This window comes from Acidovorax sp. M14 (assembly GCF_049331375.1).
In the GTDB taxonomy this organism is placed as follows: Bacteria; Pseudomonadota; Gammaproteobacteria; order Burkholderiales; family Burkholderiaceae_C; genus Acidovorax.
This window is the reverse complement of the sequence record NZ_CP186263.1, coordinates 3,203,714-3,315,241: the sequence shown is the minus strand read 5'-3', so window position 1 is coordinate 3,315,241 and position 111,528 is coordinate 3,203,714. Positions and strand designations below refer to the sequence as shown.

At 62.3% G+C, this 111,528-nt stretch carries 108 protein-coding genes and 1 riboswitch; of the genes, 57 read left to right on the top strand and 51 right to left on the bottom strand.

Annotation, left to right across the window (positions count from 1 at the left end):
- Position 1 precedes the first annotated feature (1 nt).
- The 24 genes from ACOYR4_RS15480 to ACOYR4_RS15365 all read right to left on the bottom strand — a co-directional run bounded on the left by ACOYR4_RS15480 (position 2) and on the right by ACOYR4_RS15365 (position 24,622).
- Entirely contained in the window at positions 2–265 is a 264-nt protein-coding gene (locus tag ACOYR4_RS15480; protein ID WP_422847226.1) for a hypothetical protein, read from the bottom strand.
- Positions 266–1,900: 1,635 nt separating this feature from the next.
- Positions 1,901–2,314 carry a hypothetical protein gene (locus ACOYR4_RS15475; protein WP_422847225.1) on the bottom strand — a complete coding sequence of 138 codons (414 nt, stop codon included), beginning with the start codon at positions 2,312–2,314 and terminating at the stop codon, positions 1,901–1,903.
- A 59-nt stretch (positions 2,315–2,373) separates the two neighbouring features.
- On the bottom strand, positions 2,374–3,768 hold the full coding sequence (locus ACOYR4_RS15470) for a hypothetical protein (RefSeq protein WP_422847224.1): 1,395 nt from the start codon (positions 3,766–3,768) through the stop codon (positions 2,374–2,376).
- Positions 3,769–4,197: 429 nt separating this feature from the next.
- The gene (locus ACOYR4_RS15465) at positions 4,198–6,273 is read right to left on the bottom strand and encodes a hypothetical protein (protein ID WP_422847223.1); all 2,076 of its coding nucleotides are present in this window, start codon (positions 6,271–6,273) and stop codon (positions 4,198–4,200) included.
- Positions 6,273–6,611, bottom strand: coding sequence for a hypothetical protein (locus ACOYR4_RS15460; RefSeq protein ID WP_422847222.1), 339 nt, complete (start codon positions 6,609–6,611; stop codon positions 6,273–6,275). The genes ACOYR4_RS15465 and ACOYR4_RS15460 overlap by 1 nt, the downstream gene beginning before the upstream one ends.
- Positions 6,612–6,659: 48 nt before the next feature.
- Positions 6,660–7,310: a DUF4376 domain-containing protein gene (locus ACOYR4_RS15455; protein WP_422847221.1), complete on the bottom strand. Its 651-nt coding sequence runs from the start codon at positions 7,308–7,310 to the stop codon at positions 6,660–6,662.
- Positions 7,307–11,230, bottom strand: a complete 3,924-nt coding sequence (locus ACOYR4_RS15450) for a host specificity protein J (protein ID WP_422847220.1) — start codon at positions 11,228–11,230, stop codon at positions 7,307–7,309. Before ACOYR4_RS15450 ends, ACOYR4_RS15455 begins: the two co-directional genes overlap by 4 nt.
- Complete coding sequence (locus ACOYR4_RS15445; RefSeq protein WP_422847219.1) at positions 11,223–11,822, bottom strand: hypothetical protein; 600 nt, start codon at positions 11,820–11,822, stop codon at positions 11,223–11,225. Before ACOYR4_RS15445 ends, ACOYR4_RS15450 begins: the two co-directional genes overlap by 8 nt.
- Positions 11,819–12,535, bottom strand: a complete 717-nt coding sequence (locus ACOYR4_RS15440) for an NlpC/P60 family protein (RefSeq protein ID WP_422847218.1) — start codon at positions 12,533–12,535, stop codon at positions 11,819–11,821. Before ACOYR4_RS15440 ends, ACOYR4_RS15445 begins: the two co-directional genes overlap by 4 nt.
- On the bottom strand, positions 12,532–13,062 hold the full coding sequence (locus ACOYR4_RS15435; protein ID WP_422847217.1) for a hypothetical protein: 531 nt from the start codon (positions 13,060–13,062) through the stop codon (positions 12,532–12,534). Before ACOYR4_RS15435 ends, ACOYR4_RS15440 begins: the two co-directional genes overlap by 4 nt.
- A complete protein-coding gene (locus ACOYR4_RS15430; RefSeq protein WP_422847216.1) occupies positions 13,062–13,412 on the bottom strand; it encodes a hypothetical protein in 351 nt (116 codons plus the stop codon). Before ACOYR4_RS15430 ends, ACOYR4_RS15435 begins: the two co-directional genes overlap by 1 nt.
- Before the next feature lie 40 nt (positions 13,413–13,452).
- Positions 13,453–15,999: a phage tail tape measure C-terminal domain-containing protein gene (locus ACOYR4_RS15425; RefSeq protein ID WP_422847215.1), complete on the bottom strand. Its 2,547-nt coding sequence runs from the start codon at positions 15,997–15,999 to the stop codon at positions 13,453–13,455.
- A 2-nt stretch (positions 16,000–16,001) separates the two neighbouring features.
- Positions 16,002–16,220: a hypothetical protein gene (locus tag ACOYR4_RS15420; protein WP_422849675.1), complete on the bottom strand. Its 219-nt coding sequence runs from the start codon at positions 16,218–16,220 to the stop codon at positions 16,002–16,004.
- Positions 16,221–16,444: 224 nt separating this feature from the next.
- Positions 16,445–16,831 (bottom strand): hypothetical protein, encoded by a 387-nt coding sequence (locus ACOYR4_RS15415; RefSeq protein WP_422847214.1) that lies wholly within the window; start codon positions 16,829–16,831, stop codon positions 16,445–16,447.
- Complete coding sequence (locus ACOYR4_RS15410; protein ID WP_422847213.1) at positions 16,828–17,100, bottom strand: hypothetical protein; 273 nt, start codon at positions 17,098–17,100, stop codon at positions 16,828–16,830. The genes ACOYR4_RS15415 and ACOYR4_RS15410 overlap by 4 nt, the downstream gene beginning before the upstream one ends.
- Positions 17,101–17,156: 56 nt before the next feature.
- A complete protein-coding gene (locus ACOYR4_RS15405; protein WP_422847212.1) occupies positions 17,157–18,074 on the bottom strand; it encodes a phage tail tube protein in 918 nt (305 codons plus the stop codon).
- 47 nt (positions 18,075–18,121) lie between these two features.
- Positions 18,122–18,523: a phage tail terminator-like protein gene (locus tag ACOYR4_RS15400; RefSeq protein WP_422847211.1), complete on the bottom strand. Its 402-nt coding sequence runs from the start codon at positions 18,521–18,523 to the stop codon at positions 18,122–18,124.
- The gene (locus ACOYR4_RS15395) at positions 18,520–18,828 is read right to left on the bottom strand and encodes a hypothetical protein (RefSeq protein ID WP_422847210.1); all 309 of its coding nucleotides are present in this window, start codon (positions 18,826–18,828) and stop codon (positions 18,520–18,522) included. The genes ACOYR4_RS15400 and ACOYR4_RS15395 overlap by 4 nt, the downstream gene beginning before the upstream one ends.
- The gene (locus tag ACOYR4_RS15390) at positions 18,828–19,355 is read right to left on the bottom strand and encodes a DnaT-like ssDNA-binding protein (RefSeq protein WP_422847209.1); all 528 of its coding nucleotides are present in this window, start codon (positions 19,353–19,355) and stop codon (positions 18,828–18,830) included. Before ACOYR4_RS15390 ends, ACOYR4_RS15395 begins: the two co-directional genes overlap by 1 nt.
- 79 nt (positions 19,356–19,434) lie before the next feature.
- Positions 19,435–20,574, bottom strand: coding sequence for a P22 phage major capsid protein family protein (locus ACOYR4_RS15385; RefSeq protein ID WP_422847208.1), 1,140 nt, complete (start codon positions 20,572–20,574; stop codon positions 19,435–19,437).
- A 33-nt stretch (positions 20,575–20,607) separates the two neighbouring features.
- The gene (locus ACOYR4_RS15380) at positions 20,608–21,201 is read right to left on the bottom strand and encodes a hypothetical protein (protein WP_422847207.1); all 594 of its coding nucleotides are present in this window, start codon (positions 21,199–21,201) and stop codon (positions 20,608–20,610) included.
- A gap of 63 nt (positions 21,202–21,264) precedes the next feature.
- Complete coding sequence (locus tag ACOYR4_RS15375; protein ID WP_422847206.1) at positions 21,265–22,755, bottom strand: hypothetical protein; 1,491 nt, start codon at positions 22,753–22,755, stop codon at positions 21,265–21,267.
- Between the two features lie 33 nt (positions 22,756–22,788).
- Complete coding sequence (locus ACOYR4_RS15370; protein WP_422847205.1) at positions 22,789–24,147, bottom strand: terminase large subunit domain-containing protein; 1,359 nt, start codon at positions 24,145–24,147, stop codon at positions 22,789–22,791.
- Positions 24,140–24,622, bottom strand: coding sequence for a hypothetical protein (locus tag ACOYR4_RS15365; protein WP_422847204.1), 483 nt, complete (start codon positions 24,620–24,622; stop codon positions 24,140–24,142). The genes ACOYR4_RS15370 and ACOYR4_RS15365 overlap by 8 nt, the downstream gene beginning before the upstream one ends.
- A 104-nt stretch (positions 24,623–24,726) precedes the next feature.
- Here ACOYR4_RS15365 and ACOYR4_RS15360 point away from each other — a divergent pair, with 104 nt between their 5' ends.
- On the top strand, positions 24,727–25,125 hold the full coding sequence (locus tag ACOYR4_RS15360) for a hypothetical protein (protein ID WP_422847203.1): 399 nt from the start codon (positions 24,727–24,729) through the stop codon (positions 25,123–25,125).
- A 4-nt stretch (positions 25,126–25,129) separates the two neighbouring features.
- Here the strand turns inward: ACOYR4_RS15360 and ACOYR4_RS15355 are convergent, their stop codons facing one another.
- Both ACOYR4_RS15355 and ACOYR4_RS15350 read right to left on the bottom strand, forming a co-directional pair.
- Complete coding sequence (locus ACOYR4_RS15355) at positions 25,130–25,483, bottom strand: DUF6876 family protein (RefSeq protein ID WP_422847202.1); 354 nt, start codon at positions 25,481–25,483, stop codon at positions 25,130–25,132.
- Positions 25,480–25,683 carry a hypothetical protein gene (locus tag ACOYR4_RS15350; RefSeq protein ID WP_422847201.1) on the bottom strand — a complete coding sequence of 68 codons (204 nt, stop codon included), beginning with the start codon at positions 25,681–25,683 and terminating at the stop codon, positions 25,480–25,482. Before ACOYR4_RS15350 ends, ACOYR4_RS15355 begins: the two co-directional genes overlap by 4 nt.
- Before the next feature lie 30 nt (positions 25,684–25,713).
- Between ACOYR4_RS15350 and ACOYR4_RS15345 the strand changes: the two genes are divergently transcribed.
- Positions 25,714–26,085, top strand: coding sequence for a hypothetical protein (locus ACOYR4_RS15345; protein ID WP_422847200.1), 372 nt, complete (start codon positions 25,714–25,716; stop codon positions 26,083–26,085).
- 1 nt (position 26,086) lies between these two features.
- Here ACOYR4_RS15345 and ACOYR4_RS15340 read toward each other — a convergent pair whose 3' ends face one another.
- Positions 26,087–26,275: a hypothetical protein gene (locus ACOYR4_RS15340; protein WP_422847199.1), complete on the bottom strand. Its 189-nt coding sequence runs from the start codon at positions 26,273–26,275 to the stop codon at positions 26,087–26,089.
- An 82-nt stretch (positions 26,276–26,357) separates the two neighbouring features.
- On the opposite strand from ACOYR4_RS15340, the gene ACOYR4_RS15335 reads away from it, so the two are divergent.
- On the top strand, positions 26,358–26,981 hold the full coding sequence (locus tag ACOYR4_RS15335; protein ID WP_422847198.1) for a hypothetical protein: 624 nt from the start codon (positions 26,358–26,360) through the stop codon (positions 26,979–26,981).
- 41 nt (positions 26,982–27,022) lie between these two features.
- On the opposite strand, the gene ACOYR4_RS15330 is transcribed toward ACOYR4_RS15335, so the two are convergent.
- Positions 27,023–27,457 (bottom strand): hypothetical protein, encoded by a 435-nt coding sequence (locus tag ACOYR4_RS15330; RefSeq protein ID WP_422847197.1) that lies wholly within the window; start codon positions 27,455–27,457, stop codon positions 27,023–27,025.
- 205 nt (positions 27,458–27,662) lie between these two features.
- Between ACOYR4_RS15330 and ACOYR4_RS15325 the strand changes: the two genes are divergently transcribed.
- From ACOYR4_RS15325 to fumC, 3 genes are all read left to right on the top strand, one after another.
- A complete protein-coding gene (locus ACOYR4_RS15325) occupies positions 27,663–27,809 on the top strand; it encodes a hypothetical protein (protein WP_422847196.1) in 147 nt (48 codons plus the stop codon).
- Entirely contained in the window at positions 27,802–28,155 is a 354-nt protein-coding gene (locus ACOYR4_RS15320) for a hypothetical protein (RefSeq protein ID WP_422847195.1), read from the top strand. The genes ACOYR4_RS15325 and ACOYR4_RS15320 overlap by 8 nt, the downstream gene beginning before the upstream one ends.
- An 809-nt stretch (positions 28,156–28,964) precedes the next feature.
- Entirely contained in the window at positions 28,965–30,374 is a 1,410-nt protein-coding gene (gene fumC, locus ACOYR4_RS15315; RefSeq protein WP_422847194.1) for a class II fumarate hydratase, read from the top strand.
- Positions 30,375–30,507: 133 nt separating this feature from the next.
- Here the strand turns inward: fumC and ACOYR4_RS15310 are convergent, their stop codons facing one another.
- From ACOYR4_RS15310 to ACOYR4_RS15290, 5 genes are all read right to left on the bottom strand, one after another.
- Entirely contained in the window at positions 30,508–31,218 is a 711-nt protein-coding gene (locus ACOYR4_RS15310) for a response regulator (protein ID WP_422847193.1), read from the bottom strand.
- The gene (locus tag ACOYR4_RS15305) at positions 31,215–32,894 is read right to left on the bottom strand and encodes an ATP-binding protein (RefSeq protein WP_422847192.1); all 1,680 of its coding nucleotides are present in this window, start codon (positions 32,892–32,894) and stop codon (positions 31,215–31,217) included. Before ACOYR4_RS15305 ends, ACOYR4_RS15310 begins: the two co-directional genes overlap by 4 nt.
- 6 nt (positions 32,895–32,900) lie before the next feature.
- Entirely contained in the window at positions 32,901–33,179 is a 279-nt protein-coding gene (locus ACOYR4_RS15300) for a hypothetical protein (protein WP_422847191.1), read from the bottom strand.
- 44 nt (positions 33,180–33,223) lie between these two features.
- On the bottom strand, positions 33,224–34,138 hold the full coding sequence (locus tag ACOYR4_RS15295) for an intradiol ring-cleavage dioxygenase (RefSeq protein WP_422847190.1): 915 nt from the start codon (positions 34,136–34,138) through the stop codon (positions 33,224–33,226).
- 211 nt (positions 34,139–34,349) lie between these two features.
- Positions 34,350–34,949: a TIGR00645 family protein gene (locus tag ACOYR4_RS15290; protein WP_060984978.1), complete on the bottom strand. Its 600-nt coding sequence runs from the start codon at positions 34,947–34,949 to the stop codon at positions 34,350–34,352.
- A 258-nt stretch (positions 34,950–35,207) separates the two neighbouring features.
- On the opposite strand from ACOYR4_RS15290, the gene acs reads away from it, so the two are divergent.
- Positions 35,208–37,202, top strand: a complete 1,995-nt coding sequence (acs, locus tag ACOYR4_RS15285) for an acetate--CoA ligase (RefSeq protein ID WP_422847189.1) — start codon at positions 35,208–35,210, stop codon at positions 37,200–37,202.
- Between the two features lie 247 nt (positions 37,203–37,449).
- A complete protein-coding gene (locus ACOYR4_RS15280; RefSeq protein WP_116747446.1) occupies positions 37,450–37,923 on the top strand; it encodes a LapA family protein in 474 nt (157 codons plus the stop codon).
- A 168-nt stretch (positions 37,924–38,091) separates the two neighbouring features.
- Here the strand turns inward: ACOYR4_RS15280 and ACOYR4_RS15275 are convergent, their stop codons facing one another.
- Positions 38,092–38,397: a c-type cytochrome gene (locus ACOYR4_RS15275; RefSeq protein WP_015014827.1), complete on the bottom strand. Its 306-nt coding sequence runs from the start codon at positions 38,395–38,397 to the stop codon at positions 38,092–38,094.
- Positions 38,398–38,512: 115 nt separating this feature from the next.
- On the opposite strand from ACOYR4_RS15275, the gene ACOYR4_RS15270 reads away from it, so the two are divergent.
- Complete coding sequence (locus ACOYR4_RS15270; RefSeq protein WP_015014826.1) at positions 38,513–38,755, top strand: TIGR04438 family Trp-rich protein; 243 nt, start codon at positions 38,513–38,515, stop codon at positions 38,753–38,755.
- A gap of 195 nt (positions 38,756–38,950) precedes the next feature.
- On the opposite strand, the gene ilvD (ACOYR4_RS15265) is transcribed toward ACOYR4_RS15270, so the two are convergent.
- Positions 38,951–40,654, bottom strand: a complete 1,704-nt coding sequence (ilvD, locus tag ACOYR4_RS15265) for a dihydroxy-acid dehydratase (protein WP_422847188.1) — start codon at positions 40,652–40,654, stop codon at positions 38,951–38,953.
- Positions 40,655–41,065: 411 nt separating this feature from the next.
- On the opposite strand from ilvD (ACOYR4_RS15265), the gene ilvD (ACOYR4_RS15260) reads away from it, so the two are divergent.
- A complete protein-coding gene (ilvD, locus tag ACOYR4_RS15260; RefSeq protein ID WP_422847187.1) occupies positions 41,066–42,925 on the top strand; it encodes a dihydroxy-acid dehydratase in 1,860 nt (619 codons plus the stop codon).
- Positions 42,926–43,106: 181 nt separating this feature from the next.
- Here ilvD (ACOYR4_RS15260) and ACOYR4_RS15255 read toward each other — a convergent pair whose 3' ends face one another.
- A complete protein-coding gene (locus ACOYR4_RS15255) occupies positions 43,107–44,354 on the bottom strand; it encodes an ISL3 family transposase (RefSeq protein WP_422847186.1) in 1,248 nt (415 codons plus the stop codon).
- Positions 44,355–44,562: 208 nt separating this feature from the next.
- Here ACOYR4_RS15255 and lgt point away from each other — a divergent pair, with 208 nt between their 5' ends.
- Positions 44,563–45,390 (top strand): prolipoprotein diacylglyceryl transferase, encoded by an 828-nt coding sequence (gene lgt / locus ACOYR4_RS15250; protein WP_422847185.1) that lies wholly within the window; start codon positions 44,563–44,565, stop codon positions 45,388–45,390.
- Between the two features lie 82 nt (positions 45,391–45,472).
- Here lgt and ACOYR4_RS15245 read toward each other — a convergent pair whose 3' ends face one another.
- Positions 45,473–46,390 (bottom strand): DMT family transporter, encoded by a 918-nt coding sequence (locus tag ACOYR4_RS15245; RefSeq protein ID WP_422847184.1) that lies wholly within the window; start codon positions 46,388–46,390, stop codon positions 45,473–45,475.
- Between the two features lie 118 nt (positions 46,391–46,508).
- On the opposite strand from ACOYR4_RS15245, the gene ACOYR4_RS15240 reads away from it, so the two are divergent.
- The 6 genes from ACOYR4_RS15240 to ACOYR4_RS15215 all read left to right on the top strand — a co-directional run bounded on the left by ACOYR4_RS15240 (position 46,509) and on the right by ACOYR4_RS15215 (position 53,766).
- Positions 46,509–47,426, top strand: coding sequence for a LysR family transcriptional regulator (locus tag ACOYR4_RS15240; RefSeq protein WP_422847183.1), 918 nt, complete (start codon positions 46,509–46,511; stop codon positions 47,424–47,426).
- A 373-nt stretch (positions 47,427–47,799) separates the two neighbouring features.
- Positions 47,800–48,468, top strand: a complete 669-nt coding sequence (locus ACOYR4_RS15235; RefSeq protein WP_422847182.1) for a GntR family transcriptional regulator — start codon at positions 47,800–47,802, stop codon at positions 48,466–48,468.
- Entirely contained in the window at positions 48,465–49,952 is a 1,488-nt protein-coding gene (locus ACOYR4_RS15230) for a malonyl-CoA decarboxylase (protein WP_422847181.1), read from the top strand. Before ACOYR4_RS15235 ends, ACOYR4_RS15230 begins: the two co-directional genes overlap by 4 nt.
- Positions 49,953–50,019: 67 nt before the next feature.
- Positions 50,020–51,009 (top strand): Bug family tripartite tricarboxylate transporter substrate binding protein, encoded by a 990-nt coding sequence (locus ACOYR4_RS15225; protein ID WP_015014818.1) that lies wholly within the window; start codon positions 50,020–50,022, stop codon positions 51,007–51,009.
- A 296-nt stretch (positions 51,010–51,305) separates the two neighbouring features.
- Positions 51,306–52,109, top strand: coding sequence for an enoyl-CoA hydratase/isomerase family protein (locus ACOYR4_RS15220; protein ID WP_422849674.1), 804 nt, complete (start codon positions 51,306–51,308; stop codon positions 52,107–52,109).
- An 82-nt stretch (positions 52,110–52,191) separates the two neighbouring features.
- Positions 52,192–53,766: a malonate--CoA ligase gene (locus tag ACOYR4_RS15215; protein ID WP_422847180.1), complete on the top strand. Its 1,575-nt coding sequence runs from the start codon at positions 52,192–52,194 to the stop codon at positions 53,764–53,766.
- A 174-nt stretch (positions 53,767–53,940) separates the two neighbouring features.
- Here ACOYR4_RS15215 and ACOYR4_RS15210 read toward each other — a convergent pair whose 3' ends face one another.
- A complete protein-coding gene (locus tag ACOYR4_RS15210; protein WP_015014815.1) occupies positions 53,941–54,384 on the bottom strand; it encodes a universal stress protein in 444 nt (147 codons plus the stop codon).
- Positions 54,385–54,492: 108 nt separating this feature from the next.
- On the opposite strand from ACOYR4_RS15210, the gene ACOYR4_RS15205 reads away from it, so the two are divergent.
- From ACOYR4_RS15205 to ACOYR4_RS15165, 9 genes are all read left to right on the top strand, one after another.
- A complete protein-coding gene (locus ACOYR4_RS15205; RefSeq protein ID WP_422849673.1) occupies positions 54,493–57,000 on the top strand; it encodes a heavy metal translocating P-type ATPase in 2,508 nt (835 codons plus the stop codon).
- Complete coding sequence (gene ccoS / locus ACOYR4_RS15200) at positions 57,000–57,137, top strand: cbb3-type cytochrome oxidase assembly protein CcoS (RefSeq protein WP_010460651.1); 138 nt, start codon at positions 57,000–57,002, stop codon at positions 57,135–57,137. Before ACOYR4_RS15205 ends, ccoS begins: the two co-directional genes overlap by 1 nt.
- Positions 57,138–57,201: 64 nt before the next feature.
- Positions 57,202–58,641, top strand: coding sequence for a cytochrome-c oxidase, cbb3-type subunit I (gene ccoN / locus ACOYR4_RS15195; RefSeq protein ID WP_110961118.1), 1,440 nt, complete (start codon positions 57,202–57,204; stop codon positions 58,639–58,641).
- 18 nt (positions 58,642–58,659) lie between these two features.
- On the top strand, positions 58,660–59,292 hold the full coding sequence (gene ccoO, locus ACOYR4_RS15190; protein ID WP_060987389.1) for a cytochrome-c oxidase, cbb3-type subunit II: 633 nt from the start codon (positions 58,660–58,662) through the stop codon (positions 59,290–59,292).
- A gap of 16 nt (positions 59,293–59,308) precedes the next feature.
- A complete protein-coding gene (locus ACOYR4_RS15185; RefSeq protein WP_015014811.1) occupies positions 59,309–59,446 on the top strand; it encodes a CcoQ/FixQ family Cbb3-type cytochrome c oxidase assembly chaperone in 138 nt (45 codons plus the stop codon).
- Between the two features lie 24 nt (positions 59,447–59,470).
- Positions 59,471–60,385, top strand: coding sequence for a cytochrome-c oxidase, cbb3-type subunit III (ccoP, locus tag ACOYR4_RS15180; protein ID WP_422847179.1), 915 nt, complete (start codon positions 59,471–59,473; stop codon positions 60,383–60,385).
- Positions 60,386–60,477: 92 nt separating this feature from the next.
- Positions 60,478–61,923, top strand: a complete 1,446-nt coding sequence (ccoG, locus tag ACOYR4_RS15175) for a cytochrome c oxidase accessory protein CcoG (protein WP_015014809.1) — start codon at positions 60,478–60,480, stop codon at positions 61,921–61,923.
- Positions 61,924–61,987: 64 nt separating this feature from the next.
- Positions 61,988–62,266: a FixH family protein gene (locus ACOYR4_RS15170; RefSeq protein ID WP_015014808.1), complete on the top strand. Its 279-nt coding sequence runs from the start codon at positions 61,988–61,990 to the stop codon at positions 62,264–62,266.
- A gap of 55 nt (positions 62,267–62,321) precedes the next feature.
- Positions 62,322–62,618, top strand: coding sequence for a hypothetical protein (locus ACOYR4_RS15165; RefSeq protein ID WP_015014807.1), 297 nt, complete (start codon positions 62,322–62,324; stop codon positions 62,616–62,618).
- 100 nt (positions 62,619–62,718) lie between these two features.
- On the opposite strand, the gene fnr is transcribed toward ACOYR4_RS15165, so the two are convergent.
- A complete protein-coding gene (gene fnr / locus ACOYR4_RS15160) occupies positions 62,719–63,441 on the bottom strand; it encodes a fumarate/nitrate reduction transcriptional regulator Fnr (protein WP_015014806.1) in 723 nt (240 codons plus the stop codon).
- 189 nt (positions 63,442–63,630) lie between these two features.
- On the opposite strand from fnr, the gene hemN reads away from it, so the two are divergent.
- The 4 genes from hemN (at position 63,631) to ACOYR4_RS15140 (ending at position 69,711) form a co-directional block, all read left to right on the top strand.
- Positions 63,631–65,013: an oxygen-independent coproporphyrinogen III oxidase gene (gene hemN, locus ACOYR4_RS15155; protein ID WP_291446150.1), complete on the top strand. Its 1,383-nt coding sequence runs from the start codon at positions 63,631–63,633 to the stop codon at positions 65,011–65,013.
- A gap of 5 nt (positions 65,014–65,018) precedes the next feature.
- Entirely contained in the window at positions 65,019–65,744 is a 726-nt protein-coding gene (locus tag ACOYR4_RS15150; RefSeq protein ID WP_422847178.1) for a sulfite exporter TauE/SafE family protein, read from the top strand.
- Between the two features lie 203 nt (positions 65,745–65,947).
- Complete coding sequence (locus tag ACOYR4_RS15145; protein ID WP_422847177.1) at positions 65,948–67,270, top strand: HD-GYP domain-containing protein; 1,323 nt, start codon at positions 65,948–65,950, stop codon at positions 67,268–67,270.
- Positions 67,267–69,711 carry an EAL domain-containing protein gene (locus tag ACOYR4_RS15140; protein ID WP_422847176.1) on the top strand — a complete coding sequence of 815 codons (2,445 nt, stop codon included), beginning with the start codon at positions 67,267–67,269 and terminating at the stop codon, positions 69,709–69,711. The genes ACOYR4_RS15145 and ACOYR4_RS15140 overlap by 4 nt, the downstream gene beginning before the upstream one ends.
- A 60-nt stretch (positions 69,712–69,771) precedes the next feature.
- Here the strand turns inward: ACOYR4_RS15140 and ACOYR4_RS15135 are convergent, their stop codons facing one another.
- The 3 genes from ACOYR4_RS15135 to ACOYR4_RS15125 form a co-directional block, all read right to left on the bottom strand.
- Positions 69,772–70,587: a sulfite exporter TauE/SafE family protein gene (locus tag ACOYR4_RS15135; RefSeq protein ID WP_343734281.1), complete on the bottom strand. Its 816-nt coding sequence runs from the start codon at positions 70,585–70,587 to the stop codon at positions 69,772–69,774.
- 404 nt (positions 70,588–70,991) lie between these two features.
- Positions 70,992–71,369 (bottom strand): cell division protein ZapA, encoded by a 378-nt coding sequence (locus tag ACOYR4_RS15130; RefSeq protein WP_015014800.1) that lies wholly within the window; start codon positions 71,367–71,369, stop codon positions 70,992–70,994.
- Positions 71,366–71,590: a DUF904 domain-containing protein gene (locus ACOYR4_RS15125; RefSeq protein ID WP_422847175.1), complete on the bottom strand. Its 225-nt coding sequence runs from the start codon at positions 71,588–71,590 to the stop codon at positions 71,366–71,368. The genes ACOYR4_RS15130 and ACOYR4_RS15125 overlap by 4 nt, the downstream gene beginning before the upstream one ends.
- Before the next feature lie 163 nt (positions 71,591–71,753).
- A riboswitch (cobalamin riboswitch) is annotated at positions 71,754–71,992 on the top strand.
- An 83-nt stretch (positions 71,993–72,075) separates the two neighbouring features.
- On the opposite strand from ACOYR4_RS15125, the gene ACOYR4_RS15120 reads away from it, so the two are divergent.
- Genes ACOYR4_RS15120 through ACOYR4_RS15050 form a run of 15 tightly spaced genes read left to right on the top strand, consistent with a single transcriptional unit; the run spans position 72,076 to position 89,113 of the window.
- Complete coding sequence (locus tag ACOYR4_RS15120) at positions 72,076–73,959, top strand: TonB-dependent receptor domain-containing protein (RefSeq protein ID WP_422847174.1); 1,884 nt, start codon at positions 72,076–72,078, stop codon at positions 73,957–73,959.
- Positions 73,956–75,338 carry a cobyrinate a,c-diamide synthase gene (locus ACOYR4_RS15115; RefSeq protein ID WP_422847173.1) on the top strand — a complete coding sequence of 461 codons (1,383 nt, stop codon included), beginning with the start codon at positions 73,956–73,958 and terminating at the stop codon, positions 75,336–75,338. The genes ACOYR4_RS15120 and ACOYR4_RS15115 overlap by 4 nt, the downstream gene beginning before the upstream one ends.
- The gene (locus tag ACOYR4_RS15110; RefSeq protein ID WP_422847172.1) at positions 75,335–75,937 is read left to right on the top strand and encodes a bifunctional adenosylcobinamide kinase/adenosylcobinamide-phosphate guanylyltransferase; all 603 of its coding nucleotides are present in this window, start codon (positions 75,335–75,337) and stop codon (positions 75,935–75,937) included. The genes ACOYR4_RS15115 and ACOYR4_RS15110 overlap by 4 nt, the downstream gene beginning before the upstream one ends.
- Positions 75,937–76,839, top strand: coding sequence for an ABC transporter substrate-binding protein (locus ACOYR4_RS15105; RefSeq protein WP_116747430.1), 903 nt, complete (start codon positions 75,937–75,939; stop codon positions 76,837–76,839). The genes ACOYR4_RS15110 and ACOYR4_RS15105 overlap by 1 nt, the downstream gene beginning before the upstream one ends.
- A complete protein-coding gene (locus tag ACOYR4_RS15100; RefSeq protein WP_422847171.1) occupies positions 76,836–77,870 on the top strand; it encodes a FecCD family ABC transporter permease in 1,035 nt (344 codons plus the stop codon). The genes ACOYR4_RS15105 and ACOYR4_RS15100 overlap by 4 nt, the downstream gene beginning before the upstream one ends.
- Positions 77,867–78,661 (top strand): ABC transporter ATP-binding protein, encoded by a 795-nt coding sequence (locus tag ACOYR4_RS15095; protein WP_422847170.1) that lies wholly within the window; start codon positions 77,867–77,869, stop codon positions 78,659–78,661. The genes ACOYR4_RS15100 and ACOYR4_RS15095 overlap by 4 nt, the downstream gene beginning before the upstream one ends.
- Before the next feature lie 29 nt (positions 78,662–78,690).
- A complete protein-coding gene (locus ACOYR4_RS15090; protein ID WP_274112909.1) occupies positions 78,691–79,158 on the top strand; it encodes a hypothetical protein in 468 nt (155 codons plus the stop codon).
- On the top strand, positions 79,155–79,541 hold the full coding sequence (locus ACOYR4_RS15085; RefSeq protein ID WP_422847169.1) for a DUF2149 domain-containing protein: 387 nt from the start codon (positions 79,155–79,157) through the stop codon (positions 79,539–79,541). Before ACOYR4_RS15090 ends, ACOYR4_RS15085 begins: the two co-directional genes overlap by 4 nt.
- A complete protein-coding gene (gene cobN, locus ACOYR4_RS15080) occupies positions 79,538–83,755 on the top strand; it encodes a cobaltochelatase subunit CobN (protein WP_422847168.1) in 4,218 nt (1,405 codons plus the stop codon). Before ACOYR4_RS15085 ends, cobN begins: the two co-directional genes overlap by 4 nt.
- Positions 83,756–83,784: 29 nt before the next feature.
- Positions 83,785–84,354 (top strand): cob(I)yrinic acid a,c-diamide adenosyltransferase, encoded by a 570-nt coding sequence (gene cobO, locus ACOYR4_RS15075; protein WP_422847167.1) that lies wholly within the window; start codon positions 83,785–83,787, stop codon positions 84,352–84,354.
- Positions 84,355–84,393: 39 nt separating this feature from the next.
- Entirely contained in the window at positions 84,394–85,371 is a 978-nt protein-coding gene (gene cbiB / locus ACOYR4_RS15070; protein WP_422849672.1) for an adenosylcobinamide-phosphate synthase CbiB, read from the top strand.
- A complete protein-coding gene (locus ACOYR4_RS15065) occupies positions 85,368–86,453 on the top strand; it encodes an aminotransferase class I/II-fold pyridoxal phosphate-dependent enzyme (RefSeq protein WP_422847166.1) in 1,086 nt (361 codons plus the stop codon). The genes cbiB and ACOYR4_RS15065 overlap by 4 nt, the downstream gene beginning before the upstream one ends.
- A complete protein-coding gene (locus ACOYR4_RS15060) occupies positions 86,450–87,244 on the top strand; it encodes a HipA family kinase (protein WP_422847165.1) in 795 nt (264 codons plus the stop codon). The genes ACOYR4_RS15065 and ACOYR4_RS15060 overlap by 4 nt, the downstream gene beginning before the upstream one ends.
- Positions 87,231–87,623, top strand: coding sequence for a DUF3037 domain-containing protein (locus ACOYR4_RS15055; protein WP_422847164.1), 393 nt, complete (start codon positions 87,231–87,233; stop codon positions 87,621–87,623). The genes ACOYR4_RS15060 and ACOYR4_RS15055 overlap by 14 nt, the downstream gene beginning before the upstream one ends.
- 35 nt (positions 87,624–87,658) lie before the next feature.
- On the top strand, positions 87,659–89,113 hold the full coding sequence (locus ACOYR4_RS15050; protein WP_422849671.1) for a cobyric acid synthase: 1,455 nt from the start codon (positions 87,659–87,661) through the stop codon (positions 89,111–89,113).
- A gap of 28 nt (positions 89,114–89,141) precedes the next feature.
- Here ACOYR4_RS15050 and ACOYR4_RS15045 read toward each other — a convergent pair whose 3' ends face one another.
- Positions 89,142–89,930 (bottom strand): class I SAM-dependent methyltransferase, encoded by a 789-nt coding sequence (locus tag ACOYR4_RS15045; RefSeq protein WP_422847163.1) that lies wholly within the window; start codon positions 89,928–89,930, stop codon positions 89,142–89,144.
- Here ACOYR4_RS15045 and cobT point away from each other — a divergent pair.
- A complete protein-coding gene (gene cobT, locus ACOYR4_RS15040; protein ID WP_422847162.1) occupies positions 89,929–90,993 on the top strand; it encodes a nicotinate-nucleotide--dimethylbenzimidazole phosphoribosyltransferase in 1,065 nt (354 codons plus the stop codon). The genes ACOYR4_RS15045 and cobT overlap by 2 nt on opposite strands.
- A 21-nt stretch (positions 90,994–91,014) precedes the next feature.
- Here cobT and ACOYR4_RS15035 read toward each other — a convergent pair whose 3' ends face one another.
- Positions 91,015–92,148 (bottom strand): GGDEF domain-containing protein, encoded by a 1,134-nt coding sequence (locus ACOYR4_RS15035; RefSeq protein WP_422847161.1) that lies wholly within the window; start codon positions 92,146–92,148, stop codon positions 91,015–91,017.
- A gap of 250 nt (positions 92,149–92,398) precedes the next feature.
- On the opposite strand from ACOYR4_RS15035, the gene ACOYR4_RS15030 reads away from it, so the two are divergent.
- The 6 genes from ACOYR4_RS15030 to ACOYR4_RS15005 all read left to right on the top strand — a co-directional run bounded on the left by ACOYR4_RS15030 (position 92,399) and on the right by ACOYR4_RS15005 (position 98,375).
- Entirely contained in the window at positions 92,399–93,469 is a 1,071-nt protein-coding gene (locus ACOYR4_RS15030; protein WP_422847160.1) for an ABC transporter ATP-binding protein, read from the top strand.
- Between the two features lie 60 nt (positions 93,470–93,529).
- A complete protein-coding gene (locus ACOYR4_RS15025) occupies positions 93,530–94,843 on the top strand; it encodes an ABC transporter substrate-binding protein (protein ID WP_422847159.1) in 1,314 nt (437 codons plus the stop codon).
- A 175-nt stretch (positions 94,844–95,018) separates the two neighbouring features.
- Positions 95,019–95,933, top strand: a complete 915-nt coding sequence (locus tag ACOYR4_RS15020) for an ABC transporter permease (RefSeq protein WP_295941752.1) — start codon at positions 95,019–95,021, stop codon at positions 95,931–95,933.
- Between the two features lies 1 nt (position 95,934).
- Entirely contained in the window at positions 95,935–96,828 is an 894-nt protein-coding gene (locus ACOYR4_RS15015; RefSeq protein ID WP_422847158.1) for an ABC transporter permease, read from the top strand.
- A gap of 12 nt (positions 96,829–96,840) precedes the next feature.
- The gene (locus tag ACOYR4_RS15010; protein WP_422847157.1) at positions 96,841–97,605 is read left to right on the top strand and encodes a GntR family transcriptional regulator; all 765 of its coding nucleotides are present in this window, start codon (positions 96,841–96,843) and stop codon (positions 97,603–97,605) included.
- Positions 97,606–97,628: 23 nt separating this feature from the next.
- Positions 97,629–98,375 carry an aspartate/glutamate racemase family protein gene (locus ACOYR4_RS15005; protein WP_422847156.1) on the top strand — a complete coding sequence of 249 codons (747 nt, stop codon included), beginning with the start codon at positions 97,629–97,631 and terminating at the stop codon, positions 98,373–98,375.
- A 147-nt stretch (positions 98,376–98,522) separates the two neighbouring features.
- Here the strand turns inward: ACOYR4_RS15005 and nth are convergent, their stop codons facing one another.
- Together nth and ACOYR4_RS14995 are read right to left on the bottom strand one after the other, a co-directional pair.
- Entirely contained in the window at positions 98,523–99,161 is a 639-nt protein-coding gene (nth, locus tag ACOYR4_RS15000) for an endonuclease III (protein WP_422849670.1), read from the bottom strand.
- Between the two features lie 2 nt (positions 99,162–99,163).
- Positions 99,164–100,129 (bottom strand): LysR family transcriptional regulator, encoded by a 966-nt coding sequence (locus ACOYR4_RS14995; protein WP_422847155.1) that lies wholly within the window; start codon positions 100,127–100,129, stop codon positions 99,164–99,166.
- A 118-nt stretch (positions 100,130–100,247) separates the two neighbouring features.
- Between ACOYR4_RS14995 and ACOYR4_RS14990 the strand changes: the two genes are divergently transcribed.
- Positions 100,248–101,720 (top strand): amidase, encoded by a 1,473-nt coding sequence (locus ACOYR4_RS14990; protein ID WP_422847154.1) that lies wholly within the window; start codon positions 100,248–100,250, stop codon positions 101,718–101,720.
- A gap of 89 nt (positions 101,721–101,809) precedes the next feature.
- Positions 101,810–102,787: a Bug family tripartite tricarboxylate transporter substrate binding protein gene (locus ACOYR4_RS14985; protein ID WP_422847153.1), complete on the top strand. Its 978-nt coding sequence runs from the start codon at positions 101,810–101,812 to the stop codon at positions 102,785–102,787.
- A gap of 51 nt (positions 102,788–102,838) precedes the next feature.
- On the opposite strand, the gene ACOYR4_RS14980 is transcribed toward ACOYR4_RS14985, so the two are convergent.
- Positions 102,839–103,318, bottom strand: coding sequence for an AraC family transcriptional regulator (locus ACOYR4_RS14980; RefSeq protein ID WP_422847152.1), 480 nt, complete (start codon positions 103,316–103,318; stop codon positions 102,839–102,841).
- 125 nt (positions 103,319–103,443) lie between these two features.
- On the opposite strand from ACOYR4_RS14980, the gene ACOYR4_RS14975 reads away from it, so the two are divergent.
- Complete coding sequence (locus tag ACOYR4_RS14975) at positions 103,444–104,634, top strand: PLP-dependent aminotransferase family protein (RefSeq protein ID WP_422847151.1); 1,191 nt, start codon at positions 103,444–103,446, stop codon at positions 104,632–104,634.
- Between the two features lie 7 nt (positions 104,635–104,641).
- Positions 104,642–104,869: a SlyX family protein gene (locus tag ACOYR4_RS14970; protein ID WP_422847150.1), complete on the top strand. Its 228-nt coding sequence runs from the start codon at positions 104,642–104,644 to the stop codon at positions 104,867–104,869.
- A 9-nt stretch (positions 104,870–104,878) separates the two neighbouring features.
- On the opposite strand, the gene ACOYR4_RS14965 is transcribed toward ACOYR4_RS14970, so the two are convergent.
- A complete protein-coding gene (locus tag ACOYR4_RS14965; protein ID WP_422847149.1) occupies positions 104,879–105,511 on the bottom strand; it encodes a TetR/AcrR family transcriptional regulator in 633 nt (210 codons plus the stop codon).
- Positions 105,512–105,629: 118 nt separating this feature from the next.
- On the opposite strand from ACOYR4_RS14965, the gene ACOYR4_RS14960 reads away from it, so the two are divergent.
- A complete protein-coding gene (locus tag ACOYR4_RS14960; RefSeq protein WP_422849669.1) occupies positions 105,630–107,684 on the top strand; it encodes an FAD-dependent oxidoreductase in 2,055 nt (684 codons plus the stop codon).
- A 178-nt stretch (positions 107,685–107,862) separates the two neighbouring features.
- Here the strand turns inward: ACOYR4_RS14960 and ACOYR4_RS14955 are convergent, their stop codons facing one another.
- From ACOYR4_RS14955 to pstS, 3 genes are all read right to left on the bottom strand, one after another.
- A complete protein-coding gene (locus ACOYR4_RS14955; RefSeq protein WP_422847148.1) occupies positions 107,863–108,531 on the bottom strand; it encodes a 3'-5' exonuclease in 669 nt (222 codons plus the stop codon).
- Positions 108,519–110,081: a CYTH and CHAD domain-containing protein gene (locus tag ACOYR4_RS14950; protein WP_422847147.1), complete on the bottom strand. Its 1,563-nt coding sequence runs from the start codon at positions 110,079–110,081 to the stop codon at positions 108,519–108,521. The genes ACOYR4_RS14955 and ACOYR4_RS14950 overlap by 13 nt, the downstream gene beginning before the upstream one ends.
- A gap of 102 nt (positions 110,082–110,183) precedes the next feature.
- Positions 110,184–111,221: a phosphate ABC transporter substrate-binding protein PstS gene (gene pstS / locus ACOYR4_RS14945; RefSeq protein WP_296336838.1), complete on the bottom strand. Its 1,038-nt coding sequence runs from the start codon at positions 111,219–111,221 to the stop codon at positions 110,184–110,186.
- Between the last annotated feature and the right edge of the window lie 307 nt (positions 111,222–111,528).

Genomic DNA, 111,528 nt, shown 5'->3' with positions numbered 1-111,528 from the left:
GTTATTTCACATTTATGTATTTGTCCACGTACCAAGCTACGTACTGGTCCACATAGGGCCATAGCTTTTCCAGTTTGTCCCTAATGCCTAGGGTTACTTCCAGACGAGTACGCAACCATTGCAATCTGGTTCTGCCCTTACCGCTTTCTGGGAACAATACTTCGGCCTGTTCTATTAGGTTCTTGATTTCATCCAAATAGCTGGCGAGCATCCAAGCACTTTGCAGCACTTTGAACGTGGTTGTGATAGTGGTAATAATGTTCATGGGGTTTGCTCCTTGTTGTCGCGTATTTACGCCATGAATAGACAACAGGGGAAGAATGCCTTCATCAATGCACTTAACCATTCATTTGGGCAAAGAAAAACCCCGACCAGTTTCCTGGTCGGGGTTTCCGTGACGTTCTATCGTCTACTAATTACCGCTTACTGCCCCACGGCGCTCTCCAGTGTTCACTTACTGGGAAGCACACCCCATCTCGGCAACGGGTATGGGCACATACGTGTACGGGGGTTTCGGTCGTTTTATTGCTGGTCATAGTTATTCCTTTCTTAGAGTAGTCGCCTGTGATGCAATCCACAATGCTGCGACCTGACCAGAGCGATGTGGATTGGGGTCTTGTGACCCGTTATGTGTGGCCGATTGGCCGTAGAACTGCCGCCATGCCGTGATAGGCCGAGCAAAAGCACACGCGCATAGTAGTAATGCGGTGGAGGTCTTTTAAGGGAGTTTTTGAAGCCCGAACTTCGATTCAGTACAAGGACTGAGGGGCTTAGGAGGCAGAGTTAGTGAACGCTTTAATGTTCACTAAACTCTATTATAGCATGGTGATCTAGTAATTGCAAGAGAATTCTGCTCTGGGTTGCATCATTGTGGTAATGCCAGTTTGTGTTTGCGCGCAACCAAGCCTGTTATTTCCAGGCGCGAGTAGAGGTTCGCCGGTTCCAAATCTCGGCATGCGCCAGCCCATCTACCAACCAATTTCTTCTGGCAAACGAGCCAATGACTTCCTGCCAGAACCCGGTTGAAAACCAATGCGATGCGCGACAGGAGCAACCGCAGGTGGCGACAGCGCGTGAGCCCATAACATCTGGGTGAGCGACGCGAAAACCAGATGTTTCGTGACGAAGGAACGGGAAGTTACCGCGAAATTTTTCGGGTGAGGAACGAGCCAAGGAAAGGGGCTATCATTTGTTCGCGATGACATTTTCGCGGTGTAATTGATACACATAACTTCCTTGTTCGCCTTGTCTTGGTCCCGGTGCTAACACACCGGGAGCAATTACTACGTAGTTGGCGCTTCGCTTTGCTTCGCTTACCTACTTCGTAATTGCGTTTAACTAACAAGGGAAAAAATTAAAGTGAAGAAGTCGTAAACTCCTCTACTGGAAGTTTTGATCTAGTGCTATCCCAAACGCTCTCCTCTACTGTCGCCATCAAACCGCGTAACCAGTTATCTGTCTTGCGCTACGTCTTTTGTCACACCCTGTTTTACGGAATGCCTTTGCGTTGTCGGGATCTGTCTTTGAGCGCGTAGTTCTCTAAGCCGACTTCTGGATTGTTACCATGGCCCTTTTGCGTTTGTAAAACGTCATTGCCAGATAGCGATCAATTGAAATGCAATGGACAAGGGGAAAAGATGAAACCCCGTGACTAGGACTAGTAATCACGGGGTTTCGGGGCTGTTTGTATGTATCTGAACCTACACACAGCTAAAACTTTGACGCGCAATCTAGTCCATTGCTTTCAATCTTATTTATAAACCTGCTCTCGAAACGTCGAAATAGCAGACAACCAAGTCTAGCGATACCTGATTGGAAGTCAAAAAAGAACCCCAGTTGCCTGGGGTTCTCGCGTTTGTGAACAGCTTACGTGTGGCGGGACCATTCCAACCACACACAGCTATTTACCGATTACTCGAAATGTGGGGTCTCGTAGCAGTTTCCAGGGCGTGATACCCAGTTCCTCGCAGGCGGCTTTCCTACTGCTGTAAATCCTGCCCTGATACGCGATCTTGTGAATCTTGCGACGAACGCCCTTAGCTTGCTTTTGTTGTTCCACGGTGTGCAGTTCTGGAACCCATTTGTTCACGCTGGCACCGCGACGCAGTAGGTCACGGATTTCCAACTTGGCATCCTCCACGCTTAGAAGGGGTTTGTCCCTCTTGCTCATGGATTCAAAGTCCGGGGCTTTAGTGATGTTGTCAGCTTGATCTAGGGCTATCTTCCACGCCCTAGGGGTAAAGTCCTCGGGGTTGGCTTTGTCCAAATGGGCAGCAAGGCCCATGATGTGGTGGCTGGGTTTAGGTGTAGGCATGCGGCTATTTACTGGAAAAGGGGCCTAGGCCCCTTTACACATACCCGCAAAACCTCACATCAAGGGAAGGCCCAGAACAAAACCGGTGGTGGATTGCTTGGTGCGGGGGTGAAGCTGTATCCCAACGGCTCACTGTCGCCCGAAGCTGTCGTGTGAACAAACCAAAGTTTGTATGGTGGTTCACCTTCCATCCCATCTATCGCATTGAATGTCTGAACACCTGCACTGGTAACGGATTTGGATTCCCAAGCCATTGCGGCATAACCATTGCTTTTCTGCCCCAACTTGATCTGAGCAACTGACGGCGTATCCCCATCTGGAACTAACACGTAATAGATAGTTCCCGTACTGCTATCGGTAGTCACGAATGGGTATCTCGCATCGCTGTTGTAACCCGGAGCTGACAGTATTGCGACTGGTTCCCCACTCGCAACCAAGTAATGAACCTTCATTTGCACCAAGTCCAAGTTAATGGTTCTGGATGTTGCCCCTATGTTATAGCCCGTGGCAACCACACCAAACGTGGAATTGTTGACTGTGGCTGCATTAGGTTTGCCGTACTCACCAAAACCTCCCCAGTAAGTAGTTGCCCACCCGCTTGTTGACCCGCCCACAAATACAGTATTTGTGGTGGTTAGTTCTGGTGCAAACACATTTGAGCTTGATGCTATTGGGTTCGACACGTTACTTGCGTCAACTGCCAGATAGGCTTGTGTGAGTACGGCAGCATCGGCAACAGGCATCATGCCTTTTATCCTTACCTCGATACCATTAACTACTGCACCAGCGGGCAAGTTTGCATTGTAGTTGTATGTGAACGCAATCGCCCCCTTGCTTGCTCCAAGTGTGGTTGATGCGTAGCTGCCATCTTCGACCTTTAGGTTAGCATGGTTGGTGAATGTAGCGCCGTAACTGCCGTCTGCACCTGTGGAACCCGGGCTTAACCAACTTGTGGATTGCGCGATGTAGTTTTGCGGAGTATACGTTGCAAGAACGGGGGTACTATCGCCTCCACCATTTGACTGCAAGAACCAGAAGTAGTATTCAGTCCCTAGGGTTAGTCCGGTAACTGGTGAAAACGTGTTAGTTCCATCGCTTGTTACTGTTTTATTCTGGCTTGCTATTGCAGGTGTGCCATTGCTTCTCTGACCTGCTTTGATCTGTGCGACCGATGGGGTATCACCAAATGGCACTGCCACCATGTAAAGTGTTCCTGAACCAGTACCATAACTCACAGTTACCGAAGGCTCACAGCCTGTGTTTGACACATAGCCGACATTGGGATCATAGATAACTGGTTGCGGTATAGAAAGGATTTCTGTACTTACCGCAATAAACCCGGATGAAGAACCACCAATGTTTACGCTCCCGGCCGATACGCTGCTAATGACTGCATTCGTATCGTGTGAAGCCAGAGTACATACTGAGCCAACTCGAACTGATCTGTTCGTCATTCCGGGCGGTGCAGTGCCTGCTGATGTGGCGTTTGCGGACCTGTGACCCAAAAAGCTGGCGAACCAGGATGTACCTGTGCCACTTGCATTGCCTGGGTATGTGACAGTTGTAGTAGTCTCGGACGATGCACTAGACCCGTTTGCCTGTTGTGCTCCGCGATACACATGCAGGATCACACCGCTGGCATTGTTCCAACCCGTACAAGTATCTGAACTAGAGGTTGCGATCTTCCATCCGAGACGGTATGCGTTTGAGTTTGCACCGTAGAAGTTAACGTTGGTCCAGCCAGCGGGTAGGGAAGGGGCGGTAGCACTGCCATCCCGGTAAGCAAAGCAAACGAACAAATCACCTGCTTGGTGTGCTGGGGGAGTTACCCCCGTGGACTCCGCAGTAGCGGAGCCTATGAAACTAATAGCCATAGATTCCCCTTATGCGAAGTTAGTTGCGGCCATGCCGTAGAAGAACGTGCCGTCGTAATAGATCGAGATAATGTCAATCGCACCAGCGGCAGTTGACAACGTAGGCACGACACCACCGGGCCAGTAAACGCCACTATCCCAAGTTACGGTTCTGCCACCCGTACTGTCCTGGGTAAGAACAATCTTGTATGTGGTTCCAGCTACAGGGGTCGAGAATGAAATTGTGCAATTTGCATTCAGGGTCAACTTGTGGTTCTGGTTAGTTGTGAAGTTCAACTGTTTGGATGTACCAGAATTACCGTTTGCTAGTTGAGCAGCACCAAAGATTGGGCTGGTTTGTTTGCCTGTGAAAGTGTTCGCAACTAGCCCAGCTTTCAAATCCAATGCAGACTGAGTTGCAGTAGAGATTGGTTTCGAGGTATCGCTCGTATTGTCAACATTACCCAATCCAACCATTGACTTGGTAATCCCGCTGACCGTACCTGTGAAAGTAGGTGAGGCCAAGTTGGCTTTGAGGTTTAGCGCTGTCTGGGTAGCACTCGATACTGGCTTGCTGGCATCGCTGGTGTTGTCCACATTGCCAAGACCGATAGCTGTGCGGGCATCTGCAGCAGTAGCACCAGCGGCGATAACAGAGGGTTTGTCCGTGATGCCTGCCCAAGTGGTTGTACCTGCTTGGCCTGTATCGCCTGTGTCGCCCTTGTCCCCCTTGATACCTTGGATGCCCTGAATACCTTGAGGGCCTACATCACCGGCATCTCCCTTCGGTCCCTGAATACCTTGCAGTCCCTGTGGGCCGGTATCACCTGTATCTCCCTTATCGCCTTTCAGTCCTTGCGGTCCGGTATCACCCGTGTCACCCTTTAGACCTTGTGGTCCCTGGATGCCCTGAATGCCTTGCAACCCCTGTGGGCCTGTCAGATTGATGCCAGTGAATACCCACTCGCCAGCTTGCTTGTCCCAGACATTGCCGTTGAGTTGCATGTAGAGATCGTTGTCGGTCCCGCCAGCGTTGTTTGGTGCATCGGAACCGTAGAGCCAGTAGCTAGAGTCTCCGTCTTGGCCTGCTGGTCCTGGTTCACCTTGAACCCCTTGCGGGCCAGTAGCGCCTTTGGGGCCAACATCACCTGTGTCCCCTTTGTCGCCCTTGTCGCCTTTCAGACCTTGGATGCCTTGCAATCCCTGTGGACCTGTGTCACCGGTATCACCCTTGGGTCCGGTTGGGCCTTGAATACCCTGCGGTCCTGGTTCACCTTGTGGGCCGGTGGGACCAGCGGGACCAACGGGACCAACCTCACCTTGGATACCCTGAATCCCTTGTGGTCCAGGTTCTCCCTGTGCACCAGTTAGACCGATTGGACCTTGTGGACCCACATCACCCGTATCTCCCTTGTCACCGTTTGCACCAGTTGCGCCGGTCAAACCAATAGGCCCTTGCAAGCCCTGTGGGCCTGTATCGCCTGTATCTCCCTTGTCGCCCTTCAATCCCTGTATGCCTTGAGGGCCTGTATCACCCGTGTCGCCCTTGTCGCCCTTCAATCCCTGTGGACCCACGGGACCAACTTCACCCTGAATGCCTTGCGGGCCGGTATCACCTGTATCTCCCTTATCGCCTTTCAGTCCTTGCGGTCCGGTATCACCCGTATCTCCCTTGTCACCCTTTGGTCCTTGGATACCTTGCAACCCCTGTGGACCTTGTGGGCCAGTTTCCCCTTGGATACCCTGTGGGCCTTGAAGTCCTTCTTCGCCCTTAGCCCCGGTGGCTCCGGTTTCCCCGGTGTCACCTTTCAATCCTTGTGGGCCAACTGGGCCGACTTCGCCCTGGATACCTTGAATGCCTTGCGGTCCTTGTGGACCAGTCAAGCCGATTGGACCTTGAGGGCCAACATCACCTATGTCCCCTTTGTCGCCCTTGTCACCTTTGTCTCCCTGGATACCCTGCGGCCCTTGTGGACCCATGGGACCGATAGGCCCTTGCTCACCTGGGATACCCTGGATGCCTTGCTGACCTTGAGGTCCAACGATCCCGGTTGATACTTTTACAAGACGGGTTTCTTTTTGTTTTACTATGATCTTGTCGGCCATTATCTCGTTACTTCCCTGCTAATTGTTATTTTTCCTTGTGCAAATCTTTCCACGTAATTGGTTCCGGGCCAAACAACTTCCATGTCGTAAACCAGTTCGAGGCTTTCGCCAGCGAACTTGATTGCGGAAGTAATGTCAGCAGGGAAGTGAACTTGTAAAGTTGAACCCGTGATGGTTATCATGTCGGTTTCGTCACCGCTGATAACTGGACTCTTTGAGTCGTAGCTTGTTCGTGCTTGGAATCTGGCAGTGCAGCCAGTTAAGTCACTTGGATCGAAGTCGAATGACAAAAACTCGTCTGAGCCTTGGTCTATCGTAAAGTCGTTAGTATCGGCCATGAAAAATACCCCATGTAATGGGGTATTTATTCATTAGATGAAGCGCTATTAAGCAGCTCGAAACGGTATCAACTGAATAAATGGTTGAATTGTTTCCGGTACATAGCTGTTGATAACTTCAAGCTCAGTTGCTGAGTTGACTTCATCTTTGGCTTGCCATGATTCCGCGTATGCCTGCGAACCTCTGGCTGTAATTGCTATGCTTGCCCCTACCAACCAAGCCAAGTACGCGGCATCATCTTCAAAGGTGTGCATTGTGTTGTTGGCATCGCGCCATACCCGCAATTCAGGGGGGCAGGGGGTGCCTAGGGCAATTCGCTGATTAAGCTCCGTGATCTTGGCGCTGATGTTGCGCTGTGCTTTGGCGTCGGCATCCAGTACGACGCCTGCATAGTCCAAAGGGCTGTTGATCTTATCCTCTCGTCGTTGCTCGATTCTTTTGATTGCAGCGGCGCGGCACTTCTCCACGTTGAACACCCAGGATAGGGATTCCCAATCCCAATCATGGTATGGGGTAGGCATCAAAGGCTTTTCTACTAGTTCACCTTCGTGAACATAATAGAGTTGGCTGTTGATTGAATCACCCACAACATACGGTAATGGTTCGGCAACTTCTGGATAGTTGCCTTCCGTATCGCTGTATTGAAGCGCGCTGTAAAGTATTTCTCCTTTCTCGGAGTAGTGGTGAATTGTTCTCATCTCTTGAATCCCATAAGTTTGCCTGATCGGTATGTGATACTACCGCCAGGGAATGTTCTTGCTCCGTTATAACTTCTGCCTGTTGGTAGGAACTGAATCGTGTATGTGGCTGGACCCGCTGGCGGGGTGTAAACCCACTCCAAAAAGCCATTTGTGAAATCGGAAAAGATTTGCGATCCGTCGCGGAAAATCTGAACTGCAACGTCCTTACTCACGGTCGAATAGCTAAATGCTTCGCCCTGATTTTCCGAAGTTACCGAAGTGCTGTCACACATAATTCCGAAGTAGATCGGGTATCCTTGCGTGTCGTAGTTATAGAAATAGAGTTGCCCACTCCAGGAAATTGAATTTGCAGGAACGTTTACTTGGTTACCCGCAGAAGAAAATGCCATGGATGAAACTGCGCCGCCCTGAATGTTGGATGTACCAATTACATTCAAGGTTGTGATAGTTAGGCTGTTATTCGTAAGCCTGAATCCACTCGACTCCAACAAGAACTCGCCATTGCTGTGCATGCGCAATTCGCTGACTCCGTTCTTGAAGTTCACGTAGTTGGACCCGTTGTTGACGGTGGCGCCCATGATGAAACCCCATTGCCCGTCCGCGTAGGTCTTGTTCTGGGTTCTCAGCATGGATGGCGTTGAGCTGGACACCATGTTGAGTTGGTTAACGAACGCCGTCAGAGTGTTCGATGTGCTGGAGTTCACCGTGTTGGCGTTGACCGTGAAGCCTTCCAGAATGCCGACCCTGGCATTGTTGATGAACGCGTAATCGGTAGCCAGTGAGTACGTATCAATCTGACCCGCTGTGAGTTGGCCGAAGATCGCATTCGCGGGGATCTGCTGCGCAACCCAAGAGCTGCCGTTCCACGCATAGAACCTGGCAGGGGACACACTGGTGTTCCAGAACAGATCACCAACCACGTTGTTCGTGAGCGCGTTCATTTGCGCGGTTGTGCCGCCCTTTATCGCAGTGCGTTGCCACGCCGTACCGTTCCAGCGGAAGATGGAACCCAAGTCCGTGCGGAAGAACTCCTGGCCCAGTGTTGGGCTCGCGGGGAACGCCGTGCCACCTGGAAGACCTGGAGCGCTGCTCACAGCCGTGGCTTCGTACTGGCCGGACACATTCAACCCCGTGCCTGTGTCGTTCTTGCCGAAGCTGTCGTATGCCGCAACCCTGAAGTAATAGGTCTTGCCCACCTCCGCGTCCACCATGTTGTAGACGCTGGAGCGCCCCTCAAACTTCTTTGTGGCGCTGCTGAGAGGGAACCCCGATGTGTCCGATGCCCAGACGATCAAGCCTTCGAAATCGGCATCAGACGGGAACGTGCAACTCAGCTGCAGACCGAAGATCGTGCCTTGAGCCACGATGTTGTTGGGTACTGCTGGAGCTGGATTCGTGAAGGTGGCCGTGGCCGCCGCACTCGTCTTGTTGTTGGTGTCGCGGCAGCGAACTTCAACGATCAAACTGCGTTGTGGAACACCGCCGTTATCCGAGCTGTTCTGGCTGTATGTGTACGTGTAGGTTTGCGTGTTGTTGGCTTCGACCGCTGGCACATACAAGGTATTGACCACTGCCGAGGTGGTTGGGTTCTTGATGATTACCTGGAAGTCACGCAGGACTGCGGGAATCGAGCCGTTGCCAACTGGATTGGTCCACTCAAATTTGAGGTCACGACCAACGAACTGGGTACCGCCACCCGGCAATACGCGCAGGTTCGTGGGAGCTAGGAAAGGAGAGCCGCCACCGCTCGTGGTGTCGATGGTGTAAGTGCTGTCTTTGCCCACACTGCGGATCGAGTTGCCCTTGGGGCCAATGCCGTATGCCCATACCGTGACTTCGACGGTTCCCGCAGCGATGTTCGCAATCGTGTACGTGGGTTCGTCCAGTGGATCGATAACCGTGTAGCTGCCCTTGTTGACGCGCCAGCGAAGCATGTAGCCATTGGAGGTGCCGCGAGTTGGAGGGGTCCAACTGATCGACAGATTGCGGCGAATGGAACCATCAGTTAGCTCCGCACCTTCGCGAAAAACGATGTTGTCTACTGGCCCGATAGTTGAGTTGTCAGGGTCGTATGTGGGCGGCGTTTCGACCAGTGCGCCACCTTCAATGCGTGCCCATTTGTTGGGGTCGTATTCAACCGCGTCAATGTCGAACAGATTCAAGCTCTTTTGCTTGAGGCTGGTGATGCGGAACAGGCGAGGGTAAACGTCTGCTTTGACAATGAAGGTTGCCTGTTCGCTCACTGCGCCCAAGGGCGAATCCACGGTGATGACGTTGTACGTGCCTGGGCTGCTGGTGATGTTGCGGGTCAGCACGGTTCCATCAGCCGCTGGAATGTCGATCTTGCTGTTTGGAACAACGGTAACGTCGCGGTCCAATGTGATCGCTGTGCCGGATACGCTGTTGATGCGGCCCGAGTTCTGGCGTCCGCTGTAGTGCGGTGTCATGACCTCCACAACGTCATAAGCGCGCAGGTGGTACGCCTCGACACCCATAGACCAGTGTGCGATGGCTTTCTGGTGTTCTTGTGTGTCCAGCAAGTAACGAGCTTCGCGGTCAGCTTGGCCTTCGCTGGTTACCCCAAACAAGTCCATCTTCAGAGGGTTGTAGTTGAACTCCTCCAACACGGCTTCGCTTGCCGAGCGGTCGATGAAATCAACCTTGTAATCTTTGTCCTTGTTGTTGAACCGCAGATTGACTTCTGTGTGTCGGTCAGACAAACCCGAGCTTTCCTCCCAGAAAGAGCCTTCGACGATGTTGGCCTGTGTGATGACCGCCTTTGTGGAAGCTGGTCGATCTTGGTTGATAACCAACTGAGCATTGTGTGAAGTGAAGTTGGCGTGGTACACGCTCAAAATGCGCTGCAGCCAGACTACCGGATGGTCCGGGCTATCGAGTACGCAGTTCAACGTGAAGCGTGGCTCTGTGATCGTCACATCCTCGCCATCGACCTTCTTGGTGTAGTCAACGAGCTGGTCGCAGTAGACGGCAGTGTTGTAGATTTCTCCCAGGTTTATGTCAGGGTCGGAGAGGTATTGCCCCAGGCCCCATCTGGCGTTTGTCAGCAACTCCAGCGTGCACCATGCAGGGTTGTTTGTGTACTCGTACTTGAACGAGTAGTCCCACATCCCCGTGTAGGTCTTCGCGTCGGCGTCGTAGTTGGTTGGCACTCTGCAAAGCAGACCGCGAACGCGGTATCTGCGCACTGGATAGGCGCCTCCGTCCATTGTTGATGCATCGAACGTCATACCCACAATCGCGCTGTTGGGGTATGTCACGCTTTCATCAACGATCTCGGTGTAACGAGCTAGCGCGAAGTCGTTTAATTGTTCGCCGCTGACCGATGGTGGGGACAAGCGGGAAGTACGGAATTCGAATGCGCCGGAATGCGGGTTCTCAATTCGGTAGCTTCTCTCGTAAGGACCAAAGATGGTGCCCGTGATTTCCTCGTCCCTTGCATTCAGCCAAGGCCCACTTCCCAGAGCGCGAGTCTCGATACGGAACTGGACTTTGCCTTCCTTGGTGCCTTTCTCTGACCACAACCCTTGGGGCAGTTGAATCGTGATGCGAATCGCATCTACAGTTGGTTCTGTGATAGCACGAATGACTGGGTTGGCATTCGTGACAGCCACGCCTACTTGAACTTCGTTCTCGGTAGCTTCAAAGCCAGTAATCAAGTCCTGGCTGGGGAGCCCTGCGCGGTCTTCGTACGTAACCTCTGTGAAGTTCCAAGTGTCGTCACTTGACTGCAGTGGCGTATCGTTGAATCGAACCCCCTTTGCACCGCCCACCACGCCCTCAATTGGTCCCTCACTCAAAAGGTCTAGGAATCGACCAATAACGGTTGAACGAAGGGTTTGTTTTGCTTGCTGCGGAGCAGAGTTTCCTTTCTTTTTGTTGAGTGTTGTCTTATTCATTTAGGGGCATTTCCTCTGCGTAGGTGCCGAAGTTGATTAGCGTCGAAGACACTTCGGTTTCGCCAAAGATGACGGGTACAACACCGCCTTCTTCAACGTAGTTGGGTGCGTTAGTCAGCAAGTGCGAATCGCGTTTCTCGTTGGGAGATGCGCTTTTGGGTTTGGGAGAAAGCGCATTCAAGACCGCACCCGCGACAGCGCTGATTGCGAAGCTAACGACTGCTGCGGCAACCCAATTGGCGATCATCACGCCGGTTGCACCCACGGCAGCGGCGAAGTTCACGCCGCCGATGGAAGACACCAGCCACGCGCCGATACTCACGGGATCGTTAACGACTGCTCTGGGGACGATGTGGACTTCCTCGGCATCGCCAAAAGGCATCATCAGGAACTGTTCTTCCATTTGCTGAATACGGTCACCCGTGCGCAAGATGATTGCCACATGGCCCTGATCCCTGAAGTCGCGTTCCCAGCCTGGATGCACAAACTCCCAGGCATCAAACATTTGGCGAAGATCAGCGACATGCATGCAGAGCGGAGCGCTGCCGTATTTCTCTGCCAGTTCGCCGTGCACGAATAGTTTTCTTTTCATTTTTGTTTTCCGTATCTGACGACTTTCACAACGAACTTGTCCCATGCGCCCATCAAGTCGTCATACCCGCTTAGGTGGCGTGCTTTAGGTGCGTGAAGCTGTTGGAGAATCTTGTTGTTGCCCACGTAGACTGCGGCGTGATGCATGTGGGGTCCGGCGATCCGCATGAGCAGAACGTCACCCTTTTGCAGATCGCGCCTGTCAACTTCATAGAAGCCGGCCTTGTCCACGATCTGCGAGTAGAGGTCTTTGTGGGCTTCGCCGGGTTTCCAGTCATGGTCCCTTGCGAAATCGGGGATGCGAATACCGCGCTCCAGCCAGTACCAATCCCGCACGATGGAGCCGCAGTCGTGGTATCCGTAGATGAACTCGCGGCCAACGAGCGGGGCAGGGTTGTTTTCATCGAGCCAGCGAATCTCACTGACCGCTTCGCCGTCCGTGGCGATGATTCCGAAAACCACCTTCAATTTGCGCCATGCATCGCAATCCGCCAAGCTGGGTTGGTTACCTGATTTGGGGTGGCTGTGGATCAGGGCTTGAACCTGATACTTGACGAAAACTGACTCATCGAATGAACCGCTTTCCGTGGGATTCGCATGCGTGTTCTTCAAGCGCTTGTACTTGCCGTCTACGATGATCCCCACGCATTCCTCTGGATAGCACTCCAGAGCGTGCTTCTCGATGGCGCGTTGCGTAGCTGCGGTGATCTTCATAGACGCTGCCCCTTGCCAGCACCTGGAAAGCCACGTGATCGCAGAATCCTTCGTCTTGGTATCGTGAGATTGGGTAGCTCAAACGGCAGGATGCATCGCCAGCTAATGTGCGTATCGCTGTGATGGGTCTTGCGTTCAATGACGAAGGTTGCCGGTTCACTCGCCTTCGTGCTGTCTGGCTGAGAGCCGTTGTCCAAGTTCTTGGCGAAGATCAAATAGCGCAGAACTTTGGCGCCCACAAGATCACCCGTTGACTGCACGATGTCGAACAAGTCTTTGTTGATGTTGCTGACGGTCAGGGTTGGAGTGGGTAAGAGTCCATCTACGTTCTCTTCCCATCCGTCCGTTTGCATGGGCAAACTGATAACCGTTTTGCCCTTGAACATGATGGCTGTTTGGCCTGCAGGTGGTGGGTTGCCCGTGATGTAAAAGAACTCACCTCCTTTGTTCGTGGCGTCGATTGCGATGATCTCGATCAGTGGGTCATCGATGTGCAGTTTCTGCAGCTCACTAATTGGTAATGGCATCAGAAGTCCTGCGTAAGTTCGAATGAAATGTTCGCAAGGTCACCACTCGCGTAGCTGAGCGAATAGCCGCTCACCACGTACCACTTCAAAGGGTTTGACTGGTTGAGGTCTTGGTGATCGAACAACAGGTAATCCCATCCACCGACTGCATCGAGTGCACCGAGGATGGCTGCTGTTTCCGTGGCGTTCATCCCCTCGTAGCGGATGCTCGCTTGCCAGTACTCGGAGTTGATTCCGGCTGGCATTCGTTGGCTGTACTGATCCTCAAACTTGGTGGTCTTCGTGTTGAAGACCTTCTTGAAAGTCGAGGACTGTGAAACTTGGTCAGGGTATGGCAGTGATTGCGGCATGAAATACGGTCCTGTAATGAACCGTATTTATGGGAATCACTTAGCGGTACAGTGGCCCGCGAACTCTCTGCTGATTGCCAATTTCAGAGCGAACAATCTGCAGAATCTGGTCGCGTTGTTGGGACTGCATTTCACGCAGTTGATTGACCGTGTCCTTGTCTGCGTTGCCAGAAATGTTCACGCTCATGTCAAAGTGCAAAGCGGGTGCGGCCCCGCCACCAACTGCCTGAACGCCCAGCTTGCCGTTGCTCATTCTGGTGAGAGGCATGATCGCTTCTGCGCCAGCTTCTCCGGCCAGACCCGTATTGCCATTTGCCATCGGGAAAGTGGTTGGAGTTGTGAGAACGCCACCAGTAGCAAATGGGATCACGTTGCCCCCACTGAACACGTTGCCGCGTGCGGATGGTGTGACCGGTGTGGACTTGGCTCCAAAGAAGCTGCCTATGCCGTTCATGATGAACTTGGAGATCCAGCTCGATGCCATCTTGATACCAATGTTCGCCAGATCAGCTAGAACGGATGAAGCAAACGCCCTGAAGGAGAAGGTACCGTTTTTAGCCATGTTGGAAAACGCATTGCCGATTGAACTTGCCACGCCGGTTCCAATTTCGCGCATGTTTTCATACGTGCTCTTGAAGGTGCCCGCGTAGTCCTTCAAGCCGTCTGTAAGACCTGCATACCAGTCGTCGTTGGCCGCTGTGATGCGGCTTTCTGCCTGTTGTCTGGCATCCGTGCGAGTGCTGGCCCTCGCGGTAGCCGCGTCGAGTTCGGCTTGGGCAGCGCCTTTCTTTTTCAGCTCAAGTAGTTCCTTTTCCAGATCGATTTGAATCTGGCGCAAGTCGTTTTCCAGTGTGATCTGTTGGCGCGACATGCCGCGTTGTGCAATCTCGCGGTCAATCGCTTGAATGCGTTCGCTGGCTTGCTTGGTGAACTGCTCTGAAATAACAGCGCGTTCAGCGGCGTTCTTGCGGGCATCTTCTGCGGCCTTGTTTTCTTCCTCACGCTGCTTGAAGAAGAATTCTTGAATCGCCTTTTCTTCGCTGCGACGGAACGCGGCACGCTCCTGAGCGATGCGCATTGCCTCCTTGTACTCGCCAGTTTGTGTCGGGTCTTTGTCCTTGCCGTCTTTTCCGTCCTTGCCGCCAATACCTGAGTTACCTACTTTGTTCTCAGTGGCGGCATTGCCAGCTAGGGCGACTCGCTTTGCATCAGCTTCACTCCGCGTGGCGGCTTCGTAGAGGCGACTAGCTTCACGGAGTCGTTCTTGAGCGCTCGCAAGTCTGGCTCTTTCCGCTTGCAGAGCAGCGGCGCCGCCAGCAGTCGATCCATACTCGCTGTTCTCCAGCTTGGAAATTGCAGTGGACGATGCGTTAACGTCGGCCCTCGCCTTTGCCATAGCATCCCCGCTCAGTTCACTGGCGGTGCTATTGCCTGTGAATCTGCGGATGATCCCGGCAGCGGTTTCGGCAACCGAAACCATCTTGCCCAAGAGCTTGTCCAAGTAGGGCAGAACGGCTGTGCCAATGCTGTTGGCCATGCCGGTGAAAGCGCCTTTCAGCCCATCGATCTTGTCCATGAAGTCGCCGCTTTGCTTTGCCAGCGACGTACTCATGAGCTGGCCGGTCTTCTTCATGGTGTCGTACATGGCCGATTGCTTTTCGTCGGCCTCGACCACAGAAGTCTTGAGCTTGTTGTAGTTGGAGCCCAATGCAGCCAAGCCCAAGGCCTGACCCTTCGCTGCGTCTTCGTGATTGGCCGCAGCCTTCACAACTTCGCGCATCAACTCAATGTGGGTTTTCTGTTGGCCGTTGGCGTCTTTTGTAGATACGCCCAGCTCCTTGATCGCCTTGGCTACCTTGCCGCTTTCTTCGTCCTGCTTTGCCAGCTTGGTTGCCAGATCAGTTGCTGCCTGGTTCCACGCATCGAAGGAACTGCCGCCCTCGGCAGCGAGTTTGGTAAGTAGGCTTATGCGCTCCGCAGAAATGCCGGTTTCGTTGGATAGGTCATCTATTGCGGCTGCGGCTGCTGCAACCTGCAGCGTGATCGCAGTGGCCGCACCCGCAAGGGCGAGGCCACCAATGACTGCCGCCCCCGTGGTGACCGTCAAAGCCGCCAAAATGCCCGTAGTAGAGCCTGCCACGGGCCCTAGGCCACGAAGGGCACCTGTTGCTGATGCGATGCCGTCGGTAGCCCCTGCGCTGCCTGTAGCGACGCCAGATAGATTGCTGCCCAGCCCCTTCAAGTTCTCACTGAGATCACGCAGCGTGTCCTTGAACGAAACGTTCTTTTTCTCGGCATCTGCGATCTTGGCGATGTGCCCACTAAGGGCGTCACTTAGACCCAGCGTGGCGGCCTTGGAAGCCAGGATTTCACTTCGGGTTTTGCCCTGGTTTTCTGCTAGCTCCTTGACCTTCTTGGAGAACTTCTCAGCCTCTGTCGCAGCTCGCTTTTGCGCCTCTGTTGCATTCCGGGTTTCATCACCGAAGCTCTTGGTTTTATCAACCAGTTTGTCGTATTCCTGGGCCGCCTTTCTGACCTGTGAAGCATCCGCAGTAAAGCGGAGTTCGGCAATTGTGCTAAACGTCATCTCTAAACCTCTTTTTTATCTCGTCCTTTCTGGTCCTCAGTGAACCTGTTCATTTCCGTATAGGTTTGCTGAATCCACGCTCTATCAATTGCCAGAATCGTTTGCAATTCCCAGCGACTTACTTCATTGCCTATTCGTTCAACTACATCCAACCACGCCTTTAATTCTGTAAAGGAAATTGGTTCAGGTCCGTTAAAGCCATTAGCTTGCTGGTTCCTGATTTCCCAATACAGATAAAGTGGTCTCCTGCATTGCTCTGGAACAATGTGTGTTTGAACTGGTAGAGCAGGGCGGTATTTGGTGCTTCGCTTGTAGTACCCATCTTCTTCCTGCTCTCCCCATTCCTTTCCCCTAGTAATGGTCAGAATGCTATTTCTTACCGAACCATGTTTATGGGGGTAATCGAGAGCAATCCGCTTCTGAACTTCAAGGCATAGCTGTTGTGTTACTCGGGAAAAAAATTTGCACGTTCACTAGCGAAGGCTTCAACTTGTTCTGCATACGGCGCATAATTAAATTTTGAAAACTTATCGAAAACCGCTTCTGGTGTGCACAGACCCAAGGCTGGATGCCAGTCAGTAATCAGTGCTGACAAGAAGTGGGCGCGTTCTATCAGTCCATAGCCGGGCTCGTTTGCTTGCTCACCAAGTTCCTTCTTTCGCTTTGTATTCTCCAGCGATGCTTTGAAAAATTGCTCGGTATCAAGACCAACCAGCTTCACCCAGATTGGTTTCTTCTTATCATCCAGCAATGGCTTGTCCGTAGCAGGGTTCTTGAGTTCGCAAACTGCTGGTTGAGGCAGGAACTGGTCGAATGAAAATAGTGTTGTCATGTTTTACTTCTTATAATTTCGTCCGCAATGTCCTGAGATTCCTCTAATGTGATTCTCAACATTCCTTGCGGAGCTTGTTGTGAGTGTCCTTCCTCCAAACGAACGATGTAATCAACATTGTTCGTAATGGTCAGATCATCTGTATTTACGTCCATGACATACTGGCTCTGAGCATAGCCAGTCTTCACTGGCGTTCTGCGTTCCAGTCTGCTTTTGAATTCCGTGCCAAATTTTTGGAGGAATTCGTTTACATAGTCTTCGCATTTCATTTTGATAGTCCATTAAAAAGGGAGCCGTAGCTCCCTTGGTTTAGTGCTTAAAAAGATTACTGGTAGTCACGAGTAATTGTGAATACGCTTTCATCGGTTTCATCGTAAAGAGCTTCGAATGTGAAGCTCTCATCCAGAACACCATCTGTATTACCTGGAAGGCTACGACTCATGAGCAGCGCCTTAGGGATACGGTGTGTGTGCTTCTTGGTGCCGTCGCCGCTGACGAAATCAATCTCCAGCTCGACGGGCGTGTTATTGATCCATTTCTGAGTCAATGTCAGGTTCTCAAAGGTGGCGCTAAAGCTACCTGTGACAGCAACCATGCCAGCAGTAATACCACGAGCGGTATTGCGGAACATGGCCATCTTGGCGGCCAGGGCGTCGTCGATAGAGTGGTTGAAGTTGGTGATGTACCCAACTACCACGCCGTCGATGCGCATAACGCCCTGCCCTTGATAGAAGGGCTCAATGTTTGGTGCATTTGTTGGAGTGCCAGGACTGACTGTGCTCACTTGGCCGTCGATGCCCACGTAGTCGATGTTGAGCGTGGTGTAGTCAGCTTCGCCGTTTGTGAATTCGGCTCTCGCGGCTTGCATACCGATTGAAGTCTGGTAGCTGACTGGCGTTTGGTCTTCCTGAGCCACTACGAACGTGGTTGAGAACTCCTTGACACCGATCTTCAACACGTCATTCACCCAGTCACTGCGCATAACGGTGGACAGGTAGTAGTCGTGAACCTCTGGCGCGTATTCAACGCTCAGCTTGGCGCTTGCTGACTTGTTACCAGAACGGGACCAGCGAAGCATGCGGTCTGCTTGGCGCGCCTTACTTCTCACTTGCTCGGTTGTTACGTCGTTTGTGAACTCGATTGTCGGGATGCTGATAAACGCTGGCGATGCGTTAACTGTTCCTGGGACTGTTTCTGCGCAATAAGAAACTCTCGTATTTGCGCCGCTTGATAGTTTTGCCATTTTTTAACCTCAATAGTTATTGTTTTACTTATCACATGGCTGCGTGATTAACGCTCTGGCATCTGCCAGCGCACGAAAATAGGAGTTAGGTACTGGGCGCCGTCCTCCCTGCCGTTTTCCACCCATGCGTTGAGCACTGATAGGAAATTTGTACCAACGGCAATTTGCGATCCATCGCCGCGTTCTGGAAAGGCGTTTCTAATAGCTTGCGAAAGTTGATCCGCTTCCCCCGTGCCTTTCGTTGTAAAAAGATCGATTCGCAGAAGACCTTTCTGCATCAAATAGCCGTTAACACCTTTTGTTCTGCCCGTACTTTCCGCACGCAGCAGAGTAGGGCGAACCCACGATTCATTTGCTTTGGGCTGGATCATTGCTTCATTGGTCTTCTGAATACGCGAGATTCCATCAACTGTCTGAAGTCGATCAACAAGTGCTTGATAGATGCTCATACGTCAAATACCACCTTGTAGATTAAGACTCGTCCGGTGGGGCGTACTGTTTCTACCAGCCCGATACGGAAAGTATTTTTCTCGTCTGCTACGAATAAACCAATTTCTGGTTTAACCTTTGAGCTGCCGGACATGAACATCACTTTTGTAACGCTTATTGTTCCGTTCAGGTCTCTTTTCACTTCCTCATCAATTACCCCTATAACCGACCCTGCTGAGCTACCATCCGCTCTCTCCAGTTTGAACTTGACACCGTACTTCTCAATGAGGCGTTTTATTTTTTCTGACAGTAGATCAATGTTCATTACAGACCCAACCTAAATGAAGCATTTGTTTTGCCATTCAACATCGGGGCTATTAGCAGATCGATTTTCCGAAAGCCGGGGTAGCTTTCGCTTGATACCGCTGTTGAATAGGAAATGGTCTCGCTGATAGGACCGACTGTCACACTTTCAGAACTGATGTTTTGTGCGGTATTCGCTATTGGGAATAGATCAATGTCTTGTGAGTGCATGAGTGCGAGTTCGCACTGTGTATGCTTTACGCAGTCTGGTATCTGTCCTGATTTCACATAACGACCATGAGCGTCATAGAATTGATGGCGGGGAAATAGAGTCTTATTCTGCACATGCGTGTACGGCTTGCTTCTAAAGTTGGGGCCGTACAAAGCCACCAAACTTTCCAGAGCAATAATCAGGTTGCGAGTTAATTCCTCGTCAGAACCTGTCCAGTCACTACCGCGCAGCTCGTGATACTCCTTGGCTTCATCAAGTGAAACGTAGCTGTTTGCGTTTGGAACGCCTGTTCCATTTTCTACAATTAGTGTTGGCATTTGAGCCCTCTCAATTTGCTGTATTTATGCCGCAAATGAAAAGGGAGCCCAAAGGCTCCCTTTCTTTACGCTTGGACTATTAACCCAGCAAAGTTGCGATGAACTCAGGCTTGATAACCTTCATACCCCACACCAGACCGATTTCGATCTTGGTTTGCTTGTACATTTTGTACACGCAGACTTGGAAAGTCAGACCGGATACTGGATCAGTTACCAAAGTAACGTCGTCGGCACTGTCACCGCCGATTGGCATAGATGGAACTCGCGTAGCCAATACGATTGCGTTCTTGTGAAACGCGACGTTAGCTGTGTAGCTGTTTCCCAGCGTCATGACTGCGTTGTTTGCCACGGCTGACTGCAGACCTGGGGCGTTCAGAGCCAGGGTACCGGGGGCAGTGACACCAGTGCCAACCACATACTTGTTGGAGTCACCGTCAAACGTCACGACGTTACCGGCCAGCACAGTGCCTGTACCAGTCTTGAGGGTCACGCCAGTAGCACCCGCAGCGAACGCACCGTTTGCAACGTAAGAGGCACCCGTGCCCTTCGTGTTGGAAGCTGCGAAGCGGGAAGTGTGCAGGTTCAGACCTTGAAGGCGACCGATCACGCCGTTGCGCAGGAGGTCTTCAGTGCCAGCCTCGTCGACCTTGAACAACACGCTCTGTTTGCCGCGCATGTTTGCCATTGCGGAGCTGGACATAACCAGGGCGCGGTCACCAGTAGGGGCACCGTTGTCGTCCAGGATCTGGTTCACGTATGCAGCATCAGACAGGTCACCGGCAACACCGAATGGGGCGGTACCAGCAGTACCCACGGCGCGGGAAGCACCGAGCAAAGCTGTCAAAGCCAGGTCACGTTCCACTTCGTTGGACAGTGTGCGGAACGCTTGAGCAAACTGATCGCGCATGATGGTGTTGATCGAGCCGCTAACAGACAATTGCTCTTCACCAGTCCAGATGAGTGGCACAGCGCGAGCCTTTGTTAGAGCGACCTTCACAGTGCCAACTTCGATTGAACCAGTTGGTTGAGCGTGAACGCCAGGAGTGATGTCTTCTGCTGTGTTCGCAGGAACGACAGGTGAAACGACTTCTTGTCCGATAGCACCAGCGGATGCGGTGGCATCACGTTGAACGGAAGGAATGAAACCTTGCTGTTCGCGGGCAACCACATCGAGGGCTGCATAAAGATCAGGGATAAGACCCGTGAGAATGTTGGCCATTGTCTGGCTCTCCTTATTATTTGTTTATTAAACTCAGTCGATGAGTTTGAATCCTTTCCTCATTCGATCTGCTTTCTCAAGCGGATTTAGCTTGTCAAAGTCAGAACGTTTGATTTCATTAGCATTTGTGGCAGAGCCATCTGCAGGTTGACGAGGTTCAGTTTTCGCTACCTTGCTTTCGTACATGAATGCACATTCGCTCTTGTGCTTGGCAACTGCAGCAGTAATACTTCGCTCATCAACACCACTATCCAAGTCCCACTCGATCAGGTTTTGATCGACCAGTTTTACTGCGGCTTCGAGAGCTTCTGGACGTATACCGGATTTAGTTAGTCTTGCGACCAACGCACTTCCAATTGCGTTACCTTTCGCATGCGAGAGGAGTTTGTTGTTCCTTTCGTTCTCTTGTTGCCACAATGACTTGTAGTCTTCATCCACGGAGGTTTTTGTTTTCGCTTTAAGCTCGTCGCGCTCTCGCTCAACGGTCTTTCTAATGTTGCGATGTTTTGCAGCATCTGCTTCGGCTTTCGCCAAACGCGATTTCAATTCCTCAACGCTATCTTCTTGCTGAACTCCTTCAGCGATTGCATCGACATCCTGTTCTACGGGGTCTGTCTTATCTGTCATTCTTTGGTCTCCGCCAAATTTGCTTTGCGGGTTAATTCCCGCAGTGTGTTATTTATTAAATGTTCACCTTGTGTTTCTGGGATCAGGTTGATTGCCACCGATTTGATCAGGTGGAGTTTCGATCCCCGGAGATTGCAGTTCGGGCGTTTGATCTGTCTCGGCTTCTGCTTCGGCCATCATCTTGCGTATGGCTATGTCTCTCTTGAGCTTGGCGATAGCTTCTTCTTCCGTCAAACCATCAGCTATGTAAATGTCCACCGGCGTTGCGGTTTTGTTCTGCAGACGGTATTGATAAACTTGCTCTTGTTCCAGTCGATTTACTGGCAAACTGGGTGCCCCGAACTCAACGTGCAAGGTACCCTCTTGTAGTTCTGGATACATTTGTTGGGTAATGTCGTAGAAGCGGCGAAATCCGGATTCAAAGCTCTGTGCGCGTTTTTCTCGCAAAGCCAGATTGCCCATTTCGTTGGTGATGACCTGATAGCCGCTGTTGGCGCTTTGGTCTTCCTTGAAATTAACGTTCCAATCGCTGGCAATGTCTCTGACCTGGGACGCCATGATTTCGTAGAGCGCTCGCAACTCAGTGTCGGGCCCGTCGAACTTGACGAGTGGTGTTGATCCGGTCATACCTTTTTCCAAGGTCACGATAGAACCAAGACCGCCAATGGTCTTCTTGGTCTTTGGTGTTGGCGTGCTCCAGTTCTCGTCGTTAGCGCGGTATGCGGTGCCATCGTCCGAATCCACAATTGGGCTGTCCACGAACAAGCTCTTCTGCATCTGGTGAGCCCTGGCGTAGTCCAAGTCGCAGTTGAAGAGATTCAAGTTGTCTTGGAAGCTCACAATGTCTTCGGGCGTCCTGAACCAGAAGCTGTTGCGTGGAATACGAACGTCATAGAACGGACTCGCGGGGACCAATCCTTCGGGATTTGGAAGAGAGGACAGGCGTATCTCTTCATCGCCTTTGACTTCCCATTCCTCAATCACATCCGCATTGATGTAGCGGTAGGTCCAGCTTTCGACTTGAGAGTAGGGCGTCAGGTAATAGGCCAACTCGGTGATGTTTCTGCCGGTGATGTCGGTTCTGGTGACGCATTGCCCCTGGTGCAGCATCGTCAGCAGCAATGCATCACCTTTCCTGTAGTCGAAGCGGTAAACGCCATCTACAGTGCTTCGTTCCTGTGGGATGTATTTCTGTTGGAGAACTACGATCGTCTTCAACAGGCGGGTATAGACATCCACGTTCTGGAAGAATTCAAGCCATCCAGCGCGCCCCATAATTTGATTAAAGGTCGCGTCTTCGATGCCTCGGCTTTGTCCGTAGGGAATGACAGTTAGTTTGGGTGGCTTGTTGAAAAGTAGACCGCTCTGGTCAACGATGCTCTTGATGATGTTCCGGCTCGTCACATTGAAACCGCGCTCTCTCCAGTTCTCGCGCTTGGCATCAAGCAGGGCGGTAACGTAGCGTTCCTGGTCGTCTTCGTAGTAGTCGATCAGCTTCTGTGTTTCAATAGCTTCACCGCTGTTGAAATCGGCATGTGTAATGCTCTTATTCATTGTTTGACCTCATTGGGTTCGTATTTATGGGTATTACCTGATCTGTCCACCTAGTTTTGGAACGGGGTATTTGTGGAACACGAAATAACCAAAAGCATCCAAACAATGGTCCAAACCTGAGTCTTTGTCCGGCTTGCCGTTTTTGAAGCCTTGTTGCAGCAACCCCTTTGCCAGAACTGGGCACTCTTCCATGTTGACGAAAGCACGACGATGTGGGACGTATTGGTTCGGCCCAACCATCTTTTGGGTCATGAACAGTGCATTTACTGCAGGGACTCGTTCGTTCATAATCCCAGGGTTATTACCGTTCATGATGCAAGTGGTGTTGAATGCCTCCTGGAGCTGAGTCAAACTACTGAGCGCACCTTCTTGCGAACCCTTTCGTGCGTTAACGTCTGGATAGATTCGAATCCCACCTTCGCGCATCGTCCAATGCCCGTATTTGGTTTGAAGTTCTTTAATCAGGCTTGGCGTGTCGTCGGCTTTGACTTCCTTGACAACATAAACCAAATCGTTCTGGATTACGCTGATAACCGCGTTGGTGTTGCCCAAGTTAAAGTCAATCCCGATGTGAAGAATCGCATTTGGAAAATCCGGAAGCGTTTTTGTCGTGACGTTGTATTTTTCGTCAAAGCATCGGTAAACACGGTTGCCCGAGTGCATCACCCAATAGCCATTCAGAACCGCTTCCGCTTCATCGGGTGGAAGAGTTTCCCTGAGTGATTGAATGTATGACTTGGGTACGAACGGGTTATCAGCCGTCCTTGAGTGGTAGCATTTTCGATCAGTGCGAACCATTCCCTTGTTGGGGCCTTCCAGATACTTGGCGTTTTCAGCAAAAAACCAATGGCTAAATTGCTTGCCTTCTGGAGTGGTCGTCACGCATCCCTGTGTGCACTTGCCGATGGTACGAATACGCTTGGTTGCCTCCTTGAACGCATCCATGGCAATCTGCTTGCTGGAACACATGTCGATCTCGTCGATAATGAACCAAGCCAAGTTCTTACCGGCTAGTCGTTTGTGGTTCTCAGCACCACACAGATAGATGATCGTGTCACCTTGGGGAAAGTGAATAATCAAACTCTCAGGGTTCGACTTCACATAGGTGTATTGCCCACGGCCAGATTTCTTGGTGCGCTCTTTCCAGCCCAATTGCTCCTGGAACACCTTCTCGATCGTTGGCAACAAAGTGCCACGAATCATGTTCTGTGTGGGCTCCATCAATGCCCCGTGCAAGCCCGGATTTAGGAACGCTAGCTTTACCGCTTTATGAACTGCTGCCAGTGACTTACCCGAACCTGGACCACCAATTAGTCCCACGTAGCGGTGAGTGGTGTCGTTAATGAAATCGGTTTGGTGGGGGAGTAAGTCGTCGTAGGTAAACTTACTCATCTTCTGCGTTCTCCGCAGAGCCCATTTCAGCGCTCATGGCTTCCATGGCTTCGACTTGCGCGGCAATCTCAGCTTTGCGCTCATCGCTCATGCTCCCGTATTCGGGTTCAATCAGCTCGAATCCCGCCAATGATTCGACTGCCTTTGCCAAGCGCTCCTCACGTTCTTCGCGTTCACGCTCGTTCGCTTCCTTTTGGTTTTCTCGCAGAATCTTTGCCTGCAGAGATAATTCCTTGCTCTCGATTGCTTCACTGAGAACACGATCTAAACCGTCTCTTTGCTCTTCGTCGTAATCGGCGTAGGCTTGCTCAATAGCCAGTTCTATGTCCGGCCTAGTTTCAACTACTGCATTGAATTGGCGCACCGACATACCGCAACGTGCAGCCAATTGCTTTTTGCGCATTCCCTTTCGGGCAGAGCGGATTACTTGCGCCCAGTTCTGAAATAGCTTTCTATCCTCGTTTTTATCTTCCATCTCTAGCCTCATCTGCGATGTGTTTGTTATTTACACAAGAGATAAGGCGCAATTCACTTGGTCGTCATTCCAGTAAATAAGGTGAATTTGCAAATGAGGTGATGATGAGCGTAGATACCCAAATCCACGAATTGACCGTTCGTGTTTCCGTTTTGGAACAGAAAAATTCGAAATTGGAGGACCTTATGGACGCTCTAAAGAAAGAGTTCGATCACTCACGTGACGAACACATGCGAACACACGATAAGTTTCAGGTTCGCTTGGCGGTAATTGAAGGCGTGGTTGAGGACTTGAAGCTCAACACGGCATTGACGAAGCAATCGCTAGCGACGCTTGAAGAATTGAAGGAGCAGATTGGAGAAAGCTCCAAAGCTCTAGGGGAAATCCAGAACACACTAACTAGGCAACAGGGCTTTATTACCGGAGTAGTGGTTCTGGTAGGGGCCGCCTGGGCTCTGTTGGAAAAGTTTGGCGGCCCCTTGTTGAAACTGCTTGGGTTCTAAGCGGTCAGTACTCCCGCGCCAACATGAGTACCTCCCCAATCCAGTAGAAGTTGTACACACCCTCTGGACAATCCGTGTAGTGGATCCTTCTTTCGTAAACGTTTGGCCCGTCATTTCCGTTGTTTACGGTGACCTTTGCTGCCCCGTTCTGAACCTCCAGCTTGATGCTGGCAAACTCCTTCGCTTGAATCCTGATCTTGGGCTCCGTGGCTATCAGGTCTAAGAACCAGTACGCGCCTTGGCCCGCATTCCTCAGAAAGAACTTGAATCCATCCGTGTACATAACAAAGCGGTACATGGGGTGCCGGTGATAGTCCACAGTACCCGTGAACTGTTGCAGATCATCTAGCAGGCTCATAACTTGATCCCAAAATCAAAAGCGAACCACTTGGCTTGGTCTTCATCGGCAAAGACTCGCGTGTAGGTTTCCTGACCATCACGCTGTTCAAAGTCATCGGTTGTGATTGCGTGGTTGGCAATACACCATTGGGTATGACGGGCATACATGTTTGTTGGGCAAGTTACTTCCCGCTTGACAGGTTGGGTTTCTTGATTCATAGTGGTTACATCTTTGTTGAAAGGGACTACATGACTGACTTCGTATCCAAGTTCAAGAATCTGGCTGCATTCCAAGCCGCTGACGCAGAACACGAAAAGGAACGCGCCTACTGGACTGCGCAAGCCGAGAACGAAAAGAAGTTGTTGGATTTCTTGGCAAAAAGCGGCCTATCTCTGGAACAACTTGGATACGCCAAGCTCTCCGCAAGTGCTTCACCTCGTAAGAACGCTAAGCCAGCGACTCAGCGCAAAAAGGGAGAACCCGCACAACACTACGAGTGGACTGATGCAGATGGCAAAAAGCACATCTACAAGGGCAGCCGCCCCAGCGAAGCACTCAAAGCCTCTAAGTTCTACGTAAATGGCGCAGTTAACACCGAGGGCATGACGCCCATTAACTGATTCAGCGGACGATTGCGGCAACATTTGCGCTTTCGTCCCACCACGCAACTGGCTGGCCTTCCTTGCGCATTACATAGATCGGCCATTGCGCGGAGCAAACATGATCGAATTCAACAATCTCCGCCAAATCTTCGGGATCAATACCAAAGTGTGTTGGGGCTGCGTTCTGGATGAATTGCGTGTTTGTCATTTTGGTTACCTCGTCTGGTAACCAATTGGAATGTCTAGGTGATGGATCATCAAGACAAGGTTGAAAGAACTAGAAACCCACCATGTCTTTGTTTCAAGGCTTGACCCCATTACAGATTCATTACCGAAGACCAGAACCCGGAATCCATTTGGTTTTTGTTTTGCAGGAAGGTAGCCCGTTCTGGCATCCCGCAAAAAGCCCCATCGTTAGCTTGGCAATCTTGCAATTGCTAGTGCTCAAACGCTTTGGCGCAGAGTTCGCGGAAGGTAAGTTTTTCTTCCTGCACCTGATCGAATACAAAGACGGAAACCCAGGTGTCTGTTTGGATGCGCAACTGGAACTTGATTGGGAAGCCGACCAGATCAAGGACAAATCTGGTGAGTTCTTGATGCAGGGTTTTGTGATTGCAAGCAGGAACAAAGACTTGATCCTGAGCATCATTGATTGGGTTAAGAAGCACGGTATGCCGTACACCGATACCGTGACGGTTCACCCGCGTATGAGGCTACAGATACCCAAAAGCAGGGTTCATTTCCCAGGTGCGAGGCCACCAACTCGCACATGGCAGGAAAACAAGCTAAGAGCCCGTGAACGCGAGTTAGATGAAGCGTTCCGAGCAGGCAAACGACTGGCCGTTTTGGGTGAAGAAAAATACGCCGAAGAACAGGCGTGGGTTGCTGAAACTACAGACCAAAGTCCTAAATGAAAAAAAACCCGGCGAAAGCCGGGTTTTTTGTTTGTGCGAACTTACTTGGCATCTGGGGTAGCTGCCTCTTTCTTTGCGCGAGGCTTGCGAAGCGTGGATGCCAAAACTTCATCCATTTCCCCAGCTTTTGTGCCCTCGATCACAGTATCCAGAAACTTCACTGCCGAGGCAGCATCACTAACGGCAAAGTAGGTTGTGCCATTGATCGCCAAGGCCGTGTTGCCATTGCGCAGGGTCAGCACGTAGCTGTCATCAGGCAGCTTTTGGAACCAACGGCTTTTTGGAGCAGCGGACCGGATCAGCTTTTGTTGCTCAGCCACGCTAGCTTGGAAGCGTGTGCGCAGTGCCAGTTTGGGGTCTTGCTGCGCTTGTGCGCTGGACAGCTTGGTTACTGGCTTTGCGATTGCAGTCAGTACCTCGAAAAAGCTGGGAGTCTGTGCGGGAGTTGCTGTCTGGGTGTTCTTTGCTGTTGCCATGATTTGCTTTCAAGTGTTGCACGGCGTTGTTACCGTGCTATCAATTGGATAGCAACCATGTTCAATCATCAAGACTTGGTTAAAGACTTTCGCGGCGATAGGTCTCTGTTTCAATTGGTTACAAATTCAATTTCGACAGGCCGCCGTGAAGTCGTCAAAGTTCACCCCAGGCAGCGAGGTGCTGCCATAACAACAAGGGAGAACAATGAAAGACGTTTACGACTGCTTAGAAGTCGCTTTGGACCGACTGGTGTTTGACGCCGTGATGAACCTAAAGGGGCAGGAACTGGAGCAATTCCTAGATGGAGTGTGGGCAAGCTACTTCAACCTGCAGGAGGCTCGCAATGCGTAAAACAGCAAAAGTTTTTCTGTCGCTTGTAGGGTTTACCGACGCAGAAGCTGTTCAAGCTAGGTTTGCACTTAGTGACGTCATACCCTTTGAGGCCGTACACCACAAAGAACAAGTCACCCTGTTGATCTTCCCAACGACTGATTCGTGGGATGGGAGGGGCTATACAGGAGATGCGAAGAACCAGATTGATGTGGTTCTAAGCTATTTTGAGGGCCTGGACCCAAGTAAGCCCAACAGGGCCTTTAATGCAATAGTGCTCGGTGCAAATGGGGAATCCAGGCAATGGATGAGAGGGCGTTTTGAAAACCCCTTCAACGTTCGGATAGGGGTGTTGTTCGACAAGTAAATTGATGTGCGGGAACAGTTCCCGCACAATGGTGAAAAGGAGATTGGTAATGAAACCAACAGAAATGAAATACAGCCTAGTGGCTACCGAGGACAATTGCCCCGCTTTGTATGCCTACGGAAACCAGAAACGCAACGCAATCCGCAGGGGTAAGGCGTTTGAACTAACGTTTGCGGAATGGCTTTACATCTGGTTAGTAAGCGGCCATTGGGATGAACGCGGAAAGCAAGGCCACGAATACTGCATGTCCAGACGCGGGGATGTGGGCAGTTACAAGGTGGGGAACGTGTTCATCCAGACGAACAGGGAGAACTTAGTTCAGGGGAATACGGGAAGCAAACCCACTTACGCCAGAAAGCCGTGCCCTAAGTGCGGTCGCAGTTACTTTGGTAACGGCATGGGGTCACATTTGCGTTCCTGTAGTGGCCCCACAACACCCTGACCGCTGGGGCGTTGTAGAAATCTTGCAATCACTCCCTAGGGATCGTGGCTGATCGAAAAAATCGTTTAGCCACGGTAACTTACATGTTCACGGAGGTGGGGTGGTAGTAGCTGATGTACTGCAGCGCGCCGGCAATGGATTCGATCAGGTCTTCTTGGCGAATGGTCGTCGTGGTCATGGCGGTGGGGGTTTGAGGGAAAACGCGAACCCCGAATTATCCCCCGCCGGGCTTGCGTGGTCCTGTCAGGGGCCATGGCGGGTGGTGGCGGGTGCTAGCGGGTGCTGGCGCGCCGTGGCCTGGGGTGGGTATGCTGCGGTCTGATGTTTCGTTCTACCCCATTCGCTCGCTGAGCGGCAAGGCCCACCCGTGAAGACCTCCACCCCCGCCCCGACCGCAGTCCGCACCGAAAAAGACACTTTCGGCCCCATCGATGTCCCGGCCGACCGGCTGTGGGGCGCGCAGACGCAGCGCTCGCTGCACCACTTTGCGATCTCGGGCGAGCGCATGGCGCCCGAACTGATCCGCGCGCTGGCGCAGGTCAAGCGGGCCAGTGCCTACGTCAATCATGCGCTGGGCCTGCTCGATGCAGCCAAGACCACGGCCATCGTGGCGGCGGCGGACGAGGTGATTGGCGGCGGCCATCTGCAGGAGTTTCCGCTGGTGGTGTGGCAGACCGGCTCGGGCACGCAGACCAACATGAACATGAACGAGGTGCTGGCCAACCGCGCGAGCGAGCTGCTGGGTGGCCCGCGTGGCGAGGCGCGGCTGGTTCACCCCAATGACGAGGTGAACAAGAGCCAGTCAAGCAACGACGTGTTCCCCACCGCCATGCACCTGGCGGCGGTGGACGCGCTGATGCACCGACTGCTGCCCGCGCTGCACGGCCTGCGCACCACGCTGGGGGCGAAGGCCAAGGCGTTTGATGGCATCGTGAAGATTGGCCGCACACACCTGCAGGACGCAACCCCGCTCACGCTGGGCCAGGAGATCTCGGGCTGGGTGGCGCAGCTGCAGCATGGCGAACAGCATGTGCGCGCCGCGCTGCCGCACCTGTGCGAGCTGGCCCTGGGTGGCACGGCCGTGGGCACGGGGCTCAATGCGCCTTCAGGCTACGCGCAGGCCGTGGCCAAGGAGCTGGCCGACCTGACGGGCCTGCCGCTGGTTACCGCCCCTAACAAGTTCGAGGCCCTGGCCAGCTGCGATGCGCTGGTGCATGCCCATGGCGCGCTCAAGACCCTGGCGGCCAGCCTGATGAAGATTGCCAACGATGTGCGCTGGCTGGCCAGCGGCCCGCGCAGCGGGCTGGGCGAGATCACCATCCCCGAGAACGAGCCGGGCTCGTCCATCATGCCCGGCAAGGTCAACCCCACGCAGTGCGAGGCGCTGACCATGCTGTGCGCGCAGGTGCTGGGCAATGACGTGGCCATCAATATCGGCGGGGCCTCTGGCAACTTCGAGCTGAATGTGTTCCGCCCGATGGTGATTCACAACTTCTTGCAGAGCGTGCGCCTGCTGGCCGATGGCATGGCCAGCTTCAACGAGCACTGCGCCGTGGGCATCGAGCCCAACCAGGCGCGCATCAACGATCTGGTGGAGCAGTCGCTGATGCTGGTGACGGCGCTGAACCCGCACATCGGCTACGACAAGGCGGCTTTCATTGCGAAGAAGGCGCACAAGGAGGGAACCAGCCTGCGTGCCGCCGCCATCGCGTCGGGCCATGTGACGGGCGAGCAGTTTGACCAGTGGGTGGTGCCGGGGCAGATGGTGGGGTGTTGAGCCTGTGGGACTGTTTGGAGGGGTTACCGTGGCGTTTTTGAGCCAAATGCGCTGGTAGCGATAGTGTTAATTGCCTTGGTAGCTATTAAATTGATAGTGACTGGCCCGGGGGGTGTCGCTGGCAGCCTGCCCGTCAGCCCGCTGGCGGGCCTTCGTGGTTTGGGTCCAGTGCAAAACCTACGCCATACACCGACCGGATCCAGTCGCTGCCGTCTGTGCTGGCGGCCTTGAGCTTCTTGCGCAGGTTTTTGATGTGGCTGTCGATGGCGCGCTCGTTCACGTCCAGCGTGTCGTCATAGGCCTGGTCCAGCAACTGGGCGCGCGAGAAGATGCGTCCGGTCTGCCGCGCCAGCACCTGCAGCAGCTTGAACTCGCGGCGGGTCAGTCCCAGCGGCCTGCCGTGCAATGTGGCTTGCCAGTGCGATTCGTCCAGCATCAAGGCGGCGGTGGTTGTGTGGTGGGCTGGCGGCTCTTGTGCGGCAGCGGTGCGGCGCAGCACGGCCTTGACGCGGGCCACCACCTCGCGCGGTGAAAACGGTTTGCAGATGTAGTCGTCGGCGCCCAGCTCCAGACCGATGAGGCGGTCCACCTCTTCCACGCGGGCCGTAAGCATGATGATGGGGTGCTGCGTGTGGCGCCGCGCCTGGCGCAATATCTCCAGGCCGTCCATGCCGGGCAGCATGATGTCCAGCAGCGTGAGGTCGGGCGGTGTGGTGATAAGGCTGGCGAGGGCTGCGCGGCCTTCGGCCTGGTGCTCCACCGTGTAGCCCGCGTGGCGCAGGTAGTCCACCACGATGGCGGCGATGTCGGGTTCGTCTTCGACGACAAGGATGCGAGGGCTCATGAAGGGTTGTCCAGCAAGGGCAGCTGCAGCGTGATGCGCAGTCCGCCGAGGGGGGAGGGTTCGGCCGTCAGCGTGCCGCCGTGGGCGAGCACGATGGCGCGGCAGATCGCCAGGCCCAGGCCTGATCCGCCGTGGTCGCGGTTGCGCGAGGTTTCTGCGCGGTACAGGCGGTCAAAGATGCGGGGCAGCTCGTGTGCCGGCACGCCGGGCGCGCTGTCGTCCAGTTGCACCTGCAGCTGGGGGGCTCCATCGGCCGGTGGCAGCAGGCGTGCCGCAATGCGCAGCAGGCCGCCCGCGTCGGTGTAGCGCAGGCTGTTTTCCAGCAGATTCAAAAACACCTGGTGCAGTTGCTGTGCGTCGCCTCGCACCAGGGGCGCGGGCTGGGTAGCGCCCTGTGCGGCCAGGGCGTCCAGCCCGGTCGTGTCCACATCGATGCCCGCCTGTGCCAGTCGCGGGCGCATGGACGCCAGCGCCTCGGCCAGCAGCGACAGCGGGTGCACGGGCACCTGGGCCGAGGGCGCGCTGGTGCCCGCTGCATCCAGGCTGGCGCGCAGGTCGCCCACCAGCTGGATCAGGCGCATCACCTGCCGGTGCAGGCGCAGCGCGGTCTTGTCGTCAAAGGGGCGGATGCCGTCCTGCACAGCCTCGATCTCGGCGCGCATGGCGGCCAGTGGTGTGCGCAGCTCGTGGGCCACGTCGCCCAGCCACTGGCGGCGGCTGGCCTCGATGCTGCCCAGCTGTTCGGCCATGGTGTTAAAGGTGCGGGCCAGCTGGGCCAGCTCGTCGTTGCCGTGCACGGGCACGCGGGTGTGCAGGTGACCTTGCGCGATGCCGCGCGCGCCGGTGGCCAGGGCCTCGACCGGGGCCAGCCAGCGACGCGCCAGCCATCCTGACAACAGCAATGCCAGTGCCAGCCCGGCCAGGCCGGTCCACGCCACAAAGCCCAGGTGCTGGGCCAGAAAGGCCTGGTCGGCCTCGCTGCGCACGCCCTGGGGCGGTGCCAGCACCAGGTGGCCGATGACCTGGCCGCTGGCGCCGCGCAGTGCCAGACGGGCGCCCCCGGGCTGGGGCGCAGTGCCTGCGACCAGCTGATCTTGCGCGTCCAGCAGGCCCAGGCGGGGGTAGATGTCATCCGGGTGGCGCTGGGGCGGGGCAGCGCCCCGGTCCCTGGGGCGCAGGTCGTCGTTGGGCGGGCGCGGGGGCGGGCCATTGCCCGGGTCGGTGCTGCGGCCACCTTGGCTGTCGTTGGCCGCAGGGGCACTGGCCGCGTTGGCAGACTGCGTCAAGAGGTCGGATTGCGCGGAGGGGGGAGGGGACGCAGACGGCGCGGCAAAGGGATTGCTGTGGTCCGGTGGCGGGTCGCTGGGCGGGCGGGAGCCGCCGGGCCCGCGCGGGCCGCCGCTCGGGTGGGTGAGCCGTCCCCACAGGTAGGGCTGCCCGCGCAGGCTGTCCCAGCCGCCCGTCTGGGTGTGGTGGGCTTGCAGGCGTTCGGCCAGCCAGTCCATGCGGGCCAGCTCGATCTCGGCGACATACGGCCCCAGGCCCCGCTGCAGCCCCAGGCGTGAGAACCCCACAAAGATCAGCAGCAGCGCCAGCAGCAGCGCGGCCAGGGCGATGAAGGCTTTGCGGTGCAGCGTCAGGTGGGGCACGGGGACGAGGGAGCGCAGGGGCGGCATGGTGGGTCAGCGGGCGGGGGGCGGGCCACCCGCGCCGGGGCCACCGGGCCCGCCAGCGGGCATGGCCACCAGGGTGCCGTCCATTGTGCGGCAAGTGCCGGTCAGGGTTTTGCCATCAGGCATGGTGAGCGTGACGGAGGCGCCTTCGGTCTTGCCCTTGCAGGCGGCATAGGCCTCAGGGGGCGGCGCGGGCGGTGTGCCGCGGGCGGGCTGGGCGTGGCTGGGGGTTGCGGCGGCCAGGGAGATCAGGGCCAGGCTGGCGAGAAGGGTGTGCATCTGGTGCATGGTGTGCCTTTGAAAAGAGCGGAAGAAGCGATGGTGATGGGGGCTCAGACCGCAATGGAGATCGTGATGCTGGCGGAGTAGCCACCGCCGGAGTTGGCTTGCATGGTGGTCATCTCCAGATCGGTGCCGTCGCTGAACACGTTGTCGGTGGCGAAGGTGATGGAGGCCAGGTTGCGCACGCTGGCGCTGTAGCCGGAATTGGCGCTGTAGATGCTGCTGAGCAGCGCGGTAGGAAAGGCCAGCTGCGTGGTCTTGATCTTGTTGGCGGCCTTCGTCGCCGATGCCAGCGTGGGGTAGATCTCCAGGTGCATGTGGGGCATGCGGCCTGCATAGCAGCCCGGCACGATGGTGGTGAAGGTGACGGTGCCGTTGGCATCCGTGGCCTGCACGCCGCGCAGGTAGTTGTCGGCGATGTTGTTGGAGGAATAGACGGAGTAGTTGCCGTCTTGCGTGCAGTGCCAGAGGTAAATGGCGTACCCCGACAGCGGTGCGCAACTGGCCTTGGTGTTGGTCAAAGTGATGGTGATGGACAGCGGCACGCCGCTGACCTGGGTGGACGAGCCCACCGAGCTGCGGATGTCCGAACGCACGATGCCGCTGAGCGCGAGCACGTTGTAGGTGTTGTTGCTGGCCGTGGAGCCGTCGGCGGGGTAGGGGCCGGCGGTTTCCTCGGGTACGACGGAACAGGTGGTGGTTGTGCCGGTGCCCGTTCCCGTGCCGGTCCCTGATCCGGTGCCGGTGCCGCTGCCCGTGCCCGAACCGGAGTCTGTACCAGTGCCTGCGTCAGTGCTGGTGCTGTCCCCGCCTCCGCCGCAGCCCCACAGGGTGGCAACGCCCAGGGAGCCCAGCGCGCTCAATGCCAGGCGGCGGCTGGTGGCGGTGGGTGGAGTGGGGGAGGCTGCGGCGGAGGGTGCAGGTGCCGTGGCGGCGGTAGGGACGAGTGTGTGCAGAGGGGGCATGGATTTCTCCTTCGGGTGGGTCTGCACCGCACTGTGCCTACCGATTGAGGAGAAATCTGGGAGCGCCGCCGGGCGCTGCCTGCTGAAGTGTGTCTACTTCAAATTTAATAGCTGCCAGCGCATATTCCACTAGCGCTATGGGCAGTTTTGACTGATATTTTGCCCTGGGCGGGCGCAGCGGCGCCGGGCCGCCCAGGGACTCCCGCCGTGCTCAGTGGCTGTCGGACGAGTGCGACATCAGACGGTCGGTCAGCGCAATCGCCAGGGCGCTGAGCAGGAACACCACATGGATGATGGTCTGCCACATCAGCACCTTGAGGTCGTAGTTGGCGGCGTTGATGAAGGTCTTGAGCAGGTGGATGGAGCTGATGCCGATGATGGCGGTGGCCAGCTTGACCTTGAGCACCGAGGCGTTTACGTGGCTCAGCCACTCGGGCTGGTCGGGGTGGTCTTCGAGGTGCAGGCGCGAGACAAAGGTCTCGTAGCCGCCCACGATCACCATGATCAGCAGGTTGGAGATCATCACCACGTCGATCAGCGCCAGCACCACCAGCATGATGATGGTCTCGTTGAGCGCGGTGACCTGGAAATCGCTCTTGTAACCAATGCTGGACACCAGGCTTTGCAGGGCCGTCGTGTTGCCAAAGGCGGCTTCGATCAGGTGCACCAGCTCCACCCAGAAATGGAAGACGTACACCGCCTGCGCCAGGATCAGGCCCAGATACAGCGGCAATTGCAGCCACCGGCTGGCGAAGATCATCGAAGGCAGGGGGCGCAGTGGCGCGGGGGGCTTGTGTTGGGGAGAGGACATGGCACTCGCAAAGGGTTGCAGGACGCGCGATTTTAGGGGGCGCGAATGTCTTCGCGATGGCATCCTGGGCGGAGTCTGTCGTGCCCGGGCCCGTCGCCGGGAACGACCTCACCGCTGGCGTGGGGGAAGCCGCGCAGCCTGCGCCCGGCGGGCCGCGATAGCGTACTCTGTAAGCTTCGCGCCAGTCAGTGGCCTGTAAGTGCCGCACCCGACAGTACCGCCCAATTCCAATTCCCATTAGATCCAGGAGACAACACCATGAGTGCGCCCACATCCGCCATCGAGTCCGTGCTGGTTGAGAACCGCGTGTTCCCGCCCTCGGATGCCATTGTCAAAGCCGCACGTGTGTCCGGCATGGCGGGCTATGAGGCGCTGTGTGCCGAAGCCGAGAAGGACTTCGAGGGCTTCTGGGCGCGCCAGGCACAGGCCAACCTGCAGTGGACCAAGCCTTTCACGCGCACCTTGGACGGGTCCAACGCGCCGTTCTTTCAGTGGTTTGCCGATGGTGAACTCAACGCATCGGCCAACTGCCTCGACCGCCACATCGGCACCCCCACCGAAAACAAGACCGCCGTCATCTTCGAAGCCGACGATGGCACCGTCACCAAGATCACCTACAAAGAGCTGCTCGCCCGCGTGAGCCAGTTTGCCAACGCGCTCAAGGCCCACGGTGTGGCCAAGGGCGACCGCGTGCTGATCTACATGCCCATGACCATCGAAGGCGTGGTGGCGATGCAGGCCTGCGCGCGCATTGGCGCCACGCACAGCGTGGTGTTTGGCGGCTTCAGCGCCAAGGCCGTGCACGAGCGCATCATCGACGCCGGTGCCGTGGCCGTGATCACCGCCAACTACCAGATGCGCGGCGGCAAGGAGCTGCCGCTCAAGGCCATCATCGATGAAGCCCTGGCCATGGGTGGTTGCGACACCATCCGCAACGTGTTCGTCTACCAGCGTACGGCCACGGCCTGCAACATGGTGGCCGGGCGCGACAAGACCTTTGCCGAAGCACTGGCAGGCCAAAGCACCGAATGCGCCCCGGTGGCCGTGGGTGCCGAGCACCCGCTGTTCATCCTGTACACCAGCGGCTCGACCGGCAAGCCCAAGGGCGTGCAGCACAGCACCGGCGGCTATCTGCTGTGGGCCAAGATGACCATGGACTGGACGTTCGACCTGCGCGCCGACGACGTATTCTGGTGCACGGCCGACATCGGCTGGATCACGGGCCACACCTACGTCGCCTATGGCCCGCTGGCGGCAGGCGCCACGCAGATCATCTTTGAAGGCATCCCCACCTTCCCGAACGCAGGCCGCTTCTGGCAGATGATCGAGCGCCACAAGTGCACCATCTTCTACACCGCCCCCACCGCCATCCGCTCGCTCATCAAGGCTGCCGAGGCTGACGAGGCGGTACACCCCGCGCGCTCCGACCTGTCGAGCCTGCGCATCCTGGGCAGCGTGGGCGAGCCCATCAACCCCGAAGCCTGGATGTGGTACCACAAGAACGTGGGCGGCGAACGCTGCCCCATCGTGGACACCTTCTGGCAGACCGAAACCGGCGGCCATGTCATCACCCCGCTGCCTGGCGCTACGCCGCTGGTGCCCGGCAGCTGCACGCTGCCTTTGCCCGGCATCACGGCCGCCATCGTGGACGAAATGGGCAACGACGTGCCCAACGGCTCGGGCGGCATCCTGGTCATCAAGAAGCCCTGGCCCAGCATGATCCGCACCATCTGGAATGACCCCGAGCGCTTCAAGAAGAGCTACTTCCCCGAAGAACTCAAGGGCTACTACCTGGCGGGTGACGGCGCGGTGCGCAGTGCCGACCGGGGCTATTTCCGCATCACGGGCCGCATCGACGACGTGCTGAACGTGTCGGGCCATCGCATGGGCACGATGGAGATCGAATCTGCCCTGGTCGCCAAGACCGACCTCGTGGCCGAAGCCGCTGTGGTGGGCCGCCCTGATGATGTGACCGGCGAGGCCATCTGCGCGTTTGTGGTGCTCAAGCGCTCGCGCCCCACGGGCGAAGAAGCCAAGCAGATCGCCAACGAGCTGCGCAACTGGGTGGCCAAGGAAATCGGCCCCATTGCCAAGCCGAAGGACATCCGCTTTGGCGACAACCTGCCCAAGACCCGCAGCGGCAAGATCATGCGCCGCCTGCTGCGCAGCATCGCCAAAGGCGAGGCTATCACCCAAGACACCAGCACGCTGGAGAATCCGGCAATTCTGGATCAGTTGGCCCAGACCAACTGATCCAGAAGGCGCCGTGCAACGGCGCCAGCGCGCAGCGCTTGCCGGATCCGGGGCACTCATATCGCGCAGCGATGTGAGCGGTATGTGATCGAAACAGCGGGCCCGCTCACCCGGCAGGCTCGCAGCGCTTTGTAGGACGCAATCTCCAATTACTCCTCTGGAGCGTGTGAATCCCTGCGCATGCGTTACAACGGCAGCAGGGCGTGGCCGGTCATCGTGGCCGGGCGCCGCTGACCGGAGATTTCACATGCAACTGCGTTCCTTCGTTTTGCTGCTGACCGTGCTGGCCATCGCCGCACTGGCCGCCCTGAACTGGCCCACGCTGGCGGCTCCCTCCCTCGTATCGCTGGGTGTGGTGTCGTTTGAGGCACCCCTGGGCCTGCTGATGCTGGCCCTCACCACGTTGTTGGGCATCTTCTTTTTGGCGTATGTGTTGTCGCTGCAGGGATCGGTGCTGCTCGAAACCCGCCGCCACACCAAAGCGCTGCAGGCGCAGCGCGAACTGGCCGACAAGGCTGAGGCGTCCCGCTTCACGGAGTTGCGTGCCTTTCTGGAGGCCCAGCACAGCCAAGCCCATGCAGCCGTGCTGGCGCGTCTGGACCACCTGGAAGCCCGCCTCGCCGCCCGCGCCGAGGAGTCTGACAACACCACGGCGGCCTATGTCGGGCAGCTGGAGCAGCAGCTGCGCTCCCGCCATGCGCTGGGGACGCCTGTCGTTTAGTCCCGCGCTACTGCAGGAACCGGCGCAGGTTCCTGTGCTCTTGGTTCCACCGCTGCAAGCGTCTGAGCACCAAAGCGTCCGGGCACAAAAAAGCCGCGTCACATGGTGCGCGGCTTTTTTCATGGGTTCTATCGGGCGTCAAACCCGGAACCCTTGGGCTTCAGCCAATTACTTCTGCGTCAGCACCCAGGCGGCCAGCTTCTTGGCTTCGGCGTCATTCACTTGGGCGTTGGCGGGCATGGGCACCGGGCCCCACACGCCAGAGCCACCCTTGATGATCTTGGCTGCCAGCTTGTCCACAGCGTCCTTCTGACCCGCGTATTTGGCTGCCACGTCCTTGTAGGCGGGGCCCACCAGTTTCTTGTCCACTGCGTGGCAAGCCATGCAGTTCTTGGAGGTGGCCAAGGCCAGGTCGGCCATCGCGGGTGCCGCAACCGACAGCGTCAAGGCGAGGGTGATCAGGGAACGCTTCATGGTGGGAATTCCTGTGGTTGAGTTACAGTGCTTTTAATGCGATTGTAGTGACTTGGGTTGACACGCAGTTGTCCTTGGTCAATCCCGCTTTTCGCGGCATTTTTTGGAGAGAGCGATGTATCTGCTGGGTCTGTCCCTTCTCATTCTGGCACTCAAGTACTTCGAGATCGGCCCTGTGGCCACATGGTCCTGGTGGTGGGTGCTGGCACCCTTTGCTGCCACGGCGCTATGGTGGGCCTGGGCTGATTCCACCGGCTACACCAAGCGCAAGGCCATGGAGAAGATGGACCAGCGCAAAAAGGACCGCATCAACAAACACAAGGAAGCCTTGGGCATTCGCCCACGCAAGCCGCGCTGACACTGGCCCTGGCCCCGCTGCCAGGGGCTCTTGGTGGTTTGCGCGATGAGTTTGTTCTCGTCGTCTACTCAACAAAAAGCCCGCAGTACATCGCGTACTGCGGGCTTTTTGTTGTGAACCGACCACCTGGAGAAAGACGTCCGCTGGAGCTTCAACCGTCTTCTCGCCGCCGGCCGGTGCGCAACCGCAGCGCCATCAATAGGCGTCCAGCACCGCCCCCTTGCTCGCGCTGGATGCGTTGAACGCAAACTTCGCTTGCACACCCCGGGTGTAGCGGGGGGCAGGGGCCGTCCAGGCGGCGCGGCGCTTGGCGATTTCTTCGTCGGGCACATTGAGTTGTAACAGCAGCTGGCGCGCGTCGATGGTGATGCTGTCGCCTTCGTTGACAAAAGCGATGGTGCCGCCCGCCGCCGCCTCAGGCGCCACGTGGCCCACCACCATGCCCCAGGTGCCGCCGGAGAAGCGGCCGTCGGTGATCAGGCCCACGCTCTCGCCCAGGCCCGCGCCGATCAGTGCGCCGGTGGGCGCCAGCATCTCGGGCATGCCGGGGCCGCCCTTGGGGCCCAGGTAGCGCAGCACCATCACGTCACCGGCCTTGATCTTGCCTGCCAGGATGGCTTCCAGCGCCGACTGCTCATCGTCAAACACGCGGGCCGGGCCGGTGATGACAGGGTTCTTCAAGCCGGTGATCTTGGCCACCGACCCCTCAGGGCTCAGGTTGCCCTTCAGGATGGCCAGGTGGCCCTGCGCGTACATGGGGTTGCTGATGGGGCGGATCACGTCCTGGTCCGCGCGCGGCTGGTCAGGCACGTCCTTCAGCACCTCGGCAATCGTCTTGCCCTCGATGGTGAGGCAGTCGCCATGCAGCAGGCCCGCATTCAGCAAAATCTTCATGACCTGCGGGATGCCACCGGCGCGGTGCAGGTCCACGGCCAGGTACTTGCCGCTGGGCTTCAAATCGCACAACACGGGTGTCTTCACGCGCACGCGCTCGAAGTCGTCAATGCTCCACTCCACGCCCGCCGCGTGGGCAATGGCCAGAAAGTGCAGCACCGCGTTGGTCGAGCCGCCCGTGGCCATGATCACGGCCACGGCGTTCTCGATGGATTTGCGGGTCACGATGTCGCGCGGCTTGATGTCTTTCTTGATGGCCTCGATCAGCACCTTGGCCGACTCCTTGGCCGAGTTCATCTTCTCGTCGTGCGGGTTGGCCATGGTGGACGAATACGGCAGGCTGATGCCCAGGGCCTCGAACGCGCTGCTCATGGTGTTGGCGGTGTACATGCCGCCGCAGGAGCCCGTGCCGGGGATGGCGCGCTTCTCGATCTCCTTGAGGTCGAAGTCGCTCAGCTTGCCTGCCGCGTTTTCGCCCACGGCCTCGAACACGCTCACGATGTTCAGGTCCTTGCCCTGGTAGTGGCCGGGCAGGATGGTGCCGCCATACACATAGATGGCGGGCACGTTGGCGCGCAGCATGCCCATGAGGCCGCCGGGCATGTTCTTGTCGCAGCCGCCGACCACCAGCACGCCGTCCATCCATTGGCCGCCCACGCAGGTTTCGATGCAGTCGCTGATGACCTCGCGGCTCACCAGGCTGTACTTCATGCCTTCGGTGCCCATGGCCATGCCGTCGCTGATGGTAGGCGTGCCGAACACCTGGGCGTTGCCGCCTGCTTCTTCGATGCCAGCGATGGCCGCGTCGGCTAGCTTCTGCAGGCCGCTGTTGCAGGGCGTGATGGTGCTGTGGCCGTTGGCCACACCCACCATAGGCTTGACGAAATCGCCTTCCTCGTAGCCCATGGCGTAGTACATGGAGCGGTTGGGTGCGCGCGACTTGCCCTGGGTGATGTTGGCGCTGCGGCGGTTGATGGGCGCGGAGGGCTTGCTGGAGTCGGTCATCGTGGGGCGTCCTGGTGTCGGGGTTGGTGGGGCTGGAGCGGAATGGACCATTCTGCCAGCGCCGTCGCAGTGCGTGGGGGCTGCCCCCGCAATCCCCAACGCCGCCGCCCCGTGCGGGCCCAAAGGGCTGGGCGATAATTGAAGAGTTTGCCCCCGGCACGGCTCAAGAGGTTGGTTGCACGGGAGCGAGGGGTGCTCTTCACGAATCGAGCGGAAAGTGAGCACTGCGGATCGGGATGGGCTGCAAGGCGCAAAGCGCAGCAATAGCCGGTGCTATTGCGAGCATTCGCAACGCTGCAGACCGCCCGACGCCGCAGATGCACACGGAGCGACGATGCGTGAAGAGCATCCCAAGGGGCCTTTATTCCTGCGGCCCGCTTCCTTTTCAGCGATTTTCCAGAAGCCAGCACGATGCCCATCTACCGTTCCAAAACCTCCACCGCCGGTCGCAACATGGCAGGCGCGCGTTCCCTGTGGCGCGCCACCGGCATGAAAGACGATGACTTCAGCAAGCCGATCATCGCGGTGGTCAATTCGTTCACCCAGTTCGTGCCCGGCCACGTGCACTTGAAGGACCTGGGCCAACTGGTGGCCCGCGAGATCGAAGCCGCTGGCGGCGTGGCCAAGGAGTTCAACACCATTGCCGTGGACGACGGCATCGCCATGGGCCACGACGGCATGCTGTATTCGCTGCCCAGCCGCGACATCATTGCCGACTCGGTCGAATACATGGTCAACGCGCACTGCGCCGATGCTATGGTGTGCATCTCCAACTGCGACAAGATCACCCCCGGCATGCTGATGGCGGCGATGCGCCTGAACATCCCGGTGATCTTCGTTTCGGGCGGCCCGATGGAAGCGGGCAAGACCCGCTTGGCCAACCCGGTCACCAAGGTCATGGAGTTCAAGAAGCTCGACCTGGTGGACGCGATGGTGATTGCCGCCGACACCAACTACTCCGACGCCGAAGTGGCCGAGGTCGAGCGCTCGGCCTGCCCCACCTGCGGTTCGTGCTCGGGCATGTTCACCGCCAATTCCATGAACTGCCTGACCGAGGCGCTGGGCCTGTCGCTGCCCGGCAACGGCACGGTGGTGGCCACCCATGCCGACCGCGAACAGCTCTTCAAGCGCGCGGGCCGCCGCATCGTGGACCTGGCCAAGCAGTATTACGAGCAGGACGACGAACGCGTGCTGCCCCGTTCGGTGGGCTTCAAGGCGTTTGAAAACGCCATGACGCTGGACATCGCCATGGGCGGCTCCACCAACACCATCCTGCACCTGCTGGCGATTGCCAAAGAGGCCGAGATCCCCTTCACCATGGCCGACATCGACCGCCTCTCGCGCGTCGTGCCGCAGCTGTGCAAGGTGGCGCCCAACACCAACAAGTACCACATTGAAGACGTGCACCGCGCGGGCGGCATCATGGCCATCCTGGGCGAGCTGGACCGCGCGGGCAAGCTGCACACCGATGTGCCCACCGTGCACGCCCCCACGCTCAAAGACGCGCTGGACCAGTGGGACATCGTGCGCACGCAGGACGACGCCGTGCGCACTTTCTACATGGCCGGCCCCGCAGGCATCCCCACGCAGGTGGCGTTCAGCCAGAACACCCGCTGGCCCAGCCTGGACCTGGACCGCGCCGAGGGCTGCATCCGCTCGTACGACCACGCTTTCAGCAAAGAGGGCGGCCTGGCCGTGCTGACCGGCAACATCGCCGTGGACGGCTGTGTGGTCAAGTCGGCCGGTGTGGACGAAAGCATCCTGGTGTTCGAGGGCACGGCCCACGTGACGGAATCGCAGGACGAGGCCGTGGCCAACATCCTGGCCGACAAGGTCAAGGCCGGTGACGTGGTCATCGTGCGCTACGAAGGCCCCAAGGGCGGCCCCGGCATGCAGGAGATGCTTTACCCCACGAGCTACATCAAGTCCAAGGGTCTGGGCAAGGCCTGCGCGCTGCTGACGGACGGGCGCTTCTCGGGCGGCACCTCGGGCCTGTCGATTGGTCACTGCTCGCCCGAAGCGGCCGCCGGTGGCGCGATTGGCCTGGTGCAGAACGGCGACCGTATCCGCATCGACATCCCCAACCGCACGATCAATGTGCTGGTGAGCGATGAAGAACTTGCCAAGCGTCGCGAAGCACAGAACGCCAAGGGCTGGAAACCCGCCCAGCCGCGCCCCCGCAAGGTGTCGGCTGCGCTCAAGGCCTATGCCAAGCTGGTGATGTCTGCCGACAAGGGCGCCGTGCGCGATTTGTCGCTGCTGGACGACTGAGGGTGGTTTTGCGGGGCCGGGTGCCCCGCTGCCGTTTAGAAGCCGCGCCCTGAGGGCGCGGCTTTTTTATGGACACTCTACTTTTGATAGCTGTCAGCGCATGATGGACTAGCGCTTCCTCGGCTTTTTATGGCTCTCTTCCATTTCGGGTGGAAAGCCACATTCCCCACCAGAGCCATGGTCAGGCCCTTGCTTTTTGCAAAGGACAGCCCGGCAGGTGAGTGAGCTTTCCCGCGATCAGGAACGCCATGGCGATGAAGTGATCGGTGGTGCCATAACCACGCGCCTTGGCCTTGGCTGCTTGCAGCAGTGAGTTCACCGCCTCCACATAGCCGGTGTGCAGGTGAGAGGCATCAAACGCCTGGAGTATTCCCGCCCAGTGCTGCTGGATGGTCTTGGCCAGATCAGTGAAGGGCCGCAAGCGGCTGCGCTGTGCCCATCGCAGCCACTTTTTGATTGCCAGCTCGCTTTGTGCAGCCTGAGTCTGAGCGAGCGCACTGCGGTAGATGTCCCGCAGCGCCTCCTTCATCCGCCACGCCCTGGCGGTCTTCAATCGGGTGCGGGGCAGCCAATCCATCTTTGCCTGCTCTTTGTCCGTCCACTTGGCTTTGTCCTTGAGCCAGCACCAACGCGTCTTCTTGAGCCAGCGCTCGCCCCGGGCCTCATCCCGCCGCACTGCGTCCACGGCCCGGTTGGCCAGTTGCACCACATGGAATCCATCAAAGGCAATGGCCGCTTGGGGCAAGTGCTGGCCAGCTCCTGCGATGAAGGCCTTGGACATGTCCATGCACACCACTTGGATGGCTTCGGCCTTGCCTTGGTGGCTCTTGAAGTCCTCGGTAAATCTCTGAACCGTGCTGGCATCCTTGCCGGATGTGGCGTAGATCAGTCGCGCTCGCTCTAGATCGTGCACCAGGGTGATATAGCTATGGCCTTTGGCGCAACTGGTCTCATCGATACCAATGACCGCCACACCCGCGTAGCTCTCCTTGGCGCGCGCCAAGCCAACATGGGCATCGATCTGGCGCCACAAGGCGTTGTCCGCGCAGCGCAGGATGCGCGCACACGCGGCCACCGGCATCTCACGGGCCAGCGTCAGAGCCAGCGCCTCGAACATGAGCGTGAAGCGGCTGCCCTCTCGCGCCCAGGGAACACTCAGCTGGCTCGTAGAGCCGCAGGCGCTGCACGACACCCGAGGCAGAGCGCAGTGCACGTAGGCTTCAAACTGAAAGAAATCCAGATGCCGCCAGCTACGCTGGCGGTGGTCATGCAGTCTCTGGTCAGCTGCGGCGCAAACGGGACAGGCTGCACTGCCGGATTGCCAGACCACGTACAGGTCGATGCGGCTGCGCTCGACGTCCAGTGCAACACGCTCCACAGCCCAGGGCGCGGCCAGCCCCAACGCTTGGCAGAACAACGCTTCTTGCATCGGGAGGGCTCCTGTTCAGGGGGTGTCAATGGATTTATTTGAACTGTAGTGTTCCACCCGAAATGGAAGAGAGCCCTTTTTATTCAAAAATGGGTTGTGAGGCTCCAGCGGATCGCCCTGGCGCGGCAGTGGCCACCCGGTGGTCTTGCCTGGGGCTCTACGCCGTGACTGCGGGGTCATCCCCAGCGCGGGCACAATACCCGCCACCATGTTGACCTATCCCCACATCGACCCCGTCGCCCTGCAGATCGGCCCGCTGGCTGTGCACTGGTATGGCCTGACCTATCTTGCGGCCTTTGGCCTGTTCATGTTGCTGGGCATCCGGCGCCTGCAGCACCCGCCCTTTGCCTCCATCACGGGGCCCGGTGCCTGGACGCGCAAGGATGTCGAAGACATCCTCTTTCTGGGAGTGGCGGGTGTGGTCATTGGCGGGCGGCTGGGCTACTGCCTGTTCTACAAGCCGGGCTATTACCTGAGCCACCCGCTGGAGATTTTTGCCGTGTGGCAGGGCGGCATGGCCTTCCATGGCGGGCTGCTGGGTGTGGTGGTCTCCATGCTGTGGTTTGCCCATTCGCGCAAGCGCCCTTGGCTGCAAGTGGCTGATTTCGTGGCGCCCTGCGTGCCTACGGGGCTGGCGGCAGGGCGTGTGGGCAACTTCATCAACGGCGAGCTGTGGGGCCGCTTTGCCAGCCCCGACCTGCCCTGGGGCATGGTGTTTGCGCACAGTGGCTCCATGCAGCCGCGCCACCCATCGCAGGTCTACCAGTTCCTGATGGAAGGATTGCTGCTGTTCATCCTGCTGTGGCTGTATGCGCGCAAGGAGCGCCGCCCCGGCCAGGTGGCTGCCGCCTTCCTGTTCGGCTACGGCGTGTTCCGCTTCATTGCTGAATACTTCCGCGAACCCGATGCCTTCCTGGGCATCCTGTCGCTGGGCATGAGCATGGGGCAATGGCTGTGTGTGCCCATGATCGTAGGCGGCGCAGTGATGTGGCTGTGGGCACAGCAGCGGCCGGAGGGGGCGCTGGTTTCGAGATAAAACGGGCGATAGCGCCGGTACTATCTGCCCAAGCAGCTATCAAAATGGTAGTGCTGGGGGCGAGGGGCAGGTGGGCAGAGCATCAGTGCTGCGCATCCCCCCGCCGCGCCATCGTCCACAGGGCCGCGCCCACGATGAGCGCACCGCCCACCCAGCCCGTAACGCTGAGCTGTTCTCCCAGCCAGAACACCGCAAACAGCGCCCCAAAGGCGGGCTCACTGCTGGTCAGCAAGCCCACCCGCGTGGGCGAGCTGTGGCGCAGTGCCCAGTTCTGGGCCACAAACGCAAACACCGTGCAGCCCGCCACCAGGTAAATGCAGGCCCACCAGAAAGCGCTGGCCTGCGTGAGCGACGGCAGCGGGGGCAGCGTGCCCGGCAAAGCCAGCGCCAGCAGCAGGCAGCCCACCCCAATGACGCCCGACTGCACCGCCGTGAGGGCCAGCACCGGCGCATTGCGGCGGCGGGTGAGCCGCGTGGTGTGGCACACCGTGATGGCGCGCAGCACAGCCGCCGCCAGCATCAGCGCGTCGCCCCAGCCCCACCGGCCTGTGTAGCCCCCACTGAGCAGGGCTGCGCCGAGCAGTGACACGGCGGCAAAAGCAAACATCGCGCGCTCGGGCCGCTGGCGCAGCAGCCACCACTCGGCAAACGGTGTGAACACCACGCACAGGCTGATCAAAAACGCGGCATTGCTGGCCTGCGTGAGTGCCAGGCCAAAGGTCTCGGACAGAAAGATGCCCAGCATCAACACGCCCAGTGGCAGGCCGGCCACCAGCGCATCGCGCCGCTCGGGCGCGGTGGTGCGCAGCAGGGCAGGGAGCAGCACCGCAAAGGTCAGGAGGAAGCGCACGGCCAAAAAGCCCAGCACCGGGTAGAACACCAGGGCCCCCTTGGCCACGCCGTAGCTCGTGCCCCACACCACCGCCACCAGCAGCAGGGCCAGGTCAGAAAGGCGCGGGGCCAGCGGGGAAGGGGCGGACAGGGGCAGGGTGTGTGACATGGGACGTAGATTGGGGGGGAGGCTGTGGGGCGCCGCGCGTGGCGACGATGGGCTGGGGAAATTATCAATTTGCGTCCATGCATTGATAATCGCCGTCAAAGAACTGCACTTGTTCCCCATGCGCATCAATCAACCCCTGGACAGTCTCCCCGACATGGCGGTGTTTGCGCGTGTGGTGGATGCGGGCAGCTTCTCGGCCGCCGCGCGGCAGCTGGGCATCACCCCGTCGGCGGTCAGCCGCCAGGTGGCTCGCCTGGAGGGGGCGCTGCGCGTGCGTCTGCTGGAGCGCACCACCCGCAAGCTGCGGCTGACCGATGCGGGCACGGCGGTCTACAGCCGCTGCCAGGACATGGTGTCTGCCGCGCGCGAGGTGTGGGCGCTGAGCGACACCCACTCTGCCGCGCCATCGGGGATGGTGCGCATGAGCATGGCCAAGGCGGTGGGGCGCCAACTCGTTCACCCCCTGGTGCTGCCGTTTTTGCAGAAATACCCCGAGGTCGATGTGCAACTGCTCATCACCGACCGCACGGTGGACCTGTTCGAGGAACCCATCGACCTGGCCCTGCGCGTGACCGATACGCCACCCCCGGGCCTGGCCGGGCGGCCGCTGGCGACCCTGCGCCACCTGGCCTGCGCCAGCCCGCATTACCTGGCTGAGCGGGGCCACCCCCAGCACCCGCGCGACCTGGAGCACCACGCCTGCATCACCCTGGGCGAGGACGAGCGCGACCGGCACTGGCGCTTCGAGCGCGTAGGCGAATCCGCCACGGTGGCTGTGCGCGGGCGCTATGTGGCCAACCACAGTGAGGTGCGACTGGAGGCCGCGCTGAGCCACCTGGGCATTGCCAGCCTGCCGGGCTTTACCGCGCGCGCTGCGTTGGAGCGGGGCGACCTGGTGACCGTGCTGCCCGACTGGGAGCACAAGACCTCGTACGCGGGCACGGCCTGGGTGCTGTACCCGTCCCACCGGTTTCTGCCCGCCAAGCTGCGGGTGTGGATCGACCACCTGGTGGAAGGTTTTGCGGGCGTGGAGTGAAGCGGGAGAGGGGGGGGCGTAGGGCGAGCCCGCAGTGGGCTCTGCGGGTGCTGCACGCTCGACAGCTCGTCTGGCCCGGGGCGGATCAACAAATGACCGCGCCTTCGGGCCAACAGCGGGTTCGCCACCCTGGCCGTTCTCTGGCACGTGGCGTTGCGCAAGCACCGCAGTTGCCATCTTTTGTGTAACCAAAGCCTGCAAATCAGGGTTTTCGTTTTGTCATTTTGTGTAATTATGAGAAATTACGCACATGGAGAGGCAATCGCTACTGTTGTCAGCTGATAGCGGGGTGTTACAGGCATTCGGCCTGCGCAATCCACTAGGAGTTGGCTGCTGATGCCTCGCGGGTTGGTACCCCGGAGCCTTGTTTCACATGCGTCCTGTCCCGAATTCACTGCACGACGAAGTCGCCTCCCGGCTGCGGGAGCAGATTTTTGCGGGCACCTTGCCGCCCGGCAGCTTTCTGGACGAGGCCGCCCTGTGCGAGCTGCTGGAAATCTCGCGCACCCCCCTGCGCGAGGCGCTCAAGGTGCTGGTGGCTGAGGGACTGCTGCGCCATGAGCCGCGCCGGGGCTGCTTTGTGGCCGAGGTCACCGAGAGCGACCTGGACGAAATCTTCCCGGTCATTGCGCTGCTGGAAGGCCGTGCCGCGCACGAAGCCACGCGCAAGGCCGTGGCAGCGGACATTGCCGCACTGGAGCTGCTGCACGAACGCCTGCAGCAATGCGCGGCCGATGGGCTGGTCAATGACTACTACGAAGCCAACTACGCCATCCACGAGGCCTTTATCACGCTGGCGGACAACCGCTGGCTGGCCCAGGTGATTGCCGACCTGCGCAAGATCCTGCGGCTGGCACGCCACAAGTCGCTGCACGCCCCCGGGCGCATGCAGCAAAGCCTGGCGGAGCACCTGGCCGTGTTTGCCGCCCTCAAGGCCCGCGACTGCGATGCCGCCGAAGAGGCCATGCGCACCCATTTGTTGCGCCAGCGCGATGCGCTGCGCGACGTAGCCCGCAACCAGCAATCGAGGTTGACCCCATGATCAGCAGCACCCCCGAATGGATCGCCCGCAGCGTGTCACGCCTGCGCACTGCCGCACCCGCCGCCGACAAGGCGGGTGACAAGCTCGCCAAGGCCGCGCTCGACAAGACCGTGACCGACGTGGTCGCCAAGGTGGCGGTGCCGCGTTCCACCCACGAGCGCCTGCAAGCCACCCTGCGCCGCGGCCAGGAGGCGCTGTCTCCCCGCGCGTTGCGCCGCCTGCTGGCCGACCTGCAGGAGGTGGTGGCGCCGCAGGTGAGCGAGATCGAAGGTGGCCGCCGCGCCCAGGTGGTGGCCGAGTGGTATACCAAGGCCGAGCCCGAGGAGCGGCGCGACATGTGGCTGCTGATGTGCGAGCAGTTTGCACCCGACGCCACGCGCTTCAAGTCGGCCCGCCAGCGCTACGAGGCCGCAGCGGGCACGGCCGAAGAAGGACAGGCCGAGATCAGCCTGCGCCGCGCTTTGGTGTCGCCCCGCACGCGGCTGCTGCAGCGGTTTTCGGCGTTCCCTGAAGGCATGCGCTTTCTGGTGGACATGCGTGCAGAGATCCTGCCGCTGCTCAAGGCCGACAAGCGCCTGCTGCCGCTCGATGCCGAGCTGGAGCACTTGTTCTCGACCTGGTTCGATGTGGCGTTTCTGGAGCTGCGCCGCCTGTCGTGGGATTCGCCCGCCTCGCTGCTCGAAAAACTCATCAAGTACGAGGCCGTGCACGACATCCGCAGCTGGGCCGACCTGAAGAACCGGCTGGACAGCGACCGCCGCTGCTACGGCTTCTTCCACCCGCGCCTGCCCAACGAGCCGTTGATCTTTGTGGAGGTGGCGTTGCTCGACAAAATCTCGTCCAGCATCACGCCGCTCCTGGACGAGGCCGCTGCGCCCGTGGACATCACGCGAGCCACCACGGCCATCTTCTACTCCATCAGCAACACACAAACCGGCCTGCGCGGCGTGAGCTTTGGCGACTCGCTGATCAAGCATGTAGTGGAGACGCTCACGGCCGAGTTTCCGCGCCTGCGCACCTTTGCCACGCTGTCGCCCATCCCGGGTTTCCGTGCTTGGCTGGGCAAACACGCGGGTGCGATGCTGGACCGCCTGGACGATAAGCGCCGCAGCGAACTGGGCCGTGCAGTGGGCTTCGAGCCGCCGCAGGCAACGCATTTCCTCGGCGCGTTGGACAAGGCGCTGGAGCTGGACGCTAAATCCCCCGTGCGCCAGATGCTGCTGGAATGCGCCGCGTACTATCTGGGCCGCGAGCTGCAAGAAGGCAAGCCGGCAGACCCCGTGGCCCGCTTCCACCTGGGCAACGGCGCGCGGGTAGAGCGCCTGAACTGGGCGGGCGACCCGTCCAGCAAGGGGCAGAAACAATCGTACGGGCTCATGGTGAACTACCTGTACGACTTGAAGCGCATCGACAAGCACCGCAGCTTGCTTGCGCAGGGCAAAGTGCCAGTGTCGGGGGACATCGACAGCCTTTGCCGCGACTGACGGGGCGCCCGGCATGATGCCGGGTGAACCAGTGACAGCGTATTTTTACAACGACAGGAGACAAGGAATGACTGATTCGCGAATCCAACGCCGGGATGTCTTGCTCGGCGCAGCGGCGGCAGGTTTGGGCCTGGCCAGCGGCAGCAGCTGGGCCGACAGCAACTGGCCGACCAAGCCGGTGACGGTGGTGGTACCTTTCCCCGCCGGGGGTGGCACCGATGCGTTTGCCCGGCCGCTCGCCGCGCAGTTTTCCAAAAGCACGGGCAAGACGCTGGTGATCGACAACCGGGGGGGCGCCGGTGGCACGCTGGGCGCCAGCATTGCCTCCAAGGCTGCGCCGGACGGCTACACCCTGTTCATGGGGGCGGTGCACCACGCCATTGCACCGTCGATGTACCCCAAGCTCGACTACGACATCGAAAAAGACTTCATTCCGCTGGCGCTGCTGGCCAATGTGCCGCAGGTGGTGGTGGTCAACCCCAAGACGCCATCGGCCAACTTCAAGCAGTTTCTGGACTACGTCAAGCGCAACCCCGCCAAGCTCAATTACGGCTCGGCCGGGGCCGGCACATCGCACCACCTGGCGGGCGAGCTGTTCAAGCAGCAGACGGGCACCTTCATCACCCACATCCCGTACCGGGGGGCAGGCCCGGCGCTGCAGGACCTGATCGGCGGCAACGTGGACATGATGTTCGACGGCCTGGGCTCCTCGGCCAACCACATCAAGAGCGGCCGCATCAAGGCGCTGATGGTGTCGGGCCCCAAGCGCAACCCCGCGTTCCCGGACGTGCCCTGCGCCTCCGAAGTGGGCCTGCCCGACTACACCGTGACCACGTGGTACGGCCTGTGGGCGCCCAAAGGCACCCCGGCTGATGTACAGGCCCGCATCGTGGATGAAATCAAGCGCCTGGGCACGGCCGAAGAGCTCAAGGCCGTGTGGGCCAGCAACGGCGCGGACTACGGCGGCATGACGCAGCAGCAGTTTGGTGCGTTTGTGAGCAGCGAGGTCAAGCGCTGGGCGGCCGTGGTGAAGGCGTCTGGCGCCAAATTGGACTAACCCCCAAGACGGTGCAAACAAACCCGCCATGCCCGCTCGCTCCGCAAAAGCGCACACCGTCGTTGTTGCAAATGCTGGCCATAGCCGGTGCTATGGCTGCGCTTTGCGCCTAGACGGAGCACGCTTGTGCGGCGCGCTCGGGCACGCCGGGCTTATTCGCACCGTCTGCGCTTTGCGCCATCCCCCGAGGGGGACGCCACCCGTGGCCTGGCAAAGCCCGTTCCACGGTGGCGCGGCCAGTGGTGCATCGCGGGTGCGCAGGTCGTAGGCGGTATGGGAAGGAAATGGATACCAGGATGTCGGGTGAAGTGTTGATGAATGCTGGTGAGGGTGGTGTGGTGCGTGTCACCCTGCGCCACACCGGGCGGCTGAACGCCATGTCGCGGCCCATGTGGCGGCAGTTGCGTGCGGTGTTTGAAGACGTGCAGCGCCGTGCCGATGCGCGCTGCGTGCTCATCGCGGGCGAGGGTGGGGCGTTTTGTGCGGGCGGAGACATTTCAGAGTACCCCGGCTTCCGTTTTGACGCGGCAGCGCTGCGCGACTTTCATGAGAACGACGTGTGGGGCGGGCTCAACGCCATGCTCCAGTGCGACGTACCCATCGTGGCCCAGATCAGCGGTGCCTGCATGGGCGCTGGCGTGGAGATTGCCAGCTGCTGCGACATCCGCGTGGCGGGCAGTGGCGCGCGCTTTGGCGCACCGATTGCCAAGCTGGGTTTTCCGATGGCCCCGCGCGAGGCGCAACTGGTGGCCGGTGCGGTGGGTGACGTGACTGCACGCCAGATGCTGCTGGAGGCCGCCACCTTCAGCGCCCCCGACATGCTGGCCCGCGGCTTTCTGAGTCGCGTGGTGGCCGACGACATGGTGGCCACCGAAGCCCTGGGCAGTGCCCAGCGCATTGCCGCATTGGCACCCCAGGCCGCCCGCATGAACAAGCAGACGTTTCGGGCACTGAAAGCGCCTGTAGCGTTAGAAAATCATGCCCAGTCTGCTATCGAAAACATAGTAAATGGCCCCGCTGACCCCTATGCTTATGCCGCCAGTGCCGAGCACCGCGAAGGGATCGCTGCCTTTCTGGACAAGCGCGCGCCGGTGTTCTGACCGACGCCTTAGTCTCCGCGTTCTCCCATTCAGTCCGTCCCAAACTCTCAACCCAGCCACCCAGCCCATCGAAGTCTGAGCCATGAGCCAACACAACCTCTTCAGCGCCCTGCGCGCAGCGTTCCCGTCTGACCTAGACAGCACTGCCGTCGAGACCACGGCGGCCGACGGCACCCCGCTGTACTACACCTGGCGCGACCTGGACCGCGCCAGCGCCCGCATCGCGAACCTGCTCGCATCGCTCAAGCTGCCTGAAGGCAGCCGCGTGGCCGTGCAGGTCGAAAAATCCGTCGAAGCCATGGCTCTGTACCTGGCCACGCTGCGTGCGGGTTACGTGTTCTTGCCGCTCAACACCGCCTACCAAAGCGCCGAGATCGAATACTTCATCGGCAACGCCGAGCCTGCCGTGGTGGTGTGCAGCCCCGGCAACTTTGGCTGGGTCAGCAAGATCGCCTTCACCCTGGGCACGCAGCATGTGTTCACCCTGGGTGACGACCGCACCGGCAGCCTGCTCGATCGCGCCGCCCCCCACAGCGATGAACACCAGACCGTGGCCCGCAGCGCCGACGACCTGGCCGCCATCCTCTACACCAGCGGCACCACCGGCCGCAGCAAGGGGGCCATGCTCACGCACGGCAACATGCTCAGCAACGCGGTCATGCTCAAGGACTACTGGGGCTGGACGGCTACCGGAGGGCCTGATGGCCGGGGCGATGTGCTCATCCACGCGCTGCCCATCTTCCACGTCCACGGCCTGTTCGTCGCCATCCACGGCGCGCTCATCAACGGCAGCAAGATGATCTGGATGGCCAAGTTCGACCCCAAGGCCGTCATCGCCGCCATGCCCCGCGCGACAGTGTTCATGGGCGTGCCCACGCTGTACGTGCGCATGCTGGCCGAGGCGGGGTTGAACAAAGAGGCCGTGAAGAACATGCGCCTGTTCATCGCAGGCTCTGCGCCGCTGCTCATCGAAACCTTCAAGGAATGGCAGCAGCGCACCGGCCACACCATTCTGGAGCGCTACGGCATGAGCGAAACCATCATGCTCACCAGTAACCCCTACAGCGCTGATAAGCGCTACCAAGGCCAGGATGAACGCCGTGGCGGCACTGTCGGCTTCCCCCTGCCGGGCGTCAGCCTGCGCGTGCAGGGCGACGACGGCAAAGACCTGCCCGTGGGCGAGATCGGAGGCATCCAGGTCAAGGGCCCCAACGTGTTCAAGGGCTACTGGCGCATGCCCGAAAAGACGGCGGAAGAGTTCACGAAGGACGGTTACTTCAAGACCGGCGATGTGGGCAAGGTCGATGAGCGCGGCTACGTCCATATCGTGGGCCGCAGCAAAGACCTGATCATCAGTGGTGGCTACAACGTCTACCCCGCAGAGATCGAGGGCTACATCAACGAAATGCCCGGTGTGGCCGAGAGCGCCCTGGTCGGTGTGCCGCACCCGGACTTTGGCGAAGTGGGCGTGGCCGTGGTCATCGCCAAGCCCGGCGCCCAACTGGATGCCGATGCCATCGTGGCCCAGCTCAAGTCGCAGTTGGCCAACTTCAAGATTCCGAAGAAGTGCTTTGTGGTGGCGGAGCTGCCGCGCAATACGATGGGCAAGGTGCAGAAGAATCTGCTGCGGGATCAGTACAAGGGGTTGTTTGCCTGAGCAACTGCGCAGCGCAATGCGCACAAAGACAAAAAGGGGCAAGTTGCCCCTTTTTTGTTGGCCGATGCAGACGCGAACTCAGGCGCTGCGTTTGCTCTGATTTTGATAGCTGAGGCGCTTTTCAATCAAGCGTCATCAGCATATTTTGGTCTGCTTTAGCAGGAGGTGGTCGCTTCAGCGCAGCACCAGCACCGGAATGTGCGAATGCGTCAGCACATGCTGCGTTTCGCTGCCCAGCAGCAAGCGCTTGAGGCCCTTGCGGCCGTGCGAGGCCATCACGATCAGGTCGCACTTGTGCTTCTTGGCGGCCGCAATCACGGCTTCGGCCACCAGATCGGACTTGGCGACGACTGCCTTCACGGTCACGCCTTGCGCGCCGCCCTGGGCTTTCACGCCGTCGACCATGGCCTGTGCGGCGTCGCCCCACTGGGCTTCGATGCGTTTGACGTCGTTCATGTCCACCGGCATGCCACCTTCAAAGTAGCTGCGGGGGTAACGGGGTACCACCTTGAGGGCGACCACGGTGGCGCCTGACAGGGCGGCCAGGGACAGGCCATGTTCCACCGCTTTGTCCGACAGAGGGGATCCGTCTGTAGCGATCAGGATGCGTTTGTACATAAAAGGGCTCCTCAAAGTGATGGAACAAGCTTAGGATGAATCATGTTCCGGGGCTTGATCCAGGTCAATGTAGTTGTCATGCCCCACAGATAGGCTTGAACCATGTCCATGTTTCAACCCGGTGCGCCGGCTTCCTCTGCGGTGCATCCTTCTGACAGCGTGGCAGATCCGTTGCCGCCGCAGCGGGTAGAGCTGCTGGATGACCCCCAGGAATGGCTCGCGTTCGGCCGTCCCTGCACCCCTGCAGGCAGCCCCTTGCCAGGTGGTGCCGCTGACCCTGCCACGGCCGACGACGCCGCCGCCGCGTGGGACTCCCATGTGGTGCTGGAGGGCATGCACTGCGCGGCCTGTGCCCTGACGATCGAAGACGCACTGCGGGCCGTGCCCGGCGTGTTGCAGGCCGATGTGAGCGCTGCCACGCGCCGGGCCCGCGTAGTGTGGCAGCCTGGCCAGGTGAAGCCGTCGCAGTGGATGGAGGCCGTGCGCCACGCGGGTTACCGCGCCATGCCCGCCATGGATGCGTTTGCGCGCGACCAGCGCCTGCGCGAGAGCCGCCGCGCGCTGTGGCGCTGGCTGGTGGCGGGCTTTTGCATGATGCAGGTGATGATGTATGCGTGGCCCGCCTACGTGGCGCAGCCGGGCGACCTGTCGGGCGAGATGGAGCAGCTGTTGCGCTGGGCCTCCTGGGTCATCACGCTGCCCATGGTGGTGTTTTCTTGTGGCCCCTTTTTTACCAGCGCGCTGCGTGACATTCGCCTGCGCCGCGTCAGCATGGACTTGCCCGTGGCGTTGGGCATGGCCATCACGTTCGTGGTCAGCACGGCGGGCACTTTTGACCCTGCAGGCATCTTTGGCAAGGAGGTGTACTACGACTCCTTGACCATGTTTGTTTTCTTTCTGCTCACCGGTCGCTGGCTGGAGCTGCGCCTGCGCGACCGCACGGCGGGCGCCCTGGAGGCCGTGATGAACCGCCTGCCCGACAGCGTGGAGCGGCGCGCGGCGGATGGCAGCTTCGCCCGCGTAGCCACGCGGCGCATTGGGGTGGGGGACACCGTCCGCGTGCTGCCCGGCGAGGCGTTTCCGGCTGATGGCCGCATCACGGCAGGCAGCACCCATGCTGACGAGGCTCTGCTGACTGGCGAATCCACACCCGTGGCGCGCCCCGTGGGCAGCAGCGTGACGGCGGGCAGCTACAACCTGCAGGCGCCGGTCGAGGTGCTGGTGGAAGGCACGGGCGGGCAGACCCGCTTTGCGCAAATCGTGGCGCTGATGGAAAGCGCTTCACTGCAAAAGCCCCGGCTGGCGCAGCTGGCAGACCGCATTGCGAGGCCTTTTCTGTTGGCCGTGTTGTTGGCAGCGGCGCTGGCCGCCGCCTACTGGTGGCCGTCGGACCCCGGGCACGCGCTGATGGTGGCGGTGGCAGTGCTCATCGTCACCTGCCCGTGCGCGCTGTCGCTGGCCACCCCGGTGGCCATGCTCACCGCCGCGGGCACGCTGGCGCGCCATGGCGTGTTGGTGCGCAACCTGCAGGGGCTGGAGGCGCTGGCACAGGTGGACACCATGGTGTTTGACAAGACCGGTACGCTGACCCGCGACGGCATGGCGCTGCAGGCGGTACACCCTGCGGGCGGTTGCAGTGCACAAGAGGCGCTGGACCTGGCGGCAGCGCTCGCGCGCCAGTCGATGCACCCGGCTTCGCGGGCGTTGGCTGCGGCGGCTTCTGCACAGCAGCTGCCGTTGGGGCGTTGGCAGGTGATGGGCCTGCAAGAAGATGCAGGGCAGGGGCTGACCGCTACGGTGGAGGACGCCACCGGGGCAGTGGCTGCTCGCATGATCCGCCTGGGCTCTGCCCGCCACGCGGGCGTTGCCAACGATGCTGGCGGTGCTGCGCTGCAAGTCGTGCTCTCTGAACAGGCTGCAGATGGAGCCCTGAACGAGTTGGCCCGCTTCAACCTGGTGGAGGACCTGCGGGCTGAGGCGTCGGCAGTGGTGCGGGCCTTGCAGCAGGACGGCGTGGCCGTGCAATTGCTGTCGGGCGACCGCCGGGGCGCGGTGCAACGGGTGGCCGCGCAAGCGGGCATTGCCCATGCCAGGGGCGAGTGCACTCCGCAAGGCAAGTTGGAAGCGCTTCAGGCACTGCAGTTGCAGGGCCACCACGTAGCCATGGTGGGCGACGGCCTCAATGATGGCCCGGTGCTTGCGGGGGCCCATGTCTCTTTTGCCTTCGGCCGGGCCGTACCGCTGGCGCAGTCCCGGGCGGACTTTGTGGTGTTGGGCGACAGCCTGGCGCTGGTGCCGCAAACCGTGCTGCTGGCGCGCCGCACCCTGCGCGTGGTGCGGCAGAACCTGTGGTGGGCCGCTGCCTACAACGCGCTGTGTGTGCCGCTGGCAGTACTGGGCTGGATGCCGGCCTGGCTGGCCGGGCTGGGCATGGCGCTGAGTTCGCTGCTGGTGGTGCTCAATGCAGCACGCCTGGCGCGCGACCTGCCTTCCTTGCCAGGCTCGCACAGCGCGCCGTTGCCAACAGCTGCTTTGCCTGCGCGCCCCGACATCACGGCCAGCGGCACGTCGCAGCCGCCCCTTGATCTTTCGAAGACCCCACGGGAGCCCGTCTGATGGACATCCTTTATTTGCTGATTCCTTTGTCCGTAATGCTGGTGCTCCTGATTCTGGGAGGCCTGTGGTGGGCGGTGTACCACGGGCAGTTCGAGAGCGTCGAACAAGAGGGGGAGCGCATTCTCCGAGACGGTTGACTTGTGTCAATGCCCGATAGCCGCGACTGCAACAAACTCTTACTGCAATACAAAGAGGTGCCCGATGGATTTTCCAAAAACAAATGCTGCGCACTACAACGATACGGTAGTGCGGCAGTTCTCTATCCTGGCCGTGGTGGTGGGGGTGGTCGGCATGCTGGTGGGCGTCATCATCGCCGCCCAGTTGGCCTGGCCAGAACTCAACTTTGGCATTCCGTGGCTGAGTTATGGCCGCTTGCGACCTTTGCACACCAATGCGGTGATCTTTGGTTTTGGCGGTAGCGCGCTGTTTGCTACCAGCTACTACGTGGTGCAGCGCACCTGCCAGGTCCGGCTTTTTGCGGGTCCTCTGGCCGCATTCACCTTCTGGGGCTGGGTGCTGGTCATTGCGGCTGCGGTAGTCAGCCTGCCCATGGGCTACACCCAGGGCAAGGAATACGCTGAACTCGAATGGCCTATCGACATCCTGATCACGCTGGTGTGGGTGTCCTATGCCATCGTGTTCTTCGGCACCATTGGAACCCGCAAGGTCAAGCACATCTATGTGGCCAACTGGTTCTTTGGTGCGTTCATCCTGGCCGTGGCGCTGCTGCACCTGGTCAACAGCGCAGCCATCCCTGCGGGCATGATGAAGAGCTACTCGGCCTATGCCGGTGTGCAGGACGCCATGGTGCAGTGGTGGTACGGCCACAATGCCGTGGGCTTCTTCCTGACCGCTGGCTTCCTGGGCATGATGTACTACTTCATCCCCAAGCAGGCGGGCCGTCCGGTGTACTCGTATCGCCTGTCGATCGTGCACTTCTGGGCGCTGATCTTCACCTACATGTGGGCCGGCCCACACCACCTGCACTACACCGCGCTGCCTGACTGGACGCAATCGGTGGGCATGGTGTTTTCGCTCATCCTGCTGGCTCCCAGCTGGGGCGGCATGATCAACGGCATCATGACCCTGTCGGGTGCATGGCACAAGCTGCGTGACGACCCTATCCTGCGCTTCCTGATCGTGTCGCTGTCGTTCTACGGCATGTCCACGTTCGAGGGCCCGATGATGTCCATCAAGACCGTCAATGCCCTGAGCCACTACACCGACTGGACCATCGGCCACGTGCACTCCGGCGCCCTGGGCTGGGTGGGCCTGATTTCGATGGGTTCGCTGTACTACCTGGTGCCCCGTCTGTTCGGCAAGGACAAGATGCACTCCGTCAAGGCGATCGAGTTGCACTTCTGGATGGCCACCATCGGCATCGTGCTGTACATCGCCGCCATGTGGATTGCCGGCGTGATGCAAGGCCTGATGTGGCGCGCGGTCAACCCCGACGGCACGCTCACCTACACCTTCGTGGAAAGCGTGAAGGCGACCTATCCCTTCTACGTGATCCGCGTGGCCGGTGGTCTGCTGTACCTGGGCGGCATGCTGGTCATGGCCTGGAACGTGTGGCTGACTGCCATCTCGGGTCGTTCGGTCAAGGTGGCCATTCCTGCAGTGAACACGGCCCACGCCTGAGTCCGAAGGAGATCATTCATGTCCAATAACAACACATCTGCTTCGACCGGTTTCACCCATGAAAAGGTGGAGACCAACAACTTTCTGATGATCGTGCTGATCCTGATCGTGATCGCCATTGGCGGTCTGGTCGAGATCGTGCCCCTGTTCTTCCAGAAGTCCACGACCGAGGCGGTCAAGGGTGTCGAGCCTTACAACGCTTTGCAGCTGGCAGGCCGCGACATCTACATCCGCGAGGGTTGCTACAACTGCCACTCGCAGATGATCCGCCCCTTCCGCGCAGAGACGCTGCGCTATGGCCACTACTCGGTGGCGGGTGAGTTTGTGTATGACCACCCCTTCCAGTGGGGTAGCAAGCGCACGGGTCCCGACCTGCACCGCGTGGGTGGCAAGTACAGCGACGAATGGCATCGCATCCACCTGAACAACCCCCGCGATGTGGTGCCCGAGTCCAACATGCCCGCATACCCCTGGCTTGAAAAGAACCAGGTGGACCCAGCAGTGATGGCGCCCCGCATGAAGGCCCTGCGCACCGTGGGCGTGCCTTACACCGACGAGCAGATCACGGCTGCGGCGGGCGAGGTCAAGGGCAAGACGGAGCAGGATGCGCTCATCGCCTACCTGCAAGTCATGGGCCGTGCGCTCAAGTAAGCAAAGGAGATATCCCATGGACATCACCACCATGCGCATCGTCGCCACCCTGGCATCGATGGCCTGCTTCATTGGCATCTGGGTCTGGGCCTACCGAGGCCGCAACAAGGCCCGGTTCGACGAGGCAGCCCAGCTGCCTTTCGAGACAGATTGACCTTCACCAGAACGAGAACACCCCATGAGTGACTTCACCAGCAATTTCTGGTCGGTCTTTGTGACCACGCTGACCCTGGTCGGCATCATCGCCTGCGGCATCCTGCTTTGGATGGCGGGCCGCAAGAAGGTGGTGGCCACCTCCGACAACACCACCGGCCACGTTTGGGATGAGGACCTGGTCGAGATGAACAACCCCCTGCCGCGCTGGTGGGTGTGGCTGTTTGTCATCACCATCGTCTTTGGTCTGGGCTACCTGGCCGCCTATCCAGGCCTGGGCAGCTTCACCGGCAAGCTCAACTGGACGCAGAAGGGCGAGTACGAAGCCGAAATGGCCAAGGCCAAGACGGAGCTGGAACCGCTGTACGCACGCTTTGCCTCCATGAAGCCCGAAGACGTGGCCAAGGACCCGCAGGCCCATGCCATTGGCGAGCGCTTGTTCATGAACAATTGCGCACAGTGCCACGGCTCGGATGCCCGCGGCAGCAAGGGCTTTCCGAACCTGACGGACAACGACTGGCTGCACGGCGGCACGCCCGAGAAGATCCGCGAGACGCTGGAGAAGGGCCGCATCGGCAACATGCCTCCCATGGCAGCCGCAGTGGGCTCCCCGGAAGACGTGCGTAACCTGTCGCACTACGTGCTGAGCCTGTCGGGCAGCCCCCATGACTCGCTGCGCGCATCGCTGGGCAAGGCCAAGTTTGCGGCCTGCGCAGCCTGCCACGGCATGGACGGCAAGGGCAACCAGGCGCTGGGCGCGCCCAACTTGACCGATGACATCTGGCTGCATGGCTGGGGCGAGGCCGCCATCACCGCCATGATCAACAACGGCAAGGTCAACCAGATGCCTGCACAGGCCGAAAAGTTGACCGAGGCGCAGATCGGCGTACTCTCTGCCTATGTGTGGGGCCTGTCGAACAAGCAGGTGGCTGCACGCTGACCTGGCTGCCGGGCGGTGCGTGAGACGCACGGCCCGGGTTTCCGTTTGAAGGCATCCCTCTTACGCCTTATCTCCGTTCACAAAGCGACACCATGAGCACACCCAGCGAGCCGGCTCGCAAGGTCATCCCGATTACGCCAGTCGCGGCAGATGCGTCTTCTGCGGGCGAGATCATCTCGCTGTACGAAGCGCAAAAGAAGATCTACCCGCGTTCCATCAGCGGCCTGTTTGCGCGCTGGCGCTGGGGCATGGTGTTTCTCACACAGCTGGTGTTTTACGGTCTGCCTTGGTTTGAGTGGGGCCAGCGCCAGATGGTGCTGTTTGACCTGGGGGCTCGCAGGTTCTACATCTTTGGTCTGGTGCTGTATCCACAGGATTTCATCTACCTCACTGGCCTTCTGATCATTTCGGCGTTGTCGCTGTTCCTGTTCACTGCAGTGGCCGGGCGTCTGTGGTGTGGCTTTGCGTGCCCGCAGACGGTGTACACCGAAATGTTCATGTGGATCGAGCACAAGATCGAAGGCGATCGCAGTGCCCGGCTCCGCCTGGACAACGGCCCCTGGACGTTCGAGAAGATCCGCAAGAAGTTTTTCAAGCAAGTGGTGTGGATCGCGGTGGCCCTGTGGACCGGGTTTACTTTTGTGGGGTACTTCGTCCCCATTCGAGAGCTGGGCAGCGAGCTGCTGGCGTTCCAGGGCAGCTGGCAGATTTTCTGGGTGCTGTTCTACGGTTTTGCCACCTATGGCAATGCGGGCTTCATGCGCGAGCAGGTCTGCAAGTACATGTGCCCTTATGCGCGCTTTCAAAGCGCGATGTTTGATAAAGATACGCTGATCGTTACCTACGACCCTGAACGTGGCGAGCAGCGTGGTCCGCGCAAGAAGAACATCGACTACAAAGCCCAGGGGCTGGGCGATTGCATTGACTGCTCGCTGTGTGTGCAGGTCTGTCCCGTGGGCATCGACATCCGCAAGGGCTTGCAGTACGAATGCATCGGCTGTGGCCTGTGTGTGGACGCCTGCAACACCGTGATGGACAAGATGCAGTACCCGCGTGGCCTGATCCGCTATTCGACCCAGAACGGCGTGGCCAAGCACTGGACCCAGTCGCAGATGTTGCGCCGCGTGCTGCGCCCCCGCGTGCTGATCTACAGCGCCGTGCTGGTCACCCTTTGCGTGGCCATGTTGGCCAGCCTGGTGGTGCGCACGCCGCTGAAGGTGGATGTGGTGCGGGACCGCGCTGCGCTCTCGCGCATCGTGGCAGGTGGCAAGCTGGAGAACATTTACCGGCTGCAGATCATGAATGCCACCGAGGGCGAGCAGCGTTATCGCATCAGTGCGCGGGGCCTGGAGGGGCTCGAAGTGGCTTCCGAGGCTGAAGTGGACATTGGCGCGGCAGAGTCTCGCTGGGTGGCCGTGCGGTTGCAGATTCCTTATGGTTCCGCCACGCCCGGATCGCACGCCGTTCAGTTTGATGTGCAGGCCGTAGGAGCAGCGGCCCATGTCACGGAGAAATCCGTGTTCCTTGTACCGCGCTGAGCGGTATTCCGGTGGGGCCCTTCAGGGCCGCACTTTGACCGATATTGTTGAGGAGTAAAGCACCATGTCTTCAAACCCTGCCATTGCAACCCCGGCGGCAACCGTACCCTGGTGGAAGTTTGGCCATGTGTGGCTGGTGATTGCCGGGCCTCTGATCGTGATCGTGGCGGGCTTTGTGACGCTGTGGCTGGCGATTTCGCGGCCCGACCCCGTGGTGGCGGAGGACTACTACCGCCAAGGCATCGAAATCAACAAGACACTGGTGGCGCCGGAAAAGAGTCTGGCGCCGGCCCTCAAGGCCCGCAACCATGCGGCCACCCCTGTGCAAGACCAACCACGCTGAAACCCCAGGGTCGCACACGCTGGCGACCCCGGCAGCACCAGGAGACAGAACCTATATGTGGACGCAACGCCTGATGTGGATTGCATGGCCCGCCTTTTTGATGGCGGGTGTGCTGGAGATGCTGGTTTTTGCCATGGTGGACCCCCAGGACCTGCACTGGTTCGGGCAGCCTCTGGCGCTGTCGAGGCAGGGGGTGTACACCCTCGCATTTTTTGTGTTCTGGGCCATCACCATGGCCACCAGCGCATTGACCACGCTACTGTCCATGTCCCCGTTTGAGGTCAACCGCTGTCCCGTGCCCGACGGGGAGCGCCCTGACGATTGCCGCAAGACATCGTCGTCTTGCTCCTGAGCCTTTTTCGCCGTTCATGCGGGCATGCGCTGCATGCCGTTTTAAAAGGGACCGGCGGACTTTGGTACGGCCCCGACTCTCAGCCGACGAGGGGCCGTAATCAGTGGCAGGTCTGCTGGCTGTTCACAATGCGTCGCAGGGCATCGGTGTCGAGGATGCGCACATGGCGCTGTTTGACTTCCACGATGCCTTCTTCCACAAACTTGGAGAAGGTGCGGCTCACTGTTTCAAGTTTGAGGCCCAGGTAGCTTCCGATCTCTTCGCGCGTCATGCGCAGCACCAGTTCTGATTGCGAGAAACCCCGTGCATGCAGGCGCTGCACCAGGTTGAGCAAGAAGGCCGCCAGGCGCTCCTCGGCACGCATGCTGCCCAGCAGCAGCATCACACCATGTTCGCGCACGATCTCGCGGCTCATGATCTTGTGCACGTGGTGCTGCAGGGCCGTGACTTCGCGGGAGAGTTCTTCGATGCGGTCGAAAGGCATGACGCAGACCTCGGCATCTTCCAGGGCCACTGCGTCACAGGTGTGGTGGTCATTCACGATGCCGTCCAGCCCGATGATCTCGCCCGCCATCTGGAAGCCCGTGACCTGGTCGCGACCGTCTTCGGTGGCTACACAGGTCTTGAAAAAACCGGTGCGGATGGCATACAGGGACGTGAAGGACTCGCCATTGCGAAACAGCGTGCCGCCGCGCTTGACCTTGCGGCGGACAGCAACGACCTCGTCAATGCGCTGCAGTTGCTCTTCGTTCAAGCCCACGGGCATGCACAGCTCGCGGAGGTTGCAGTTGGAGCAGGCGACTTTGATGGTGAGCGGGTTCATAGACACATGGGCTTGGGTTAGCGGTCAAGCATATCGCGCTTGCCGTACACGAACCTGAATACAGAGCGCGGGCAAGCGGCTGACCTTCATCAAATTGTCGCTGTATCGCTTGCGGGTTCACTTGATGCAGGTCAAGGACATGTCCCAGAGCCTACGGCACAGTCAAGGTGTACGCAAGGAAATTTCCCCATGACTGCTGTTTCGCCAGACCTTCTGCGCCGCTTTGACGTGCCAGGGCCCCGCTATACATCCTATCCAACGGCCGACCGTTTCGTGGAGGCGTTTGGTCAGGAAGACTATGTGCTGGCGCTGCAACAGCGCCGCTCGGGCACGCTGGCCAAGGCCATGCCGCTGTCCCTGTACGTGCACATCCCGTTTTGCGAATCCCTGTGTTACTACTGCGCCTGCAACAAGATCATCACCAAGCACCATGACCGCGCCGAGGTCTACTTGCGCTACCTGAGCCGCGAGATCGACCTGCACACCGCGCACTGTGGCGTAGGACAGGTGGTGAGTCAACTGCACCTGGGGGGAGGCACACCCACCTTCCTCTCCGATTCGGGCCTGAGAGAGCTGATGGCCATGCTCAAGCGCAGCTTCACGCTCGCGCCTGGGGGGGAATACTCGATCGAGGTGGACCCCCGCACCGTTAATGCAGAGCGTCTTGCACTGTTGGCTGAGCTGGGTTTTAACCGGCTGAGTTTTGGCGTGCAGGACTTTGATGCCGAAGTGCAGAAGGCTGTGCACCGCATCCAGCCTGCCGAGCAGGTGTTTGCGCTGGTCGAATCTGCACGTTCGCTGGGCTTTGACTCGGTGAATGTGGATTTGATCTACGGCCTGCCGCGCCAGACGCCCGAGTCTTTTGACCGCACGCTGGCCCAGGTGGCGCAACTGCGGCCTGACCGCATCGCGCTGTATGCCTACGCGCACCTGCCAGAGCGTTTCAAGCCACAGCGCCGCATCATCTCTGCGGAGTTGCCCACGGGCGCGAGCAAGCTTTCCATGTTGTCGCGCTCGCTCGATGCCTTCATGGATGCTGGATACGTGTACGTGGGCATGGACCACTTTGCGCTGCCCACCGACGCCCTGGCCGTGGCCAAGCGCCAGGGGCGCCTGCACCGCAACTTCCAGGGCTATAGCACGCAGCCGGACTGCGATTTGATCGGCTTGGGCGTATCGGCCATTGGCCGTGTGGGGGCAACCTACAGCCAGAACTCCAAGACGCTGGATGAGTACTACGACTTCCTGGACCAAGGGCGGTTGCCCGTAGTGCGCGGGTTGGCGCTCACGCGCGACGACCTGGTACGCCGTGCGGCCATCATGGCCCTGATGTGCCAAGGGGAACTGCTGTTCGAGCCGATGGAGCAGGCGTGGCTGATCGACTTCCGTCAGTATTTCGCGGCGGAGTTGGCCCAATTGGAGGGCATGCAGGAGCAAGGGCTGGTGCGCGTTGGGCCTGAGGGCATTGAAGTGACCGCGACCGGTTGGTTCTTCGTGCGGGGCATCGCCATGGTTTTTGACCGCTATCTGCAGGCAGACCGCAACCGCGCCCGGTTTTCGCGCATCATCTGATACCTATGCTTGCCACGGTTGGCTGGACTGCTCTGCTCATGGGACTCGCTGGCGGGTCCCACTGCCTGGCCATGTGCTCCGCGCCTTGCGGAGCACTCGTGGGGCAGGGCGGCGCGCCATCGGCGGAGGGCAGTGCCGAGCAGGTGGTGCGCTGGGCGCCGCGTGGCGGTGCGCTGCAGCGCACCGTGGCCTTTCATGCGGGGCGCCTGGTGGGCTATGCCGGCGCCGGGGCACTGGCAGCCCTGGCCATGGACAGTCTGGCATGGCTGACCCAGCAGACCACCGCGTTGCGTCCCGCCTGGACGCTGATGCACGTGGCAGTCATGGCCTGGGGGCTCATGATGATGGTGCAGTCGCGCCAGCCTGCTTGGGTGGAGCAGGCGGGTCGGTCCGTGTGGGCGCGTGTTCGACCGCTGGTCGGGGCGCCAGGCGGCGTGATGGCGGCCGGAGTCCTGTGGGCCCTGATGCCTTGCGGGTTGCTCTATTCGGCCCTGTTGGTCGCCGCGCTCAGTGGAGGGGCGCTGGAGGGGGCCCTGACCATGGCCCTGTTTGCCGTGGGCAGCGGGGTCTGGCTGGTGGGCGGCCCCTGGGCTTGGAGCAGCCTTCGCAATCGCCTGAATCTTGCGCGGGCTCAGTGGGGCACGAGGGCCGCAGGCGCCATGCTGTGCGCGGTCGCTGCCTGGGCATTGTGGATGGATCTCATTTACAAGCCATCGCTCTGGTGTCGCTGAGCGGGCGGCGCTGATTTGTCCTGTCACCCTTAATCGCCCGGTGGTTCCAAGCGGGGCGATGCCTCAGCCCAGGGGGCTGCAGCGCTCCAGTCAGGCCCGATTTCTGCCAAGTGTTGCCGGATCGCTGCGCGGTCTGCCGGTTCTTCGCCACGTCACTGGAACTGGTGATAATCTGCGTAACTATTGGTGGCATTGATGTCGCCATGTATCGTGCGCCTGACGTGAACTCATCCATCCTCATCGACATCAGCCAATTGCGTGTCGGCATGTACATCCAGCTCGACGTGGGCTGGATGCACCATCCGTTCCCGACCAGCAGTTTCCGGGTGGCGTCGTCGGAACAGATCGCCACCTTGCGCGAGCTGGGGTTGACCGAGGTGCGTTACGTCCCCAAAAAGAGCGATCCAGAACTGCAGGAGCTGGTGCCTGCCGCTTGGAGCGTGCCCGAGATGACAGCCCCACCGCCCAACGGCCTGGATGCGCCCGGGCCTGGGACGGCCACTGTCGTGGACCCCGAGGCACAGCGTCGCCGTGAGCTGCTGGAAGCACAAAACCGGGCCTTGGCCGCCTGCAATCAGCGTTTCTCAGAAGCCACCCGTCAGTACCAGTCCATGGAGCGCACGGTTTCTGAGCACCCCGACCAGGCCAGAGCCAAGGGGGAGGCGCTGGTCTCTGGATGTGTGACCGAACTGCTGGAAAATGGCGACTCTGTTATTCGGCTGCTGTCCGAGGGCGTGGGCGAGCGCAACGGATTGCATCCGATCAATGTGATGGTGATTTCGCTGCTGCTGGGGCGATCCCTGGGCATGAAGAGCGAGGAGCTGCACGATCTGGGTGTGGCCGCATTGATCCACGACATTGGCAAGCTCAAGCTGCCGCCCAATCTGCGCCAGCCCACCCCTTCCATGATCCCCATGGAGCGCACACGCTACGAGACCCACGTGGCGGAATCCGTTGCCCTGGCCAAACGCATGGGGTTTGCCGATACAGTGCTGACGGCCGTGGCGCGGCACCACGAAATGTGTGACGGCAGTGGTTTTCCCCAGCGTCTGAAGGGGCCCGATCTGGGGCGCATGAGCCAGGTCCTGGCGCTGGTCAACCAGTACGACCGCATGTGCAACCCGGCCATGGGAGTAACGGCGCTGACGCCCCATGAGGCGCTGTCTGTCATCTTTGCCCAGCTCAAGGCCCGTTTTGATTCGGTGGTCCTGGGGGCTTTCATTCGCATGATGGGTGTCTACCCGCCCGGCTCCATCGTGCAGTTAGTCAATGACCGGTATGCCATCGTGGCCTCGGTCAATTCGTCGCGGCCCCTGCGGCCCAAGGTCATCGTGCACGACCCACGGGTGCCCAAGGAAGAGGCGCCGATCCTGGATCTGGAAACGGTCCCTGAATTGGGCATACGGCGCAGCCTCAAGCCCGCACAACTGCCGCGTGACGCGCTGGACTACCTGTCTCCCCGGCAGCGGATCTGTTACTTTTTTGAGCGAGCGGTCAGTCCCGGCCCTGACGAGGCTGCGGCGTGAACGATCTCCAATCGCCCGGGTGGCTGGATGGCCTGCAGGAGGCCGTGTGGCTCCTGGATGAGGCTAGCCAACACATCTTACAGGCCAACGCAGGCGCCGAGCGCCTCACCGGGTTATCTGCCTCCGCCATGCAGGGGCGGTCTGTGCTGGACTTGGCCAGCACGCCCCAAGAGCTGGCTTTCTGGTCTGAGCCGGTCGACGTGATTGCGCAGGGCGTGACTGCCCACACCAGTTTGCTGCGTGCTGATGGCAGTCTGGTGCCGGTGCAGCGTTGTGTCCGGCGTGTGCCATGGGGGGAGGGTGGTGGCACGGTGCTGCTGCTGACCATGCTGGACCGCAGCCTCCAGGAGACCACTGAACGCGAGCTGGAGACACTGTTGTCCGAGCTGCGTGCCACGCTGGACTCTGCCGCTGATGGCATGCTGGTGTGTGGGCTGGACCGCCGTGTGCGGGCTTTCAACCAGCGCCTGGCCCAGCTGTGGAATCTGCCACGCCAGTTGCTGGTGGAGCGCGACGATGCAGCGGTGTACGCCTTCATGGCGGACCAGGTGTCGGACCCACGTTTCTATGCCGAGCGCCTGGCGGCTATCGACCGCGAGCCCATGCAGGAGAGCACCGACATTGTCGAGCTGCGCAACGGCGTGGTGCTGGAGATGCGCACGGTGCCGCAGTTCAGCCAGGGCCGCGCGGTGGGCCGTGTGTATTCGTTCCGGGACATCACCCGGCAGACTGAGACACAGGCCAGCCTGCGCTTGGCCGCGCGCGTGTTTGAGTCCAGCCTGGATGCGATATTCATCGCCGACAGCCAGCACCGCATCATGCGGATGAACCCCGGATGTGAGCGGCTGGTCGGCCCTACGGCCAAAGGTTTCGAAGGCTGCGTGGCTGCCTCGCTTTTTGGGGGAGGCTCGGATGCCTCCTTCATGGAGCAGGTGCTGCAGGGCTGGGCCAAGGATGGCTTCTGGGAGGGCGAGTTGTGGCTGCCTCGTGACAACGGCGCTTACTGCGCGGTGCAACTGTCGTGGGTGGCCCTGCGTGATGATGAGGGGCGGCTGGTGCAGAGCATCGGCTTCATGCGCGACCTCACGCTGCAGCATGCCGCGCAAAAGCGCATTGAAGAGCTGGCCTACAGCGACGCACTGACGGGTCTTCCCAACCGTTTGCTGCTCTCGCAGCGCGTGGATACCGCCATCCAGGGGGCGCGCCAGAGCGATACCGGCTTCGCGATCCTGTTCCTGGACATGGACCGCTTCAAGATCATCAATGACTCCCTGGGGCACCCTTTTGGAGACCGGGTGCTGCAACTGGTGGCTGAACGCCTGCAGACCTGCCTGCGGCAAACCGACATGCTGTGCCGTCTGGGCGGGGATGAATTTGTCATCTACCTGCATGGGGGTGATGCATCGGTGGCCGAAAGTGTGGCGCGCCGGATTCTGGACGACATGCTCAAGCCCTTCATGCTCGACAGCATGGGCTTCTCGATCCAGTGCAGTATCGGCATTGCGCTGTACCCGCAGGATGGCGCCACGTTGGACGACCTGATCAAGCAGTCCGACACCGCGATGTACCGGGTCAAGGAGCGTGGGCGCGGCAGCTACGGCTTTTACCAGCCGCAGATGAACGCCAACCTGCTCGCGCGCATGCAGATGGAACACGCCATGCGCCAGGCACTGGGTTTGCAGCGCATGGCCGTGCACTACCAGCCCCAGGTCAATATGGCGACCGGGCGCATCACCGGGGCCGAGGCGCTGCTGCGCTGGACGGACCCCGAGTTTGGCGCGGTATCCCCTGCAGTGTTCATTCCGCTGGCTGAAGAATCGGGCTACATCGTGACCTTGGGCGCCTGGGTGATGGAGCAGGCGGTGCGCGAGGCCGCACTCTGGATGCACAGCGGCTCGCCGATCATGATTTCCGTGAACGTGTCAGCACTGGAGTTTCGCCAGCCCGACTTTGTGGACCGCATTACGCGCCTCTTGGCGGTGCACCAGTTGCCACCTACTTTGCTGGAACTGGAGCTGACGGAAACCATCCTGCTGCAGGACGCGCAGGAGATGGAGCAGCGTCTGCGCGTGTTGGCGGACCTGGGCATCGGACTGGCGATCGACGATTTCGGCACCGGCTATTCGAGCCTGGCCTATTTGAAGAAACTCCCCATCCACAAGCTCAAGATCGACCAGTCTTTTGTGCGTGGCCTGCCCGACGACGATGGCGACCGGGCCATTGTCAGCGCCATCATCAGCATGGGCTGCGCCATGCACATCGAAGTGGTGGCTGAAGGGGTGGAGACTGAAACCCAGCAGGCGGTGCTGCAGCAAATGCAGTGCGAGCACTACCAGGGCTTTTTGTGCGCGCCCGGGCTGCCGGCCGACCAGTTCCGTGCCCTGCTGAGCAAACCCTTGCCGCTCAAGGCCCAGGGGCGCCACCGGCCTTTGAACACCTGACGCCGAGCGTTCAGATGTTGCAACGCGGCGGACTGCGGAGAGTCCGCATCTGTGTCGACCTCAGGCGGCCGAAACGCCTTTCCACAGCATGTAAGCCGCCAGGCCAAACAGCAGCGACGCAAACACGCGCTTGAGTTGCTTGACGGGCAGGTTGTGGGCCGCTTTAGCGCCTAGCGGGGCCGTCAGCACGCTACAGCTCGCAATCACGCCCAGTGCTGGCAGCCAGATGTAGCCCAGGGAGGCTGGAGGCAGGCCGCTCACGTTCTGTCCGCCAATGGCGTAGCCGATCACGTTGGCCAGCGCGATGGGGAACCCCAGCGCAGCGCTGGTGGCCACCGCGTTGTGGATGGGCACATTGCACCAGGTCATGAAGGGCACGCTGACAAAGCCGCCGCCCGCGCCGACCAGGCCCGACAGAAATCCGATCACGCCGCCCGCCGCCACTTGGCCTGCGCCCCCCGGCATCTGGCGCGTGGGCGCAGGCTTCTTGTCCAGAAACATCTGCGTGGCCGAGAAGCTCACAAACAGTGCGAAGAAGATCGCCAGAAACGAGCCCTTGAGCAGCGCAAACACCCCCAGGCTCGCGATGAACCCGCCCAGCACGATGCCAGGCGCCAGGCGCGTGACAATGTCCCACCGCACTGCCCCGCGCCGGTGGTGGGCGCGCACGCTGGAGATGGAGGTGAACATGATGGTGGCCATGGAGGTGGCAATCGCCATCTTCACCGCCAAGTCGGGCGCCACCTGACGCGCGCCCAGGATGTAGGTCAGGAACGGCACCAGCAGCATGCCACCCCCAATGCCCAGGAGTCCCGCCAGAAAGCCTGTGGCCAGGCCGAGCACACCGAGTTCAACAATCAGCAGGGGATCGAGCATGGCGGGATGTCAGTCAAGAAAGAACAACAGAGCACGCGGGGAGCCGCGAGAAAATGCCCTGCCACGTAAGCACCGGCGGGTGCTTGCGATAACAGGGCATGGGGAAGAGGGTGTCTGCGAATGCCACCGAACTCTCATCCTGAACCGGGGGTTCAGGTGGGCGAGGGCAGCCTGGCGTTGGGTTCATCTGACGCGAGATGATCACGCTCACCGGACGATGTACCAAGCCCGAGCTCAATGAGCATTGGTTCAAGGAAATATAAAGCCCGACAGCTTCGCAGACCCATCCATTGTAGGTGCTGCCAGCGGGCGCTGTGCGCTCGGGGGCATGTAAAGCCCGCAAGCGGCTGTGACGAGCGGGTAAGAGGCGCAGCGTGCCTCAGCACACCCACAGCACGCTGGGGCTAGAGCAAGCGCCCGTCATCGCCCAAAGCGTCGTCCAGGCGCTGGACCAGGCTTTGCAGGCGCTGCTGGTCGGTATCTGGCAACAGGCTTTCCTGGTGTCCCGCCATGGGGGCGCCGGGGCTGGGGCTTGCGGGCGGCGTGGCCACTGGCTGGGTTGCAGCCGCAAGGTCTGCCGCTTCGCGGTCGGCGATCTCGAAAGCCAGGTTCAGGGCCGCCAACACGGCGATGCGCTCGCGTGCCCGGACCTTGCCTGCATCGCGGATGCGCGTCATGGCGGTGTCCACGCGTTCCACGGCGTCGAGCAGGCGACTTTCGTGGCCCTCGGGGCAGGACAGCAGATAGCTTTGCTGCAGGATCTGCACCTCGATTTGCTTCATTCGGCTTCTTTCGTGAGCGGCGCGGTAGCGGGCAGGCGTTCGAGCAGGGCATCCACCCGGGCGCGTGCGGCGCTCAAGCGGGACTTGAGCGAATCGCGCTCCTGCGTCAGTGCCGCAACTTGATCAGCCAATAGGGCGTTGGTGCGCTGCAACTCTGCATGTCGCAGCAGCAGGCGTTCCACGCGCTCGGCGATCTGGTCGGTGGGGGACGGTATTGCCATACAGCCTCAGATTGTAGGCGGTGTGGCACCGAGCGGACCCTGGCCCCGGTCTGCGGTGGTGTGCCACACGCAACACAGAACAGATCACCGTGCATCACTGGCCGTGCGGGTGCCCGGATGAGTTGTTTGCCTGTTCTGCCGCAAAAAGGACGCTTGTAAACGGTCGTAAAATCTCGCTGTTGGTGCTCGCGGCGTGGTTCACATGCCGCAGTTCAACGGGAAGCAGGGAGGCGCCGTACCACCGGTACTCGCCCAGCCTGCGCTGCCCCCGCAACGGTCAGCGGACGAATCGCCCGATTCTCTCTCCATCCATAAGCCACTGGGTGCCTTGAACAAGCGCCTGGGAAGGCATTGGGGGGGTGTTCCGCCAGCCCGGATACCGGCCAACACGGTGGCTGCGTGCGTCCTTTTTTTGGCGCTGCGCGGCTGTATCACCCACATGCTGGCGGGAGGCCGGCCCGGGTTGTTTGTTGACCTTGATCCCCATGAAAATCCGTACCCTTCGTGCGCGCCCTGCGGCGTCGTTGTGCCTGCCCGCCCCACGCCTGGCACTGCTGTCACTGTTGGCTGGCAGCGCCTGCGGCGCTTTCGCACAGACCGCTCCGGCCTCCGGCGAGCTGTTGGCGCAAAACCTGCGCGCACCGTCGTTGACTGAAACCGTGGTGGCCGCCACGCGCACGCCGCAGCCGCTGGCCGACCTGGTGGCCGACATCTCCATCGTGGACCGCGAAACCATCGAAACCAGCGGCGCCACCGGCCTGGCGGACCTGCTGGCCCGTCTGCCTGGTGTGGAGTTCTCGCGCAATGGCGGCCCGGGCACCACGACCGGTGTGTTCCTGCGTGGCGCCGAGTCGCGCTTCACTGCGGTGTACATCGACGGGGTGCGCATCGACTCGCAGTCCACCGGCGGCGCACCCTGGGAGAGCATTCCGCTCGGCCTCATCGACCGCATCGAAGTGCTGCGTGGCCCGGCGGGCGCCGTGTATGGCTCGGACGCCTTGGGGGGCGTGGTGCAGATCTTCACCAAGCGCGGTGAGAACGGTACGGCGCCTTACGTGGGCATCGGCGTGGGCAGCCACAACACCACCAAGCTGGAAGCCGGGATCAGCGGTGCCAGTGGCACGCTGGACTATGCCCTGGGGCTGGCGCGAGACGACAGCAAGGGCTTCAACGCGCGCCCTGTCGCCGGGCAGAACACGGACCGCGACGGCTACCGCTCCACGGCGGGCCACGCGCGGGTCGGCTTACAGGTGAACGCCGTGCACCGCCTCGAAGGCACGCTGATGGTCAACGACACCAACAGCGGCTACGACAGCGGCCTGGGCAAGGACGACCGCAACCTGCACACCCTGCACGCGCTGGGCCTCAACTGGACGGCCCAGTGGAACAGTGCCTACAAAACGCGCTTTTCCATCACCGACTCGCGCGACGAATACGAAACCCGCCCCTCGCCGTACCTGAGCGACACGCGCCTGCGTGGCTACTACTTCCAGAATGAATGGCGCCAGGGCGCGCACCTGGTCACTGCGGCCCTGGAGCGCCGCGAAGACCGGCTGGAGAACAAGCCCATCGACGCCAAACGCTCCCAAGACGCGCTGGCGCTGGGCTACGGCTACAACGCCGCGGGCCACACCGTGCAGCTCAACCTGCGCCACGACTCGGACAGCGAGTTTGGCGGCAAGGGCACCGGCAGCGTGGCCTATGGTTATGCGATCACCCCGCAGTGGCGTGCCACGGCCTCGGTGGGAACGGCCTTCCGTGCACCCACGCTGTACCACCGGTTCAGCGAATACGGCGTGGCCACGCTGCGTCCTGAAAGCAGCCGCAATGCCGAGGTGGCGCTGCGCTACGCACAAGGCAATAGCACCTTCTCGGCCACGCTGTTTCGCAACCGCGTGAGCAACCTGATCTCCTTTGGCGGCGCGGGCACTTGTGCCTCCAGCTTTGGTTGCTATGCCAACACCGCCCGGGCCGAATACAAGGGCGTGACGTTTACTGGTTCGCACCGCCTGGGCGACGTGCAGTTGCACGGCTCCATCGACCTGCAGCGCCCGCGCGACCTGGACACCGGCAAGCAGCTGGCACGCCGCGCCAAGCAGCACGCCACCTTCGGCGCCGACACGCGCCTGGCAGGCTGGACCGTGGGCGCCGAAGTGCAGGCCTCGGGCCGCCGCTTCGACACCGTGGCCAACACCAACGTGCTGGGCGGCTACACGCTGGTCAACCTGTACGCCAGCACCCGCATTGCGCGCGACTACACGCTGCTCGCCCGCATCGACAACCTGGCCGACAAGGACTACCAGTTGGCGCGCACCTACGCCACCGCAGGCCGCACGGTCTACGTGGGTGTGAAGTGGGCACCGCAGTGACCCTGGCGACGGCCACTGCTGCCCGCTGCCCGGCGCTGCTGATCGCGGCCCCGGCCTCCGGGCAGGGCAAGACCACCGTCACCGCCGCCCTGGCACGCCTGCATGCGCGCCAGGGGCGGCGTGTGCGGGTGTTCAAGTGCGGGCCGGACTTTCTGGACCCGCACTGGCACCAGCTGGCCAGCGGCGCACCCGTGCACCAGCTCGACCTGTGGATGAATGGCGCGGCCGACTGCGCGCAGCGCCTGCACGATGCTGCGCGTGATTCGGACCTGATCCTTATCGAAGGCGTGATGGGTCTGTTTGACGGCAGCCCCAGCGCGGCCGACCTGGCACGGCACTTTGGCGTGCCGGTGCTGGCGGTGGTCGATGCCTCGGCCATGGCGGGCACCTTTGGCGCGCTGGCTTATGGCCTGCGCCACTACCGGCCGGGCTTGCCCTGGGCCGGTGTGCTGGCCAACCGTGTGGGCAGCGCGCGCCATGCCGACATGCTGCGGGACGGCCTGCACGATGCCGATGACTGGATGGGTGCGCTGATGCGGGTGCAGCCCGGCAGCGCACCGACAACCGCCAAGGCCGGTGCCGCACTGCTGCCCGAACGCCACCTGGGCCTCGTGGCCGCGCACGAGCTGGACGACAGCCTCCAGCGGCTGGATGCAGCGGCCGATGCGCTGGCCGCCACGCCGCTGGGCCAGATGACGCTGGAAGCACTGCAGGGCTGGGCCGTGGACTTCCCGGCACCAGCATCCCCGGTTGCCGTGCCTGCGCTGCTCGCGGGCCGCACGGTGGCTGTAGGTCGTGACGCGGCGTTCTGCTTCATCTACGCCGCCAACGTGCAGTGTCTGGAGCAGATGGGCGCGCGCGTGGTGTTCTTTTCGCCGCTGCACGATGCCGCATTGCCCGACTGCTACGCCGTATGGCTGCCCGGCGGCTACCCCGAGCTGCACACCGCGCAGATCGCGGCCAACACCACCATGCAGGCCAGCCTGCGCGCCCATGCGGAGGCGGGCAAGCCGCTGTGGGCCGAGTGCGGCGGCATGATGGCATTGTTTGAATCCATCACCCTCGCGGACGGCAGCGCGGCCCCGCTGTGGGGCCTGCTGCCCGGCCGCGTGACCATGCAAAAGCGCTTGGCAGCGCTGGGCCCGCAGCACCTGACGGTGGCCGGGCACACATTGCGTGGCCACACCTTTCACTATTCGACCAGCGACAGCAGCGCCCCCGTCGTGGCCCGCACGGCGCGCCCCCACGAGGCCGTGGCGCCCGACACGGGCGAAGCGCTGTACCAGCAAGGCAGCATCCACGCCAGCTACTTCCACGCGTGGTTCCCGTCCAGCCCCGAGGCGGTGGCGCACCTGCTGGGCGGTGGGGGCCACGCATGACTTCGGCCCTGCATCCGATCACCACCGAGCTGATCCTGGGTGGCCAGAAGAGCGGCAAATCCCGCCGCGCCGAACTGCTGGCGCGCGACTGGCTGGCGCAGTCTGCCGACCACCGCGCGGTGCTGATCGCCACCGGCCAGGCCTGGGACGACGAGATGCGCGAGCGCATCGCCCGCCACCAGCACGACCGCGCCGAGCGCGTGCCCGGCCTGCGGACGGTGGAAGAGCCGCGCGACCTGGCGGCAGCCCTCACGCGGCTGAGCACGCCGCACACCCTGGTGGTGGTGGACTGCCTCACGCTGTGGCTGACCCAGTGGACCATGCCGCTGGGGTTCGAAACCATGAATTCAGAGCAAAAACAGGCGCAAGCGCTAGATTGGCATGCCCAAGCTGCTATGTTTTTAGAAGCGATTCGGCAGTCCCCCGGGCCCGTTGTTCTGGTGGGCAACGAAATTGGCCTGGGGGTCATCCCGATGGGGCGCGAAGTGCGCGCCTTTGTGGATGCGCTCGGTACGCTGAACCAGCAGGTGGCCCAGGTGTGCCCCCGTGTCACGTTGATGGCTGCCGGTCTGCCTCTCACTTTGAAGGAACCCTGCTGATGAAACCAACCCCCGTGCGCCGCATCCTGTGGGTCATCGCCATTCTGGTGCTGCTGGGCCTGCTGATGGCCGGCCTCGCGCGTGCGCAGCCGGTGCACATCCGGGACGACCGGGGCCGCGAGGTCTCGCTGCCCCGGCCGCCGCAGCGCATCGTCAGCCTGTTGCCCTCGTTGACCGAAAGCGTGTGCGAACTGGAGCAATGCCACCGGTTGGTGGGTGTGGACCGCTACTCCAACTGGCCGGAGGCCGTGATTGCCAAGCTGCCCAAGGTGGGGGGCGGGCTGGACCCGAGCATCGAGGCCGTCGTGGCACTCAAGCCCGATGTGGTGCTGATGTCCGTCAGCTCGCGCGCCAGTGACCGGCTGGAGGCGCTCGGCCTCACCGTGGTGCAGCTGGAGCCCAAGACGCATGCCGACGTGCGCCGCGTGCTGGGCACTGTCAGCGACCTGCTGGGCGTGCCCCGCGCGCAAGGCTCCGACCGCCTCTGGCGTGTGATCGACGCGGGCGTGCTGGCGGCTGCACAGTCCCTGCCGCCCAAGGCCAAAAATGTGCGTGTGTACTTCGAGGTGAGCCGTGGGCCCTATGCAGCGGGCGAGGCGTCGTTCATTGGCGAATCGCTCACCCGGCTGGGCGTGCGCAACGTGGTGCCAGCGTCGCTGGGGCCGTTTCCGCGCCTGAACCCCGAGTTCGTGGTGCGCGCCAACCCCGACATCATCATGATCGGCAACCGCAGCATGCAGGCCATGGTGCCGTACCCCGGCTGGGCTTCCATGCGTGCCATCCGCGAGAACCGGCTGTGCGTGTTTGGCCCCGGCGATTCCGATGTGGTGGTGCGCCCTGGGCCGCGCATGGCCGAGGCGGCCCGCATCATGGCGCGGTGTCTGGTGGACAAAGCGTCATGACCAGCATTCCGATCGACTTGCCCACGGGTTCCGCCAGCCGCCGTGCCGCATGGTGTGCCGCCTGGCTGTTGCTCGCCAGCGCGTTGCTGGCGGTGTGTGGCGCCAGCGTGGGCAGCACGGGCTTTGACAGGGTGCTGCGCATGCACGGCGACCCTGTGGCCTGGCAGATCGTGTGGGACATCCGCCTGCCGCGCACGGCGGGTGCGTGGCTGGCGGGGGCGCTGCTGGGTCTGTCGGGCGCGGTGGCGCAGGGGTTGTTTCGCAATCCACTGGCCGATCCGTACCTGCTGGGCAGCGCCTCGGGCGCAGCGCTGGGCGGGGCGGTCGCCATGGCGCTGTTCGGGGTGTCGCCGGTGGCGGCGCAGTGGATGGCCCGCATCGGCATCACGGGCATGGCATTTTTGGGCGCGGCGGGGGCGGTGGTGCTCACGCTGCTGCTCGCCAAGGGCGTGCAGCACACGCTGCGCTTGTTGCTGGCTGGGGTGATTGTGGGCGTGGTGCTGGGCGCGCTGCGTGACCTGGTGGAACTGGCCTCGCCCGACATCCTGCAGGCCATGCAGGCCTTCACGCTGGGCAGCACGGCTTTTGTGGGCTGGGCTGCCTGCTTGGTCATGGCCGTGGCCTGGGCGCTGTGCTCGGTGGTTGCCTGGATGCTGGCACGTGCGCTAGACGGCCTCACGCTGGGCGAGGCCACGGCCGCCAGCCTGGGCCTGCCGCTCATGCCCATGCGTGTCGGGCTGGTGGCTGCCATGGCGCTGGCCACGGGCACGGCGGTGGCGCAGACGGGGCTCATCGCCTTTGTGGGGCTGGCGGCCCCGCACCTGGTGCGTTCCATCGTGCGCGTGACACACGAACGGCACATCGTGCTCTCCAGCCTGATGGGCGCGGTGCTGCTCATGGCGGCCGACATCCTGGCGCGCTGGCTGCTGGCGCCGCAGGAGCTGCCCGTGGGCGTGCTCACGGCGGCCCTGGGCGGCACCTATCTGCTGTGGCTCATGCACCGGCGCACCTCGCAGGGGGGCGCACTATGAAATCAATAGCTATCAGTGCAAATGGAATAAGCGCCAGCATCGGAAATCGCTCGATATTGCAGGGCATTGACCTGCAATTGCCCGCCGGGCGCTGGACCAGCATCGTCGGCCCCAACGGCGCGGGCAAGTCCACCCTGCTCAAGGTGCTGGCGGGCCTGCTGCCGCGTGTGGCGGTTCAGGGCGACGTGTTGTTGCTCGGCCGCCCGCTGGCGCAAATCCCGGCGCGCGAACGCGCCCGCCAGCTCGCCTGGCTGGGCCAGAACGAAGGCTCGGCCGACGACCTCACGAGCTACGACGTGGCCATGCTGGGCCGGCTGCCGCACCAGGCCTGGCTGGCACCGCCGGGTGCGGCCGACCACGCAGCGGTGGAACAGGCGCTGCGCATCACGCAGGCCTGGGACTGGCGCCACCGCCCGCTGTCGCAGCTGTCGGGCGGCGAACGCCAGCGCGTGCTGCTGGCCCGCGCTCTGGCGGTGCAGGCGCAGGTGCTGCTGATGGACGAGCCCCTGGCCAACCTCGACCCGCCGCACCAGACCGACTGGCTGCACACCATGCGTGCACTGGTCGATGCGGGGGGCACGGTGGTCAGCGTGCTGCACGAGGTGTCGCTGGCACTGCAATCCGACGACATGGTGGTGATGGCACAGGGCCGCGTGCTGCACCAGGGCGCCTGCGATTCACCCGCCACGCACGCGGCGCTGGAGAGCGTGTTTGACCACCGCATCCACGTGCGGCATCTGGATGGCATGTGGATGGCGCTGCCATCGATGCAGCGCAAGTACAGCCAATGAAACAACACATGGATTGAGGGAGTGGAAGCATGAACATCGAATCGGGTTTTTCGCAGGTCGCGCAGTCGTTGCTGTGGCCGGTGCTGGTGCTGGTGGGGCTGGCGTTTGTCTACGCGCTGTGGACGGGTGGCGCCACGCTCATGGAGGCCTGGCAACGCTGGCGCCAGCCGCAGTACCGCTCGCTGCGCGTGGCTCCGGGCCTGTCGATGGAAGAGCTGGAGCTGCAGTTGGTGCGCCAGGTCGAGCCCGTGCGCCTGCTCAGCCGCCTGTCGCCCATGCTGGGGCTGATCGCCACGATGATCCCACTCGGCCCCGCGCTGCAGAGCGTGGCGGCAGGCAACGGCCAGCAGGCGCTGGCCGTGTTCAGCGGCGCCTTTGCAGGCGTGGTGCTGGCGCTGGCCGCCGCGTCGGTGGGCCTGGTGGTGTACTCGGTGCGCCGCCGCTGGCTGTTGGCCGAGCTGCTGGTGGTGCGCAAGGAGCGTGGGGTGGCGCAATGAGCTTGAAGCACCTGAATGTGCTGGCCGAGGACGACGACGACCCGATGCTGTCGGCCGTGAACCTGGTGGACGTGTTCCTGGTGCTGGTGGTGGCGCTGCTCACCGCCGTGGCCGTGCAGAGCCAGACCAGCGCCCACGAGAGCGTCACCATCATCCGCAACGCGGGCCAGCCTGACATGGAAGTGGTCGTGCGCGAGCAGGGCAAGGAAGTGCGCTTCAAGGGCGCTGGCAGCGCAGCGCAAGGGCAGGGCGTGCGCGCGGGCGTGGCCTACAAGCTCGAAGACGGCAACATCGTCTACATCCCTGAAACGGGCGCTGCTCCTGCCGGCGCTTCGGCCGGTGGCGCGGGTGGCGCCGCCACGCCGGCACCCGCCAAGCCATGAAGACACTGATCTTGCGTGCGGCACTGTTGTGCCTGCTGCTGGCTGCGCCACTGGTGCATGCCGTCCAGGCTGATAAAGCCTTGGCAGCGGGCGGCGCTGAAAAAACGGCGCCGGTGTTGCTCTGGCTCACGTCCGACATCACCACCGCCCCACGCACGGCCATGGTGCAGCGCCTGGCCTCCGACGCGGGCCTGGGCTTTGTGCACATCGATTACCCGCTGGCCGGCCCGGCGGTACTGGACGCGGCCCAGGCCCAGAAGCTGGAGCGCGCACTGGCAGGCGCCGCCATGGTGTGGGTGGATGCGCCGCATGCCAGCGTGGAGGCGCGCTTGCGCCGCATGGTCGGCGCGCAGCTCGAGGCCCGCGCCGCACGCGCCCCGGGCCGCGTGGTCTGGGTGCCTGCGGGCACGCCTGCCGCCGACTTGACCGCGCTCGATGCGCCCGCCCGCATGGTGGCCTACCTGCAGGCCGGTGGCCCGCGCAACCTGAAGAGCGCCATTGCCCTGGCGCGTGCCACCGTGGCGGGTGTTGCGATGCCGACCTTGCCCGCGCCCGACGTCCTGCCCCCCCGGGGCATCTACCACCCCGACGCGCCCCGCCTGCTGCCCAACGCCGCCGCGCTGGAGGACTGGCGCCAGGGCCAGCCCGCGCTGCGCAGCCTGCCCGCCGTGGCCGTGCTGGTGCACCGCCACCACTTCATCGACGGCAGCACGGAGTGGCTCGATGCCTGGTTGCACACCTTCCGCCAGCAGGGCCTGTTCGCCTATGCGGCCTTTGGCCAGCAGGTCACGGCGCAGACGCTGGCCGAGGTGCTGGAGCTGCCCCCCGAAAACGGCACCGGCCCGGGCCGCCTGCATGCCTCTGCCTTGGTGCTGCACCAGCTCGTGCCCCAGGCCGCTGCGCTGCAGCCGCTGTTGGCCCGCTGGGGCGTGCCGCTGCTGGGCACCCAGCCCTACCGCGCGGGCGATGCCGCCGCGTGGGAGGCCAGCGACACGGGCCTGTCGCTGTCCGATGTGCCGTTCTACCTGGCCCAGCCCGAAGCGGCCGGTGCCATCGACCCGGTCCTGGTCGCAGCCCACGGCGCCGAGGGGCAGGACTTTCGCCTCATCGAGCGCCAGGCCCAGGCTGTGGCCGCGAAGGCGCGGCGGCTGATCGCACTGCAGACCAAACCCGCTGCCGACAAGCGCCTGGTGGCCATGGTCTACAACTACCCGCCGGGCGGCACCAACTTCGGTGCCTCGTTCCTCAACGTGCCGCGCAGCCTGGAGCAGGTCTCTGGCGGCCTGGCCCAGGCGGGCTACCGCACCGAGCGTGTGCCCGAGCAGGGCTGGATCGATGGGCTCAAGCCGCTGCTGGCCGCCTATTACCCCGGTGCTGATGTGCGCGCGCTGCTGCAAAACGGACAGGCCGCCGCGCTGCCGCTGGCGCGTTATGAGCAGCACCTGGCCACGCTGCCGAAGGCCGTGCGCGAGCGCATGAACGCGCACTGGGGCACGCCCGAAAAGAGCCGCTACGTGGTCGATTGGCAGGGCGAAAAGGTGTTCGCCATCCCGCGCCTGCAGGTGGGCCAGCTCTCGGTATTGCCCCAACCCCCGCGCGAGGAAACACTGCGCCTGGGCCAGAACCCGTTCATGCACAAGAGCAAGGCGCCGCTGTCGCACCATTACCTGGCGGTGTACCTGTGGGCGGAGCTGGAGGCCGATGCGTTGATCCACTTTGGCACGCATGGCACGCAGGAATGGGCCGGTGGCAAGGCGCGTGCGCTGGATGTGCACGACGACGCGCTGCTGCCGCTCGGTGACCTGCCCGTGGTCTATCCCTACATCGTGGACAACCTGGGCGAGGCCCTCACGGCCAAGCGCCGGGGCCGCGCCGTGCTGGTGAGCCACCGCACGCCCGTGTTCGCCCCGGCAGGCTTCGAGGCGCGCATGGCCCACATGCACGAGGTGATGCACGAATGGGAAACCGTGGACGAAGGCCCCACGCGCCGCGCGCTCGAAAAGCAGCTGGTGGCGCAGTTTGTAGAACACCAGCTGCACCGCGACCTGGGCTGGAGCGCCGACCGCATCGCGGCCGACTTCCACGGTTTTCTTGAAATCCTGCACCCCTACCTGGACCAGCTCGCGCAAAGCTCGCAGCCCAAGGGCCTGGCCGTGTTCGGCCGCGTGCCCGCGCCCGAGCAGCGGCGCGAGACCATCCTGCAGGCGCTGCGCAAGCCACTGATCGAGGCGCTGGGCGAGGACATCGATGAAGCCTTCCTCATCAAGCACGACGCGGTGTTGGCCGCACGCCCCGCGCGCTGGCTGGAAGTGGCGCTGACCGACGCGCAGGTCGCCAGCGTGCTGGACCTGCGCCCCGTGCTGCCTGACGCGCCGCCCGCACAGGACGGCTTGGTGCGCGCCGAAGACCATGTGCCCAACCGCGCCGCGCGCCAACCCATCGACACGCCCGCGTTGCTGCAGCTTGCCCAACGCGCACAAGAGCTGGAGCGCCTGCTGGCCACGGAAGGCGAGCTGCCCGGCCTGCTGGCTGCGCTGGAAGGGCGCTACCTGCCTGCAGCCTACGGCGGCGACCCCATCCGCAACCCCGACAGCCTGCCCACAGGCCGCAACCTCACGGGGCTGGACCCGAGCCGCCTGCCCACACGCCAGGCCTATGCCGTGGCGCAGACGCTGTTCAACGACTGGTTCAAGGACTACCAGGCGCGCCATGGCGGCCAGGCGCCAGAGCGTATGGCGCTGTCGCTCTGGGCGGGTGAAACGCTGCGCCACCAGGGCATCATGGAAGCGCAGGCGCTCGTGGCGCTGGGCATGCGCCCAGTGTGGGACGACTCGGGCCGCCCGGTGCGGGTCGAGACCATTCCCGCCGATGAGCTCAAACGCCCGCGCGTCGATGTGCTCATGAGCATCACCGGCTCCTACCGCGACCAGTTTCCCGCGCTGATGGCGCTGCTGGACCGTGCGGTGGCCCAGGCCGCCACGGCCGAGCCCGGCAACGTGATCGCTCGCAACACCGCGCAGATCGGCCAAGAGCTGCGCAAGCAAGGCGTGCCCCGCGCGCAGGCCGAGCAACTGGCGCGCGTGCGCTCGTTCGGCAATGCGGTGGGCGACTATGGCACCGGTCTGTCGGACGCGGTGCAAAGCGACGGCCTGCAAACCAACGATGCGCGTCTGGGCCAGATGTTCCTCGAACGCATGAGCCAGCCCTACCTGGAGGGCGAGCCGGTGACGGGCGTGGCGGGCGGCACGGCGGCGAAGGCATTGGGGGCGCACCTGCGTCGCACCGATGCGGCCATTCTGTCGCGCAGCTCGCACCTGTATGCCATGGTCAGCTCGGACGACCCCTTCCAGTACTTGGGCGGCCTGTCGGCCGCAGCCCGCGTGGCCGGGCGAGCGCAGGGGCTGGAGCTGCATGTGGCCCAGCTGCAGGATGCAGGCGAGCCCACGACCGAGACCGCGCAGCGCGCGATTGCGCTGGAGATGCAGTCGCGCTACCTGCACCCGGGCTGGCTCCAGGCGCAGAAGGCCGAGGGCTATTCGGGCACGCTGCAGGTGCTCAAGGCCGTGCAGTTCGCCTGGGGCTGGCAGGCCGTGGCGCCCGACACGGTGCGCAGCGACCATTGGCAGAGCTTCTATGACGTGCTGGTGCGCGACAAGCACCAGCTGGGCCTGCCCGAGTGGCTCAAGGAACACCCGCAGGCCTACGCACAGTCGCTGGAGCGCCTGGTGCAGGCCCAGCGCCAGGGCTACTGGCAGGCCGATGCGGACACGCAAAAACAACTGGCGCAGATGTACCAGGAGCTGACGCGTGCCGCGCCGCTGGCGGCCGAGCTGCCCAGCGTGCGCCGCTGGGTGGAGCGAGCGGCTCGTGGTGAGTCCGTAGACCTGACCCCGCCTGCAGGCATGGCCATTGCCGCGCCGCAGTCGCCAGCCCTGGCAGCGCCACAGCCTGCGCCCCCCGCCGCTGACCTGCCCGCGCCGCCCGCCCAGGCAGAAGCGCTACCTTCCGCGCCCGCCGTGCCTACCATGGGCGTGTTGCTGGAGCGGCAGCCGGAGCCAACCCCTTCTGACAGCGCCACCGAGCCCAGCCCCGTGGAGCGCATGGCGGGCATCGTGGCCCTGCTGGTCATGGCCCTGGTGATGCTAGCGGGCGCCGCGTGGCAGGCGCGCCGTCCGTCCTCGCTGTCTTCCCCTTTGCAACCGGCCGGCGTGTGATGCCTGGCCTCTCTGAAAGAATCGACACCATGCAGATCGAAACCCCGCCCACCGAAAAACGCTACGAAAAGCCCGAAGGCGAACGCCGGGGCCTCATCATCGTCAACACCGGCGACGGCAAGGGCAAAAGCACAGCCGCCTTTGGCCTGGCGCTGCGCGCCCATGGCCGGGGTAAGGCCGTGAAGATTTTCCAGTTCATGAAGGTGCCCACCGCGCGCTTTGGCGAGCACCGCATGTTCGAGCAGATCGGCCTGCCCATCGAGGGCCTGGGCGACGGCTTCAGCTGGAAGAGCAAGGACCTGGAGCACTCGGCACAGCTTGCGCGCGACGGCTGGGAAAAGGCGCGCGCCGCCATCCTGTCGGGCGAGCATTTTCTGGTGGTGCTGGACGAGATCACCTACCCGCTGATCTACGGCTGGCTGCCGCTCGATGGCGTGCTGCAGACCCTGCGCGAGCGGCCCCGAGACGTGCACGTGTGCCTCACCGGCCGCCGCTGCCCGCCCGAGATCATCGAACTGGCCGATACCGTGACCGAGATGCAGATGGTCAAGCACGCGTTCAAGGCAGGCATTCCTGCGCAGCGCGGCATTGAAGACTAGGGCCCGGCCCTCGTGTCCACCCCCTGGCTTTTCCTGCTGATGCCCACCTGGGCCTGGCCCGCTGCGGCCGTGAGCCTGGGCGTGCCGTTGCTGGCGCTGGCCATCGACTGGTGGCTGGGTGAGCCGCCAGCGCGCTGGCATCCGGTGGTGTGGATGGGCTCGGCCTTGCACCGGGGGGGCGAGTGGGTGGCCCCGCTACAGCCTGTGGCACGGGACTTTCGGCGTTTTTGGCTGGGGGCGCTAGTGTGGATTGCCCTGGCTGCTATTGTTTTGATAGTTTCCTGGTGGCTGCAGCATGCAGCCTTGATGCTGCTGGCTTGGCTGGCCGTGGTGATGCTGGCGTTTTTGCTCAAGCCCTTGCTGGCCTGGCGCATGCTGCACGACGAGGTGCTGGCGGTGGAGCTGGCGCTGGGCCAGTCGCTACCCGCAGGGCGCGCGCAACTCGCGCGCTTGGTGAGCCGGGACGTGAGCGCACTCACCGCCGTGCAGGTGCGCGAGTCGGCCATCGAGTCGCTGGCCGAGAACCTCAACGACTCGGTGGTGGCGCCGCTGTTCTGGTTTGCGCTGCTGGGCCTGCCCGGCGCTGCGCTGTACCGCTTTGCAAATACGGCCGATGCCATGTGGGGCTACCCCGGCATGCGCAGCGGGCGCTACTGGCAATGGGCGGGCAAGTGGGCGGCGCGGGCGGACGATGTGCTGTCGTGGGTGCCGGCCCGCATCACCGCCTTGTTGCTGGCGGTGGTCGCCAGGGGACTGCCGTTCGCTGCACTGGCCCGCCAGGCGCGCAAGACGCCATCGCCCAACAGCGGCTGGCCCATGGCGGCCATGGCACTGGCGTTGAACGTGCGCCTGGCCAAGCCCGGGGTGTACACGCTGCACAGCAAGGGCCGCCGGGCGGGGCCGCTCGATACGCGGCGCGCTGCACGCCTGGGCACGCAGGTGGTGCTGGCCATGGTGCCCGTGGTGGCGGGCCTGCAGTTGCTGGTGCTGGTGGTGTTTGCTTGGGCGCATGCATGAGCTCGCCGCGTCGTTTCTCTGCGCCCACGCCGTTGCACGGCGGCCCGGACGCCGCGGGCGTTCCGGTGTTTGATTTCTCGACCAACAGCAACGCCTGCGGGCCATGCCCCGAGGCGCTGCACGCCGTGCAGGCGGCCGACGCCACGCGCTACCCCGACCCGGCCTACACGGCCCTGCGCGAGGCCCTCGGCGCCTTCCATGGCGTGGTGCCGGGGCGCATCGTGCTGGCCGCGAGTGCCAGCGAGTTCATCCACCGCATCACCGCGCTGGCCGCACAGCAGGGCGCGGTGCAGGTAGCTGTGCCGCCACACAGCTATGGCGACTACGCCCAGGCCGCGCAGGTGCGCGGGCTGGAGGTGCTGCGGGGCGGCGGCGTCGCAGCGGGCCTGCAATGGGCGTGCGAGCCCTCCAGCCCTCTGGGTGTGGAAGATCCCTCGTTGCGCGGTTGGCGACAAAGCGATGCCGACGTTGCCTGGCGTGTGCTCGACTGCGCGTATGTCCCGCTGCGGCTCGGCGCGGAGGGCGCATGGGCTGGCGCGCCGTCGCCGCTCATGCCCTCGGCCTGCTGGCAACTCTGGACCCCCAACAAGGCCCTGGGGCTGACGGGTGTACGTGCCGCCTATGCGATTGCGCCGCCAGACTGTGAAGAGCAGGCGCTGAGGCTGACGGCCCTGGCGTCTTCCTGGCCTGTGGGCGCCCACGGCGTGGCACTGCTGCAGGCGTGGACGCAGGCCGCCGTGCAGCAATGGCTGGTGCACAGCCTGCGCACTCTGGGCGATTGGAAGGCGCGCCAGCAGATGCTGTGCACCGATCTGGGCTGGGCTGTGCACGCAGGCAGCCTGGCCAACTATTTCTGCGCGCAGCCCGCTACCCACACGTTGCAGAGCGATCTGGCTGCGCTGCGCGCCAGTGGCATCAAGTTGCGCGACGCCACATCCTTCGGCCTGCCTGGCACCGTGCGCCTGGGTGTGTTGGCGCCCGCCGCACAAGATGCGCTGCGGGCCGCATGGCAGGCCATCTTGGGCAATTCGGGTCGTACCATCCCGGGCTGCGTTTCAACCGGTTCAGGGGAGACCTTGTGAGAACCATCACCGTCAACCGTTACGTCACGCCGCTGCGTGAAGGTGGCTCCATGCCCGCCATCGTCGAAGGCGACGACCTGGGCACCTACGTGCTCAAGTTTCGCGGCGCCGGGCAGGGCGTGCGTGCGCTGCTGGCCGAGATGATCGCGGGCGGCATCGCCCGTGCGCTGGGCCTGCCCGTGCCCGAGATCGTGCTGGCCCAGCTCGACCCTGCCCTGGCGCAGACCGAGCCCGACCCCGAGATCCAGGACCTGGTGCGCGCCAGCGGTGGCCTGAACGTGGGGCTGGATTATCTGTCGGGTGCGCTCAACTTTGACCCGGCGGTGGATGTGGTGTCGGACGATTTCGCCTCCCGCCTCGTGTGGTTCGACGCGCTGGTGGGCAATGTGGACCGCACCGCGCGCAACACCAATCTGCTCATGTGGCACCGCCAGCCCTGGCTCATTGACCACGGCGCGGCGCTGACCTTTCACCATGCGTGGAACGGCACGGCGGTGCAGCCTGCGAAACCCTTTGCGCCGATTGCCGACCATGTGCTGCTGGCCCGGGCCACGCTGCTCGCGCAGGTGGATGCCGAGCTGGCCGCGCAGCTCACGCCTGAGGTGGTGGCCAGCATTTTGGCCGAGGTGCCCGACGAGTTCTTGTTGCTGGCCGGTGCCGACCACGAAGAAGGCCTGCTGACCGCCGCCGCCACCCACCGCCAGGCCTATGTGGACTACTTCTGCGCCCGCCTGGCCGGGCGCGCCACCTGGGTAAGTGCGTTGAAGGAGGCCGTCGATGCACGCGCCTGAGGTGTATGACTACGCCATAGTGCGCGTGGTGCCGCGCGTGGAGCGCGAAGAGTTCATCAACGCGGGCGTGATCCTGTCGTGTCAGCGCACCGGTTTTTTGCAGGCCGCCATTGCTCTCGACGAAGCGCGGCTGCTGGCCTTGGACCCGCACGCCGACATCGACACCGTGCGCCGCCACCTGTCCGCCATCGTGGCCATCTGCGCGGGTGACGAAGGCTGTGGCCCCATCGCCCGCCTGCCATATCGCCAGCGCTTTCACTGGCTCACCGCCAAGCGCAGCGCCATCATCCAGACCTCTCCCGTGCACACCGGCCGCTGCACCGATGCGGCCGCAGCACTTGAACACATCATGGACCGCATGGTCCGCCCCTTGCCTTGACTGAAAACTCTGCTCCCCAATTGGCCCGCTGCGTAATGGTGCTGGGCACCACCAGCGGCGCGGGCAAAAGCTGGCTCACCACCGCACTGTGCCGCTACTACAGCAACCAGGGCCTGAAGGTCGCGCCTTTCAAGGCGCAGAACATGAGCAACAACGCGCGCGTGGTGCCGGGCCCTGCGGGTGTGATGGGCGAAATCGGCAGCGCACAGTATTTCCAGGCCCTCGCGGCCCGCGCCGAGCCTGAGGTGCGCATGAACCCGCTGCTGCTCAAGCCCGAGGCCGACACGCACAGCCAGGTCGTGCTGATGGGGCAGGTGAGTGCCGAGCTCACGGCCATGCCCTGGCGCGGCCGCAGCGAAAAGGTGTGGCCGCAGATCGCTGCAGCGCTGGATGCACTGCGCGCCGAAAACGATGTGGTCGTGATCGAGGGCGCAGGCTCGCCCGCCGAAATCAACCTGCACGCCAGCGACATCGTCAACATGCGCGTGGCCCGCCATGCCGATGCGCGCTGCCTGCTGGTGACGGACATCGACCGGGGCGGCGCGTTTGCCCACCTCTACGGCACCTGGGCGCTGCTGCCCGAGGAGGAACGCGCGCTCATCCACGGCTTTGTGCTCAACAAGTTTCGCGGCGATGCCAGCCTGCTGGCCCCCGCGCCGCAAATGCTGCAAGAGCTGACCGGTGTGCCCACCGTGGCCACCATCCCCATGCAGTGGCGCCACGGGCTGCCCGAAGAAGACGGCGTGTTTGACGACCGCACCTTGTCCGCAGGCGCCGTACACACCACCGTGGCCGTGGTGGCCTACCCGCGCATCAGCAACCTGGACGAGTTCCAGCCGCTCAAGAACGTGCCCGGCGTGCGCCTGCTCTGGGCGCGCAGCCCGGCCGACCTGGCGGGCCTCAAGCCCAGCGACTGGGTGGTGCTGCCGGGCTCCAAGTCCACCGCTGCCGACCTGGCCTGGCTGCGCGCGCAAGGGCTGGACCAGGCCATTGCCCATCACGCGGGGCAGGGCGGCACGGTGCTGGGCGTGTGTGGCGGCCTGCAGATGCTGGGCGAGGCGTTGATCGACACCGCAGGCATCGACGGCAATGCGCCGGGCCTGGGCCTGCTGCCGCTGGTCACCACCTTTGAGGTTGCCAAGACTGTGCAACGCACCCAGGCGCAGTTTGGTGCAGTGTTGGGGGCCTGGACTGCGCTGGCGGGTGTGTCCGCCACGGGCTACGAAATCCACCACGGCCAGACGGCCCAGCACCCGGCCATGGCCGCCAAGGGCGATGTGGCGCGCGAGGTCATCCCCGGCATCGCATGGCAGAACCCGGCGGGCAATGTGCTGGGCGTGTACCTGCACGGCCTGTTCGAGGACGCTGCGGTGCTGCACGCGCTGTTTGGCGCGCAGGTGCCCACGCTGGACAGCGTGTTTGACGGCCTTGCAGGCTTCCTGGGCAGCAGCTTCACACCGGGCGTGCTGGATGCGCTGGTGGCGCGGTAGGGACCCGGCCACCGTGCGTCTCAACGCCTCACAGTCGTTCGCAATGGCAGGCGAGGGTGGTGTACGGAAAGCGCACGGTGTCTTGCCCGCGCAGTGCGGGGTGCCGCTCTATCAAGGCCTCGATCTGCGCGCGCACTGCGGCGCGCTCGGCGTCGGGCAGGGCTGCAATGAAGCTGATCGACATGAAGCGGTCCACGATGACCTGCTGGGGTGGCCCCACATGCTCGTGGGTCAGCCGAGTCTCGACCAATGGGCTGAAGCCGGGGTGCGGAAAGGGCTTGCGCCAGTCGCCCTTGTAGAAGCGCGGGGCATCGCCCTCGTAGGGCGTGATGATGGAGGTGAGCTCGGCCACCCAGTCCACCGACTCATCGCGAACGTTCCATACCAAGCCGAGCTTGCCGCCCGGGCGCAGCACGCGGTGGAATTCGTCCAGGGCGTCGCGGGTGGCAAACCAGTGGAAGGCCTGCGCACAGACCACGGCATCCAGCGTGGCTGCCGACAGCGGAATGGCCTGAGCCGTGCCCGCCATGGCGCGCACCGTGGGCAGTTGCAGTGCATCGATCTTGGCGCGCATGGCGTCCACGGGCTCCACCCCCACCACCGTGGCCCCGGTGGTCGCAAGCAGTGCGGTGAACTTGCCAGTACCCGCACCCACATCGGCCACCTCGCGGCCGGGGCCCAAGCCCAAGGCCTGTGCCAGCCAGGCCGACAGCGCCGCCGGGTAGTCCGGCCTGCCGCGCGCATAGGCCTGCGCCTCTTTTTCAAAACCTTGCTGTGCCGCTTTGTGCACGTCGTTCTTTGTGTTTTCCATCACCATGACCTTACCTTTCGTACTTCCATCCGTTGCTGACTTGCATGATGCCGCGTTGGCCAACCGCCTGCAGCACGTAATTGACCACAAGACCAAGCCCCTGGGCTCGCTGGGCCTGCTGGAACGCCTGGCGCTGCGCCTGGGTGTGATCCTGGGCACCGAATCCCCTGTGCTGCACGCCCCCCAGATGCTGGTGTGCGCGGGCGACCATGGCCTGGCCGCGCGGGGGGTGTCGGCCTTCCCCAGCGATGTGACCTGGCAGATGGTTGAGAACTTTCTGGCGGGTGGCGCGGCAGTGAGCGTGCTGGCCCGCCAGCATGGCCTGGGCCTCACGGTGGTGGACTGCGGCGTGGCCAAGCCCATTGCTGCGCGCGATGCAGCGCCCGGCCAGCCCCGCTTGTTGCTGCGCAAGGTGGCACCGGGTACGCAAGACGCCTCTGTCGGTCCGGCCATGAGCGCCGAGCAATGTGCCCAGGCGCTGGCCAACGGGGTGGAGGTGGTGCGTGGGCTGCCGGGCAACGCCTTGCTGCTGGGCGAGATGGGCATTGCCAACACCTCGGTGGCATCGCTGCTGCTGGCGCGCCTGGCGGGGTTGCCGCTGGCCGAGGTGACGGGCGCGGGCACCGGGCTGGATGCTGCAGGCATCGAACGCAAGCGTGCGGTGCTGCAGCAGGCGCTGGACGCCAATGCGGGCGCCACCAGTCCGTTGGATGCTCTGGCCGCCTTGGGCGGCTACGAGGTGGCCACGCTGGTGGGCGCTGTGCTGCAGGCAGCGGCCGAGCGGCGCGTGATTGTGGTGGACGGCTTCATCACCAGCGCAGCCGTGCTGGTGGCCAGCCGCATCGCGCCGCAGGTGCTGCAGCGCTGTGTGTTTGCCCATCGCTCGGGCGAACGGGGCCATAGCCTGATGCTGGCGCAGATGCAGGCCGAGCCTCTGCTGGACCTGGGCTTGCGCTTGGGCGAGGGCTCGGGCGCGGCGCTGGCCTGGCCCCTGCTGCAGTCGGCCTGTGCCGTGCTGCGCGAGATGGCAAGTTTTGAATCGGCCGGTGTGGCCACGCAGACGGCCTGAGTCGCCGTACTGGAAGAGGTTTCAGCCCACCACAGTGCGGTTGCGGCCTTCTTCTTTGGCGCGGTACAGCGCGGCGTCGGCGCGGGAGAGCATGGCGTCCAGGGTTTCTTGTGGTCCGGTCCAGCTGGTCAGCCCGATGCTCACCTCGCAGTCCAGCGGGTGGCCCGTGGCCAGCGTGGCGTGGATGCGCTGGGCCACGCCCAGGGCGGCCTGGGCGTCGGCTCCCGGCAGCAGCACCATAAATTCCTCACCCCCATAGCGGCCCAGGCGGTCGGCGCGGCGCAGCACCTGGCGGGTGCACTCGGCAAAGTGCACCAGCACGGCATCGCCATGCTGGTGGCCGCGTGTGTCATTCACCGCCTTGAAGTTGTCCAGGTCCACCATCATGATGGACGGCCCGTTGCCGTAGCGCTGCGCGCGCTCCAGCTCGTCCTCGCAGCGCTGCAGCAAGGCTCGGCGGTTGAGGGTCTGGGTCAGCGAATCGTAGGTGGCCAGGTGTTCCAGCTCGGTGCGCAGGCGGTCGGTGGCCATCAGCACCGCGCCAATGGACAGCATGAGCACGGTGAGCGCATAGGCGCCGATGTATAGGGTCTGGAACAGCGATGGCTCCATCAGGTCGTTGCCTGCGTGCCCAGCCAGTATCGAAACCAGCCTGACGCCCAGCACCAGCATGTGCAGGCCCAGCATCACCTCAACCAGCCGTACCGGGAAGTTGCGCCCGCCGTGGCGCAGCATGAAGCGCAGTTGCGCGGCGTACAACACGCCCATCACCACGGTGAAAAACCCCACCCGCACCGCATAGTTGGGCCACCCGTAGGTCAGCCAGGCAAACACGACCGTTGTGCCCGCCATCACCCAGTTCCAGGTGCGCCAGGTGGCGGGCTGGCCCATGAACTGTCGCGTGCCCATGTAGTAGGTGACCGAGCCCAGCACCAGCAGCTGGTTGGCCAGCACCAGGCCCAGCCAGTCAGGGATGGCGCCGCGCGCGCCAAACAGCACGGTGGACAGCAGCCATAGCAGCGGCGCCGCCGCCCAGCCCCCCACACCGCGAATGCTGGGCGGGTAGTGCCGCCGCATGAACAGCAGCACCATGGCCATGACTGCAGACATGAAGCCCGCCAAGGCGATCATGGAGCGCGGGTCGAGGTTCGTCATGCGGCAGGCAGGAGAAGGGGGGATGAGTGCGCTGACGTAAGAAATTGTTTCAGATGCGAAGCCAGTATAGCCACGCACTTGGAAGGCCCAGCTCTGTTTCGGTGCATGGTTTGCCCGGGGTGGGGCAGGGGCCAGCACGGCTGTGAATCGGTATGGGGCAGCAATCTGCGCCGTGTTGGTGCATTTTGTATGCAAAGTGCATAAAACATTGTGTACAAAGTTGGCATGGGCTTTGCGTAGGGCATACCCCATGCATAGCACCCACCCAGCGCCTACCCCCGCCGCCATCGAAATCATCGCGCTCACCAAGCGCTATGCCAGCGGCAAGCCTGCCGTGGATGCCATCAACCTGCGCATTGCCAGCGGCAGCTATTGCTGCTTGCTGGGGCCCTCGGGCTGCGGCAAGAGCACCACCTTGCGCATGATTGCGGGGCACGAGTCGGTGACCAGCGGCGACATCCTGCTGGAGAACCGCAACATCACCGACCTGCCCGCCGCCGCGCGCGGCACGGCCATGATGTTCCAGAGCTTTGCGCTGTTCCCGCACCTCTCGGCGCTCGATAACGTGGCCTTCAGTCTCAAGATGAAAGGCGTGGCCAAGGCCGAGCGCCAGGCCAAGGCGCGCGACCTGCTGGAGCGCGTGGCCCTGGGCCATCTGGCCGAACGCAAACCGGCAGAACTCTCAGGCGGGCAGCAGCAGCGCGTGGCGCTGACACGGGCTCTCATCACGCAGCCGCGCGTGCTGCTGCTGGATGAGCCACTGTCCGCCCTCGACCCCTTCCTGCGCATCCAGATGCGTGCCGAACTGCGCCGCTGGCAAAAGGAGCTGGGCCTGACCTTTATCCATGTGACCCACAGCCAGGAAGAGGCCATGGCCCTGGCAGACACCATGGTGGTGATGAACCACGGCGTGATCGAGCAGGTGGGCAGCCCGCACGAGGTCTATAACCGGCCCGCCAGCGAATTCGTGGCGCGCTTCATGGGTGGCCACAACGTGATTGACACGCCCGAAGGCAAGGTGGGAGTGCGCACCGACCACCTGCAGATCGCCCCCGCACAGGCCGAGCTGCCTTGGGGCGCCCAGCGCATGCTGGCCGTGGTGACCGATGTGGAGTACCAGGGCACCTACGTGCTGGTGGGCCTGCAAAAGCAGGGCGTGGCCTTGTCGGCCAACGCCACGGCGGCCTATTCGGTCATGGTGTCAGAAGCCCTCTTTGCCGCGCAGCCCTACCGAGTGGGGCAGGGCGTGCAATTGCACTGGACGCCCGACCAGGCGCACCCGTTGTTCGCTCCCACTCCCGCAATGGCTTTGGCTGCCTGACCGCGTTGCCACGCCTCCTCTTTTTCACCCGTCCCCTTCCGCAACCCAAGGAGTTTTCCCATGTCCGATGCTTCCCGTGCTGATTCCCCTGCTGTTGTCTCCGATGCCGCTGGCGTTGTCCGTGAAGCCACTGGTGTGGCTCGCCGCTCGCTGCTCAAGGGCACGGCGGGCATCTTGGCCGCTGGCATGTTCCCGGCCGTGCATGCACAGGAAAAGATCGTGCTGCGCTACCTGGGCACGGCGGTGAACCAGGACAAGGCGATTGCCGAAAAATTTAAGGCCGACACCGGCATCGAGATCCAGTACGTAGCCGTGACCACGGACGACGTGACCAAGCGCGCCGTCACGGCGCCCAACAGCTTTGACCTGATCGACACCGAATACTTCTCGCTCAAGAAGATCGTTCCCACGGGCAACCTCAAGGGCATTGACACCAAGCGCATCAAGAACGCCGACAAGATCACCACGCTGTTCACCACCGGCATGGTGGCAGGCAAGGCCGTGGGCGACCAGGGCACCGCGCCCAAGAAGGTGATCTACCTGGAAGGCGAAAAGTCCAAGAAGTTTGCGACCGCGCCTACGCAGTTCATGAGCCTCATCCCTACCGTGTACAACGCCGACACGCTGGGCATCCGCCCCGATCTGATCAAGCGCCCCATCAACTCCTGGGCCGAGCTGCTGAACGCCGAATTCAAGGGCAAGGCCGCCATCCTGAACATTCCCTCCATTGGCATCATGGACGCCGCCATGGTGGTCGAGGCCATGGGCATCTACAAGTACCCCGACAAGGGCAACATGACCAAGAAGGAGATTGATCTCACGATCAAGACCCTGATCGAAGCCAAGAAGCAGGGCCAGTTCCGCGCACTGTGGAAGGACTTCAATGAGTCGGTGAACCTGATGGCATCGGGCGAAGTGGTGATCCAGTCGATGTGGAGCCCTGCCGTCACCGCCGTGCGTACCAAAGGCATCGCCTGCAACTTCCAGCCGCTCAAAGAAGGCTACCGTGCCTGGGCTGCGGGCTTTGGCCTGCCCACCACGCTGAGCGGCCGCAAGCTCGATGGCGCCTACGAGTTCATCAACTGGTTCTTGGACGGCTGGGCCGGCGCCTACCTGAACCGCCAGGGCTACTACAGCGCCGTGCTGGAAACCGCCAAGGCCAAGATGGAAGCCTACGAGTGGGCCTACTGGATGGAAGGCAAGCCCGCTACGCAAGACATCAAGAGCCCGAACGGCGACGTGCTGGCCAAGGCTGGTGCGGTGCGCGACGGCGGCAGCTATGAGTCGCGCATGGGCGGCATTGCCTGCTGGAACGCGATCATGGATGAGAACAACTACATGGTGCAGAAGTGGAACGAGTTTGTCGCGGCATAAGGTAGGCACCCCCTGAGGCGTTGAGCGCCCTCACCCCTCTCTCGAACCGCTGCGCGGTTCGGGAGGGGGACGCCCCCCGGTGCGGCGGGGCGGCCCTTGCACGGGGGCACTGGCCTTTGGCCGCGCCGGTTTCGAAGGCAGCGTGCGGCGCTGTTGATTTCTGAATGCAAACACCATGAGCACGACCACCACACCATCCTTACCCGCTGCTGCCGTCCCAGGCCGCAGCATTGCCGCCTGGTGGCAGGCAGCGCCGTTCACGTTGGTGTTTGCGCTGTTCTTCATCGTCCCGCTGGCGTTGATCGTGATGGTCAGCTTCTGGGATTTCAACGACTATGAGCTGCTGCCCGGGTTCACGTTCAAGAACTACGTGTCGATTTTTGCGGGCTGTGGTGATGCGACAGACGGCCTGTGCGTCACGCTCAAGACGTATTACTCCACACTCAAGTTCAGTTTTCTGGTGTGGCTGATCACGCTGGTGATCGGCTTCACCGTGGCCTACTTTTTGGCCTTCCATGTGCGCTCGTCCGGCATGCAGACGCTGCTGTTCGTGCTGTGCACCATTCCGTTCTGGACGTCCAACGTGATCCGCATGATCTCGTGGGTGCCGCTGCTGGGTCGCAACGGTTTGGTCAACCAGACCTTGATGGGCATGAACCTCATCGAGACGCCCATCGAGTGGCTGCTGTTCTCCGACTTCTCTGTGGTGCTCGCCTTTGTGCACCTGTACACCATGTTCATGATCGTTCCCATCTTCAACAGCATGATGCGCATCGACCGAAGCCTCATCGAAGCCGCCAGCGACAGCGGCGCGAGTGGCTGGCAAACGCTGTGGAACGTGATCGTGCCGCTGTCGCGCACCGGCATCATCATCGGCTCTATCTTCGTGCTCACCATTGTGATGGGCGACTTTGTGACCATCGGCGTGATGGGCGGGCAGCAGATCGCGTCTGTGGGCAAGATCATCCAGGTGCAGACGTCGTACCTGCAGTTCCCGCTGGCTGCGGCCAATGCCGTGATCCTGCTGGCCGTGGTGCTGATGATCATCTGGGGCCTCACGCGCCTCGTCGATATCCGCAAGGAGCTGTGAGATGACCACCCGCATCCGCGAAACCCGCCCCGCCAGCTTCTGGCCCCTGGCCATTGTCTTTGCGCTGTTCGTGCTGTTCATGTACGGGCCGATGTTGGTGATCTTTATCCTGAGTTTTCAGGGGCCGGAAGGGGGGCTCACCTTTCCGATGCGCGGTGTGTCGCTGCACTGGTTTGCCAAACTGGCCGAAGGGCTGGGCGTGGTGGACATTGGCGCGGCGCTGTGGCGCTCGCTGGGTCTGGGTGTGGCGGTGATGCTGTGCACGGTGGTGCTGTCGGTGCTGGCCGGGCTGGCGTTTCGTAAGCGGCTGGCGGGGGGCAACACACTGTTCTTCATCGTGGTGGCTAGTCTCATCATGCCGTCCATCATCGTGTCGCTGGGCATCGGGCTGGAGTTCCGGCTCATCGACAACGGCATCAAGGCCGCCCTCGAATGGCTGGGCATGGAGAGTGTGCTGGAGGGCTACGGCACCTCGCTCGGCCTGTTCACCTCGGCTCTGGGCGCGCACCTGACCTGGACGCTGCCGTTTGGTCTGCTCATCATGTTTGCGGTGTTCAATCGCTTCAACCCTGCGTACGAAGAAGCCGCGCGCGACCTCGGGGCCACACCGTGGCAAGGCTTTGCCCACGTGGTGCTGCCGCTGATTGCGCCGTCGGTCGTGGGCATCGGCATGTTCGGCTTCACGCTGAGCTGGGACGAGATTGCCCGCACCTCCCAGGCCATTGGCGATGTAAACACCTTGCCGCTGGAGCTGCAAGGGCTGACCAGCACTGTGACCACGCCGTCCATCTACGCGCTGGGCACGGTCACCACCGTGGTGTCGTTTGCCGTGATGGGCGTGACGCTGCTGCTGGTGTGGGCACTGGGCCGCAGGCGCAAGGGCCGTTCGGGGTAAAACGGCACCCTTATGACGACCACCCTCCCCAAGCCCCGGCGCGCGCGCGCTGCGGTCACCGAACCGCCCGTGCAGCCCGACACGACCGGCCAGCTCAGCGATAACGACATGTACGACCGCATGGTCTCGGCCATCCTGGACCACCGCCTGCCACCGGGCACCAAGCTGGTCGAAGACAAGCTGGCGGCGGCCTTCGGGGTCTCACGTACCCGTGTGCGCCCTGTGCTGGTGCGGCTGGCCAACGAACAGGTGGTCACCCTCACGCCCAACCGGGGCGCATCCATCGCCCAGCCCACGCCGCAAGAGGCGCTGGAGGTGTTCGAGGCCCGCCGCCTGCTGGAGCCGCGCCTGGTCGAGCTGTTCATCGCCAACGCCACAGACGCCGACATCGCCGCGCTGCGCACCTGCATCGACGACGAAGAGGCCGCCCGCGCCAACGGCGACATGCGCCGCGCCATCCGCCTCTCGGGCGACTTTCATCTGCACATTGCGCAGGCCGCAGGGCACCAAACGCTGGGGCGCATCCTGCGCGAGCTGGTCTCGCGCACCTCGCTCATCCTGATGACCTACAGCCCCAGCCATGCCCAAACCCGCGAAGAGGCCACGGCCTGCGGCTGCCGCGAGCACCGGGCGCTGATCGATGCCATCCGCCTGCGCGATGCACGCGAAGCGCCGCGGCTGATGCTGGCGCACCTGGCGCGCATCGAATCGCAGCTGGAGTTCACGCCGCCTGCGGCAGAGGCGCCCGATCTGGCGCGGTTGCTGGGCGGGGCCTGACTCGCTTTTCACATCCTTCCTCCATGCGCCAACTGCTCGTCATCAACCCCAACATGTCAGCCCATGTCAGTGCCTTGCTACAGCGGCATGTGCAGGGGGCTGTGGGCTCGCATGTGGCGGTGCGCACGGCCACGGCCCGCTTCGGCGCACCGTACATCGCGTGCGAGGCGAGCTATGCCGTGGCAGCCCACGCCGCGCTCGATGTGTGGGCGCATGAGATCGCACAGCCGCAGACCCCGCCCGACGCGGTGCTGATCGGCTGCTTTGGCGACCCCGGGCTGATGGCGCTGCGCGAGAGCAGCCCCGTGCCCGTCACCGGCCTGGCCGAAGCGTCATTCATCGAGGCCGCGCGCCACGGCCGCTTTGCCATCGTCACCGGCGGTGAGCGCTGGGGCCCCATGCTGCAGCGCCTGGCCCAGGCGCTGGGCCACGCCCACGCACTGGCAGGCATCCACACCGTGGCCCCCACCGGCGCGCAACTGGCGGCTGACCCCGAAGCAGCCCGTGCCTTGCTGGCCCAGGCATGCCGAGATGTGGTGCGCCAAATGGGCGTGCAGGCCGTCATCCTAGGCGGCGCCGGGCTGGCAGGCATGGCTGCTGCCGTGCAGCCGCAGGTGTCCGTGCCCGTGATCGACAGCGTGGTCGCCGGTGCCACCTGGGCGCTGCGCGCGCACCCCGTGCCACCGGAGCGCAAGGTGGCGGGGTTTGATGTGGCCTGGGTGGGGGTGTCTCGGGAGATGGCGGCTCTGGGAACCCCCTGCGTGGCCTGACCCGGCCTAGCGGGCTGGCGGTTGCGCAAGGGCTCGGAATCTCTTCCAGAGCGCAGTTGTCGAGTGTTCTTGGCTGGATGCGCAAGAGCAATGTGCCTCAGCTGCTATTAATTTTGAGGCGCAGTGCATTCTGCGCGTTGTGCACGTTCAGGGTGCCAGCGTTTTCGGCCGGTAGTCGCAATACTCGCTCACCACACATTCCCAGCAGCGCGGCTTGCGCGCCTGGCACACATAGCGGCCCAGCAGGATGAGCCAATGGTGCGAATCCACCGCATAGGCGGCGGGCACGCGCTTCATCAGCTGCAGCTCCACTGCCAGCGGGTTCTTGCCCGGTGCCAAGCCCGTGCGGTTGCTCACACGAAAAATGTGCGTGTCCACCGCCATCGTGGGCTGGCCAAAGGCCACGTTCAGCACCACATTGGCCGTCTTGCGGCCCACGCCGGGCAGGGCCTCCAGCGCTTCGCGCGTGCGGGGCACCTGGCTGCCGTGCTGCTCTACAAGGATGCGGCAGGTCTCCATCAGGTTCTTGGCCTTGGTGCGGTACAGGCCGATGGTCTTGATGTAGCCCTCCAGCCCCTCCAACCCCAGGTCCAAGATAGCCTGGGGCGTGCCCGCCACAGGGAACAGCTTGCGCGTGGCCTTGTTCACGCCCACATCGGTGGCCTGGGCCGACAGCAGCACCGCGGCCAGCAGCTCGAACGGCGTGGTGTATTCCAGCTCCGTATTGGGCATGGGGTTGGCCGCCTTGAGGGTGGCGAAGAAGGGCTCGATCTGGGCGGTTTTCATCATCATCGTTGGCGGGGTGGGGCGGAGGGCTTGCTTTTTTTGGCGGGCGTGGCCGGTGGCGCATTGTCCCGCAGCTGCGCCTGCAAAAACTCCAGGAACATGCGCACGGCAGCGGGCAGGGTGCGGCCGCTCAGGGTCTGCAGCTCGGCAGCGCGGGCGCTCATGCCGGGCTCGCGGATCTGGGCGGCGTGCAGCTCGCCGCGCTGCACCCGGTCGCGCACCGTCACCTCGCCCGAGATGGACAGGCCGCCGCCATGCAGCACAAAGTGCATCAGCGTCTCGAAATGGTTACACACCAGAGCGGGCTCGAAAACCAGGCCCCGCTGGCTGCAGCCAATGTCGAACAGCTGGCGCACGGTGTTGTCGCGCTCGGGCAGGGCGATGGGGTGGGCGTGCATCTGCGCCAGCGTGACGGAGTGGGCGCGCGCCAGTGCGTGGTCGGGCCGCATGATGGCGATGACGGGTGCGGCCTGGCGGTGCTGCACCACGATGTCCCGCTCGGCCGAGCGGCTGTAGGTCAGTCCAATGTCCGCATCGCCATTGAGCACCGCCACAGTCACGGCTGCCGGGCTGGCCACGCGCAGGTGGAACTGGATGCCGGGGTACTGCTGGCGGAACTGCGCCATCACGCGCGGCAAAAACTCGATGGCAAAACCCGCCGAGCTGCAAATGCGGACCAGCCCCGTGCGCAGGCCCTGCAGCGCCTGGATGTCGGAGACCACGCGGTCGGCCTCCAGCGCGCCGCGCCGCGCATGGGCGGCCAGCAGTTCGCCCGCTGCGCTGGGCGCCATGCCGCGCGGGCGCCGGTCAAACAGCGGCACGCCCAGCAGGTCTTCCAACGCAGCCACCTGGCGGCTTACGGCCGAGGGCGACACATTGAGGCGCGTGGCGGCCTCGCTGACCGAGCCGCTGCGCACCACCTCCAGAAAGTAACGCAGCGCGGTGTCCTGCAAGCGGCTGGAGAGCATGGGCGGCCTTTCGGGGTGTGGATTGCATAAAACGCAAAGATAACCCCAGAAATCGTTGATTGTCGAAACGCAGCGGGCTGCTTATGCTGACTTGCAAATGACACATTCACCAGCCCCTATGCCTTCTGCAAGCAGTACCAACTCGGGCGACACCCCCAGCCACATCGTGGACCATACGGCCACCAGCCTGTCGCGCGCCATCTACGCGCGGGAGGTCTCCTGCACCGAGGTGCTGGACGCCTACCTCGCCCAGGTGGACCGGCTCAACCCCGTGGTGAACGCGCTGGTGGCAATGGTGGACCGCAACGTCCTGCGCGCGCAGGCGGGGGAGCGCGATGCGCAACTGGCGCGCGGCGAGAGTCTGGGTCCGCTGCACGGTTTTCCGCAGGCGCCCAAGGACATCATGCCCGCTGCGGGCATGGTCACCACGCGCGGGTCGCCCATCTTTGCCGGGCAGGTCTCGGCCACCGATGCGGTGGTGTTCGAGCGCATGCGCGCAGGCGGCGCGCTGTTCATCGGTCGCAGCAACTCGCCGGAGTTCGGTCTGGGCGGCCACACCTACAACCCGGTGTACGGCACCACGCGCAATGCCCACAACCCGGCCGTATCGGCAGGTGGCAGCAGCGGCGGGGCGGCCGTGGCCGTCGCACTGCACATGCTGCCCGTGGCGGATGGCTCGGACATGATGGGATCGCTGCGCACGCCAGCGGCCTTCAACAACGTCTATGGGCTGCGCACCTCGTTCGGCCTGGTGCCGCATGGGCCGACGGAGGAAGTGTTCTTCCAGCAGTTCAGCGTGGCCGGGCCCATGGCGCGCAACATCCCGGACCTGGCGCTGCTGCTGTCGGTGCAGGCGGGTTTTGATGCGCGCCTGCCGCTCACGCGCCGGCACGAGGACGTGGCGCTGCTGGGCCAGCCGCTGGAGCGCGACTGGCGCGGGGCTCGCATCGGCTGGCTGGATGACCTGGGTGGCCACCTGCCCACCGAGCCCGGCGTGCTGGCCACCTGCGAGCAGGCGTTGGAGCACTTTCGCACCGTGGGCTGCACGGTGGAGTCGGTGGTGCCCGCGTTCGACCTGAAGCAGCTGTGGAACGCCTGGATCGACCTGCGCAGCTTCAGCGTGGCGGGCGCCAATGCGGCCCTGTACCGCAACCCGGCGACCCATGCGCTGCTCAAGCCCGAGGCGGTCTGGGAGATCGAGCGCGGCATGCGCCTGACTGCCTTGCAGGTGTACGACGCGGCCCGCGTGCGCAGCGCGTGGTACCAGGTGCTACGCGGCCTGTTCGAGCAATTCGATTTTTTGGTGCTGCCCGCTGCGCAGGTCTTTCCTTTCGATGCCGATCTGGACTGGCCGCACGAAGTCGGCGGCCGCACCATGGACACCTACCACCGCTGGATGGAGGCTGTGGTGCCCGCCACCATGGCCGGGCTGCCCGCGCTGGCGGCCCCCGCAGGCTTCGGCCCCGGCGGCCTGCCTGCGGGTCTGCAGATCATCGGCCCAGCGCAGTCTGACGCCGCCGTATTGCAGATCGGCCACGCCTACGACCAGGCCAGCGGGTATGCGCGCCAGCGCAGTCCCTTGCTGGATTGATCGGGGTCTGGCCGCTCGCCATTCCGTCTCCCACCGTGAACCCCCGCTACCCCCCGCTTTTGTCAACGTGCTTTCTGGAGAGCTTCACCATGCTGCGTTCCCGCTTTGTATCGAGTCTTCTGCTCAGCGCCCTGGTGCTGGGCGCGCCCGGCCTGGCGCAGGCACAGACTTACCCCGACCGACCCATCAAGCTGGTCGTGCCTTTTGCCCCAGGCGGAGCCACCGACATCCTTGGACGCTTGCTGGCCACAGCCATGGGGGAGCGCCTGGGGCAGCCCATGGTGGTCGAGAACCGGCCCGGCGCGGGCACCGTGGTGGCGGCGTCCATGGTGGCCAAGGCGCCCGCTGACGGGTACACGCTGCTGCTCGGGTCCAACACCACGCTCACCATGAACCCGGCCATCCGCACCAACCTGCCGTACGACCCCATCAAGAGCTTCACGCCCCTGGCCCTGGTGGCCGACATGGGGTTGCTACTGGTGGCCCACAACGACACCCCGGGCCAGTCACTGAAGGACATCGTGGCCCAGGCCAAGGCTGCGCCGGACAAGTTTTCGTATGGCTCCTACGGCACGGGCTCGTCGGTGCACTTTGGCGCCGAGATGCTCAAGACCACTGCAGGTTTTCCGATGATGCACGTGCCTTTCAACGGCAGCTCGCCCAGTCTCACGGCGCTGATGGGTGGGCAGGTGCAACTGGCGGTGGACACCGTGGTGGCGTCCACGCCGCTCATCAAGTCCGGCAAGATCAAGGCGATTGCCGCACTTAGCCCGCAGCGCCTGGCCCTGCTGCCCAACGTGCCCACGGTGGCCGAAAGCGGCTACCCCGGCTTTGACATGGGATCGTGGTTTGCCTTCGTAGGCCCGGCGGGCCTGCCTGCACCCGTGCAGAAGAAGCTGGAAAAGGCCCTGGCCGAGACCCTGGCCTCGGCGGAGTTCAAGAAGAAGATGGTGGACATCGGCCTGACGCCGCTGGGAGGCAATGGCGAAGCGCTGCGCGCACGCATTGAGCGCGAGCTGCCGCTGATGCGCGCCGTGGCGGCGCGGGCGGATATCAGGGTAGATTGAAGTCGGGCGCTGGCGCCGGCCACCCGGCCTGTCTGCGCCCCTCGACAGGTTTCAGCGAGCCCGCTGGACCGGAATACACAGCCAGCATGGAAAGCGCCCCGTAGCCGGGTCCACCGCAAAGTCCTCTTCGTAAATCTCCAGCGCGGCGCGAGGCTCCCATTCCCAGCCTTCGGGGATCTGGCCCGGCGCGCCCATCTGGGCCCAGGCGGCGGCGATCTCGGGCCCGGTGCCCACAAAGTGCATGCAGGCGTAGTCGCCGCCTTCGTAGTCCATCACCTGCACATCGGGCCCGGTGCGCAGGCCCACGCCAATTTGCACCGCTGCGTCATAGCGGCACCGCTCGGGCGGCGTGCAGGCGGGGTCGTCGTGGCTGAAGCCGTAGAACTTGGGGCGCGGATCATTCAATCGGTTGGCGGCGCACCACGCGCCAAAGCGCTCCCACAACTCAGTCAGGCCCGGGTGGCCGTAAGCGCCGGTGTGGCGCATGGTAGCAAGGCGCATGCGGGGCAGGGTGCGGATGGGCAGGGTCATGGCGGGCGGGGCTATGGCGGTGGAGGGAAAACCCAGTTTAGAGCCTCTCGGGCGGACACCGCATGAATCCTGCGCCGCAATTGGCGACAATGCACGGTTTGTTGCCAACCACTTCTGTCCACGCCATGCAATTTGCCGACCGCCTGAACAACGTAGAAACCTCCGCCATCCGCGAGCTTTTCAAGCTGCTGGGCAAGCCCGGCATCATCAGCTTTGCAGGCGGCTTCCCGGACAGCGCGATGTTCGACGTGGAAGGCATTCGCGCCGCCAGCAATGCTGCCCTGGCCGAAGAACCCGGCGCAGCACTGCAGTACGGCGCCACAGAAGGCTACAACCCGCTGCGCGAGCAATTGGCCGCCTTCATGACCAGCAAGGGCGCCAAGGATGTCGCGGCCGACCACCTCATCGTCACCACCGGCAGCCAGCAGGCGCTGGACCTGCTGGGCAAGACGCTCATCAGCCCCGGCGACAAGGTGATCGTGGAAGGCCCCACGTTCCTGGCCACCATCCAGTGCTTTCGTCTGTACGGCGCCGAACTCATCAGCGCGCCCATCGACGGCAACGGCGTGAAGACCGACGAGCTGGAAAAGCTCATCGCCGAGCACAAGCCCAAGTTCGTCTACCTGATCCCCACCTTCGGCAACCCCAGCGGCGCCATGCTGAGCCTGGAGCGCCGTAAGGCCGTGCTCGAGATGGCGGTGAAGCACAACACGCTGATCGTCGAGGACGACCCTTATGGCGATCTGTACTTTGGCGATGCGCCTCCTCCCAGCCTGCTCAACCTGTCGGCCACCGTGCCCGGCAGCCGCGATCTGCTGGTGCACTGCGGCAGCTTGAGCAAGGTGCTGTCGCCTGGCCTGCGCGTGGGCTGGATGATTGCCCCGGCTGAACTGTTGGGCAAAGCCACCATGTGCAAGCAGTTCAGCGACGCACACACCAGCACCTTTGCGCAGGCCACGGCGGCGCAGTACCTCAAGGCTGGCCGCATGCCCGGCACGCTGGCCCATGTGCGCAAGGTGTATGCCGAGCGCGCCCAGGCCATGGGCGATGCGCTGCGCAAGGAGCTGGGCGATGCCATCGAGTTTGTGCAGCCCCAGGGCGGCCTGTTTGTGTGGGCGCGCCTCACGGGTGCGAGCGGCAAGGTGGCCGACGGCAATGTGCTGGCCAAGCGCGCCATCGAGAAGGGCGTGGCCTTTGTGCCCGGCACGCCGTTCTTCTGCGCCAACCCCGACCACGCCACCTTCCGCCTGTCGTTCGCGACTGCCGATGTGGACAAGATCCGCGAAGGCGTAGCGCGCCTGGGCCAGGCGATCTGACGCCTCCATGTCCGACGCCAACGATCTCACCAGCATCCTCCAGCGTCTAGAAAGCCTGGAGATCAAGGCCAGCTTTACCGAAGACCTGCTGGACCAGCTGAACATGACCATCTACCAGCAGCAGCAACTGATCAACCGGTTGACGCACGAGGTCATCCAGCTGCGCCAGCAGGCGCCCGAAGGCGGCTCGAACGGCCCGCGTAACCTGCGCGACGAACTGCCGCCGCATTACTGATCTAGAGATCTAGGCTTTCACGGAACGCCAGGCTGCGTCCGCCAGTTCTGTGCGGTAGGTGGTGGGTGACGGCAGGCCGCCCTGGGCAGCGTTGCCCGACAGCCAGGCCCTGCAATAGCTCTGCACCGGCCCCATCACCAGCGATGGCATCAGCTCGCACGGCAGGTCGCGCAGCGCGCCGGATCGGCGGTGCGGCTCGAACCAGGCCACCAGCGCCTGGTTACGGCGCCGCGCGGCCTCGGCCAGGTCTGGCGTGCGGGGGCCAGCGGCCACGGCGCCCCGCGCCTGAAACAGAAAACGCGCCCGCTCGGGCTGTGAGACCACCCAGTCGAGATAGCCCGTGACCAAGGCCTGTACGCCCGCCTCCACGCCCTGGGCGGCATCCAGCTGCGCCTGCACGCTGCGCGACTGGTCGTGATAGATCTCGAAGAACAACGCCGCCACGATGCCGTCGCGGTTGCCAAAGTGGTGATAAATGCTGCCTACGCTGGCCCCGCAGCGCGCGCGCACGCCGTCGATGGTGACCGCATCCACGCCGCCTTCGGCCGCGCACGCTAGGGCGGCGTTCAGGATGTCCTGGCGGCGGTCGGTAGGGGCTTCGGCAGGGGATGAAGTGGGGGGCGGGGAATTGCGGCTTGCCATGGAATGGGATTCTAGAATAAAGTTCTAGAAAATACTTCTAGTCAACGACCCTCCCATGCATTCCTCTCCTCCAATGGCCGCTCCTGCCGCTCCTGCCGCCCCTGCAGCCGCTGCCTCCATGCCCGGCGCCGCCTTGTACCCGCACCTGCTCGCCCCCCTCGACTTGGGGTTCACCACCCTCAAGAACCGCGTGCTCATGGGCTCCATGCACACGGGGCTGGAGGATGGGCGCGACCTCTCGCGCATGGCAGCGTACTTTCGCGAGCGGGCTGAGGGTGACGTGGGCTTGATCGTGACGGGTGGCTTCGCACCGAATATCGCGGGCTGGGCCAAGCCGTTTGCGGGCACGCTGGCAACGTCCGGCGCGGCCAAGCGCCACCGTGTGGTGACCGAGGCTGTGCACGCAGCGGGCGGCAAGATTGCCTTGCAGATTCTGCACACGGGCCGCTATGCCTACCACCCGCTGGCGGTGGCGCCGTCGCGGCTGCAGTCGCCCATCTCGCCGTTCACGCCGTTCGCGCTGTCAGCGCGCGGTGTGGAGCGCCAGATTCGCGCGTTCGTCAATTGCGCCATGAAGGCGCGCGAGGCAGGGTACGACGGCGTGGAGGTGATGGGCTCCGAGGGCTACTTCATCAACCAGTTTCTGTCGCAGGCCACCAACCTGCGGCGCGATGAATGGGGCGGCGACTACAGCCACCGCATGCGCCTGCCGGTGGAGATCATCGGCCGCATGCGCGAGGCCGTTGGTAAGGACTTCATCATCATCTACCGCCTGTCGATGATCGACCTGGTGCCCGGCGGCAGCGCCTGGGACGAGATCGTGACCCTGGGCAAGGCCGTGGCCACAGGCGGCGCCAACATCGTCAACACCGGCATCGGCTGGCACGAGGCGCGGGTGCCCACCATTGCCACCAGCGTGCCGCGCGCAGCGTTTGCCTGGGTCACGCAGAAGATGAAGGCCGAGTTCGCGGCGGCTGGCATCACCACGCCGCTGGTCACGTCCAACCGCATCAACACGCCCGAGGTGGCCGAGCAGGTGCTGGCCGATGGCTGCGCCGACATGGTGTCCATGGCGCGGCCGCTGCTAGCCGATGCGGCCTTTGTGAAGAAGGCTGCGCAGGGCCGGGCCGACCGCATCAACACCTGCATCGCCTGCAACCAGGCCTGCCTGGACCATGTGTTCCAGAACAAGACCAGCAGTTGCCTGGTCAACCCGCGCGCCTGCCATGAGACCGAGCTGGTCTATCGCCCCGTTGCATCGCGCAAGCGCGTGGCCGTGGTCGGCGCCGGGCCCGCAGGCCTGACGGCCGCCACGGTGGCGGCCGAGCGTGGGCATGAGGTGCACCTGTTCGACGCTGCACCCGCCATCGGCGGCCAGCTCAACATGGCCAAGGTGATTCCGGGCAAGGAAGAGTTCCATGAAATGCTGCGTTACCTGGCCACGCGCGTGGAAGACACAGGCGTGTTGCTGCACCTGAACCGCAAGGTCGCAGCCGCCGACCTGGCGGGCTTTGACGAGGTCATAGTCGCGACCGGCGTAGAGCCGCGCGACCCGAAGATCCCCGGCCAGGACCACCCCAAGGTGCTGAGCTACATCGACGTGTTGCGCCACGGCAAGCCGGTCGGCGAGCGCGTGGCCATCATCGGCGCAGGCGGTATTGGCTTTGACGTAGCCGAATTCCTCACGCATGGCGACCACCCTTCCACCACGCTCGATTTGCCCGCCTGGAAGGCGGAGTGGGGTATCACCGACCCGGCCGAAGCGCGCGGAGGTCTGGCCGCCAGCGGCCCGCGTGTGACGCCCCCTGCACGGCAGGTGACGCTGCTGCAGCGCAAGAAGGGCAAGCTGGGCAACGGCCTCGGCAAGACCACGGGCTGGATCCACCGCACCATGCTGAAGATGAAAGCGGTGGAGATGGTGGGTGGCGTGAACTACGAGCGCATTGCCGACGAAGGGCTGCTGGTGTCGTATGGCGAGAAGCGCGAAGACCCGACCTGGATTCGCTGCGACACCGTGGTGCTGTGCGCGGGCCAGGTGCCCTTGCGCAGCCTGGCGCAGGACCTGGAGGCCCGGGGCCGCAAGCCCCACCTCATCGGCGGTGCGCTGGAGGCTGGCGAGCTGGACGCCAAACGCGCCATCGACCAGGCGGCGCGGCTGGCGGCCCGGCTGTAGGCCGGTGTGTGGATTGCCTGCGGAGCTCACAGGGGCTCGCAGGGCCTGTCAGGCGCGTTGTTGAGGTCGTTTTGGCCGGTAGCGCTAGTGAATCATGCCTGAGAAGCTATTGTTTTGATAGTGAACGCAATGCACAGACGGCCGTGCCGGGCCACCGCCGCTGTGCGTGCGCAGCCCCTCAGGCGGTCAGATGCAAGGCGTTGAATACCCGCAGCGCCGCCCACGCGTCGTTGGCGGCGTAGACCAGCTGGGCCTCGCTCAGCCGGGCGTTGGCCCAGTTGGAGGTGGCGGCCTTTTTGGACTTGATGAAACGCCGGTTGAACAGCACAGCCACGGCCCCTTTCACGCCCATGTCCTTGCGGTAGCCGCGTTGGCGGAACACGGTGTTCAGTTCCAGCACATCGGCCGGCTGCACGCCCAGCTTGTGCTGGATGCGCTTTGTGTCGTCGCCCAGCCCAAAGCCGGCCTTGGTCACGCCGCGCAGCGCCAGCAGCTCGGCCACGCGCGCGCGGCAGCCGGGGTCGTGCAGCTGGAACACCCAGGCCCGCTCCAGCGTGGCCAGTTGCACGATGTGCGGGCCGTCCGACGCCTCGCCCTGTACAAAGGTGGGTTTGGATTCGGTGTCAAAACCCCAGGCGCTCGCGCTGGCCAGCGCATCGCAAGCCTGGTCGGCCTGGGCAGGGGTGGAGACGAGGGCGATGCGGTCCAGGCCCAGGCGTTCAAAGGGCTCCAGCAGCGCGATCTGGTCTTTGTCGGGTGTGGGGCGCTGGGCGATGCGCGCAGAGGGGTGGCGGGGCGTGGAGGGCGGCTGGCGCCGCGAAGGAGGAGAGTCCGTCATGCGGGCCATTGTGCCGTGCAGTTGGCCTTTCGGCGCTTGCCGGTTTTGCGCAGGCGGGGCGCCTCTGCCATCTGCGCCAGGGCCTGCACGCAGGCAGCCACCGACTGGGCCTGCCGCCCTGCCAGCCAGCCTGCGCCAAACCAGGCGTTCGGCTCGCCCGACTCTGCCAGCTCGCGGTACAGCGCGGCGGCCACCCGCTCGTCGTTCAGGCGGCCCAGGGCCGACAGCGCCGGCTGCAGGCTGTCCAGAAACCGGGTGCTGTGCGCATCCAGTGCGGGCGCCACAAACTCGGTGAGGTAGCGCAGGCGTTTGAGCCGTTTGCGCAGCCGGTGCTGCGCCTGGGGCGTGCGCGTGGCAAAACCCCGTGCGCCTTTTTGCACCTGGGCGTGCAGTGCGCGCAGGCGCTGCTGCAGTAGGCGGCGCGTGGCACGGGCGTCCAGGCCTTCTGGGGCATTGCCCGTGGCATCCAGCCCTGGGGTGGTAAAGGCCATCAGATGCACCAGCGTTTCCTGAAAGGCCGCATCGCGCACGATGTGTTGTGCAGCCTGGGCCCCCAGCCCGGCGGCGTCGTTCGGGCGGGGGGACAGGGGCGGCGCTCCGGCATCGAGCAGTTCGGCACCGATGCGTTGCATCACCTGGCTGCGGTCCCGCAGGTGGCCGAGCTGCTGGAACACATGAACCAGGGGCGGCTCCCAGGCGGGGTCCAGGTGGCCCGGGGCCAGCGGTGCCAGCTCGCGCAGGGCGGTGCGCAGGCGGCGGATGCCGATGCGCAGCTGGTGCAGTTGCTCCTCGTCGTTGGACCCTTCAGCCAGGTCGCTGGCAGGGCCCAGGATCTGCTGCAGGCACTGCGCCACCACGGCGCGCTGCAGGGCCAGCCCGGCGGGCAGTTGCTGGTACAGGGGGGAAGGGGACCGGGCCTTGCGGGGCGAACTGCTATCGGGTGCGGCCAGCAGGCGCTCGCCCCGTTCGGCCTTGGACACGGTGCTCAGATACAGCCCATGCCGCGTGGCCCACTGCGCGGCGAGCGCTGCAAGGCCCGTCACGGGCCCGGCCTTGAGTTCCAGCTCCAGCTCGCAAATGGGGGCTTCGGCCTGCCGCGCTGCGCCCCGGTGGGCCACCACCCGGCCGGTGTCCAGCGCCAGCTCGACCACGGTTCCTTGGCGGGTGATGTCGCGGGTCAGCCGGTCCATCTCGGTGCCATAGGTCTCGACGAGGGGGCTGCCTGCGGCTTGCAGCGCCTGCTGCAGCCGCGCGCCCGCCACGGTGCCACTGTGCAATTGAGGTTGGGGCTCGGGCGCGGTGCCTTCGGTGGCGGGGCCGCGTGCGACGTTGTGCTCCTGCCGGTCCAGCGGGCCATCGCCCAGCGCCTTGACGGTTTGCACCCACTGGTCGCCCTCACGCCGCAGGCGAAACGCAATGCCGCGTGACGCCAGTGCACCGTCGGGTGTGTCGAAGTAGCGGGCCTCCATGCGGATGGCGGTACACCGGCCCCGGCGCAGGGCCGCTTGCACAGCGGCCAGGCGGTCGAGCGGGATGCAGAACTTGAATTCGATTTCCATGGTGGCAGCATTATCCTGTGATATTCCCTTCACAGGGCGATGCCGGATCAAGATGGTGCGCTGGTTATCTGTGAATAATCAATGGTTCACGTGAAAGCGGATTTATTGCGATGAGCGATTGAAAGACGATATCAAGCTCATGCCCAACGGTTTTCCTTGATTATCTCGGATGGAGGTAATAATTTTGAATGCCGAAGCCTGAACCCGGTCGGGCAGGCGCACAAAATTATTCTCTTGCACCAAGGTGTCACCATTGAGGAACGACCACAGAATGAACCGCAGGGCCTGGGCCGTCTGGTCGGGGTTCTGCGTGATCTTGGGGAACACCACAAACGTGCCCATGGTGATGGGCCACACCGATTTGCCGGGCCGCTGCGTCAAGGTGCTGTTGAAAACCCCGGTGGCCGACCAATCGCTGTTGGCCAGTGCTGCCTTGAAAGCGTCGATGGAGGGTTTGACGTATATGCCGTCGGCATTTTTCATCTGCACGGTGGTCAGGCCGTATTCGGCCACATAGCCGTGGTCCACATACCCGATGGCGCCCACCGTGTCGCGCACGCCCTTGGCCACTCCGTCACTGCCTTTGAAGGCCAGCACCCCTGCAGGCCAGGCAATGCTGGTTTTGGCACCGTAAGTTTTTTTCCATTGCGGGCTCACCTTGCCCAGGTAGTCCGCAAAGTTATAGGTGGTGCCCGAGCCATCGGCGCGCACCACCACCTTGATCGGCAGGTCGGGCAGGGGCAGATCGGGGTTTAGCGCGGCGATTTCGGCCGCATTCCAGCGGGTGATTTCGCCCATGAAGATGCGGCTGAGCACCTCGCCCGTCAGGCGCAGCTGGGCGTTGGGCACCTTGGGCAGGTTGACGATGGGGCTGATGCCGGTGATGGCCACGGGCAGCGCCAGCAGGCCATGCTCCAGCAGGTCCTTCTCGGCGGGGTAAACGTCGGTCGCACCAAAGCCGACGGCTTGTTGCTGGATCTTTTTCATGCCCGCGCTGGACCCTACCGGGTCGTAGTCCACCGCACTGCCGGTGGCCTTGGCATAGGCCTTGGCCCAGCTGCGGTAGATGGGGGCCGCCGCCGACGAGCCCGCGCCCGTCACGGTCTGCGCGCTGGCCAGCCCCGCCTGCACAAGGGCCATGGTTGCCAGCAGAAGAAAGTAAATATATTTCATGTGTTTTATGTAATGGTTTTTGTGAATAACGATATGCCACGCACTATTTCCGGTGCAATGAAAGTCGGCGCACTTTCATGGAGCGGGTAAGCCGCTTGCGGTGCCGATCCTAGCAAAATGACAGCGATTTGAAGCATTGGCCTGAACGGTCAAGGTTTCTCGCTCCGTCATTAATTTGTCATTTGAAACAATTAGTATCTTTCGCATTCCCCCCGGGAATTCGCTGTAGGCAACGGGTGGGCATTCTCCAGCGGGCCACACGCGTTCTTTCCCA

Bases quoted from the DNA above. Each gene is read 5' to 3' on its own strand.
- ACOYR4_RS15480 (WP_422847226.1), bottom strand. From the start codon at position 265: ATGAACATTATTACCACTATCACAACCACGTTCAAAGTGCTGCAAAGT.
- ACOYR4_RS15475 (WP_422847225.1), bottom strand. From the start codon at position 2,314: ATGCCTACACCTAAACCCAGCCACCACATCATGGGCCTTGCTGCCCAT.
- ACOYR4_RS15470 (WP_422847224.1), bottom strand. From the start codon at position 3,768: ATGACGAACAGATCAGTTCGAGTTGGCTCAGTATGTACTCTGGCTTCA.
- ACOYR4_RS15465 (WP_422847223.1), bottom strand. From the start codon at position 6,273: ATGGCCGACAAGATCATAGTAAAACAAAAAGAAACCCGTCTTGTAAAA.
- ACOYR4_RS15460 (WP_422847222.1), bottom strand. From the start codon at position 6,611: ATGGCCGATACTAACGACTTTACGATAGACCAAGGCTCAGACGAGTTT.
- ACOYR4_RS15455 (WP_422847221.1), bottom strand. From the start codon at position 7,310: ATGAGAACAATTCACCACTACTCCGAGAAAGGAGAAATACTTTACAGC.
- ACOYR4_RS15450 (WP_422847220.1), bottom strand. From the start codon at position 11,230: ATGAATAAGACAACACTCAACAAAAAGAAAGGAAACTCTGCTCCGCAG.
- ACOYR4_RS15445 (WP_422847219.1), bottom strand. From the start codon at position 11,822: ATGAAAAGAAAACTATTCGTGCACGGCGAACTGGCAGAGAAATACGGC.
- ACOYR4_RS15440 (WP_422847218.1), bottom strand. From the start codon at position 12,535: ATGAAGATCACCGCAGCTACGCAACGCGCCATCGAGAAGCACGCTCTG.
- ACOYR4_RS15435 (WP_422847217.1), bottom strand. From the start codon at position 13,062: ATGCCATTACCAATTAGTGAGCTGCAGAAACTGCACATCGATGACCCA.
- ACOYR4_RS15430 (WP_422847216.1), bottom strand. From the start codon at position 13,412: ATGCCGCAATCACTGCCATACCCTGACCAAGTTTCACAGTCCTCGACT.
- ACOYR4_RS15425 (WP_422847215.1), bottom strand. From the start codon at position 15,999: ATGACGTTTAGCACAATTGCCGAACTCCGCTTTACTGCGGATGCTTCA.
- ACOYR4_RS15415 (WP_422847214.1), bottom strand. From the start codon at position 16,831: ATGACAACACTATTTTCATTCGACCAGTTCCTGCCTCAACCAGCAGTT.
- ACOYR4_RS15410 (WP_422847213.1), bottom strand. From the start codon at position 17,100: ATGAAATGCGAAGACTATGTAAACGAATTCCTCCAAAAATTTGGCACG.
- ACOYR4_RS15405 (WP_422847212.1), bottom strand. From the start codon at position 18,074: ATGGCAAAACTATCAAGCGGCGCAAATACGAGAGTTTCTTATTGCGCA.
- ACOYR4_RS15400 (WP_422847211.1), bottom strand. From the start codon at position 18,523: ATGAGCATCTATCAAGCACTTGTTGATCGACTTCAGACAGTTGATGGA.
- ACOYR4_RS15395 (WP_422847210.1), bottom strand. From the start codon at position 18,828: ATGAACATTGATCTACTGTCAGAAAAAATAAAACGCCTCATTGAGAAG.
- ACOYR4_RS15390 (WP_422847209.1), bottom strand. From the start codon at position 19,355: ATGCCAACACTAATTGTAGAAAATGGAACAGGCGTTCCAAACGCAAAC.
- ACOYR4_RS15385 (WP_422847208.1), bottom strand. From the start codon at position 20,574: ATGGCCAACATTCTCACGGGTCTTATCCCTGATCTTTATGCAGCCCTC.
- ACOYR4_RS15380 (WP_422847207.1), bottom strand. From the start codon at position 21,201: ATGACAGATAAGACAGACCCCGTAGAACAGGATGTCGATGCAATCGCT.
- ACOYR4_RS15375 (WP_422847206.1), bottom strand. From the start codon at position 22,755: ATGAATAAGAGCATTACACATGCCGATTTCAACAGCGGTGAAGCTATT.
- ACOYR4_RS15370 (WP_422847205.1), bottom strand. From the start codon at position 24,147: ATGAGTAAGTTTACCTACGACGACTTACTCCCCCACCAAACCGATTTC.
- ACOYR4_RS15365 (WP_422847204.1), bottom strand. From the start codon at position 24,622: ATGGAAGATAAAAACGAGGATAGAAAGCTATTTCAGAACTGGGCGCAA.
- ACOYR4_RS15360 (WP_422847203.1), top strand. From the start codon at position 24,727: ATGAGCGTAGATACCCAAATCCACGAATTGACCGTTCGTGTTTCCGTT.
- ACOYR4_RS15355 (WP_422847202.1), bottom strand. From the start codon at position 25,483: ATGAGCCTGCTAGATGATCTGCAACAGTTCACGGGTACTGTGGACTAT.
- ACOYR4_RS15350 (WP_422847201.1), bottom strand. From the start codon at position 25,683: ATGAATCAAGAAACCCAACCTGTCAAGCGGGAAGTAACTTGCCCAACA.
- ACOYR4_RS15345 (WP_422847200.1), top strand. From the start codon at position 25,714: ATGACTGACTTCGTATCCAAGTTCAAGAATCTGGCTGCATTCCAAGCC.
- ACOYR4_RS15340 (WP_422847199.1), bottom strand. From the start codon at position 26,275: ATGACAAACACGCAATTCATCCAGAACGCAGCCCCAACACACTTTGGT.
- ACOYR4_RS15335 (WP_422847198.1), top strand. From the start codon at position 26,358: ATGTCTTTGTTTCAAGGCTTGACCCCATTACAGATTCATTACCGAAGA.
- ACOYR4_RS15330 (WP_422847197.1), bottom strand. From the start codon at position 27,457: ATGGCAACAGCAAAGAACACCCAGACAGCAACTCCCGCACAGACTCCC.
- ACOYR4_RS15325 (WP_422847196.1), top strand. From the start codon at position 27,663: ATGAAAGACGTTTACGACTGCTTAGAAGTCGCTTTGGACCGACTGGTG.
- ACOYR4_RS15320 (WP_422847195.1), top strand. From the start codon at position 27,802: ATGCGTAAAACAGCAAAAGTTTTTCTGTCGCTTGTAGGGTTTACCGAC.
- ACOYR4_RS15310 (WP_422847193.1), bottom strand. From the start codon at position 31,218: ATGAGCCCTCGCATCCTTGTCGTCGAAGACGAACCCGACATCGCCGCC.
- ACOYR4_RS15305 (WP_422847192.1), bottom strand. From the start codon at position 32,894: ATGCCGCCCCTGCGCTCCCTCGTCCCCGTGCCCCACCTGACGCTGCAC.
- ACOYR4_RS15300 (WP_422847191.1), bottom strand. From the start codon at position 33,179: ATGCACCAGATGCACACCCTTCTCGCCAGCCTGGCCCTGATCTCCCTG.
- ACOYR4_RS15295 (WP_422847190.1), bottom strand. From the start codon at position 34,138: ATGCCCCCTCTGCACACACTCGTCCCTACCGCCGCCACGGCACCTGCA.
- ACOYR4_RS15290 (WP_060984978.1), bottom strand. From the start codon at position 34,949: ATGTCCTCTCCCCAACACAAGCCCCCCGCGCCACTGCGCCCCCTGCCT.
- acs (WP_422847189.1), top strand. From the start codon at position 35,208: ATGAGTGCGCCCACATCCGCCATCGAGTCCGTGCTGGTTGAGAACCGC.
- ACOYR4_RS15280 (WP_116747446.1), top strand. From the start codon at position 37,450: ATGCAACTGCGTTCCTTCGTTTTGCTGCTGACCGTGCTGGCCATCGCC.
- ACOYR4_RS15275 (WP_015014827.1), bottom strand. From the start codon at position 38,397: ATGAAGCGTTCCCTGATCACCCTCGCCTTGACGCTGTCGGTTGCGGCA.
- ACOYR4_RS15270 (WP_015014826.1), top strand. From the start codon at position 38,513: ATGTATCTGCTGGGTCTGTCCCTTCTCATTCTGGCACTCAAGTACTTC.
- ilvD (WP_422847188.1), bottom strand. From the start codon at position 40,654: ATGACCGACTCCAGCAAGCCCTCCGCGCCCATCAACCGCCGCAGCGCC.
- ilvD (WP_422847187.1), top strand. From the start codon at position 41,066: ATGCCCATCTACCGTTCCAAAACCTCCACCGCCGGTCGCAACATGGCA.
- ACOYR4_RS15255 (WP_422847186.1), bottom strand. From the start codon at position 44,354: ATGCAAGAAGCGTTGTTCTGCCAAGCGTTGGGGCTGGCCGCGCCCTGG.
- lgt (WP_422847185.1), top strand. From the start codon at position 44,563: ATGTTGACCTATCCCCACATCGACCCCGTCGCCCTGCAGATCGGCCCG.
- ACOYR4_RS15245 (WP_422847184.1), bottom strand. From the start codon at position 46,390: ATGTCACACACCCTGCCCCTGTCCGCCCCTTCCCCGCTGGCCCCGCGC.
- ACOYR4_RS15240 (WP_422847183.1), top strand. From the start codon at position 46,509: ATGCGCATCAATCAACCCCTGGACAGTCTCCCCGACATGGCGGTGTTT.
- ACOYR4_RS15235 (WP_422847182.1), top strand. From the start codon at position 47,800: ATGCGTCCTGTCCCGAATTCACTGCACGACGAAGTCGCCTCCCGGCTG.
- ACOYR4_RS15230 (WP_422847181.1), top strand. From the start codon at position 48,465: ATGATCAGCAGCACCCCCGAATGGATCGCCCGCAGCGTGTCACGCCTG.
- ACOYR4_RS15225 (WP_015014818.1), top strand. From the start codon at position 50,020: ATGACTGATTCGCGAATCCAACGCCGGGATGTCTTGCTCGGCGCAGCG.
- ACOYR4_RS15220 (WP_422849674.1), top strand. From the start codon at position 51,306: ATGTCGGGTGAAGTGTTGATGAATGCTGGTGAGGGTGGTGTGGTGCGT.
- ACOYR4_RS15215 (WP_422847180.1), top strand. From the start codon at position 52,192: ATGAGCCAACACAACCTCTTCAGCGCCCTGCGCGCAGCGTTCCCGTCT.
- ACOYR4_RS15210 (WP_015014815.1), bottom strand. From the start codon at position 54,384: ATGTACAAACGCATCCTGATCGCTACAGACGGATCCCCTCTGTCGGAC.
- ACOYR4_RS15205 (WP_422849673.1), top strand. From the start codon at position 54,493: ATGTTTCAACCCGGTGCGCCGGCTTCCTCTGCGGTGCATCCTTCTGAC.
- ccoS (WP_010460651.1), top strand. From the start codon at position 57,000: ATGGACATCCTTTATTTGCTGATTCCTTTGTCCGTAATGCTGGTGCTC.
- ccoN (WP_110961118.1), top strand. From the start codon at position 57,202: ATGGATTTTCCAAAAACAAATGCTGCGCACTACAACGATACGGTAGTG.
- ccoO (WP_060987389.1), top strand. From the start codon at position 58,660: ATGTCCAATAACAACACATCTGCTTCGACCGGTTTCACCCATGAAAAG.
- ACOYR4_RS15185 (WP_015014811.1), top strand. From the start codon at position 59,309: ATGGACATCACCACCATGCGCATCGTCGCCACCCTGGCATCGATGGCC.
- ccoP (WP_422847179.1), top strand. From the start codon at position 59,471: ATGAGTGACTTCACCAGCAATTTCTGGTCGGTCTTTGTGACCACGCTG.
- ccoG (WP_015014809.1), top strand. From the start codon at position 60,478: ATGAGCACACCCAGCGAGCCGGCTCGCAAGGTCATCCCGATTACGCCA.
- ACOYR4_RS15170 (WP_015014808.1), top strand. From the start codon at position 61,988: ATGTCTTCAAACCCTGCCATTGCAACCCCGGCGGCAACCGTACCCTGG.
- ACOYR4_RS15165 (WP_015014807.1), top strand. From the start codon at position 62,322: ATGTGGACGCAACGCCTGATGTGGATTGCATGGCCCGCCTTTTTGATG.
- fnr (WP_015014806.1), bottom strand. From the start codon at position 63,441: ATGAACCCGCTCACCATCAAAGTCGCCTGCTCCAACTGCAACCTCCGC.
- hemN (WP_291446150.1), top strand. From the start codon at position 63,631: ATGACTGCTGTTTCGCCAGACCTTCTGCGCCGCTTTGACGTGCCAGGG.
- ACOYR4_RS15150 (WP_422847178.1), top strand. From the start codon at position 65,019: ATGCTTGCCACGGTTGGCTGGACTGCTCTGCTCATGGGACTCGCTGGC.
- ACOYR4_RS15145 (WP_422847177.1), top strand. From the start codon at position 65,948: ATGTATCGTGCGCCTGACGTGAACTCATCCATCCTCATCGACATCAGC.
- ACOYR4_RS15135 (WP_343734281.1), bottom strand. From the start codon at position 70,587: ATGCTCGATCCCCTGCTGATTGTTGAACTCGGTGTGCTCGGCCTGGCC.
- ACOYR4_RS15130 (WP_015014800.1), bottom strand. From the start codon at position 71,369: ATGAAGCAAATCGAGGTGCAGATCCTGCAGCAAAGCTATCTGCTGTCC.
- ACOYR4_RS15125 (WP_422847175.1), bottom strand. From the start codon at position 71,590: ATGGCAATACCGTCCCCCACCGACCAGATCGCCGAGCGCGTGGAACGC.
- ACOYR4_RS15120 (WP_422847174.1), top strand. From the start codon at position 72,076: ATGAAAATCCGTACCCTTCGTGCGCGCCCTGCGGCGTCGTTGTGCCTG.
- ACOYR4_RS15110 (WP_422847172.1), top strand. From the start codon at position 75,335: ATGACTTCGGCCCTGCATCCGATCACCACCGAGCTGATCCTGGGTGGC.
- ACOYR4_RS15105 (WP_116747430.1), top strand. From the start codon at position 75,937: ATGAAACCAACCCCCGTGCGCCGCATCCTGTGGGTCATCGCCATTCTG.
- ACOYR4_RS15100 (WP_422847171.1), top strand. From the start codon at position 76,836: ATGACCAGCATTCCGATCGACTTGCCCACGGGTTCCGCCAGCCGCCGT.
- ACOYR4_RS15095 (WP_422847170.1), top strand. From the start codon at position 77,867: ATGAAATCAATAGCTATCAGTGCAAATGGAATAAGCGCCAGCATCGGA.
- ACOYR4_RS15090 (WP_274112909.1), top strand. From the start codon at position 78,691: ATGAACATCGAATCGGGTTTTTCGCAGGTCGCGCAGTCGTTGCTGTGG.
- ACOYR4_RS15085 (WP_422847169.1), top strand. From the start codon at position 79,155: ATGAGCTTGAAGCACCTGAATGTGCTGGCCGAGGACGACGACGACCCG.
- cobN (WP_422847168.1), top strand. From the start codon at position 79,538: ATGAAGACACTGATCTTGCGTGCGGCACTGTTGTGCCTGCTGCTGGCT.
- cobO (WP_422847167.1), top strand. From the start codon at position 83,785: ATGCAGATCGAAACCCCGCCCACCGAAAAACGCTACGAAAAGCCCGAA.
- cbiB (WP_422849672.1), top strand. From the start codon at position 84,394: ATGCCCACCTGGGCCTGGCCCGCTGCGGCCGTGAGCCTGGGCGTGCCG.
- ACOYR4_RS15065 (WP_422847166.1), top strand. From the start codon at position 85,368: ATGAGCTCGCCGCGTCGTTTCTCTGCGCCCACGCCGTTGCACGGCGGC.
- ACOYR4_RS15055 (WP_422847164.1), top strand. From the start codon at position 87,231: ATGCACGCGCCTGAGGTGTATGACTACGCCATAGTGCGCGTGGTGCCG.
- ACOYR4_RS15050 (WP_422849671.1), top strand. From the start codon at position 87,659: ATGGTGCTGGGCACCACCAGCGGCGCGGGCAAAAGCTGGCTCACCACC.
- cobT (WP_422847162.1), top strand. From the start codon at position 89,929: ATGACCTTACCTTTCGTACTTCCATCCGTTGCTGACTTGCATGATGCC.
- ACOYR4_RS15045 (WP_422847163.1), bottom strand. From the start codon at position 89,930: ATGGTGATGGAAAACACAAAGAACGACGTGCACAAAGCGGCACAGCAA.
- ACOYR4_RS15035 (WP_422847161.1), bottom strand. From the start codon at position 92,148: ATGACGAACCTCGACCCGCGCTCCATGATCGCCTTGGCGGGCTTCATG.
- ACOYR4_RS15030 (WP_422847160.1), top strand. From the start codon at position 92,399: ATGCATAGCACCCACCCAGCGCCTACCCCCGCCGCCATCGAAATCATC.
- ACOYR4_RS15025 (WP_422847159.1), top strand. From the start codon at position 93,530: ATGTCCGATGCTTCCCGTGCTGATTCCCCTGCTGTTGTCTCCGATGCC.
- ACOYR4_RS15020 (WP_295941752.1), top strand. From the start codon at position 95,019: ATGAGCACGACCACCACACCATCCTTACCCGCTGCTGCCGTCCCAGGC.
- ACOYR4_RS15015 (WP_422847158.1), top strand. From the start codon at position 95,935: ATGACCACCCGCATCCGCGAAACCCGCCCCGCCAGCTTCTGGCCCCTG.
- ACOYR4_RS15010 (WP_422847157.1), top strand. From the start codon at position 96,841: ATGACGACCACCCTCCCCAAGCCCCGGCGCGCGCGCGCTGCGGTCACC.
- ACOYR4_RS15005 (WP_422847156.1), top strand. From the start codon at position 97,629: ATGCGCCAACTGCTCGTCATCAACCCCAACATGTCAGCCCATGTCAGT.
- nth (WP_422849670.1), bottom strand. From the start codon at position 99,161: ATGAAAACCGCCCAGATCGAGCCCTTCTTCGCCACCCTCAAGGCGGCC.
- ACOYR4_RS14995 (WP_422847155.1), bottom strand. From the start codon at position 100,129: ATGCTCTCCAGCCGCTTGCAGGACACCGCGCTGCGTTACTTTCTGGAG.
- ACOYR4_RS14990 (WP_422847154.1), top strand. From the start codon at position 100,248: ATGCCTTCTGCAAGCAGTACCAACTCGGGCGACACCCCCAGCCACATC.
- ACOYR4_RS14985 (WP_422847153.1), top strand. From the start codon at position 101,810: ATGCTGCGTTCCCGCTTTGTATCGAGTCTTCTGCTCAGCGCCCTGGTG.
- ACOYR4_RS14980 (WP_422847152.1), bottom strand. From the start codon at position 103,318: ATGACCCTGCCCATCCGCACCCTGCCCCGCATGCGCCTTGCTACCATG.
- ACOYR4_RS14975 (WP_422847151.1), top strand. From the start codon at position 103,444: ATGCAATTTGCCGACCGCCTGAACAACGTAGAAACCTCCGCCATCCGC.
- ACOYR4_RS14970 (WP_422847150.1), top strand. From the start codon at position 104,642: ATGTCCGACGCCAACGATCTCACCAGCATCCTCCAGCGTCTAGAAAGC.
- ACOYR4_RS14965 (WP_422847149.1), bottom strand. From the start codon at position 105,511: ATGGCAAGCCGCAATTCCCCGCCCCCCACTTCATCCCCTGCCGAAGCC.
- ACOYR4_RS14960 (WP_422849669.1), top strand. From the start codon at position 105,630: ATGCCCGGCGCCGCCTTGTACCCGCACCTGCTCGCCCCCCTCGACTTG.
- ACOYR4_RS14955 (WP_422847148.1), bottom strand. From the start codon at position 108,531: ATGGCCCGCATGACGGACTCTCCTCCTTCGCGGCGCCAGCCGCCCTCC.
- ACOYR4_RS14950 (WP_422847147.1), bottom strand. From the start codon at position 110,081: ATGGAAATCGAATTCAAGTTCTGCATCCCGCTCGACCGCCTGGCCGCT.
- pstS (WP_296336838.1), bottom strand. From the start codon at position 111,221: ATGGCCCTTGTGCAGGCGGGGCTGGCCAGCGCGCAGACCGTGACGGGC.